This window comes from Microcoleus sp. D3_18_C4 (assembly GCF_036702355.1).
Classification (GTDB): domain Bacteria; phylum Cyanobacteriota; class Cyanobacteriia; order Cyanobacteriales; family Microcoleaceae; genus Microcoleus.
The window spans coordinates 1-115,343 of record NZ_JAUBTF010000007.1 but is presented as its reverse complement, the minus strand read 5'-3'; the positions used below and the strand labels follow the sequence as shown (position 1 = coordinate 115,343).

Genomic DNA, 115,343 nt, shown 5'->3' with positions numbered 1-115,343 from the left:
ATGCTCAAGGAAAGCTATCCTTAGAGAAACAAGCTCATTACGCGGCAATGAACAATGATTTAGGCTCCAAATGTAAACAAGTAGGCGATTTAAAAACGGCGATCGCCTACTATAGCCAGTCCCTCTCTATGAAACCAGATTTAGCAGAGGCTCACTATAATTTGGATCAAGTGATGCAAGAACAAGCTGAACATCAAACCGCAACTTTCTGCGAGCAAAAAACTCCCATACCAGCCTAGTAGTCCGCTAAGTTAGTTTTGATTAATTTAAAAAAGAGTGTCATTATTATGTTGATCTCTGATTTGTACTATAGCAATCCTAAATGATTTGCGTAATTATTGTAGGGGCAATCCCACGCCCGGTTGCCCCGATAGATAGGGGGTAGGCACGGGGCACTACCCTACAAATTTATCTGAATGATTTAGGATTGCTATACCTCGAAAATGTTTCAGAAAACGACTTGATTTTAGGTGGTTCTGCATGGGGATTGGAGGCTTTTTCATCAGTGGACAGTGGAAACACTTTGACTGCTAAAGACATTATTTTTAGAAACAAAGGTAAAGTTACGAAAACAAGGGGTATATGAACAGCTAGGGCGATTGGCACTAATCCTCTAGCTGATGTTGATGTTTACTACGCAGGCTTTGATAAAGTCAAGGTAAAAATTAAATCAGGAGCAGGAGCAAACTATGCTTTTGAGAGTGTTACTGTAAAGGCGATGGACTTGCCACACGAACTTTCAGGGCTTGTAGTCAGGGCTTAAGTTCTTTTTAGCTTTTAATGATTGACCACTGCGTCACGGGTACGAGGGGTTTCTGGCCGAGGAAAGAGCCGATCGCCCTAACTCGCTGAATGCCAATTCTAATTACTTCCACATCATGGCAGGTGCAGGGCGATCGCGATCGCCCTGCACCTGCCATGACTTCGCATCCATTCGATCGCGATCGTATTCAAATCGGCTAAATCCGTCGCCTTCCCGGCTGATGCAAGCCCCTCCAACGGCCGTTCCAAGTCCCCTCCCATCCGCTCAACCACAGTCCTCAAACTGCTGCCAAACCCCGCTCTGTTAATCACAATTCAGGAACGGGAGCAGCGGTGTGTCATCTGTCCTCAACACCGGCAAGCGCGTGCCCGGATACAAAGAGTATAAAAATTGAAAACTGGCGTAAGTCTGATAATTTCAAACAAATCTGCCAAATTGGCAACATACCTCTAATTAGTCCAGATATATTCAGGTAAATCGCAATAAAACACGGTTTTTGCTCATCTTTAGCAGTCTGGCCTAATACTTTTTGAGTAGGGGCGAGTGCAAGGAAGATGCAGTTTAAAATTATACAAGCCTTTTGAGAGTGATGGTGATGGCTAAATCAAATGCCATTGGCAATCAGTACCGATCGCCCAGATTGATATTGGTAACAATTTTTTCCTGTCCTATTTTCGGGATGCACCAAGTTTCATTTATTAAGAACATTTCCGTCTTTAGTCTGAAGTTAAAAGCAATTGTTTCACACTCTTTAAAATCCTACATTGGCATTCATTGAGATTCGCAATGTCGGCGCTCGTGCAAGTGATTTTCGTCTTTACATACAAGTAAAAGGAGATAAATCGCGATGCCTCCATTCGATTCATTAGCTCCTGAGCCCTTAAATAATATTGTTGGAAACAGCAATAGTTTAAACACCTTGAATTCGGTGGTGAATAACCCTGGTGCGGGCAGCAGCAGTAGTTCCAGCACATCTAGTGCCTTTGTAGATAACAGCGGTGCAGGCAGTACCAGCAGCGCGACAGCAACTTCCCCGATGGGAAGCAGTACAAGTAGTGAGACTGCTTACGCTGTGGGGGCTACATCTAGTAGTGGCAGCGCGATAGCGAGTGCTTCTACAGTGGCGCCCCCAACTACTAACGCCACAGCGCCAACACCCACAGCGCCAACACCCACACCGTCAAATAATGACGGTTCAACGTTCACCCCCGTGACTGGTGGCACTTCTAGCAATTCAAGTCCTTCTAATTTCTCTCCAGACAGTACGGGTACTGGCGACGAGAGTACGATCGACAGCAACGGCAACGGATATTGGCTGGGCACCAACGACAGCGATGTGATTACTGGCGATAGCGGGAGTGATCAAATTTTTGCAGGAAGCGGCGACGATATTGTCCAAGCTAACAGAGGTGATGATGCGATCGATGGAGGCGATGGAAACGACACTTTGCGAGGAGGGAAAGGTCAAGATTTGCTAATTGGCGGCAACGGCGACGATTTTCTTTGCGGCGACTTCGGCACCGATACATTGATTGGAGGTAGTGGCGCTGATACCTTTGCATTTCAACGCGAAACAGCGAGTGCAGCAGCTAATCCATTGTTAGCCGATCGAGTCGTTGATTTTAATCCTGCTCAAGGCGATCGAATTGGGCTGATAGGGGGAATTTCGGTAACAGACTTGACACTCGTCGCCTTTGATACGGATGGTGACGGTACGACAGACGCGACTCTGCTCAAGTTTAGTTCAAATAATGGCGATCGAATTTTAGCTGTTGTTTTAGGAACAGTTAACGCAGCGGGTGCAACAACTTTGAGCAATGCTGATTTTATTAGTTTGCCAAATAACATCTTGTAGCTAACCGTTAACCCTTAACCCCAACTACCCCGCAGGAAGCGTCGGGGATGAAGTTAATAAAGTTATATAGGTGGAGAGAGACAGATGAAAGACTTTTACGGGCAATTGATTGAAGCAAGTGAAATCATCGAACAACTCAGACAAGAGATGCAATTAAAAACATTTAGTCAAAAGGTTTTGCAGAAAAAAGTTATTGAGAAAGCCGCCCGGGAACGGGGGTTAACTGTGACTCCAGACGAAATTCAAGCTGTGGGCGACCAACTCCGCCGCGAGAAGCGTTTGGAGAAAGCGGCGGACACGATTGCTTGGCTGGTCGATCAGATGATTTCTGTAGAAGATTTAGAAGCCGGGATTTGCGATCGGCTCCTCAGCCAAAAACTAGCCGAACACTTGTTTAGCAAAGAAATAGAAAAGATTTTTGTTCAAAACAAACTGCAATTCGACCAAATAATTCTTTATCAAATAATTGTTGCCAACCGCCAGCTTGCTCAGGAACTATTTTATCAAATTCAAGAAGGAGAAATCAGCTTTTTTGATGCTGCTCATCTTTACGATATTGACGAAAATCGTCGGCATATATGCGGTTGCGAAGGCAAGGTTTATCGGTGGGGTTTAAAACCAGACATAGCCGTCGCCGTATTTAGCGCCCCACCCGGAGAAGTGATTCGTCCAATTGAAACAGAGCTAGGATATCACTTGTTCCTAGTTGAAAAGTTTCTGCCTGCAGAATTAACCCCTGAACGGTATCAAGAAATATTGCATAATCTGTTTAACGAATGGCTGGCTAACGAAGTCAACCATTTATTGTACACTTCTAAAGTGTAGAAACTTAATTTCTTGCCATCAAAAACCGATATATAACAATTTTAAATGAGTCGTAAATTTTTGACCCCACCCCAACCCTCCCCTTATCAAGGGGAGGGAGTAAGAAATTCACAAATGATTTAGGTTGGCTATAATTTTGCCGCAACCAAATACAATGCTAAAATTTAGGGAACTTCTGGGTGAACAGAGAGACCTAATATCGTATCCAACTGCATCAATATTATTCATTCCTTGGGGCGGTGCGTGAGTGTAAATAGTCTCATGCGTGTGGATTTAAATATTGCTCCCTTTCACGCACTCTACTACATATATAAAAAGTGCTTTTACGAGGTACTTATAGCTCAATAAAGTTTAGTTAAAAAAGTGATTTATTACCCTCGCAACGGCGAGAAGCATAGCGAACAATGAGACGCTTAGCTAACCCAAGCTTACTGATTTATAGCGCTATTAAAATTACTTTTTAAAATTGAGTTGTGCCCACCCCATATACGCCAGCTAGCAAAGCCAAATGGAAAAAATATATCGGTTAAAAACGCCTCTCTAATATATTATTCCCAAAAGCTACTTTTTAAATTCTCATTTTTCCCTCCTATCTATTAATTTCTGCGTCCATCAGCGTTCATCTGCATATATCTGCGCTTAAAAACCTACATAATTTTGCCGCCACCAAGCCCGCACAAACTTAATCTCTTCAAAGGTATAACGTTCTTCCAAGAAATCATAAATGGCTCTCAGTTTCTCATCCCCCATAACTTCAATTGCGTACACTATCGCCTGCTGGCGTTCCGGTTCCACCAACAAATTTATATCAACTTCCCTGCCCATTTCCATCAATTCTATCAGATGCCCAGAAATAGTATTAGGGCTCATACCCCGCGCATTAGCTATTCCTTGAACTGTCAAACCTTGTCGGTATAATTCCCAGGTTTGCATCTGCGAATAAGACGCAACGTTAGCAAGATTGGGAAGATTAACGACATCAGAAGATGCAGCACCACTTGGCAATCCTTGTGCTTGGCAAAAAGTGCGAATTGCCTCCAAAAAAACCTTACCGTACTTATCTCGCTTGTTGCTGCCAACGCCGTAAACTTCCTCGAACTCGGTGAGATTTTGTGGGCGTTTTTCTGCCATATCTCGCAAGCTTTTATCCGCAAAAACTACGTAAGGTGGCACAAATTGTTCGTCGGCAATTTGCTTGCGTAGTGTCCGCAGTATGGTAAATAATGCTTCTACTTCTACTGCCAAAGACCGAACTTTTCCTTGTACTTCCCGCTGGGGTTCAATGGCGATTTCAACTGTGCGCTGACGTTTCATAATTTCCCAACTTTTTTCATTCAGTTTCAAAATGGGAAACCCGTCTGTTCTTTCCTCTAAAAAACCTTGATTTAACAGTGAACGACTCAATTTTTTCCATTCCTCCGCACTTCTATCTTTGCCAATTCCGTAAGTAGAAAGTTGGTTGTGCTGGTATTGCAATATTTTTTGATTTTTTGAACCGCGCAGCACATCAATAATGTGATTCATGCCGAATTTTTCTTGGCATCTCGCGACGCAAGAAAGAAATTTCATTGCCTCAATCGTCCAATCTTCTACGGGTTTTTGGTTGCAACAGTTATCGCAAGTACCGCAGTTTCCGGGGAATGAATCGCCAAAATAACTTAACTGGATTGTACGACGGCACTCGGTGGATTCTGCATAGTTGATGACTCGACGCAACTGTTGGCGGGCAATTCGTTGTTCTTGCGGATCTGGTTTTTGCTCGATGATGTAGTCGATCATTTTGACATCGCCGTAGCCGAAAAATAAGCTGCAATGGGCGGGTTCGTTGTCTCGGCCTGCGCGGCCAGATTCTTGATAGTATCCTTCGAGATTCTTTGGCAAGTCGTAGTGAATTACAAACCTCACGTCGGGTTTGTTAATGCCCATACCGAAGGCTATTGTGGCTACCATTACTTGCACGTCGTCGCGAATGAAGCGGGTTTGATTGGTGGCGCGATCGACATCGTTCATGCCGGCGTGGTAGGGTAAGGCTTGGATGCCACTTTGTTGCAATTTATAGGCAACTTCGTCAACTTTTTTGCGGCTGAGGCAATAGATAATTCCCGAACCGCCTTTTTTTTGGATAATTTGCAAAACTTCGGCAAAACTGTGCTTGGTTTTGGGGCGAACTTCGTAGTATAAATTGGGGCGGTTGAAGCTGGCGACGTGGATGTAGGGATTTCGCAGAGTTAGCTGCTGGATAATGTCTTGGCGGACGCGCTCGGTGGCGGTGGCGGTTAGTCCCATAATGGGAATGTCGGGATATCGATCGCGCACTCGCTGCATTTGCCTGTATTCTGGTCGAAAGTCGTGCCCCCATTCCGAAACGCAGTGGGCTTCGTCGATCGCAAATGCCGAAATTCCTAACTTATTTGCTACTATATCTAAAAATGGTAAAAATCTCTCACCGAGCAAGCGTTCGGGTGCAACATAAAGCAATTTAATCTTACCTTCGAGAATCGCAGTTTCGCGCGATCGGGTTTCCTGACTGCTCAAAGTGCTGTTGAGAAAAGTCGCCCCAATTCCATTATCCTGCAAAGCTTCCACCTGGTCTTGCATCAGAGCAATTAACGGTGAAACAACCACTGTCAATCCCGGTTTCAACAGTGCCGGTAATTGAAAACACAAAGACTTGCCACCACCCGTCGGCATGACAATCATCATATCCCGTTTTTGTAAAGCAGCTTCGACAATTTCCTGCTGTCCCGGACGGAAAGAGTCATAGCCAAAAAAATGTTTAAGAGCTTGTTCCAGGGACAGTGGCACAGAAGATATTGGCGGATGAGACGCTGGCATTTGCAGTAGTTGGTTGTTGGCTTCTCAACTATTCTATGCCTTTTGAGCACAAATACAGTTACAATAATTGAGAATCTCAATTTAAGCAGAAAAACTGATGCCGAAAGCAATTTGGAATGGTGCCGTTTTGGCCGAGAGCGACAAGTGCGAAATTGTAGACAACAACTATTATTTCCCCGCCGATGCCATTAACCGTGAGTATTTCAAGGATAGCAGCACTCACACTACTTGCGGTTGGAAAGGTGTTGCTAGTTACTACAGTGTCGAAGTCGGCGGACAAGTTAATAAAGATGCTGCGTGGTACTATCCTACTCCAAAAGATTCTGCTAAAAATATTGCCGGATATATTGCTTTTTGGAAAGGAGTTAAGGTAGAGGCTTAAAGCAGTTTTGAAATAAAAAATGGGGCTGGTTGTGGGCGAATTTGGCGCTTAACCAGCCCCTTAAAATTTTAATCTTTTTCCCAAACGGCGACAGCTTCCGAACCCAAACCACGGCGAACAACAATCGGTTCGCTTTGTGTCAGATCGAGAATGGTAGAAACTTGATACCCCGGATCGGAACCGTCATCGACAATGACATCTACTAACTTTGAAAAACAGTCAAAAAGTTCAGCTTTGCCAAAACTTTCTGCTTTTCCTGCTGGCACGGGTGCTGCACCTTCATCATCCGTGGTAATGTTAGCGGATGTTGAAATAATTGGATTTCCCAAGGCTTCCAAAAGTGTAAAACAAATCCGCTGGTCGGGAACGCGAATTCCAGTGGTTTTCCGTTTTGGGTTCATTACCAACCGTGGCACTAACTTGGTAGCTGGCAGTAGAAATGTATAAGGCCCCGGTATTAACCGCTTGATAATTCTGTATGCTTCATCGCTGACGACAGCATAGTCGGTGATATTTGACAGAGAGGAACACAGGAACGTTAAAGGCTTATCATTGGAGAGTTGCTTGATCTGCCGGACTCGTTCTACGGCAGACTTGGAGTTGAGATCGCAGCCGATCGCGTAAACTGTATCTGTCGGATAAAGCATCATAGCCCCATCTTTTAGAGCTTTTGTAATCTTCTCGATCCGGTCTTTTTGGGGTGCAACTGGATGCACTTCGTAAATAGTTGCCATGTTAAGATATTGCAGGCTAAGTGGGCGATCGAAATATCGAGTGAAACAATCAATGTTGAAAATTAATTGTTAACAATGAATAAAATAGCTTATTTTGACTGTCCAACCGGCATTGCTGGCGATATGTGCATCGGAGCTCTCATCCACGCTGGCGTTCCTTTAGAATACCTAATCGAAAAACTCAATTTGCTCGGCATTTCGACAGAGTACCAGTTGCGGACGGAATTAGTCCACCGGAATACTCAACAAGCCACTAAATTTTATGTCGATTTAGCTGCGGATTTGTCGTTAAAACCCAAAAATTCCGCTACTGAACTCGATCCCTCGGAAACGGAATCCCCGACTTTCGACGCCCGCCACCACCATCATCACCGGGAAGAACATTCTCACAGTCACGGGGAACCAGATGCCGAAATTAGCCACAGTCATCACCGCAATTTACCGGAAATTGAGCAAATCATCGTCTCTGCAAAATTGCCTCCGCGCGTGGAAGCTTGGAGTTTAGCCGTATTTGGCAAATTAGCAGAGGCAGAAGGTGCCGTACACGGTATCCCCGCAAGCGAGGTTCACTTTCACGAGGTGGGGGCGACGGATGCAATTATTGATATTGTCGGTACTTGTTTGGGTTTGGATTGGTTGGATATTCAGGAGTTTTACTTTTCGGCGATGCCGACTGGTAGCGGTACGGTGAAGGCGGCCCACGGCCGATTAGCGGTGCCGACGCCGGCGGTGATGCGGTTGTGGGAAACGCACCGAGTGCCGGTTTATAGCAATGGGATCGATCGCGAATTGTGCACTCCTACGGGAACTGCGATCGCCTGTACTCTCGCCTCTGCTTTCGGCCCGCCACCACCGATGCAAATTCAGGCCATTGGTTTGGGTGCAGGTTCTCGAAACCTGGCAATTCCTAATATTTTGCGCCTCTGGATTGGGGAGAAGGAAGAAGGAAGAGGGAAGAAGGAAGAGGGAAGAGGGAAGAGGGAAGAGGGAAGAGGGAAGAGGGAAGAAGGAATAGGGGAGAAGGAAATATTTAACCAATTCCCAATGCCCAATGCCATAGAAACTATTACGGTATTGGAAACGCAGATTGATGATTTGAGTCCGCAGGCGATCGGCTATGTTTTTGATGCTTTGTTTGCCGCCGGAGCTCTGGATGTTTTCACGGCCCCAATTGTGATGAAAAAGTCGCGGCTGGGGGTTTTGTTAACTGCGATTTGTCATCCAGAATTTGAGGATGCTTGCGAAGCTGTGATCTTTCGCGAAACTACTACTCTGGGAATTAGGATCTCGACTCAACAGAGAACTATTTTACACAGAGAAATCCAGACTGTTCAAACAGAATACGGCGAAGTCAAGATAAAAGTTGCGAAGTCTGGAGAAACGATTGTTAATGTACAGCCGGAATACGAAGATTGCGCGGAAATAGCCCGAATTAAAAATATTAGCTGGCGGGAAGTTCACCGCTTGGCGCTGCAAAGTTGGTACGATCGCACTTAATCAATTACAGTGACTTACATGAGGAATTTAGTCCCTGACGGGCTGACAACCCGTCAGACTCAGCAGGCTTGAGGAATATCTAAATCAGAGGAATCAAAACCTCTGATATCGGTTTTGAGATGGCGAGGTAAATTCAGCTTTTCCGTCAATTCAGACGTAGTTTAGTTTTTGGCTACTTAAACTAATATTTAAGCACACTAAGTACGCAACCCCCAAGAGTACCCGTCCCCATCACTCGGGGCAACCGCAGCAACATCTCAATAAGCTTTTATGAACAGGCTTTCCGGCCTGTTCCACAAAGAGTGAATTTTCTTGTGGAACAGGCCGGAAAGCCTGTTCTTGAGAATGGTGCAAAATGTAAAATTTAAACAAACTGGCCCGTTGGAGTCGATCGCACCCGACGAATTCCAATCACCGACGGCATCGGCGATCTGCGCGAATCATTCGAGATATTACTCGGCCACAAACTCCCGCGAGAAACACTACGAGTTTGATTGAAAACAGCACCGTTCAAATCCAACATTTCAATTTGCCGACTCAGTACAGTACCATCATCGATCGGGCAATCTTCCCCCGGATGCTGCACCGCAAGCAATAGCGTATCTCCCACAAAAGTCGGCCCCGTCATTTCGCACCGATTCGGCCCGTAAGCAAACGGAATTACTGTTCCTGCATTCGGCCCAGAAGTCGGGATATAAAACAGCCAATTGTTGCCGAAAACTCCAGTAAAATCTGACACATTTCCAGTCTTTTTATGGTCGATCGTCGTTGGCTTTCCAGCCGCACCCACATCAAAACCGTTATGCGTACTCGTAGACATATCAGTGACACCCCAAATATTGCCTTGAGGGTCAAAAGCCAAATTGTCTACACTAGCAAATCCCGCGCCAGAGACTGAACCCGCTTCTCCACCTTGGGCCAAACGCTGCCAGCGGAAAGTCAAACCTGCACCGTCTGGACTGTCTTCAATTATTTTGTAAAGTCCTCCCGACTGCTGAGTGCTGTTGACTGCGCTACCGTATTTAGCAACAGTAAAAATGCGAGAATCTGGATAGCCGTCGCTTCCCGGTGCGGCATCAGTATAAGCAATAAAAACTTCCTTAGTAGTAGGATTAACTTCCAAATCTTCCGGCCGCGCCGTCGGGGTGCCACCAATCAAATTAGCAGCTAAGAAAGCATCAACTAAAACCGCGCCTTGGCTGCTGTAAAAATTAGCAAGAGTTTTATTGCTATAGCCAGGAAGTGCTGTTGCTTCATTGGTTGTATCTACTACAAAAGAACCGCCGTCTTCGGTTTGACCAGCAATTCCGGCGCGTTTGGGCAAGCGAGTATTTGCATCTCTTTGAGCTTTGCCAAAAGTTGCTAATTCTGCCTCGCCCACTTTAGAAGGACGCACCGGATTTGTCGGGGTATTTAATGTCAGTGGCAGCCATCTTCCAGTACCGTTGCGGTTATATTGGGCAACGTACAAAATGCCGTCTTCAAACAATCGGCTGTTGGTTTTATCTGCGGGATTGGTGACAGTACCGTTGCTGACAAATTTCCAGGTGTGTCCGCCGCGCCGATCGTCCCCCATGTACCCTATTAACTTGCGGCCTGCTTCAGCGCGAATCGCGACGTTTTCGTGGCGGAAACGGCCCAACCATGTGTGCTTCCGGGGGCGGAAACTTGGATCTTGGGGATCGACTTCTACCATCCAGCCGTATTTTTCGCCGACTAAGCCGAATTCCTCACCGATAGTGCCCTTGGCGTAGCTGGTTTGGCTACCGTTGGGTTTGATGTTTTCCTGAACCCCGACGAAGAATAGTTCGCTACCTTGGAAGTTTTCTTCAGCGGAGAGGATTGTGCCCCACGGGGTTGTGGCGCCGGAACAGTTGTAGGCTGTACCGATAATGCGGTTTCCGAGTCCGTCGCTGTTGACTTGCGCGAAGACTTGGGTAGCCGCAGGGCCCGTGCCCGTGAGGTACTCGTTATCCCCTTGTCTGGTTCCCCAGGAGGTGACATCTTTGTATTTGTCGGTACGCTGGCTGTTGATTCCCAGGCCCGAAAGTCCGTGAATACGGCGGTTGAGAGAGTCGCCGGCGATCGCCTGAAATCTACCGTTAGACTGTTTGGTGATGCGAACGATCGAACCACCAAGATTGTACAGAAATTCGCCGAGCGTAGCCTGATTCTTTACCGATAAGTCTATACCGAGGACGGCGCGATCGGTGGTGGGAAATGGTGCCAGATCAGACGGCGCTTCCGGCGTCACTTTCGACATCGGAAAGCCTACATACTCGTGGTTAACCCAAAGATAACCGTCGTCACTGCTGCCGCGAAGGCCTACGAAGCCGGTGTAGTCGTTGTTGTAGCCGAAATAGTCTGCTGGATTGGGAAAAACTCGATCGCCCCAGCGGAGAATCACATACCGTTCGTATTCCGGCGGTACAACCACATCGTCAACAATGCTGTAACTCGTTAATTTAGTATCCTGTGAGGCAGCCATCACGGTTCCCTGTCCGTTTAAGCCCGTCGGCATAAAGCTGGACAATTCTTGATAAACCGGCAGCGGGTGGGGAAGTCTTAACGGAGTGAAAGAGAGTGGCCCTACCACAGCTTCGGTCGAGGTGGAATTGATGCCAAACAGTGTTTGAGTTACTTGAGGGGCAAGCACAGTGGTAGCTGCGCTGCTGCCGAAGAAAATTAGCAGTTGTCGGCGAGTTATTTTAGACATAAATTCCTGTTCAGCCCAACTTCCCTAATCAGATGATTCCGTATGAAACTCTATCACTATTAAATTAAGGGGAGTTAACCTGAAGGTTAATTAAAATTGGGAGGTATTTAGGTTAACAAAAAGTTAAATATTCTAATGGGCAAGTGGTAATTGGGAATAGAGAGAGATTCAGGAAAAAATATCTATCCGTGTATCCGTGATTTCCGTGTCGTGCTGTGGGTTATTTGTTGTTTGCTACCAATGCCCGATGCCCGATGCCCAATGCCCGATGCCCGATTTCAATCATCTCGAAAACCCGGATCATTTTCTCGGGATGTCGATCGACTAGGCGCAGGTGCATTCATCACTTGCGAAAACCCAGAATTTGCGGACGAAATATTGCCGTCTCTGAATCCCAGCAGCAATTGAGCATCCGCAAAGTATCTAGTCCACTGTTCGATTCTCGCATCTTTTTGCCAGTCGTGGCGGGATACTCTCGATCGCAAAACTGGAACTCTTTGTCGGCTGCGATCGGCTGTAATGATGATTGTAACTTCTGTTAATGCCGGATTTTCTTGAAACTCGCGGGCGATCGACTCTTTCGCTAAATCTTCCGCCTGCTGCACTAAACTCGCAAAAGATTGACTGCCGTCCGAATCTAAGGTAAGGTAGCGCTCTTTGGTTTCAGCCAAAGCTATCGATATACTTGCTGTTAAACTGATAATTGCTAGAATGACGGCCGACAATAAGCGTAGGTACAAATTCATTATGTTTGAAACTAAATACTAACACTTGTCAATGATAGTTAATAAAATTTAACAGACTGTTAAGCTTAAATTAAAATAATATTTTGTGTCACCATATTTCCGCTTAACAGACAAGATGCCTGTTCCACAACAAGTGCCTTTTCTTGCGGAGTGGGCATCCTGCCCGCCCAGAAAATGGTTATTGATAATGGTGCAATATCTCAGTTTTACTCGAAATACTTGTCAGTAGCAAAGGATGTCGATAAACCAGCCCCCGCGTTCTCTTCATTATTCCTTTAACATCAGAAGGAACCCTCGATAATTAATCCGTGTATCCGTGTCAAAATCCGTGTCATGCCATCCCTCTTCCCTCTTCCGACTTCCCTCTTCCTGACATCCGTTACATCCGTTACATCCGTTACATAATCCGTTGCCGAACCTTCTTCCTTCTTTATGAAACTAACAAAATGTGCGATCGCCCTTGGTAGCAACTTAGGCGACTGCCTCGCCACACTCAAAAGCGCGATCGTAACCCTCAACAACACCCCAGGAATAGCAGTAAAATCTCATTCAAGCTGGTATCAAACCGCCCCCGTTGGGCCGCCGCAACCCGATTACATCAACGCCTGCGCCATCCTAGAAGTTGCATTAGAACCCGAACAATTGCTAGCAAAATTATTAGAAATTGAAATAAAATTTAATCGAATTCGCCGAGAAAAATGGGGGCCAAGAACCCTAGACCTAGATTTGCTGCTGTACGACAATTTAGTCCTAGAAACTCCGACACTGACTCTACCTCATCCCCGGATGACCGAAAGAGCTTTTGTATTAGTACCTTTAGCAGAAATTGCCCCGGATTGGGTGCATCCAGTGACGAAAAGTGCGATCGTCCAACTCCTGCAAACCGCAGACTGTTCCGGAGTGCAAGAATTGCAACTGTAAAAAGTGAGTACAATTCACGGGGATCGTACCAGTTTCCCAAAAAAATGCAACCGTAGGTAAGCTCGAAACAGTGATAGTTATCAGTCATTCCCAACCTAAAATCTCAAATCTAAAATCTAAAATCCTATGAGATCGCCTATGATGTCTTAAATCGGTGCCATCAAACATTATTCGCTTGTCGCTTATGTCGATCGGTCAAGAACTACCCCAACTCCTCAAACAACGCCTATTTTACCAAGGGCGCAAATTCAACTTTGACGTAGCCACCCTCCGTCTTCCCAACGGTTCCGAAGGCGAATGGGAATGTATTCGCCACCCAGGCGGAGCACTTGCAGTTCCCGTCACACCCGAAGGTAAACTCGTCTTGGTACGCCAATATCGCTTTGCCACAAAAGGGCGAATTTTAGAATTTCCCGCCGGGACAGTCGAAATCAATGAAAGCCCCGCCGAAACTATCAAACGCGAAATCGAAGAAGAAACCGGATATCGCGCTGGAAAATGGCAGAACTTAGGGCAATTTTTTCTCGCCCCCGGTTATTCTGACGAAATCATTTATGCTTTCTTAGCCCAAGATTTGGAAAAACTGGAAAAGCCGCCCGCACAAGACGATGATGAAGACATTGAAACAGTTTTATTCACCCCTGAAGAATTAGAAAAAGCTATTTTAGCTGGGGAACCAATTGACGCAAAATCAATTTCTAGCTTTTTCTTAGCCCGTCCATTTTTGACATAAATAGGACTGACAGACAAACCCGGTTTCTTATAAAAATCCTGCGTCAAACCGATAAAAGTTAACTTAGAAACCGGGTTGTTGAACCCGCTTGTGTCCAGGACTGTAAAATCTAAAATCTAAAATCTAAAATCTAAAATCGAATGTCCGATATATCCAATCTAATTTTATTTTGGCACCGCCGCGACTTGCGTATTTCTGACAACATCGGACTGGCAGCAGCGCGCCAGCAAAGCCCGAAAGTTGTCGGAATTTTTTGTCTCGATCGCAATATCCTAAATCGCGATGACGTAGCGCCAGCTAGAGTCACCTACATGATCGGCTGCTTGCAAAAACTCTCCTCGCGTTACAGGGAAGCAGGCAGCCAATTGCTGATCATTCAAGATGACCCGATCCTAGGAATACCGAGATTAGCAACAGCTATAAATGCTCAAGCAGTATTTTGGAACTGGGATGTAGAACCCTACGCAAAACAGCGCGATCTCTCCGTATCCAACGCCCTCCAACAAGCAGGAATTCAAGTTCAAAATTTCTGGGATCAAGTCCTGCACGCCCCAGATGAAATTCGCAGCGGTACAAAGACTCCATACACAGTTTATACACCATTTTGGAAAAAATGGAACAGTAAACCCAAAGCTCAACCAGTAGAGACACTGCCGATAACTTATCTGGAATTAATGACCGGATTAACGGCCGAAGAACAAGAAATCGCTAACCAAGCAGGTGCAATTGAAACAGTGCCAACTGCCTCTAGTTTAGGATTTCTTTGGGAAAATCCCTTAGTAATAGAACCCGGAGAAGATGCAGCGCAACAAAAATTAGAAGAATTTTGCGATCGGGCAATTTACGAATATCAAGAACAGCGCAATTTCCCCGCAACTAACGGCACATCTCAACTCAGCGCCGCCCTCAAATTTGGTGCAATAGGCATCCGCACTGTTTGGCAAGCTACCCAGATAGTAATGGAAACTTGCCGCAGCGAAGAAGCGTGCACAAGTATCCGCACTTGGCAACAGGAAATAGCGTGGCGGGAATTTTACCAACACGCCATGTATAACTTCCCAGAATTAGCAGACGGCCCCTACCGTCAAGCATTCAAAGACTTTCCGTGGGAGAACGATGAAAAGCTCTTTCAAGCTTGGTGTAAAGGCAAAACAGGCTATCCTATTATCGATGCAGCAATGCGGCAGTTAAATCAGACAGGTTGGATGCACAATCGCTGCCGCATGATAGTCGCCAGTTTCCTCACCAAAGATTTAATTATTAACTGGCAGTGGGGTGAAAAATACTTCATGCAAAAATTGATAGATGGCGACCTTTCTGCTAACAACGGCGGCTGGCAGTGGAGCGCATCGAGCGGCATGGACCCGAAACCTTTGCGAATATTTAATCCCGCGAGTCAAGCTCAAAAATTCGACCCGGAAGGGGAATATATTCGGCACTGGGTTCCAGAATTGCGTCGCGTTGATACTAAAGTTTTGCTAACAGGAAATATTTCGCCTTTAGAACGCCGACTTCTTCATTATCCCTCTCCGATCGTAGATCACAACGAGCAGCAGCGCAAGTTTAAGGAACTGTACACCCAGCAAAAAAACGCAGATTAGACAGCTCGATTTTTGGCTACATTTACCAGTAAATTAAGTTGAGGTGGCGCTGTACACCCCTCAACTTAAAAGATTGTATCAGTTATAATAAACTTAAATAAATCGGAGATTCAAATGGTAACGCTGCAATTAAGGCAAATCAGTGTACCCCCAGGACATAGAGTGCTGTTCAATGATGTCAACTGGCAGGAATTTGAAGCAATTTTAGAAGAGTTGGGAGAACACCGTGGGTCGAGAATAGCTTACAGTCAAGGAACTTTGGAGATTAGAATGCCACTACCAGAACATGAATTCAATAAGGAAATCATTGGCGATATGGTGAAAATATTACTCGAAGAACTTGAAATTGATCGAGAATGTTTTGGTTCGACGACTTTTAAGCGAAAAAGTATGTTACAAGGAATTGAACCTGACAACTGCTTTTACATTCAGAATTACGCTCTAATGATTGGCAAAAAGCGGATAGACTTATAGTCATTTCAAATAAATGTGAGACAAATGCAAGATGATGTAAAATCAAGAAAAATTGTTAACTCGGAGCCGAAAAATGGCATACAGTCTAGATTTGAGAAAAAGAGTAGTGGATTATGTGGAAAATGGAGGGGGTATAACCAAAGCCGCCGCCCTGTTTAAAGTAGGAAGAGCAACAATATACAGATGGCTAAGGAGAGAAGACCTCCGAGCAACTTGCGGTTGAACACCGTGAGCGAAAGATAGACTGGGAAGCACTTAGAAAAGATGTAGAAGAAAATCCCGAAGCAAGATTAATAGAAAGAGCAAGGAAATTCGGGGTGAGAGCGAGTGCCATATGCTATGCTTTAAAAAAAATGAAAATTACGAGAAAAAAAAAGAATTTCGTTATAAAGAAAGGAATAGGGAAGAAAGAATAAAATACTACCAAACACGCTCGAAAATTAATTAAGCTTCATGGCAGTAAAAGCCTTGTGTTTATTGATGAATCAGGATTTGAAAAGTTTCATGCTTGTGTTTATGCGTGGTCAAAAAAAGGAAAAAAAGTATATGGGGATAGACAAGGAAAACGGGGAAAAAGAGAAAACTTAGTAGCAGGAAGAAGAAAAGGAAACAAGGACTTGATTGCACCTATGGTCTTTACTGTCCGCTTAAATGCAGAAAGTTGTGAAGGGTGGTTAGCTTTATATTTATTGCCATCTTTAACAATACCATCAATATTAATCATGGATAATGCACCGATTCATCGTAAGACAGCAATTAGACTCCTGGTGGAGGAAGCAGGCCATCAGATACTTTTTTTACCAAAATACTCTCCTGACTTAAATGATATTGAGCATGATTTTAGTGCATTAAAGAGAGCTAGAATGTATTCGCATTCTGCCACATCTCTTGATGAGATTATTCGCGCTTATTGTGCAACTTAATGTCTCATTTTTATTTGAAACAACTATAACTGTCGATCCGCCGCCTGACTTAGTAATTGAAGTCGATCTAACTTCCAAAACTCAACTCGATGCTTACGAAGCTCTGGGGGTACCTGAAATATGGCGCTATGAAAATAAGAAGCTTCTGATTAATGTACTTCAAGAAGGGAAATATGTTGAATCGGAAATTAGTCAGATTTTTCCCAATCTGCCAATTATTGAAGCTATTTCTCAATATTGCGAACAAAGCCAAACAGTGGGTACGAGTCAAACTCTCAGATTGTTTCGCAAGTGGGTTAAAGACCACATACAAAAGTGATATGAAATCCCTAGTTAACGCACTTGCTGTCAGAAATCCGGCTTATTTACGATCGCCAAAAAGCCAAGTTTATGACAGCAAGCCTCTTAATTCCGTTGTATTTTTAATTTCGCTTTTGGGAAATAGAGAGAGAGTAAGGGTGTTGACCTTGAGCTCGATCGCCCACAAAAATAACATAAGTCCCCTTGTCCCCATAACCGGAAAATTCTACATTCCCCGCAGCAGCATTCGCCGGCAGGACGCAGAAACGCCCCCTCGGCCCCTGAATCATCAAACTCGGAGCTCCAGCGGTTTGTACTGCAATCCGCCAGTAAGGCAAATCCTGCGTTACTTCAATGACGTGGTTCGGCCCTTGAGAGACAAAACCGCAGTCGCCACTATTGTTCGGGCCGCCGGAAACTCCAGAAACTCCCAGCGGTTCGGGAAATCCGGGAGCAATTTGTAGCGGTTGGCTCCGAACAGCACCCGCATCCGCTAAAATCATTGCCAAGGCTAGGGTCACGATCGAGCTAAACCACAGTTTGCCGCGATCGCCCAGATAATGGATCTTCATGTTTCCTCACACAATGGCATTTGGTTCTAGTTCTTTGACGGTAGGGGATAATGGCGGTTCCAAACCCATTAATCTAAAATAACTTCGGAATTTTTTTATGAATCCTCAAAATAATTTCAATTGGCAGCAAGCGTTCGGAGAACTAAAAGCTAAAGTAGAACGATCGCCACTCATCACACAAAATCCAGACAGCTATCAAGCCGTCGGAACCTTCTACAATCAATTACTGGACAAGTTTCAAAGACTCCCCAAACCGGGGCAGGTGGCAGCCTTTGCCGTCGGAGCGATAATTGTCCTGACAGTCTTCAATAGCGTCGTACAGCTAATTTCAGCGCTGATGACTCTTGCCGTTCTCGGAGTGCTAATCTACATAGCGTATAAATTGGCAATTTCCCCCCAGTCCTCAAATACTAACGACAAATAATAGGAATTTCTAAATATGGCTAACCCCACCGCGCCCAGCGGCATCAATCAACCCGATCCGTCTTGGCAAACACAATCCAAGCAAATGCCACTGCTGGTTCGCAGGTGCGGCGCTTGGGCAGTGGAAATTTCGTTAATAGCGGCCAGCGCCCTCGTTCCCTTCAGTATCGGGGCATTGGTCAACAAGGAAACTGAAACCGTGCCGCTCAATTCCTCTGTAGCAGCAGCATCCGAAACCGTCGCCCGTACCTTGGGCATACCCGTGCGCGATCGCAGCCCTAGAGTCGCACCCCTAACTAATCTATTCTGGTCAGGGGCGCTGCTGGCACCGGCAGTTTTAGCGGGGTGGCAACTGTTTTTGCTCGCCAGAACCGGTCAAACTATCCCCAAACGCTGGTTCGGGGTCAAAGTTGTCACAGCGTCGGGTACTCCTCCGGGTTTTGGGCCAGTGCTAATTCGCGAAAGTTTGGGGCGCTGGGGAGTGCCTCTGGGCGTCGCTTACGGCATTTGGCGCTTGAGCGGTGCGTTTCCTGATTTGCTGATTTTAGGGGGGTTGAGCGGCTTGGCAGTGCTCGCAGACGGCGCTTTTGCATTGCGCTACAAACGCCAATCCGGACACGATCGCCTCGCGAATACTTTGGTCGTCAACGCTCGATCGCATCAACTGTCTGACACTCCTGTCAAGAGTCCAGATTGGACTGAGGAAGACGCGCAGATTGCGGCTTTGGTTGTGACTCCACAAAGCGGCCTGAAAGCAAATGCCAGTTTGTGGAATTGGATGCGCCAACACCCAGGCACAACTTTAGTGATAGTTACCGTCGGCAGCGCGGGATTGATTTTAACTTTGTTTGTCGGCACTCTCATCTACACTCAAAGTCAAGCAAATATGCGGGATTCCCGGCAGCGGAACGACGAATTATTTGTAGCTTTAGTCAGCAAATTGTCTCCCACATCGGCTAGCGGGGCATCGGGCAGACGATCGGCTATTTTGGCTTTGGGGGCCGTGGAAGACTCCCGCGCCGTACCGCTGCTAGCGGATTTGCTCGCTCAAGAAGACAACCGCGCCATGTTGGACGCGATCCAGCAAGCTTTAGTCAGTAGCGGGCCGAAAGCTTTGCCTGACTTGCAGCGGTTGAATCAGGCCCTCAGCAACGACCTCGATTCCCTGCGCTTTGGTGGCAAGGCCCCGGAACGCGAGTTAGCGGCCGCCCGCCTGCGAACAGTACAAAGGGCGATCGGCAAAATTCTCACAGTGTATAGCAGCCAGCTCAACGGCGCGGATCTCAGCCGCACGGATTTAGCTCAAAGTCCTGCCGGCCCGTCTCAGTTTACTTTAGTTTTAAACAAAGTTGACTTGTCGGGAATTAAGTTGAGAAATGCCAATTTAACCAATGCCAGCTTGCAGGGATCTCGCTTTTACGGCACCGGCGAAGACAGGCGTCCGGGTACATTTGACGATTGGATTTCTGACTTGAGCGGCGCTAATTTGGAAGGAGTAAATTTGGTCGGGGCGTCTTTGAACAGTGCTGTAATGAACCGCACTACTTTTGTGCGTGCTGTCATGAACAAAGCTAATTTGTCAAACGGCAATTTGAATTCAGCTAATTTCAGCAGTGCTATTTTAATTGGAGCAAATTTACAGGAAGCACTGTTAAAAAATGCAAGTTTTACCGGGGCAGATATAGGAAGCGCGAATTTGTCGCGAGCGGATTTGTCAGGCGCGCGTTTGGCCAAAGTGAAGGCTCAAGGCGCTCAGTTGTCCTTGACAAATTTGTCTAAATCGGAATGGCAAGGTGCTGATTTGTCCGGTGCTGATTTGAGCGGCGCCAACTTACAAAAGGCCGATTTGACTTCGACTAAACTCGCCAACGTGAATTTAAAAGATGCTCAGTTGCAAGATGCGAATTTTCGGAATGCGGAGGTGAGTTCGGTTGATTTTAGGGGCGCGAATTTAGCTAGAGCCGATTTTAAAGGCGCTGTGTTTCTGGGGAAGGCAGCTTCGGATCAATTTATTCAAAATCCGACTGGTAGTAAATCCGGTCGATTCCTAGGAGTTGATTTTGCGGAGGCTAAAAATTTAGATAAAAGTCAAATTGCTTACATTTGTTTGCAGGGGGGGATTCATCCGAAGTGCCCGCAGAAAAAGTAAGGATTGGTTGTTAACGAGTAGGCTAATACAGTTGAGCATTTAAATTGTATATTCAGGGCGGGTGGGACACCCCAAAAAAGTTTGATTATTTTTTGACATACAATTTAAATGCCACAACAGCTTAGTCAACAGTCAACAATCATGAGGACTGCAACCGGAATTTATATTACGCAATAGCATCGGAACTGGCAAGAGTCTCGAATTGCGCCAATAGCATTGCCTCACCATTATTTGGAGTTCCAAAAATTTTAGGTAACTGACCTGTTTCAGCGAGAACTTGTCTCACTTCTCGGTTAGATACATCGGCTAGATTTTTGTTATTTAGAATGGCATTAACCGCAGCGATACCCACACCTTGACCAACTGCGGCGTTGAATTCCACAATTCTGCCGACAGAACAGGCAAATCCTTCAAATCCAGAACACGGACTGACCACTGCCAGGTTAGGAACGTTTTTAATTAATGCGTGGCGGATGCCAACATTAAAGATAGGGTGTTTAAAACTCAGACTTTTAAACCATCCTAGATGAGTTGCTTTATCGCGAATACCCGGGATGCCCCCCCGTACATCAAAATGATAGCTAAATGTTGCCAGGGCTTCATTAGCAGGTACGCCACCTAACAGCATTTGTGCGCCAGTTAAAGGTTCTACAACTCCCGTCACATTGCCAGCGTGTCTGATATAAAGTTCTGAGGAATAAGTAATAGAAGTAGCCCCCAAACTCCTCAGCCAAGTTGTAATAAATAACATCTCTTTTTGCATATTAGCCGTGGGTTTGCTCCCGCTTCTAGCTAAGGCTTCTGCTTCGCTGGCGGTGACTGCAAATAACAGCGCATTCCACGAAAGTCTATCATTTGGAAGTATGGCTATATTTCCCTCATCTAGAATTATGCCGGTTTCAGGAAAAGATAGTTTTCTTCCTCTAAAGGAGTGGTAAGCTACAGATAGAGCTGGCGAGCGAACATCGATGTAATCGTTACCCGCCCACAGAGTTTTGAGATTGCCTTTAGTGTCGGTCATTTCCCGCCGGAGTTGTTCTGCTAGTTGGGCATCCTTGTCGGCAGCGTACAGCAAAAATTTTTGACTCTCTGCATCGGCCCGGTTGGTAAAGCGTTTTAGATAAATGTAATCGAATTCTTTCAGTGCTCTTGCACTGAGTCCTTGGGTTTCAAAAACGAGGGTGACTGGAAGTTCTGAATTAGGCAGACCAAATGTTTCAAATCCCTTCAGCTTTCTCACACCGGCAGCTTGAGCTAATTCGGCATTGACAGTGGCATCAATAAATTGCTTGCCGGCATAAACTAAACCTTGAGAGGTGGTTATACTGGCAATTTTTTGGCCTTCTTTAGTCACTGATTTAATTTCTACTTTGCTGAGGAGATCTGCCCCAGCTTGTACCAGCATTTCTTTCAGCGCTGCACTGGCTTTGCGGGGGTCAAGTGCAATTGCCTTAACGCCGGATTTTTGTAAAAATTCTTTATAGATTGTCGCCGGTGAACCAAAGGTATCTAACTTTAAAGATTGTTGAAGTTCTTCACTAATCTGACTTCTATCTAAATAAGCAAGGCCACCTCGTACCAAATGCCCGCCAATTCCTTCTTGCAAGCTTGCTTTCGACATCAGTAGAATTCGCGGATAACGCTTTGTGCGGCGAAGATATTCTCTGGAGGCTGAGATAACAGCTAGAACTCCTGGAACTTCATCACCAAAACAGATGATATCGTAAGAACGCAGATTCATGACCATTATTTAACAACCTCTCCTAATTTTCATGTTTTCGAGCTGGATCTCAATGTTTGCCGTCCAACTCTCTGTTTTTCCCAAATCTAGCTCGATCTTTCCTGATTTTTGCGATAAATATTCACACATTTCTGGACGCAGCAACCGGGTTTTTTCCAGAAAATCCTCTGTTGAGGACGATCGATATCGGTTGCAAAACCCGGTTTCTGAGCGTCTAGAGTCGGTCAGTCTGGTACTCTTGATTGCCATCAGCCCAGATTATCAGGATCTATCCCCAACTCCCGCAATCGCTGAGCTAGTCGATCGGCGCGCTGGGCTTCCTGTTGGGCGCGCTGCGTGGATTCTTTCACCTGTTCTTCAGGAGTCAGATAACGTTTTCCATCGGCATCATACCAATACAACCACTCCCTTGTCACCCCAGAATAACTTCCCCTTTCACAACCAATCCCCAAACCAATTTCTGGCATCCAAACTGGATTTCCTGGCTGTAATTCATACTTTCCATTGACTAACTTGTGTACTTCTAAACGGGGTTTACGACGGCGGCGGGAAGAATAAATGACGTAATAAAGTACGCCTAAAGCTTGATATTCCTCCAACTTTGTGCTGTATTCCTTGCGATAAGTTGGAGAAACTACTTCTAGCACAAAAGTAGGCAGAACATTTTCATCCCACAGCACGTAACTGGGACGCAATTCTTCGTCGTAAAATCTTTCTACTCCTAAACTTAAGAAAGCATCTGGGACAATGGGCGGTTCGTCAGGGTGATGATAAATACCCATATCTATGCCAAAAAACCAGTCCATGCGTTCTGCCCAAAGTATGAGCAATATTGCTTTTAACAACCCTGGTATTAGTTCTTGTAGTTCGTTATCCACAGGCGTTTCATCTGAGTCTGGTAGTTCATCGGCGGAGGGCCAGTGCCTGGGGAATTTGTAATCTAACATGGCGGCTTTCCTCAAAACTCACTAAGATTATACCGTTGATTTGTTTAGCAATAGTATTTATGGAACGAACCGCGAAGACGCGAAGGAAGAGAAGAGAAGAGAAGATGATAGGTAATCTCGACTGAGTTAATCTGAATGAATTTTTGTAAAAGATTTGCTGAGACTTACGCGATCGACTAAACTATGTCTAACCAGTCGGTTCTAATGGGGAGCAGCCGTTAGAGGAAACGGGGAAAGTTCGGTGCAAGTCCGGCGCTGTCCCGCAACTGTAATGAAAGTCTTGTCGCTTTCTGAGTCAGGATGCCCGCCGATGTGTTAGTTTACATAGTCTCATCTGCGAGGTTCAGTGTGAAGGCCAGAAATCGGAAATTAGTCAGCTTAGGATTGATGGCTGGCTTGAGTTGTTATATTGTCCTGGGTTCGGCAACGCCCGCCGCAGCTATGCACATTTCGGAAGGTTTTTTGCCGGTGCAGTGGGCTGCGTTTTGGTGGATGGTGGCGTTGCCTTTTTTTGCAGTAGGTTTGCGATCGATTACTCGTATTACAAAAGAACACCCCGAACTTAAACTATTGTTGGCTTTGGCGGGTGCGTTTACTTTTGTGCTTTCTGCTTTAAAAATTCCCTCGGTAACGGGCAGTTGTTCTCACCCGACGGGTACGGGTTTGGGTGCAATTTTGTTCGGCCCTTCGGTGATGGCGGTACTGGGGGCTTTAGTTCTGCTTTTTCAAACGTTACTGTTAGCGCATGGTGGCTTGACAACGCTGGGAGCGAATATGTTTTCGATGGCGATTGTCGGCCCTTTCGCTGCGTATTTTATCTATCAATTGCTGTTGCGAACTGGCAGCCAGCGGGCGGCAATTTTTTGTGCTGCGGCTTTGGCAGATTTGCTGACTTATGTGACGACTTCGATTCAATTAGCATTAGCTTTCCCGGCAGCTAGTGGCGGTTTTATGGCTTCGTTTCTCAAGTTTGCTGGCATCTTTGCTATCACTCAAGTACCCCTGGCTATCAGTGAGGGATTGCTGACTCTATTGGTTTGGAATTGGCTGCATTCTTACGGGAAGCCGGAGTTAGAAACTTTGAAATTATTGAGACAGGAGTGAGGCGCCGTGAATCAAAAACCTACAAAAAATCACCAATCTACTTCGCGGCAAAATTGGCTGTTGGCGGGCGCTGTAATTGTTCTGGCAGTGTTTCCTCTCGTTTTTGTGCGGGGTGAATATGGCGGTGCCGATGACCAAGCTAAGAAAGCAATTACTGAAATTCAACCGGGTTATAAACCTTGGTTCAATCACTTGTTTGAGCCGGCTAGCGGAGAAATTTCAAGTTTATTGTTTGCGTCTCAAGCGGCGATCGGGGCTGGCGTAGTTGGGTACGTCATTGGGTTGTATAAAGGCCGATCGCAATCTCGGCAGCAGTCTGATAATAAATCGTCGGAATGAACCATCAGATTGATAGTCTCGCTTATACAAATCGCTTGCGGGGGTTGCCGCCATCTCACAAGTTATCATTTGCGATCGCCCTTTTAATTCTGTCTCTAGTTTCTGGGGCGATAGTCCAATTGTCGATCGGCCTTTGGTTGGCTGTCTGGATCGTCGTCTATGCGGGTATTCCGGGGAAACTGTATTTGCGGTTGCTGTCGCTACCGTTGATGTTTTTGCTGACAAGTTTGCCTGCTTTGGCGCTGGGTGCGGTTGAGTTAAGTCAAATCCCCGCAATTCAGTGGGATATTTGGCAAGGTTGGGGGATTAGCATCGGCACTTTTTATCTGTATGTGAGTCGCACGGGAATATACCAAGTGAGCTTGTTATTGGCCCGCGCCTTCGCATCGACAAGCTGTATGTATTTCATTCTCTTGACGGTTCCATTTACCGAAATCTTGCAGATTCTCAGACAATTACGCTGTCCAGAGTTGGTCACAGAACTGCTATTACTAATGTATCGGTTTATTTTTAGCTTATTGGCGATCGCCGATGAACTTTGGATAGCCCAAAACTCGCGTTGTGGCTACCGCACTTGGAAGCGGGGAATGCAGAGTTTAAGCATTTTAATCGGGCAATTGCTTCAGCGAACTTTGGAAAACTACCGTCAAGTTTCGTTGAGTTTAGCGTCGCGCGGCTTTAATGGAAAACTGCGCGTTTGGAATTCTTACCCTTACAAACCTTCGCGAAGATATACATTTGAAGCTTTGTTTGGCTGCACAATTTTAACTTTGTTAAGCGCGGTATTTCAACGCTAAATTTATTAGGAATATTGAGATCACCCCTAGTTAGGACACGGCAGTGCCGTTTCCCTACAATTAATCGGGCGATGGTTACATCTTTCGCGGGGATGAGCAATGATTTTGAGGTAGGGAAACGGCACTGCCGTGTCCTCCGACAATTAATCGGGTGATGATTATATCCGAGGGGAGCGATCGATTATTTTGGGTAACCGTTCAGGGGGTGCGCCTGCGGCGCACCACCCCAAGAGGAGTTGTAAAGAATTTGGGGAGAAAGGCGGGCGTCAAAAATAGGAACCAAAATCTGGTAGTATAAGGTTCATGGCACAAAATTGCCCCAGTATCATAGAGCAGCTCCCTCCGGAAGATTGGGAAAAGACACCCGCCAGCGTCAAAAAAATGGTGGAGTTAATGGCGCTGCGGATTGAAATATTAGAACAACAGGCACAGGGATTACGTGAAGCCCAACAGCAATTAGAAGAAAAAGTTAATCAAACATCAAAAAACTCATCATCACCACCGTCAAGTGACCCACCCGGCTTTGGTCGCAAATCACAGAAAAAAACCGGAAAAAAAAGGGGTGGTCAGCCAGGTCATCAGGGCAACAGCCGGAACTTATACCCACTAGAAAAATGTACTTCCGTAATCGAGCATCATCCCGTCAGATGCTCATGTTGTGGAGAAAGCCTTTGTGGAGAAGATACAAACCCCTATCGCCACCAAATAGTTGATATTCCACCGATTGAACCAATAGTAATCGAACATCGCCTACACCAATTAACCTGCGAGCGATGTGGAACTGCCACTCGCGCCAAACTACCAGACGACGTAAACCCATCTGGATACGGTGTGAGAGTTGTGGCAACAATCGCATTATTGAGTGGATTATACCGTAACAGCCACCGGATGGTACAAAGCGCCGTTGCGGACTTGTTTGGGATCTCAATGTCTTTGGGAACAATCAACAAACTCAGGCAGGAAGCCAGCAATGCCGTAGCCGATTGTGTGGCACAAGCGAAACTTTACATCCAGCAACACGAAATTGTCGCAGCCGATGAAACCAGCTTCAATCAAGCTAATATTGACGGTGGCAACCCACAACAAAGACAGGCATGGCTATGGGTAGCAGTCACACCCCAGGTGACGTTTTTTGAGATTGCATTGACTCGTTGTACTCAAGCAGCTCAAAATTTGCTGGGTGAGAATTTTGGCGGGATTTTAACCTCAGATAGGTATGGTGCATACAACTGGGTAGACATCGAACGTCGGCAATTATGTTGGGCCCATCTTAAAAGAGAATTTATTAAAATCTCGGAACGTCCTGGAGTATCGGCAGAATTGGGAACTCGATTACTTCAACAACAAGAAAAGCTCTTCAAGTTATGGCAGAGGGTGAGGGATGGCACTCTTAGTCGTAATGATTTTGCCGAATTAATCAAAGAAATTCGTCATCAAATAATCACACTGTTACAACAAACTGCTGACTACTCGATTGGGTCGAAGGAGAAAACCCCTTTGGCTAAAACGGTGCGTACTTGTCGCCAACTACTTTCTGTTGAGAGTGCGATGTGGTTGTTTGCGACCACTCCAGGTTTGGAGCCAACCAATAATGCTGCCGAAAGAGCAATTCGTCCGGCTGTGATCTGGCGGCGCACCAGTTTTGGTTCGCAGACCCAAGCTGGGAGTATGTTTGTGGCACGAATGCTAACTGTAGTCACCACACTTAAATCGCAACAACGCAATATCTTGGAGTTTATCACTACTGCTGTTGCCAATAACCGTGAAGGTAAATCTGCTCCTTCTTTACTTCCATCCGTCTAAAGAACAGTGAAGATGACGCTTGAATTTTTCATTTAGCTTTATATAGTTACTTGATTGCTGACAACAAGTGATGCTGGAAAATTGATTTAATGCACGAAAGAATTCCTGATTACATTCTTGTTAGCTCACAAACGGCTCTCCAACATATTGATACTTAAACTCCTCTTGGGGTGGTGCGCCACAGGCGCACCCCCTGAACGGTTACGAATTTGATGCAGCAACTAGCCAAAGAACAGGGTTGTACTATTTTGTTAGTAACCCACGATAACCGTATTTTGGATATTGCCGATCGCATCCTTCACATGGAAGATGGAAAATTAGCCTAATTTTTAAATTTCCGAAGAATAGACATCACCCATAACTCCCTCATTTTCAATTTTGGATGTCAAAATTTAATCCCAAATTGCCCAACCCCAATCTAAACTCGTCCTTGAACTTTTGACTAATTGCTAACAACCAATCCTTGCCGGTAAATCCCCAAATTTTGCAGGTACATTGCTTCGAGTTTGGGCATCGATGATTCTACAGAACCGCCATAACGCCGAAAAGAAGGCCAGATGTAAGCGAGTTTTCTGACTGCTGACTCCAATCGACCCGCTTCTATATCTTCTAATGCACCTTTTTCTCGGATTAACTCTATAGCCATCAAATCTTGATTTTCTGGGCTGAAATCGGGGACGCCAAATTTTTTGGCAAATCTGTCCCAAGTGGTGCTGAGAAACTGATATCGCCCCGCTGCGTCGGAACAGAGTTTTTTGCCGTAGCGACGGCCGCACCTCATTTCTCTGGGATGATCTTGAAAGCTGACAAATTTCGTGCCGGTGTACTGGGTGCGGTAGCCGTCGGGGCTAGCGGTTCCTTCGGCGGCGGCAATCGTGTCGAGAAAGGCTTTGACTCGACGTTCGGGGCTGATGCTATCGAGTCTGCTATCCTGTCTGGGATCTGGTGAATTCAGGGTTGCTGTTTTGGGCGATCGATCGCGATCGATGTTATCCTCTCGTTTGTCTGGTGAATCGAGCGCCGCCACTTCCGGTAGGCGTTTCGGGGCGGGCGAGCTTCCTGCCGAGACCGATTGTGCCCACAGCAGCCTCGGCGTCATTCGACCTAAGAAAAAGCACAAACAGATTAAGAAACCCCAAGAGAGTTGAAAACGAAGGAGTTTGGAGTGATTCCGGCGCAGAACCGGCCACCGGTGAAGGGGGAGTGTTGCGGGCAAAATTTTCGTTTGCTGGCCGAAGGCGAACAGCGATTTCAGCGCTAGCAAGGTTTGCTGGTAGAAACGCGGTGGAAGTTTCCGAGCTCTCATCGCTCCGGCGAAAGTCTCCACATCTGTCAGAGTAACTTGTGCCAGCGGTTTTGCGACAAACACTCGAAAATGGTTGGCCGCCTGCCAGCTAAAGCGCCGGTTGCGGGGGGATTTGCGGTTTACCCACAGGCGAATTAGCTCCATGTCTGACATAGGGAGCAGGTGGCTTCCCAGATGTTTTGATGCGTACAAAAGTACCTCCTGATATCAGTTCAGGTTGAAATATCCCAGTTTGTGGACTTGAGATTGGTTTCACCGTTGAAATTGGGGACTGGCAAGGAAACAAATCTCTTTCGGGGCGATCGCAAACTTCAAATTTTTCGGTCATCACCGAAGGGCAGCGATAGGGATCAAGATAAACTGGTTTCAACCATATCCAGTGATACTACTAAGTGTTCGCCCGGTCAAGTTCACGGGCAGATTTGACGATGGGTTGAGTCTAAAATTTAGTGATTCGACAGGCCTCGCCGTCCCAACTGACATAGGTTTCAAGGTACTGGCATCCGGCTGGCTCAAAAGCGAGCGATCGCATTTTTGTCTATCTAATATTAAGAATTCTACCGGTGTTTGGACCCGGAGGATTCCTCAGCTTGAATGCTGAGCAAATTTTTGCGTTTTGCCAGCATCAGGGAACCGTAGCGGTTAGCCCAAACTTGAGTAAACTCAGCACCTAAGAAGAGAATCTGAGCCGAATAATTGATCCAAAGTAAGATAATCACGAACGAGCCAGCAGCACCGTAGGTAGAGGCAATACCGCTACCACCTAGGTAAACTCCAATTAAGGATTTGCCGATCGTAAATAGCACTGAGGTGATGGCGGCGCCGATCCAAACATCATTCCAGGCAAGATTGACATCGGGCAAAAGTTTGTAAATTAAGGCAAAAAGCAGCGTAACTACGCCAAAGGAGAGAGCAAAGTCCACAATCTGCCAAATGCCGACTGGTAAGTGCAGCAAGCCGTTCAACCAATAGCTAACGGCGGCTAAAATGGCACTAATTACTAAAGATACTAGCAGTAGAAAGCCTATGCCTAAAATCATTGCAAAAGACAATACGCGATCTTGCAGAAATCCCCAGATCCCGCGTCCGGGAGGCGGTGAAACATTCCAAATAGTATTGAGGGCTTCTTTGAGATTAGTAAACACATTGGAAGCCCCCCACAAAAGTGTAGCGATACCGACTAAAGTAGCAATCATTCCCGACTTTGGTTCGGAGGCTTTGAGGATTAGTTCTTGGACGGTTTCGGCGCCATCTTTGCCGATTAAGCTTTGGAGTTGGGCGACGATTTGACCTTGGGCTGCGTCTGCACCAAAGACTAAACCGGCGATCGCAATTACGATAATTAGCAGCGGGGCCAGGGAGAAGACTGTGTAATAGGCTAGGGCGGCGGCTAAGGTTGGGGCTTTATCTTCTTGCCATTCAGTAAAAGTTTCTTTGAGCAGCGATATGACTGTTTTTAATTTCACGGCATTTGGTTTCCTTATACTTTGAGTATAAGGAATTATACAAGGTTAAGAGTTTTTTAGCCTCAGCCACAAGATAGATTTATCGATTAGCAAATTCGGAAGATTATTTTTATGTCAGATTCCCACACAACAGTTAACAACACCGAGGTAAAAATGTCCAAAAAAGCAATTTCTTGGGCCAAAATGAGCGCATTAGTAGCGGTGGTCAATTTTTTGCTGGTGCTTTTCCATTTCAGTTACCTTCAGTTGCGTCCTGTTTATCAGAGCTATTTTCCGGGGTTAGTTAAAATTTATGACCCGATTAAAGGCATTGATTCGAGTTTGCAAAATCCCGCATATTTGAAAAGCGCTGACCAGTTTTGGCGAATAGATACGTTTTTTATTTGTTTTTTTGGTGCGGAATTTTTGATTAAAAGTCTGTTCCACACCCGCCGTAAACCGGGGGTAACTTGGTTTAATTTTGTGCTGAGGCGCTGGTACGAAGTGTTTCTGGTGATCCCGATTTGGCAGGGGTGGCGGATTCTGCCGGTATTGGTGCGGCTGCACAAGTCGGGTTTGGTAAATCTCGATCGCGTAGTTGCTCAAGTTACCTACGAACCGGTGGCTTATTTAGCCAATACGATGTCGGAATACATGATGGTGCGGTTTATCAATCAAGCTAAAAGTTCGATCAAACAGGGCGACGCGGCGCAGATGTTGCTGGCGCAGCAGCCGTACCTTCACGTCAATCAAGAAAATACGATCGAACAAATTACCAAGCGGATTTTGGATCTGACAATTTACAAAGTTTTGCCGCAAGTGCAACCGGATTTGGAAGATTTGCTGCACCACAATTTGGAAACAACAATCAAACAGTCGGATTTCTATCAAATCCTGCAAACTTTCTCTCCGATTAACATTTTGCCGACGGAGATGACGGAACAGTTAGCGAATTATTTGGCTCAAACTGCTGTTGATGTGGTAGCTACTACTTATGAAGACGATAAAGGTAGAAAAATTCTCGATAATTTCAGCCAAGAATTTAATCAAAGTTTGCGGCGGGAATTGCAAGATGAGAAAACTCTCGCGGAATTGCAGTCGCTGCTGTCGGATTTGTTAGAAGAAGTGAAGTTGAATTACATTCAAGGCGGGTTGAAGTCCGATCCGGTGCAGACTTTTACGGAAATTAACTCGCTCCGGGGAGTAAGGGAGAGTTGATACAGCAATGAGTTGCCGTGTTGTGAATTAGATTCTTTTTTTAACTCACATCTTGCACCATTGTCAAGAACAGGCAAGATGCCTGTTCCACAAAAAAATCATCTCTTGTGGAACAGGCATCTTGCCTGTTCCTAAACAAGTAATTGAGAATCGTGCAATATCTCAGTTAAAACGAACCACGAAGACGCCAAGGGCGCGAAGGAAGAGAGGAAAAAGAGTTCACAAGTTCTACGGGTAAGGTGTGCCTCGGCGCACCTACGAATAAGGGTAGTGGGGATATCCGAAATGTCGGGGAATAAAGCTATCTGAATCCAAGCTAAAATAAAAGAATTAAGCTAAAACCTCTATCATATTAGATATCTATCTTGAACAACCTTACTTGCCTGGAAATAGAAGTCGCTCAAACAATGCTGAGATTAGCAATGTTGGTGGGCTTAACACTTTTAATTGCCTTTTTTGTGGCGTCAGAACTAGCATTAGTATCAGCCGATCGCCATCAAATCCGCCAACTTGCCCACTTGGACGATCGCCCAACCGCTAAAACCGCCGAACTCGTCCACCAAGCTCAGAACAACATACCGCATTACCTGTCTGTGACTCAAACTGGCACAACAGCAGGGAGTTTGCTGTTGGGTTGGTTGGGTGAGGGAGCGACTGTACACTGGATCGAACCGTGGATCGACAAATTGCCGATCGGTCATTTGCCGGCCGTGCTGACTGCTCATTCGATCGCAGTTCCCGCAGCTTTTATCTTAGTAACTTACGTAGAAATAGTCTTAGGAGAACTCATCCCCAAAGTATTAGCAACCCACGCCCCAGAACGCACTGCTTTGCTGCTGATGCCAGCCCTCGAACTCTGCTCAAAATTACTGTGGCCGCTGCTAGCAATTCTCAACAGTACCGTGCGGCTGCTGACTGGTTGGATTACCAGTAAAGAGTCTCAACCGCTGCTGTCACCTTCCCAGGCCACTCTCGTCCAAAAAGATGCTCATTCGGCACTAATTTCTGGCCTATGGGAAGTGACAGCAGTGAACGAAAAACTCGGATTAAACCTGCCAACTAACCAAGCTTACCAAACAATCGCCGGATTCGTGATCCACAATTTAGGTAAAATGCCCAATCAAGGCGATCGGCTATTGTGGGGTGAGTTGGAAATAGAAGCAGAAAATGTAGTAGAAGGCAGTTTAGAAACAGTGCTGCTGCGTCAGGTAACTCGCCCCTTGTTTGAGACTCAGCAGCCAGAACTTGTGTTAAATTGAATTACTACGGCTAGGGACAATGATTTCTCCAATCTTTCTCTTCCCTTCTATTCTCTTCCTTCGTGTCATAAGCGTCTTCGCGGTTGGTTTCCATCCTGAGATTTGAGATTAGCAACTAATCCCAAATCTCAAAACCTGCGCCTTTCATCACCCAACAGCCACCTTAACCGCACCCCCAGCCAACTGCTCGTAATCCTCCAACAACCACGCAGGCAAACAAGTCTTCGCATCCTGAACCCGCAACTGTCCAGGGCGACAATACAGCATCGCCGCCAACAAATTATTCACAGCTTGAGGCGTTCCAAACCCTTTACTCAACTCAACAACCAAGGACTTAAAAAACGCGCGCTCGCTCTCATTCTGCGGCTCGTTAATAAACCCGCTGCCCAACATTGCTTTGTAACCCTTGCCAAAATCGCTCCGGTACAAAACTTCTACTTGTTCGCCGGAAACGCTCAGCCACAAATCGGCAATTTGCTTACGAATTTGTCGCAAATCTGCTATTACCAATTCAGCCGTAGGGTCAATTTCATAGAGATTGACGGCAGCAGTTAATTCATTGAGAAACTGCGGCATATAATCTTGTTTGACCACTGTTTGTTCTGTGGTCGCAAATGCGCTTTCAAACACCTTTTCATAATCTTCAAGCAACCACTGCGGCAAGCGGGTGCGAGCATCGGGAACCCGCATTTTACCAGGAACAAAATACAGCATCGCCCCCAGCAGAGCATTGATAGCTTGAGGCTGCACCAACCCTTTGCTCATTTCAGTCAATTTGTGCAAAAACTGCTGTTCGACTTCAGTCATCGATTCTGCTTGCAAGCCGCAGCTAAGAAGTGCTTGATATCCCTTGCGAACTTGTCCTAGGTAAAAATTTTCTAGTTTCTCTGAAGGAACAGTCAGCCAAAAATCAGCCATTTGTTTTCTGATTTGGCGGAGTTCCAAAACTACCGATTCGTCTGACGGATCGATGCGGTAAAGATTGACGCATCCTAACAGTTGATTCACAAATTGCGGCGATTGAATGTATTGAGCGAGCAAGTCAGAAGTTGAATCAGACTTGACGGCGGCTTCACTCTCAAAAACTTGTTCGTAATCCCCAATTAACCAGTGCGGCAAACGGTTGCGAGCGTCGGGAATTCGCATAGTTTCCGGCGGGAAATATAGCATCGCGGCAAGCAAGGCGTTGACAGCTTTGGGATGGACTAATCCTTTGCTAATCTGGGTTAATTGCTGCAAAAACATTTGTTCGCTTTCCATCATCGGTTGACGTTGGAAATCGCTCTTTAGCAGAATTTGATAGCTGTTACCTGAAGCACTTTTGTAGGCGGTTTCGAGATTTTCCGTGGGAACGTTCAGCCAAAAATCAGCGATTTGTTTGCGGATTTGACGCAATTCGGATATGGCTGAGATGTTTGAGGAGTTTCGTTGGTAAAGCTTGAGGGCATTCGAGAGCATCTCGCCCAAATCTGTCTGCTTGGGAATGCTATCCTGTAAGCTGCGGGATGCTTCCAGGTGGCTGGCTTGCCATTTGCCAAAGAGTTCTTGGAATAATTTGCCGATCGCCCCCGAGTATGCAACACTGTCAAAACAAGCCGGATTAGCTTGCATTTTCTGCTGAATTTCCTGGCGATAGCGTTGCCGAAGTTCACGATTAGTGCCGAGAGTAACTGCTAGCTGAATGTAAGATGCTTCGCTATTGGCAATTAAATCCGGCATAGAGAGCGATCGTACCACCGCCGCCCCCATTCTTGATCGCAAAGTATCGCCATCCCTAACCACCGTTGGAAGTCCCACCTCTAACGGATCTACAAGAGAAGTAGTCCCCGCATAGGGATAGGAATCCAAATAAACATCCCCCAACTTCAGAACTTCTTTAACATCCGCACGGTTAGGAAAACTCTTCAACACCCGCAAACGGTTACTCTCAATGCCATACTTAGCAAAAACGGCTTTCATATTATTTACAAAAGCCCCCCCAGGATAATGATTAGTCCAGCTAGGGCCGAAGGGCATTAAAAACAGCACAGAATTAGGAACAGCAGCAATAATTTTTGCCCATGTTTCCCTTAACTCCGGCAGTAGCTTATACAAATTAGCACTTGAAATAAAGACAACCGATTCCTCGGAAATGCCGATACTATTTCTGGTGAAATTAATGTTAGGGGTGTAAGGTTCGAGGGTATAGCTAAAACAGCAACCAGGCCCGTCAATAGTTGCTAATTCCTCGCGATAATGCTCCTGTCCTTCAGGTGCAGGTTCCATCAACTTACCAGCAATGTAATAGTCAATGTGTCGAATTCCTGTGGTAACGGGAGAATTAAAACAGGTAGTTTGTACCCGCGCCAATCGATGCAATGCTAGTAAACTAATCGGATGAGTAACCGCAGTAATATTAGTAGCAATCAGCAGAATATCTAAGTCATCAGCCCGGATTGTCTGAACTTGACTTGGCAAGTCATTAGACAGTTTAACCAGTCTGTCAGCGCGACTCTGACAATACTGTTCTAGTTTATTCCCGTCGAGATTGAGAGCGTATAAAATAATTTCAAATTGCTCTCGATTCAGATATTCAAAAGCGGGTAACGTGGCGAAAGTTTCCGTCATCGCCGCAAAATGTTTAGTCAGCACACCGAGGCGAATTTTCTGCCTGTTTGCAGGTCGAGCCGGAAAAATGCAATCAATCGCAGCCCCACGATTTTTCACGGCATATTCAATAATATCTGCCCGCTTTGTGTAGATATCCTTGAGATTTTTACTGTTGAAGTACAGAGGAATAAAGTTAGCACTTTGAGTGAAAAACCAAGCGATGTCCTGCCAAACTTGTGAGTTTGGGTTCTTGAAGATATTGCTATGCAAATAACTGACCCATCCCTGGACATACCGGCAATAATTGTCAGCCTCTCCTATTTCTTGAAAGAGAGTAGGCGCAGCAAACATAAATTTGAGATAGTCGTTGACAAACCAATTAGGTATAGCTGCCTTTTCATAGTTCAGCAGTAACTGATCTGCACGACGATAGAGGGCGGCTGCCAGTAGGTAGTTAATATCTTTGGGAGTTTTAACTCCCTGGGAGAGATGTGCTGCTAGTTGATCGATAACAGTCTTTTCGGCATCTGTCAGCGCTTCATCTTTGATATTGCTGTTTAGCAGTAGCTGCTGCGCCTTACCAGCATCACCGCCATAGGCATTTGCCACTTGTTCTGCAGGCAGATTCAGCCAATAATTGGCAAGTTGCTGCCGGGATTGGCGGAGGTTAGCGAGGTTTACTTCATTAGCTTGGTCTTTTTGATACTCTCCCACATATTGGGACAGCAAAGTTAAAAATTGTTCGGGTTTGTTAAATTCCACTAATTCATTAGCAATTAAATTGCCGTGTTGCTGCAAAATTTGCTGTGACCAACGCACTTCTTCTGGTTTGTAAAGTTGAGAGTGTAGGTGAATAATTGTGGCTCTCATTAAGTCTAATTTTGGGCGATCGCCTGCCATTTTTTGGGTTCTGCTAGAGCCGTCGCCGTGCTGCCTGTAATAGAGATAAGGCTTAGGTAATCGATCGCCTAACCAGCCTTTTTCATAGGCAGAAATCCAAAATTCCCAATCTTCGCATCCCAGCTTCATCACTTTTTTCAACCCGCCTACTTGCTCGTAAATCTCCCTTCTAAAGAGCGAAGTAGCAGGGGCTTGATTGTCTATCAAAAACCGATTAGCATCAAAGTCACCGTGAACAACTAAATCGCAGTTTGCTCCGAAATGTTGCACATCTGTATAGACAAAACCAACCTTGGGCTTTGCTAATAAAATTTCCACGCACTCCTCTAAAAATTTGGGATGAATTTTATCATCAGCATCTAGGAATAAAATAAACTTTCCTGACGACTGCTGAACGCCAAGATTTCTCGAATCAGCGGGTCCCGTGTTGGGTTTATCTATGAGGCGAAGCGATTTTTGAGGATACAGTTTAATTAAATATTTTCCGAAGTTGCTGGTATCATCAGTGCTGCCATCATTGACAATGATGCACTCCCAGTTTGGATAAGTTTGACTGACAACACTTTCAACAGCTTCTCTGAGTAAAGTTGCGTGATTGTAGCAGGGAATGATTACGCTGACGAGTGTTTCTGCGGAGGTGCGGAAGGGCATGGCATTTAGTTGTGATGGAGAGATTGAAACAGGTAATGTAGTGGCTGGTTTTACACCTCGGCGGGTGATCCCATATTCATCCCATATTTGCCGAGTTTCTTGCTGCGATATTGGCGATGAATGTTCCAAGCCTTGTGGATTTTCGCAGTACAAGCCGAGAATTTCTGGCAAGTGGACAATATTTTCGCTTTTGCCAATCCGCAGCCAAAATTCGTAATCGCCAGCAGCCGTAAATTCGGTTCGGAAATAGCCGTATTTTTCGTGCAGCGATTGTCTCCACATCGGCTGGGGGCCAATAATGCAGCGCCGTTCGAGTTCGCTGTAGTCAAAGGCTGGCCAATTCCAGCGCTTTTCTGCTTGGGTTTTGACAAAAGTATCGTTGGCTGTGCTGGTGATTAATTGGTCAGCATAAACCAGACTTACTTCGGCATTTTCATCCAAGTATTTCGCCATGATTTCTAGGGCATCGGGGCGGTGTCTGTCATCGGTATTAGCATTAGTCATGTAAGCTCCGCGCGACATCTTAATGCCTCGATTCCAGGCTGCATATAATGTCTCGCGTTCAGAAGTGCGATCGTACACAATATTCGGATATTTCGCTTGAAATTCCCGCACAACAGACTGTTCATTTTCTTGGGAACCGCTGTCAATTACTATGATTTCGAGTTGACCTTGTTTGTACAGCGTTTGCTCTACTAAGTCCTGCAAGCAGCCGCGGATAAATTTTTCGGAATTGTAAGTAGAAACGATCGCAGATACTTTAAAAGCGGAGGGGACAGGCTGGGAGTTCTCAGCATTCCCGAATTCCCCCTGCAAGCCTGCATCAGTTGGCTGTTGAACGGAAGCATTCTCCGAATGTGCGCGCTCAGCTACTTGAAGCAAAAGTGAGCTAACAGTTGCAGCCATTTTCGACCAAGAAAACTTATTAGCTTGCTCTAACCCCGCCGCAATTAATGAGTTGCGGATATTGGGCTTCTGTATTTCCCGCAAAGCATTGACAAGCCCAATAACATCATCCCCGTTTACATAAACCGCTGCTTGTCCTGCTACTTCTGGAATCGAACCGTTTGGAGAGGTGATGACTGGACAACCGCAAGCCATTGCCTCAAGGACTGGCAACCCAAAGCCTTCATATTTCGACGGATAAACTAACACGGAAGCACCAGAATAAGCAGCTCTCAGCTCGCTGTCGCTTAGTTGCAGCGTGTGGACAGTATTCCCAGAACAGTACAATTCCAGCTCTGGTTCTAATATAGGTTTGCCACCTGCACAGACTATATCAAAGTCAAACTTGTTGGCAAGTTGAGAAAAGGCTTTGAAGAATAATATCCCGTTCTTGTAACCATGCCAGCCTACCCTTTCGCCTACCAAAAGAAAATAGGGCTTGGTAATGCTGTATTTTGACTTAAATCCTGAAATTTCTTCTCTATCGGCTGGCGAAAAATTGGCATCAATGCCACAGTGCGCTACAGCGACAGAACTTGAAGGAATATGAGGAAAAACCTTAACTAAATCGCGGGCTGTATTTTCGGAAATGGTGATGTAAGCCCAGGCATGGCGGATACCGTTATGCTTTTCTCTCCACTCGGGATGACCAATATTTTGTCCCATCAACTCTGGGATCATGTCATAGGCCATGAATACCGATGGCGTTGAAATTGGTGTCGTGTAGTAAGTAGAAATAAATAAATCGGCTTTTTCTTCATCGCAGATTTGTTGGAGCATCGCGCGATCGCGATCGGTATTACCGTAATCGTAAAGGGGAATAGTTCGATAACGGATACCGGGAATTTTTGGGGCAGTTCCGTTTCGATCTAAAATGATAATATTTTGAGCAAAGTTCGTATTGGCCCATTCTTGCCAGAGGGATTTCCAAACGCGAGCAATACCTGTATTATTATGTTGAAAAAATACACCATCAATGAGAATTGTCGGAGATTTTTGACTAGGCTTAACAGCAAGTGCAGGTAAAGGAGACACAGTTTTAAATTGCCACCTTTTTGTACTAATATCTCGTTGTGCAATGGGTTCGACTCCACAGGCGATCGCGCTATTGACTTGACTCTCATCATTAACCCAATCAAAGTATTGACGCAATAACACAGGAAATTGAGTCTGTTGTTGCAGATTCAACCATTGGGAAGTCGCATTTTTATAACCATAATATTGCTCTTTAAAGCGCAATTGATTCGGGGTAACGTAGGCAAAATGTTGGAAAACCAACCCCTCTTTTTCGGTTTCTTGATGTCGAAAAGGATTAACAAACGCGACATCACGCCATTTACCGTTAGGTAAGGGTTCCGCTAATCTGGGCGGTTCATGGGTTGCCCATACCATACCTGGTTTAAAACGCCAAGTGCGTAGCCATTCATATTGAGGATTATTTGCATAACAATTACGAGTGCTAATAACTAAATTTTCCCCAACAAAATACCAACACCAATAAAAAGCCGCTGTTTTTTCAGGATGTTCAATAAACATCTGTCGAGTTTGGCAAATCTGCTCAAAAGTCCAGAGCTCATCTACATCAATTTGCCACAATAAACACTCTTCAGAAATCCGGGAAAGAGGAGCATTTATCATTTCTCGTTTCCCTTCCCAAAATTCGCCTTCTGGCTTACGATAAATGCTAATATTTTGGGGATAAAGACGAGCCAGTTCATCTAAATATTCGGTAGTCCCATCCAGGCTGCGTCCGTCGCGATGAACATCATCAGAAATGTTACCGCCCAGATTGACACTCCAAGCCGTATCATGTTTTAAATCTGCCACCCCCTCGACAATATGCCAGTGCCATCGAAAGGGTAATTTTTTCAATACATCAATATGATAACGGATGAACGGTTCACCATTGAGAACAATGGTAAAGAAATGAAGGGGAAGTGATGGAAACGCAATATAATTTTCATAGAAAGCATTAGAGTTGACAACTGCTCCACCAATCGCACCCGTTTTTTCTATACAATGACACTCATAACCATTAGCCATGAGTAAATCAAAAGTTTCTTTGGCGGTGTGCTGCATTCCCTCTAACATTTTTTGAGAGATTTCAAACTGAATAAACTCAATTGCTTTTCTTGCTAAAAGATTCAGGCAACCATTAAGAACATCACTTTCAGCTCCTTCTACATCGATTTTTAAGTAATCAATTTTCTCAATATTATGTTTTTGACAAAATGAATCAACTGTAATCGCGCTAACGGTTTCGCTTTTTACAATAGGTACATATTCCTGGGGATTTTCGGGATTTTCCATCTGCGGTCTGCCGATGCTGTTCCAAACCGAAAACTCATCAGGAAATTCATTAAATTCAATCAGTTTATTCTCGGAAAATACTGCATTCTGAAACACGAAAATATTCTGATTATTTTCTGTTCGTCCTTTAAGTGTATTAAAAGTATTTGAAGTCGGCTCAAATGAATATACTTTTCCTTCACGTCCGACTAAATTACTAAACAAAAGAGAATAGTTACCAATATTTGCTCCAATGTCGAAAACAGTCATCCCTTGACGAACTAATCTTTGTACAAGCCGTTGTTCGATTTGTTCTTCATTAAACGCAAATTTTTCTTGCTGGAAAATGGCATAACCATTTCGCAGATGAAGATTATGCAATAAGAGTTTATAATTAGGATCTTTGAGAAGTCTATGGTAATTTTTATGGTTTTTAAAGGTATTAATATCATCTAGCAATATAAATTTAGCCCCATAGACTTCATCTAATTCAGCTTCCCCGGTAAATTCCGAACCATCTATTAAGACAACATCAAAAAAAATGATTTTATTTTCTGATTTTATTTGCTTAATTCCTGCCTGAGACACTCTAGAATCTTGGAGATATTTTAGGTCTTGTCGGAGCCACTCTAAAACTCGTTCTAGGGGGTATTGGTTCAATGCAGTTTGGTAAGAATTATAAAAATCAATAACTTCTTTTTCTCGAGCAAATTTATTAATTCCTACTGACGAGACATTATAACATTTTACAAAGCCGTCCTTAGCATATCTGTTTTGTAATGCGGTAAATCTTGCCTGGGAAATTTCCATGCAAAAAAGTTGAGGATGATGGGGATTTTCTCTAATTCCTGTGACAAATGCTTCTGTACTTCCCTCGCCGGAAGATGACCCTATTTCTAAAATGGTTTGGATATCTTCTTCTTTCGCTATTTGTTTAATAGCCTGATAAAATTGATCGTACTTAATTTCTGCGGGAATAATTTGATTGATTTCTGAAGTCATGATCGAATGTTCTCCTTAATTCATTGTGCTATTAATCTGGGAATGCGTTTTCTCAAAAAAACCTTGAAGTCAAATTAAGTTACGAAAGAAAGCTGGTTTTTGAGCTCAGACTATTGAGGTAAATGACGATTTTTGGTAAACGCACTTGGTTTCTGGGTCAGTCCTACTTTACCTTACTTAAGAGTTTAAGAGAACTTACGCGTCACTACCAAAGAAACCGGATTTTTCACTCCAATTAAAGACTCAAGTGCAGTATTTCCGTCAACAAACCCGGTTTCTGCATGGCTATTTAACCGAAAAAGGGATTAACGCGATCGCCACCACTTTTGAAAAAATTGACAAATTCTGTCTTATAGTGTATGAGGAAACGCAAAAATTAGGACAACACCCGAATCTCCTGACGCCGCGCAGGGCAGTTCCGTTCCCGCGACCTCAGACCGCCACAGCATGGCCGGGATTCCTCACCACACAAAAACAAGTTACAATTACGTTAAGATTGATGAACATAAATAAAAATTCCCAAATCACAGGGACTAAAAATTAGGAGGATCGACCTCGGTGAATAAACGGTGGAGAAACGCTGGCCTGTACGCACTGCTGGCTATTGTAGTCATTGCCTTAGCAACGGCTTTTTTTGACAAACAGCCCCCAAGCCGCGAAGTTTGGAAGTACAGTCAATTCATTCAGGAAGTCGAAGGCAAGAGAGTAGACAAAATAAATATCAGTTCAGATCGCAGCAAAGCCCTGGTCACAGCCCAGGACGGCAACAAGGTACTCGTTAACCTGCCGAACGACCCCGAACTGATCAACATCCTGACCAAAAATAACGTAGATATTTCAGTTCTGCCCCAAAGCGACGAAGGCTTCTGGGTAAAAGCCCTCAGCAGCCTGTTCTTCCCGATTCTGCTTTTGGTCGGACTGTTTTTCCTGGTGCGGCGCGCCCAAAACGGGCCCGGCAACCAAGCCATGAACTTCGGCAAATCCAAAGCTAGAGTCCAAATGGAGCCACAAACTCAGGTGACTTTCGGCGACGTGGCCGGCATCGAACAAGCCAAGCTAGAACTCGCAGAAGTCGTGGACTTCCTGAAAAATGCAGACCGCTTCACTGCTGTCGGAGCAAAAATCCCCAAAGGCGTGCTGCTGGTCGGCCCTCCCGGAACTGGCAAAACCCTGCTGGCAAAAGCAGTGGCTGGAGAAGCAGGCGTTCCCTTCTTCTCGATTTCCGGTTCAGAATTTGTGGAAATGTTCGTGGGTGTCGGTGCTTCCCGCGTCCGCGACTTGTTTGAACAAGCTAAATCGAACGCTCCTTGTATCGTATTTATCGATGAAATTGACGCCGTAGGCCGCCAGCGGGGCGCTGGTTTGGGCGGTGGTAACGACGAACGGGAACAAACCCTGAACCAGTTGCTGACCGAAATGGACGGCTTTGAGGGCAATACGGGCATCATTCTGATTGCTGCCACGAACCGCCCCGATGTGCTCGATGCGGCGCTGCTGCGTCCGGGTCGCTTCGATCGCCAAGTTGTGGTCGATCGCCCCGACTTCGGAGGCCGCCTAGAAATTCTCAACGTTCACGCCCGCGGCAAAACTTTGTCGAAAGACGTGGACTTGGAAAAAATCGCCCGCCGGACACCCGGTTTCACAGGTGCGGATTTGTCCAACCTACTCAACGAAGCAGCAATTTTAGCCGCCCGCCGCAACTTGACCGAAGTCTCGATGGATGAAGTCAACGATGCGATCGACCGCGTGCTCGCAGGCCCAGAAAAGAAAGACCGCGTGATGAGCGAAAAGCGCAAAACTTTGGTAGCTTACCACGAAGCCGGTCACGCTTTAGTCGGCGCGCTGATGCCCGACTATGACCCCGTGCAGAAAATTAGCATTATCCCCCGCGGCCGCGCTGGCGGTTTGACTTGGTTCACACCAAGCGAAGATCGGATGGATTCTGGCTTGTATTCTCGCTCTTACTTGCAAAATCAAATGGCGGTAGCTTTGGGCGGCCGCATTGCTGAAGAAATTGTCTTCGGCGAAGAAGAAGTAACAACCGGTGCGTCGAACGACTTGCAGCAAGTGGCAAGAGTAGCACGCCAAATGGTGACTCGCTTCGGAATGAGCGATCGGCTAGGCCCTGTAGCTCTCGGTCGCCAACAAGGCAATATGTTCATGGGTCGCGATATCATGGCTGAACGCGATTTCTCTGAAGAAACCGCAGCGACGATCGACGATGAAGTGCGTTTGTTGGTAGAGCAAGCTTACCGTCGCGCTAAAGATGTACTCGTCGGCAACCGCCATGTCCTTAATGCTTTGGCAGATATGCTAGTTGAAAAGGAAACTGTGGATGCTGATGAATTGCAAAATTTGTTAGCTAATAGCGATGTGAAAATGGCGACGATCGCCTAATCAATTTTGGATTTTGGATTTTGGATTTTAGATTAAATCTAAAGTTTGAAATCAATAATTGGGGTGATTCTGGGATTGTCTGGAATCGCCCCGATTTTTTTATGAGTGCGATCGATTTTAGATTTTAAATTTTGGATTTTAGATTAAATCTAAAGAATGACCAAGCAATCAGACATTCAACATACCCTTTTCCTCAAGCTGGCGCTTAACTTCTTCCCAGGGAAATCTTCTTTCATCTTTTCTATATTCAATAATCCGACAGTCCTCAACATCCTCCCAGAGTTCGTCTGGGTACTGGAAGTCAAGCAGCACCGCGACTTTTTAGCCTTGAGAATCAACTAATATCAAATCCGTTGGCATCGTCCTGTATTCCTCTCTCTCTTCCCTTTCTCTGTATCCTCTGTGTCAAGAGCGGTTTCATCATTCCGATACAACAGGAATTGATATAAAAACTGAAAGTCTGTCTGTTCGCCGCATTCAGCCAGCACGTCAGCTCAAAAATCTCTGTAGTTTTTGAGGTTAACAATTGCAGCGGTTTTGTTGCCTAGATTGTCCGTTAAAAATTGAACGCCGCACATATTGTAATTGGCCATATATCGAAGTTAGCAACCTGTATTAAAATTAGAGGCGAGTCAGAATGATATGAGTTTCAAATTTGGGATATGCCCAATTTAAAATCCTTCGACTGAGCACGCCGAATTCTAAAATCTAAAATCTAAAATCTAAAATTGTATGAATCATCAATCTTGGTTGACAAAACTAAAAAAACACCGTGCGATCGCAGTCATCCGTTCCTCCGAAAAAGAACTCGCTCGGCAGATGGCAAAAGCGGTAGCAGCAGGAGGAATCCAGTTTATTGAAATTACTTGGAATACCCACAAAGCCGCTGAATTAATTGCCGAACTCCGGTCTGAATTCCCTACTTTTAGTATTGGCACTGGCACTTTATTAAACTTAGAAGAGTTGCAGCAAGCAATAGATTGTGGCGCTCAATTTCTGTTTACTCCGCACACCGATTTAGCTATGATTAAAACAGCAGTTGACGCCGGAGTGCCGATCGTCCCCGGTGCTTTTTCTCCCACGGAAATTGTAACCGCGTGGCAAGCAGGCGCTACCTGCGTTAAAGTGTTTCCGATATCGGCTTTGGGAGGCGCGGCTTACCTGAAAAGCCTGCAAGGCCCCCTGGGAAACATTCCTTTAATTCCCACTGGCGGGGTGACGCTGGAAAATGCGAAAGTATTTATTGACGCTGGGGCGATCGCCGTTGGTTTAGCCGGAGACTTATTTCCTAAACACTTAGTAGAAAATCGCGATTGGCGCGCGATCGTCCAAATTGCCCGAACTCTCTCCCAAAACTTAACAACTTGTTAAGTCCAGTTTCCAAATCCCACATTTCAAATCTACAATCTAAAATAGGACAAGCCCATCTAAAATCTAAAATCTAAAATCTAAAATAGTACGAGGTGTGAGAAATGAACAGCATTATTAACTCAATTTACTTCCGCCGCGCTGGAACTTTCTGTGCCTGCTGCGCCCTCACTTTGGCTACATTCTGCGGCGGTTCAATGACCGCATTTGCCAGCGAACAGCACAACATAATTGCCAATAAAATTATGCTGTTGCAGCAATCCAGCGAACGCTGGATAGAAATAGATTTGTCCAGACAAAGGTTAATAGCTTGGGAAGGAAATACACCCGTTTATGCGGTGATTATTTCCAGCGGCAAATCATCGACTCCCACCCGCACGGGAACCTTTGCCGTTGAAACCAAACACCGCGTTACTAGAATGACTGGGCCGGACTACGACGTGCCCGACGTTCCCTATACAATGTATTACGACGGAGGCATGGCAATTCACGGCGCTTACTGGCACAATTTGTTTGGCAATCCCGTTACTCACGGCTGCACAAATGTAGCTGTCAATCACGCTAAATGGCTATTTGAATGGGCCTCGGTGGGCACACCCGTGGTGGTGCACAAATCTCAGGTTTAGGGCATGGGGAATTGGGCATCGGGCATCGGGCATCGGGCATAGTCAAACACTATTCAATCTGTTAGAACCCCGACTTCTTAAAGAAGTCGGGGTTCTGGGTACTATGTTTTTTTAGGTGTGCTTACTTAACTGCTGCTTTTAACAACAATCCCAATTGTATAAAACTTTACTAAAATCTAATTCTCTGAGTGCTGATTCATCAATAAAAAAGTTACCGACACCACTGTCTCCCCACATGATATCTACTGTCTCATTGGCATCGCTATCCATTTGGAATAGAAGAATGTCTAGCTTTTGTTTTTGCTCAGATGTATTACTATATTTTCTTACGTCGTCTTGTGTAAAATAAGGATAACCACCTATTTTATGACCACAGGAATGCGATGTTTCTCGGTACTCATCCTCAATTTCAGGGTTCCTAAATAACTCATGGATTTCCGAGCCTAAGAGTTCGGTAAATTTGTAGTCAATGGTACTAATCGGCGCATATTTTTTAGTAAATTGCAAGCCGCAACAACCCTGAACAGGAAAATATTCTGGTTCCGGCAAAAAATCATAATTGGTAATAATCTTTTCCACTTTGAAGTCGGGATGAGGAAAATAGATTATTTTGAATTGGTCTTCGATTGTATGATTATCTGCATTGACCGAATTGTCCAAATTTAAACCATATAGGTCATCGTCAGCTATATAGAACTGTAAGATGCCCCGATCGGGAAAACCATCTAAAGGCGGTACTTCATCAAAGTTGAGTTGCGCTAGCAAAAATAAATATTTACCGTCAGGAGTTTTTGGATACTCAAAGCCTTTAGGTAAATAGGGCAATCCCCCAAATTTACTTTGCCACCAATTAACGTCATCATTATTCTGGGTTTGAATTTCGATGTAAGGTTTAATGGTAGCTTCGATTCGGTCGCGATACTTTTCTAGTTCAGGAGAGAGTGGACATTCTAGTTTGTAGTTCATCTGCTTCTAACACTTTGTTTTGAACGCAATCACTAGGGTGCGCCGAAGCGCACCTTAACTGTAAAGTCTATCCTTAACTTAGCTGCACCACTGGTTTATCCTCTAACAAAGTTTCATTTGTCAGCAAATCTTCCACGGTAATTCGCAAAAAGCGCTGTTCGTCAACGCGGAAGAAGATTTTGATGCGATCGCTCCCCGGATACCCAGGTGGCGTCAATTGAGCGATGCTGCGGGCTCCTTCTTTATCATTTAGGGGCTGTACCGATGTTTGGCCCGCGAGTTGGCGAGTAATTAGTCTGTCGCCATCAAAATATATCTCCGTGCCGCCAGTTTCCGCTCCCAATTCGCCGATAATTAATTCTATACTTGGCTGACTTTCTAAAGAAGCTCCCAAGACTAATTCTACGGGTTCGCTCATCGGATAAGACTGGCCGGATTTGATTAAACTGTGCCAACTGTGGCAATTGTCGCGGCGGTTCCAGTAGCGAATGCCGTAACTGTGATAGAGAAAATCTTTGATTTCTATGCCTTGACTCAGTTGCAGAGCACCTTGGGCGATCGCCTCAAAGGGTTTGTCGCAGCGAATTTTTGCCGGATCGAAATATTGCTGCACCCAACGCCCGACAGCGGGAATTTGTACAGTACCGCCAACTAGCAAAACTGCATCGATATCGCCAATTTCTAAGCCTTGGCGCCGCGCTTGCTGCAATACTTGATTCATGCACTCGTCTAGTTTGTCAAAAAATTGATGTTCCGCGAGGATAGATTCAAAACGACTTCGGTCTAATTCTAATTCGTAACTCTCAAAATTTTCGTCATCAAAATAAACCTCAACTGCCTGATTTACTAAAGACAACTGAATCTTTAACCGTTCTGCTAATCTCGTTGTAATCGGAGATTTTGCCAGCCCTTTTGTTTGAACAAAATAGTCAACCAGCCAATTATCAATATCAGAACCGCCTAAATTTTGTCCGGCTTTAGCCAAAACCCGGGCAACTTTTGTTTTTTGCGCTGAAGATTCAGCTAATAGCTTTTCGCCCCACTTAAGAATAAAACCGAGGGGCTTTTTGTTGGAGGAAGCGTCCAAACGCACCAAAGAAAGATCGAGAGTTCCGCCGCCGAAATCAATGACTAACAGATTTTCGCGATCGGCTAAACCGTAACCCAAAGCAGCCGCCGTAGGTTCGTCCAACATCCGCACCTGTTCTACTTCGAGAGATTGAGACACTTTGCCCAACCAATGGCGGTAAGCTTCAAAACTATCTACAGGCACTGTAAAAATCAAAGAGTCGATCGGCAAAGGCAGTTCGCGAATTGAGTTTACAATTTGGCTCAAATACCACTCGCCTACTTGTTCAAAAGTAATAAGTTGCTCGTCAAGTTCCGGCACAAAACCCTGAACTGAAGTGCCAATTCCCCGCTTAAAATTGCGAAAAAATCGAGAATCTCCACTCAAATCCAGGCCTTTGTCGCGGACTTGCTGACCGAGTATGACTTTACTTTGAGCAGCGTCCTCAACGTAGAGTAAACTGGGAATTAGGGGCGGATTTTGAGCCGAGATTGCCGACAATCCCGGTAATTTCAAAGTTTCGGGCTGCTGGAGGACTTGATTCCAGCGAGCGACGACGGTGTTGCTAGTTCCAAAGTCAATTGCGATCGTCATTCAGCCAAAATACACAGCTACTAGGGATTAGATTATATTATGTTATTTAGAGCCGCAAATGCAAATAGATTCTCAAATTGTGCTTGAATAAAGATTTTGTTACAACCGGAACAGCTTTCGCGGCGGAGTCTTCAATTTTGTGCAACTGCCTATTTTTATTTACAACCAATAAGCGCCACTTTTATAAGCGGCACAAAACTCATCCCCTTTTAGATTTTATATTAAAACCTTGAGAATGACTAACTGCATAAGGGTTGGGAATTTGGGCATAAAGTTGTATTGTTTCTTGAAAATGGTATAATCTCTCCGCCGTCGCAATTTTTTACCTTTGGTATTAATCCAATTTTGTAATGAAGCGTGAAAAATGTTGGACATGGGCGATCGCAACTCAGCACTATTGGCTTTAACACTGCTTGTCCCTGCCGCTAGTATCGGTATCATAGCAGCCTTGTATATGGCCCCTGGAAGCTGGGGACAAACACTGTCAGTCTTTTGTCAAGTTTGGTTGTTGGTTTTTCCGATCGCGTGGTCTGTTTTTGTCGATCGCAAAAAGCTCAGTTTATCCCTGCCCAAGCGCCAAGAATTGCTGGCTGGATCTATTTGGGGAATATTCATGTTTGCGGTAATTCTGGGTATCTATAGCCTTTTCGGTCAGCAGTGGATCGATCCTGTAGTTGCTAAAGAAAAATCGTACCAATTAGGTATTAGCAGCCCTACTATTTACTTGATTGTAGAAGCATATTTTGTGCTAGTTAACTCGCTGATTGAAGAATTTACTTGGCGGTGGTTTGTCTGCAACAAGTGCCAGATTCTCATACCGGGCACAAAAGCAATATTTCTGAGTTCGCTATTTTTCACCCTCCACCACATTTTTGTAATAGCAGCTTACAGCGACTGGCAGGCTGTGCTATTAGGTTCATTAGCTGTCTTCGCCGCCGGGATAATTTGGTCGCACTCTTATGTGACTTACCGTTCGCTTTGGTCGAGTTATATCAGCCACGCGATCGCAGATTTAGCCCTAGCAACTATTGGTTGGGAAATTCTCTTTAACTAGCTGCTTTTTCAGCGACAATCGCAGGCCCTTCTACAGTAAAAATTGACTTTTTGCCCAACTCACTCTCCAGATTAATCTCTCCCCCCATCATCCGGGCGGCGTGCCACTGCCGCGGGCGATAATGTACCCTGACCAATTTTAAGATTCGGCAAGGTATATGTGGCTATAGCTGCCGTTGATGCCAACTAGCAGCGACAAGTGTTTGCTGGCATTGATGCTGATTGTACTGAGCTCTTGACTGATGCTGTGCAATAATCGACCGTTCATATCTTCCCACCGGAAGATGCTTTTCGTTAAGGCATCTGCTTTTAATTCTAGGTTAGGTTTTGCTGGCGATCGCATAATTTTAGCTGCTTGAAAACTGGCCAACATATCGCTACAATCATCGGCGGCCGGGCCCCAACAGCACACCGATTGTCATCTGGAATTGCAAACTTAGGAAAAATGATCCTTTCATAACATGAAATTTTTTGTACGCGAAATCGCTTGATACATACCACGAAGTTGCTGCTACTGCTTAGGAGTCAAGGTTGGCACGATATAGGCGGATCAACCTTGAGTATTCCTTTGATCTTTCTAGGATAATCTAATATTTTGTTTAGGAAGTTTTTTACGGTAATTACTTATACAGAACTTGGGCAGGGACGCTACATATACTTTGCCCCGAAGTGGCAGTCTCTTTTGGGAACTTTTTCATGCGAGCGCCTTTTATTAACAAATTTAAAACTCAGGCAGCTAATTAAATTTATATGGGTGAAACTCTATCTTCTGTAGCACGATTGGGAAACCTATTTTTTCAAACAGTGGACGCCTCAACCAGGTTTTTTCAGGAACATACGACAAGTGAGGGCGAGGGATATCGCTTGAAAAACAGGCTTTCTCCCCTCATTCGCGCGTTCACAACGGTGATTCGCGCGATCGCGCCCCTGCTGGTATCTGAGAAAACCACCATCTCTGAATCTTGACCAAATAGGATATTGTATCAAGCAATACCGACAGCACAGTTACCCAAAAACCACAACCAATGATTGGTATTTAGCTCTGTTGGTTCAATGAGGCAATCAACATTCTCAAGGTAAGAATTCCCCTCTTGAATCGAGTATAAAATTTTGCCAAAGGCGATGTCTGTCTACTGCATATTGTTGTTAATGCTACCTTTATCCCTCACATTAAAAGTTTGCTGATATTCGGTTTCCCGTACATCTCTATCTGTTTGATCGTAAATGATGTTATCTTTAACAGAGCGTGTTGTCTAGCTTGGTGTTTGTCGCGAACAAAGCTCCTATTTGATGAGGAATCTATCTTCAGGAGGAACTTTCGCTGACCTGAAAATTATCCCTCTAGGAACTGTTTCGCGATCAAATCAATCCTTATCATCAATGCAATGACAGTGATATTTTGGCAGATAGATGTTGGGGTGTTGCGAACAGTCGATCAGTTGGATTCTATGTAAACACCAGGAAAGCGGTAATTAATATTCACCCGCCCCTCTTTCCTTTTGGGCTCTAATATCAGCGCTGCTAGCAGCGCCGAGAGCGAGTTAAAGTCGTCAGCGGGACTTAAAAATGAAAATCACCTTTGTTCTTCCTACTCTGTCTCTGACTGGTGGAATACGAGTAATATCTATTTTCGCAGAACTTTTGAGAAAGCGAGGACACTCCGTGTTCGTCATCTCTGTACCCACTCCCCAGCCGAGTATGCGCCAGCAAGTCAAGTCGCTGCTGCGAGGAGGGGGTTGGATTTCCCGACCTGAAAATGAACCCTCATTTTTCGATAACTTAGGTGTAGAAAACAAAATTACTGATCGCTACCGCCCCGTAGAAGACAAAGATGTACCTGACGCTGACGTAGTAGTTGCCACCTGGTGGGAAACCGCCGAGTGGGTAGCCAAACTCTCTCCTAGCAAAGGAGCAAAAGCTTATTTTATCCAGCACCACGAAATTTTTGACTATCTACCTCAAGGAAGAGTAGAAGCAACTTGGATGCTGCCCATGCACAAAATTACGATCTCTGAGTGGTTAGTTGAGCTAGCTCGGACTAAATATGGCGATGACCAAGTTTCCTTAGCTCCTCCTAGCGTGGACACCAAACAATTTTACGCCTGTCCTCGCAACAAACAATCGGCTCCTACAGTGGGCCTAATGTACTCTACAATCTACTGGAAAGGAACCGACATCGCCCTCAAAGCTTTTTCCATAGCAGCAGAAAAGATCCCCAACTTGCGTCTGGTTGCCTTCGGTGTAGATGCCCCATCCTCGGAATTGCCCCTACCGGCCAATGCCGAGTATGTAATTCAACCCGACCAAGACAAAATCAAAGACTATTACAGCAAATGCGATGCATGGCTGCTGGCGAGCCGATCAGAAGGCTTCGGCTTGCCGATTATCGAAGCGATGGCGTGCCGCACTCCCGTCATCAGTACCCCAGCAGGTGCTGCTCCTGAAATTTTGAGCGGCGGTACTGGCATACTTGTAAGACCAGAAGATCCCCAAGAAATGGCAAAAGCCATAGAGTCTATCTGTCAGTTGCCAAATTCCAAGTGGCAAGCCATGTCTGAAGCCGCCTATGCCAAGGTAAACAATTATACTTGGGAAGATGCCACGGATCATTTTGAAGCGGCATTGGAAGTTGCTGTAGACAAATCTAAAAACCGCAAGGTTAACATAGATTGCTTTTCTCCCTACTATGCGGACAAAAAAATTCTGGTTGAATGCTAAGTGCCGCGCTGCCATTTGAAATTCGGCGCTACGGGCGTTTTCGGCGCCGGATTCTGGGGAGAAACTCAATATCGTTTGGTGGGGTGCTTCTGCTACAAATAAAATCGCCTGTGTCCTGTTTTCTACGCAGCAGTCTCGACACGAATTCTGACCGCAGCGACGACGGAATACAGGTTATAAATTGATCTGCCAAAATCTTAACTAGAGGGCAACGGAGGTTTTAAGGCTGGCTCCGTTACCGGTTAAACTTGTCTTGTCATCAAACATCTCCCGATTTGTAATTGGGAAAAGTCCCTGACGACAAAGTTAAGATCGGCTCGACTATCGAGTTACGATCGCCTCCTGCAGAGATCCGCACCCCGCAGAACAGCCAAAAATAGGCTGGTAAGTGCGAACTTGCTGTTATGGAGGAGTTTTAACCAGTATCAATCTTCAGCATCTATTCATGAAAATTACTTTTGTCCTTCCTACCCTGAGCCTTACAGGTGGTATGAGGGTGTTATCTATCTACACAGAACTGCTGCAAAAGCGAGGACACAAAATATTTATCGTGTCTATGCCCGTGCCGCAACCAACTTTGCTCCAACAATTGCGATCACTGCTGAGGGGTAGGGGTTGGCTGTCCGCTTCCAATACACAAAAGTCTCACTTTGACAAAGTGGATGTGGAAAGTCGAGTTCTCGAAACCAACCGTCCAATTACCGACCTGGACGTACCTGATGCCGATATTATCATGGCTACTTGGTGGGAAACTGCCGAGTGGGTGGCAAAACTCTCTCCCAGCAAAGGAGCGAAAGTATATTTTCTCCAACATTATGAGGCTTTTGACTACGTACCAAAAGGTCGAGTAGAGGCAACTTGGCGGCTGCCGATGCACAAAATCGCTGTGGCCCAGTGGCTGGCCGACATAGCTCGGAATGAATACGGCGATTTGTCTGTATCTCTCGTCCCTCCTACGGTGGACACCAAACAGTTTTACGACCCCCAGTCGCGAGCGAAGCAGCCGCGAGGCAAGCAATTAGTTCCTACAGTCGGGATGTACTATACTACAACTCCTTGGAAAGGCTGCGATATTGCCCTGAAAGCTTTGTCTATAGCTGCTAAAAAAATTCCTAACCTTCGTTTAGTTGCATTTAGTTCCGGCGACGATAGTCCTCTTCCCCATTTGGTGCCAGAGGATACTGAGTATAATAAGGAACCTACTCAAGACCAACTAAAAGAATTTTACAGCAAATGCGATGCTTGGCTGTTTTCCAGCAGATCCGAAGGCTTCGGCTTGCCAATTTTAGAAGCTATGGCTTGTGGCACTCCAGTGATCGGCACTCCTGCTGGTGCGGCTCCGGAACTACTTGCTGGCGGGGGTGGCATACTTGTCAAGCCAGAAGACCCAGAGGATATGGCAAAAGCGATCGAGCAGATTTGTCAGTTGCCTGATGCCGAATGGCGCGCAATGTCCGAGGCAGCTTTGGAGACGGTAATAAATTATACTTGGGAGGATGCAACTAATCTCTTCGAGGCGGCACTGTACACTGCTTTGGAACGTCAGGCACAATTAACGAACAAGATGTAAAATTGAGGTTGATTTAAAAGAGTGGGGTTGGGCGATCGTTTAATCGAGAATTTTTATCGGGCAATTTGAGTTTTCTTTCTACAATTTTACTGCCAAAAAAGACCTATGGTTGCATTAATCCCACTGGCTATGTTCGGCTTTATTCCAGTCGTTTGTTACCTGTTTGTGAGGTTTCCGGCTCAGCGGGCGGTAATTATAAGTTTTGTAGCAGCGTGGCTTTTTTTACCGCAAGCTTCTTATCCCATCCCCTCATTGCCACCGTATACCAAAATCTCTGCAGCTTGCTACGGGATTTTGCTGGGGACTCTGATCTACGATACTGCGCGCCTCACCTCTTTTAAGCCCGGTTGGCTGGACGTGCCAATGGTAATTTACTGTTTGTGTCCAATTATTTCACAAGTTAGTAATGGTGGCAGCCCGATTTCTCCGACTATCAACCAAATCGTTACTTGGGGTCTGCCTTATTTTTTAGGACGCTTGTATGTGGGTAGTTTAGACGGGCTGCGACAATTGGCGATCGGGATTTTTGCAGGTGGGTTAGCCTACATTCCTTTTACTTTAATTGAAGGGGTTAGGGGCCCAATTCTGCACCAAATGATTTACGGCGTCAATGCCTTTGAGGACTGGGGTCAAGCAAGGCGTTTGGGGGGGTGGAGACCAGTAGTGTTTATGCAGCACGGTTTGATGGTGGGCCTGTGGATGATGACAGCCGCCTTAATTGCTGTTTGGCTGTGGCAAACTGGGACGCTCAAAAAGTTTATGGGCCGTAACATCAAGACTTTAGCAATTATATTAACTATCGCTTTTTTCCTGTGCCGTTCTACTGGCGCCTACAGTTTATTTGGAATGGCGTTGCTCGTATTATTCTCTGCCAAGATTTTTCGCACCTCTTTGCCCTTGCTCTTGATAATTGGATATATAGTGTTTTATCTGTACATAGCTGCATCGGGTCAATTTTCGAGCCAAGACGTGGTTGCATTCATTACTCAAATATTTGGCGAAGAACGAGCCGCCTCTTTGAAGTTTAGATTTGACAATGAAGAGATATTGGGGGAAAAGGCGCGGCAAAGATTTATGTTTGGCTGGGGAGATTCCGGCGGAAACCGCGTGTATAACGAGTACGGTGATGATATCTCGGTCACCGACAGCTTATGGATTATTGCATTTGGCATCAACGGTGCAGTCGGTTTAGTTAGTTTATTTTCTTCAATGTTACTTCCTGTTATCGTCTTTTGCTTGTTCAAATATCCCGCCAGAACCTGGTCTAATCCCAAAGTAGCCCCTGCTGCCGCCCTGGGAGTAGCCTTAAGTATGTACGTGTTTGACTGTGTTTTGAATGCTATGACTAACCCGATTTTTGCGCTGATTGCTGGAGGAATATCGGGTCTCGTCTTAAAAGCTCCAGAAAGTCTTAAGGCAAAGAAAACCAGTTCGCCACCAAGAAGACAGGCGCTGGTTCACCAAAAATCCGGATGATTTTCCTGAAGGCGATCGCTGCTTCACTACAAGCTTGACACTAGGTTGCCTTCTCTGGAGACAAAAACTAAAAAATCTACCACTTTTGGATGAAATCCAGTTCGGAAGTTGCCAGATATTTTTCACTAGGTTAAACTTTTAATCTCATAAACTCTTTTTTTTTACATTCATATGCAATGCTTCAACAAGTATTAGCACTGGATGGCTTTTTACTTGAAACTGTGTTGCGAATTATAAACTTCAAAATTGGCTTTATACACTTTTTCTAAAACGAGCTGATTCTTTACATAATCTTTAAAAATCCTGACTAGACAGGTAGGGTCTAGGAGGATATACTGAGAAAAGTATGTTCACTGAAGGGCCCAAGCAGTGAAAACACGAAACTGTATTGTGGGTTATAATAGTTTGAGTTGTAGTTTAATATAAAGCAGGAAGGGAATAATAAATGAAAACAGTTAATTTATTGAATGTCTCGATAGATAACTTCTCAATAAAAGAGTTGTTTGAAAAACTCGACTCCGAAGGCGGTGTTGTATTTACGCCAAATGTAGACCACTTGATTAAGTTGCAGTATGACCGCGACTTCTATGAAGCTTACAATAAATCTAGTTATAGAGTCTGCGACAGTCAAATATTGATGTATGCCTCGAAGTTTTTGGGTACTCCTCTCAAAGAAAAAATTTCAGGTTCGGATTTGTTTCCTGCCTTTTATATGTATCACAAAGATAACGAGAAGATTAAAATATTTTTGCTAGGAGCTGCTGAAGGTATTGCTAGGCAAGCCCAGGAAAAAATTAACCAAAAAATTGGTAGAGAAATAGTGGTTGAAGCACTTTCTCCTTCTTTTGGCTTTGAAAAAAACGATGAAGAATGTGAAACAATAATTGACGCGATTAATAAATCAGGAGCGACTGTTCTCGCTATAGGAGTGGGAGCGCCCAAGCAAGAGAAGTGGCTGGTTAAATACAGGAGCAAATTAACACACGTCAAAATTTTCTTAGCCGTAGGTGCAACCATTGATTTTGAAGCTGGTTGCAAAGCCAGAGCTCCCAAATGGATGAGCGAAGTCGGCATAGAATGGGCGTACCGACTGTTAAGTGAACCGAGAAGGTTGTGGAAAAGATATTTGATTGAAGGTCTGCCTTTTTTCCGATTAATCTTAGAACAGAAATTAGGGTTTTATAAAATGCCTTTCATGGAGAGCAAAACCAGCCAGCTAGAATGGAAAGGTGGCTCCTAAAAAGGTGAGCGACCAATCTCTAGCATAAATTAAGCTGAGTATCGGAGAAAGTGGGTTTGACTTTAAGGTAAGACTGATGCAATCTGTGGATAGTCCGATCGCACATCGCACTTTCTCTCAAAATAATTCATTTTTGCTTTCAAGTCCAGGTAAAATCGGAAAGAAACCTTTTGTGGAAAATCCTAATTAGGGATGCAACCGATGAATCTGCCTTCTTTCTTGTGGTTGTGGAAAATAGCGGCTTGGTCAATGGGTGTTTCCCTGTTGGCTTACCTGTTGCTGGCCGTTACTGGAACATGGATGTTTGCCGCTAGGAGTACCAAACAACCGCGCCCAAAATGGCTGCGTCCCTTTCATTTAGCCACTGGTGCGGGGATGGCGACTTTGGTAATTTTACTGCTGGGAATTGGTGTAGTCGGTACGCTAGGATACTACGGCAATTTGGGTCACTCGGCTCATTTACCGGCGGGGTTAGCTGTTGTGGCTTTGGTGTTGGTTTCTGTTGGAAGCGGGCTGCAAATTGGCCCTAAACATCCTTGGGCCCGCCCCCTCCACATCGGCACTAATTTGGCCTTGTTTGGGGGATTTGTGACTGTGTTGCTCACAGGATGGACGATCGTACAAAAGTATTTGCCGAAAGTTTGAAACCTGTCTATTTGACCTCAAACTATACCAAATATCCAAGGGAAAACATATATATAACATATATATAAGGTGCGCCGCAGCGCACCCTAGGTTTAATTTTTTTGCGTGAGTCCGCTTTTTGTGATGAATTCTAAAATATGTTGCGCGGTAATCTGTGGCTTTTCTAAGTGGGGAACGTGCCCGCAGTCGGGTATCCAAATTAGTTGAGAATTTGCGATCGCCCTGGCAAACTTTTCCGCATCGGCCGTCCCCAAAATCCGGTCTTGTTTTCCCCACAAAATCAGCGTTTGCTGCTGAATTTGCGATAATTTTTCCCCAAAACCTCCGTAACCGCCGCTTTTGGTAAACGCAATTAAAGCTTGATTCCAGTTGGGCATTTCCAAGTGCAAAGCAGCACAAGTTTGAGCGTCTTGAGAAGCCAAATTTTTATCGAAATAAGCATTGACGCTAATTCGCTGGCGAATTTTGGGATTGCGTAAAAATGAAGTTGCCAGATACCCTAAAGGAGGAATTAAAAACTTTCCCTTATTAGAACTGATGGCAAAACCTGCGCTATCTATTAACACTAATTGTTTTACAGCTTCTGGATAATTGAGAGTGAAATCAATTGCTGCTGCACCTCCCATTGAAGCACCGACTAAGATTACAGGCTGCGAAATTAGCGTTTTCCAAAAATAGTAAAGGTGACTTTCAATTGCCCTCGCGCTGAATGCCAAACCTGCCGCTCTTTCTGTAAACCCGAAACCCAACAAATCAACCGCCCAAGTTTCATTTTCGGCAGCTAGCAGCGGCAACAGGCGGCGGAATTCAAACAAGGAACTGTCGAAGCCGTGAATTAGCAAAATTGGTGTGTTGCCACTGCCTTGGCGCACATAGGTTGTGGCAATTGGTCCAGAAGATAGGGGAGTTGTAATTGCTGCTTGTTGAATGCTTTGGGCTAAGGCAATTGAGGTAGATTCTGTAAGTTGTGCGATCGATTTTGGCAGAAAACTTGCTGGCATAATTCTTGATAAATTGTGAATCGGTAGGGGCGATGCCACTCTGTCCGCCCTAACATTTAAGTATATATGCTTGCTCGATCGCTATTTTAGGAGTTCGGGCGAGTCATTAAAATTCGATCGATACTCAGTATCCTTCAGCCCCGTCTAAGGCTGAGCTTGTTAACCAGATGTTAAAATATTTTATAATCGTTGTCAATAATTCCTGTTTAATCTACCCTTACCTTCCTCTGCGTTAAGACCGTCTCTGCAGTTTATTCACAAAAACTAATTGACAAATCCAATAAAATTAGCCTACCATTTACTCAAACATCTGAATATATTTTAAATATTTTTTACAATTATTCTAAAATCTTAAAAAGAGACTGAGGATAACTCAAACTCCATAGCTCAAAATCCTAGCAAATAAAATTGGCAGCATGGACGGTGACAACTGCGCCAAAAAAGTCGAAGCCTGTATGCAAAAATTGCCAGGAATTACGGAAATTAATCTAGTATTTGCCACATTAAGTTTCGGTAAATTGAACAACGAATAGCAAGCTTCACCTAAAACTTAAAATTTAAAATTGCTTGGTGGCTGTGTACAGATAGCCAAAAGTTCAGGATTTTTTCGCCCACTTGTTCTGGATAGAAGTGGTGAAAGAAATGTCTACCGTCTTGACATTCCCAAAGCCTATCGCCTTTTTTAAGAAATTTCGACCAGCGACGCATGACAACAGGAGATACCAGAAAATCTGTTTTGCTGCTGCATATTAACAAAGGTACTTCTACACCTTCATCGTGGGAATTACTAATCCTAAATAAGGAGTGAGGACAAGGAGAACAGGCTAAGTCATCCTCAAAATATGATATAAATTTTTGATTAATAATTTGATTTTGGCATCCCAGCATATCGCCTACTATTTGATTCAAAACTTGTTTGCGACTCCGGGGAAAAGCTGAAAGATACGTATAGTAATGTGCTTGCCAATTAATAGCAGATGGCAAACCCACAGATAAAAGTCCCAAAGAACGTACTTTGTGAGGATAGCGGCGCGCATACATTAAACCAACTAATCCGCTGGTACTGTGGCCAATGAGATGAATTGGGCGGTCGCGCAATGTTAAAAAATCGTGCAAAAGTTCAACAGCCATATCTAAAGAACAAGCTTCGTCTTGAGTTTGTTGGTATTCCCATATCTGCACTGGTACAGAATCATTTAAGTAGGAAAGCAGCGATCGATCGAAGAATTGCAAACTCGGGCTTACACTTAACCAAAGTACGTCATTTGAACTAAACTTCATTTATTTTAAGTTGGATATCGAGTTATTCACAATTATAATTTATAGCCTTTCTCACAAATATGAGGTACTATAGGGCATAGGGCATACCTCACTTTTTTGAGAACCGCTGTATTTGCTAAATTTTGGGGGCGCGTTGAGTGCGTAATTTGATTTTCGCACATCATCTAATTGCCAAACCCGCCCTACCGTGAAGTCTACAAGCTAAATTCTCTCTTGAGTTGAGATACCCAAGATTTGATGCGCGATTCCGTCAGATCGGATTGGTTGTCTTCATCAATAGCAAGACCCAAAAACTTGCCATCAACTACAGCTTTAGACTCATTAAAATCATAGCCATCTATCGGCCAATAACCAACTGTTTCACCGCCCTGTTCAGAAATCTTTTCAGCCAAAATCCCCATTGCATCCATAAAATTATCCGGGTAGCCTTCTTGGTCGCCAGTTCCCACATAAGCTACTTTTTTGCCACTAAAATCAATATCATCAAGTTCAGGCCAAAAGCCTTGCCAGTCGCTTTGCAGTTCGCCGATATTCCAAGTCGGACAAGCGATAATCAGAGATTCGTATTCCGCAAAATCATCATTTTCAACGCTGCCGATATCGTGCAAGGTCACGATATCGCCACCAAATTCATCTCGGATCATTTCAGCTACCGACTCAGTTTTCCCAGTTGTAGTTCCGTAGAAAATACCAATTGATTTCGACATTGTTACTCCGAAGGTGAAATTTGATAGTGCTTGAGGGTTGTTTTTTTTGAGTCAGGATTTGGCATTTCCTGCCTGCAATTCAGACAAAAACAGTAGACACGGTTGTGGCGAACCTGAGAAATTAGGGAGTCAAGGCAGCAAGGACACTGTTTTTTCATCTGCTTAAAGTTGAAAATTCATTAACCAAGCTGACTCACTCAAATCGGGGTCTGGTTCGCAGTCAATTAGTAACAAATTCAGCGTGGTTTGTACTTTTAGACTGCGCGGGATGCCCGCGGGTACAAACACAAATACTCCCGGTGTTAAAGTGACTTTTTGATTGCACACCGTGAGAGTTCCCACTCCTTCTAAGACGGTGATGGTTACATCTTTAAAGTTATCGAGGTCAGGTATTTCGGAATTTTTACCCAAACTCATCAGTTTTTGGCTGTCGGCTGGTTGTCCGTCGCTGATTGGCGAGGCTGACGCGGAAACTATTGCTGCTGTCACGGTGATTGACCTCCAGGTACTGTTAACTTCTGGCAGTTATTGCAATTAATATTCAATAAGCTACCATGCAATCTAGATAAATTGTTAATAGCCCAACATTAAGTTTTGTTGCAGTGGGCTGTGTATCTGGGTTTAAAAGCAGCGGTTGTACCCGTCAATTGAGACGGGGCGGTCATTTGGGTCAAAAAAACTGCGATTGGCGATTCGGTTCACCGCCAAATACTTGCTAATAGTTCTCAGTTAATTATTAAAACACTCATCAGTCATCATAGGACTTACGCAGAAACTGGGTTTGATGGACGAAAATATTGCATCCCGGCTTTTGACACTAATGAAAAACCCGGTTTCTTTAGTCTTTATCCGTAAGTTCTACATCAGTCAACAGTTAACAAACAGCCCACCGCCAACAGTCAACAGCCAACAGTCAACAGTCAACACACTACTTCTTTGCCCCAACCCCAACATACATAATCGACTTATCCTCATTAATTTGGATTTTAAACAACCCTGATTTTTTGTAATCTATATAGTTAGCGAAATTAGATGTTAGAGTTTGAGAGACTTGTTTAAAAATACCCGCCGAAGAAAACACCTGCTTGCCGCGTGTAAAATCTTCCCAAAACCCGTACATTGCGGCTAACATAGCGCCCATTTCTCCAAACATATCAAAACCTTTAATTTCAATATAGCCAAAACCAATATCCTGCATTACCACAGATAGTTCCTCGGGGGTAATAAACTTCTCCCAATCGTGAACGCCCCGCCTAATTTCCTGCAAAATATTTTCCATCAGCCCAATCATCACAACTTGCGAGGAAAAAGTGCGGTTGATTGTATCAAAAAAGAACAGTCCCCCAGGCTTGAGAATTCTGTGAACCTCAGACACAACTTTTTTGTAATCGGCCACGTGTTCCAAAACATCCACGCAGATTACAACATCAAAGGTATTGTCGTCGTAGGGCATATTTTCGGCAAAACCTTGCTTGTAGTCAATCTCATAACCGCTGGTAACTGCGTGATTTTGAGCTGCTACAATACATTTGTCCGATCGATCTATTCCAGAAACAATAGCACCTCTCTGGGCCATAAACTCGCAAGAAAAGCCGCCGCCGCACCCGACATCTAAGGTTTTCAGCCCTTGCCAAGTAGTCGCGTGTCTGTCGAAAAACTCAAATCTGGGTTTATTTAGATGGTATAAGGCATAAATTTTAGCATTTTCGTCCCACCAATTATCGGCATTTTCCTCATAAAATTCTAAATCATTTTTTACTTCTGTTTTCTGCACGATTTTCTCTGTCCTGATTAGTGGAAAATATAGATGGCGATTGCACTTTTGCGTGATTTTATAGGAATGACGCCAAAAAAACCAATTTCTGTAGAAAATCGGATGTTTCGTGACGAGTTCACAGGCAGACACGGGTTTTTGAATCTGTGCGCGTAAGTTTTATTTTCTCGTGAGTTGTGAATCGCCACAGTTGTTTATTATAATATCTTTGGCATAAATTTCAACCAGATGGATCGCGTTTCTATTATCATCCCAGCCCTCAACGAAGCGACTTGTCTGGAACGCACCCTCCGCCAACTCAGCATTCTTAATCCTCCCGCTTGGGAAGTGTTGGTGGTAGACGGTGGCAGTCAAGACGAAACAGCGTCGATCGCACTTTCTGCCGGCATCCGCGTTATTTCTAGCAGTATAGCCGGACGATCCCTGCAAATGAACTTAGGTGCTCAAGTCGCCACCGGTGAAATTCTGTGCTTTCTCCACGCCGATACTTTAGTTCCCGACGACATTGTAGCAGTCATCCAGAAAACATTGTCCGATGCCGAAATTGCCGGCGGCGGGTTTATCTCCCTGATGGCTGGTTCGCAGCAAACAAGATGGGGTTTTTCTCTTCACAATTACCTGAAAACTTATTACGCGCCGCTGTTATTTCGACCTCATTTATTTTTCAAAGGATTGCGCCTGCTGTTTGGCGACCAAGTTATTTTTTGCCGCCGTACCGATTTTTGGGAATGCGCTGGTTTCGATGCCGCGCTGCCAATTATGGAGGAAGCGGATTTGTGTTTGAGGTTAGTGCGACGGGGGAGACTTAAGTTAGTCAATCGGGTAGTGGAAAGTAGCGACCGTCGAGTTGCAGCTTGGGGCGAATTTAAAGCTATTGCGATCTATCTTTCGATTGGTTTTTTGTGGGGTTTTGGCGTTTCCCCAAGGGATCTCAAGCAGTTTTATGAAGACATCCGCTGAACACAAAATCCGCTTAAATTCCAAGAATGTATTGGCTGTATTTTGGCGGCAAAACTTTCTGCAACAGGTAAATAATCGCCCAACAACCTAACAAAGTCCCCGTAACTAAAAAGCCGAGCTTCAGCAGCGGATTTACCGGGTCAATAAACTTATAAAACAGTAACAAGACATATTTCACTACTGTCGAATCCAGCAGATATATAGGGAATGAGTAAGCAGCCAATATTTTGACTAACCCAGACACTCTACTGGGAAGTGCAATATTCTTAGAAAATGCGAGGATCGACAATACGAAGAAAATTGCGTATCCTTGAGCAGATAGTTTAAAAAACGATCGGAGAAACCATGCGTCCGAATTAACTCCACTTTTTAGGTAAAATTCCCAAATGCTAGCTAGATAAAAAAGGATTGTTGCCCCTAAAATTGGCATTTTCATCCGTTCGAGAACGGGTTGAATTCTGTCATAGGAGCTGCCCAAAAATAGACCTGTTGAAAATGGCAAAATCCAACTGAAAATCCAGCGCTCCATCAAAGGTAGAGGTATTGATATGTATTGGAAAGCGCTTAAGTAGAAGAATATTGTAAAAATTGTTTGAATTGTCAAGCCCAAAGCCAAAACTTTTCTGGGTTCTAAAACTCTGAATTTCACTAGCAGCCACCACCAGCCGTAGCATTGAACAATCACAACGATGAAGTAATAGGGAGGCATCACTGAACCCGTCAAGATATCTCTGAGTAATGAAAGGAAATCAAATTTTTGGATTTCTCCCAAATTATTTAAGATGTACAAAGCTACTGACCAAAACAGATAAGGGGGTATAATTTTTGACAGTCTTTTTTTGACTACCAGTGCGGGATTATTTTGATTTTCCAGTTTGTTGCTGAGAAAAAAACCGCTCAACAGTAAAAATGCAGGTACGCAAAATAGTTGAAATGTATCGATCGCCACAAATAAAATTCTGCGGTCACGAAATGTAAAGAACCCAGCATGAGTAATCACCACACTGACGATTGCTAAAGCTCGGATCAAATCAAATTCAGCGAACCGATTAGAAACTTTTTGCATGGTAAAAATTAGATTGTAAAAATTGGAACCCAATTAGGAATTTTTTGTCTGATGAGTTTTCACCAAACTCTAGCATAAAATTTTATATTTGCTCCTATCTTCACAAAACTTATGTCGGCAAAAATAAGTCACCGACGGCGGGGACTGAGGAATAAAGACTATAGAGACTATTGCGAAAAAAAATCTACCTAAATTAGGTAGACTTTTAGAAATGTTCAAGCAATGAGTTCACTGTTGGCTAACCGTTGCTGTGATGGATGTGCGACGCAGAAACACTATCCAACTGATCGCGCCCGTTGCGGATCACGCGCAGCATATCGCTCAACTTGTGCTCGATATTATCGAGAACTTGGTCGGCATAATCATCGGCTCCGTTTTGAATTTCCTCGCATTCAGCCATCGCCCTGACTCTCATCTCTTCCAATTCCTCTTGAGCCTGGTAGCGAATTTGTTCGACTTCCGCCAGCGTGGCCTGCTGAATTGCCTCGCAGTCGAGCAAAACTTGCTGTCGCAACTGATCTGCCTCTATCTTCGCCTGCTGGAGCAAGCCCATATCGTTTAAAATTTCTGCTGCTCTCTGTTCTGCTGCTTCTATCACTTCCTGAGCGTAAAGTTCCGCCTCTTGAAGCAAGTCGTCCTTGTGCCGGATGATCGTCTCGGCTTCCTGAAAGGCGATCGGCAAATTTAGCCTCACCAAGTCTAACTGATCAAGCAACTGTTCTTCATCCACCAGAGTGCGTCTGGTCATGGGAATTCGCGGACTGTCGAGAACAATTTCCTCAAGCCTGTTCAATTCCCGCTGGATGTCTACTCCTGCGGTTCGGGTGGGGTCTCCGAAGGTGGCTGTGTTCTGAGGTGATTCGTTCTCAGTGCCGCGTCCGGTAGTGTCGGGTTCGATGCGAGTTGGTTCCTGCTGGCGTAACATTTGTAAATATCTAGGGCGACGTGTTTCGGAACAAGATGATCTACGGAGCCACCAAACTTGGCTATTTCTTTAACTACACTACTACTTAAAAAGCTGTACTCGTTAGAAGTTGCCAAAAAAACTGTTTCAATTTCACCCAGAAGGGTTTTATTGGTGTGGGCCATCTGGAGTTCCATTTCAAAATCTGTTAATACCCGGAGCCCCCGCAGCAGCACTTTGGCTTGTCGAATCTTAGCATAGTTTACTGTCAAACCCTCAAAACTGTCTACTTCTACATTTGGCAAGTGTTGAGTAGAGCGCTGGATTTGCTCGATCCGTTCCTCTACGGTGAAGAGAGGGGTTTTGCTGGGGTTTCTGACTACGGTAACAATTACCCGATCGAATAGTTTAGATCCCCGCTCGATAATGTCTGCGTGACCGAAGGTAATGGGGTCAAAGCTGCCTGGATAGATTGCAATCACGAGTTTGGCTCAACGGAGAGTGGGAGTGGGGGAATGTGGGATAGGGGGAGAGCGAGAGAGCGGGGGAGTGGGAAAGTCTATTATCCTTGTATCCGTGTTAATCCGTGTAGTGCCTTCCTTCTGACAACTGACAACTGTCAACTGTCAACTGTCAACTGTCAACTGTCAACTGTCAACTGACAACTGTCAACTGACTTCTACTTTTTCATCGAATGAGCTTTGTAGAAAGTTTCGAGGCTTTGCTTGTCGCCCACAAACCGCCAATGCCAAGGCTCGTAGCTGACGCCTTGGCGATTGTTTTTCGGGAAGGACATTTCAAAGCTGAAGGCGACGGCGTTGGCTTCTAACCACTTGAATGCTTCGGTATTTTCAAAACTGGGACTGAGGTTGTGTTCCGGGGCGGTGCCGTCGCCGATGTCGATCGCATAACCGGTGTGGTGTTCGCTGTAACCTGGAGGGGCGCTGACTTCGGCTCGCTTGCTGGCGTTTTGCCTGCGTTCGGCTTTCACGTCAAAAAATACGTGCTGTTGGTCTTGCAGGGAGCGAAAGCCGGATATGGGAGCGAAATAGATGCCTGATGCGGCTGCGGCGTTGACCATTTCCTGATATTTTGCTGCTGCTGAGGAGCGGAGTTTGACGCTACCGTCGGAGGTGACGCCTACCAAGTCTTTTGCTGGTGCTTCTGGGTAGGGCAAGTGGCCCAGCAGGTTTTCTGGGATTGCGGGGACTTTTGGGGTGGTAGCTGGACTCGCGACAGACGGAGACGCGGAACTTGTCGGCGCTGAGTCTTGTTGAGTTTGCTCTGCCTGACTGGTGGCTGGGAACAAGTTAAAGTTGAGGTGCAGCCAGATGCTGACCCCAAAGGCTAGTGCGGCCAACCCTAGCAGTTTCCAAATCAGCCCTTTTTTCTTAGACTGACTCTGCCCTGCTTCGGGGTATGGGTGATCTCGCACTGCTTCTGGAATTTCGTCGGCGACAAGCTCCGAGGCTTGCGGGGGTTTTCTTGACAGACTAGCGTTATCCAAGCCAGCTCCACTCCTGCACTTCAATAAGGCTCAACGTTAAAAATTGTAGACCGATATGGGCGATCGAACAGCTACAATTGCCGCTGAGAATATATCATCTCTTTCAGACTTCGCCCTGTCCCATCCGCCAACTCTCGAATCTGTTGCTTGGGCCCACAGTCGATCGTCCCTGCGAGGCCGAACTGGTTGGCGCTGGTAGCGCTGGTTTATTTTAAGTGTAATTTGTTACTGTTCCACAAAATCCAACAATTCTTCGATCGACACATCAAACGTCCGGGCCAATTTTAGCAGAGCACTGATGTCAGCCATTGCCATACCGGGCGATCGGGCATAACTTTTAACAGTATTGTAGGATACTCCAGAGCGATCGGCTACTTCCTTCAGCGTCCAGCCTTCCCTAGCAGCAAACTCTCTGATCCGCAATTTAACCAATTCGCCTCTTGACATTAGGGTGAAATTTCACCTATAGTATATATGAGATATAAAGCGCCGACCAGCGGCACCGCACTCCCGGCGCCTAATCTTCCACAACCTCAAACAAATCTTCAATCAACAAATCAAAAGTTCGAGCTAATTTTTGCAAATGAGTAACGTCAACCGTTGCTAACCCCGGCGAACGAGCATAATTCTTAAGCGTGCTGTAGTGAACTCCCGATCGCTCAGAAACCTCTGTCAAAGTCCAACCCTTCTCGGCAGCCAGCTCTCGAATCCGCAACTTAACCAATCCCATTTATTGACAATAGACCAGTATTGGCCTTAAAATATTTACATCATAAATAGCGATCGCCCCCCGGCCTCGAAAACTGAAGAGCGAACAGCTATTTATTCAAATGACCGACAATTTGGCATTCACCAACAAAAAGTAGGATTCACCAACAAAAAGTCGGATTGACCCAAAATCAAGTCGGATTCACCCCAAACAAGTCGCAGTCACCCCAAACAAGTCGGAGTCACCAAGTCACCAACCATGATACCAAAACAAAACTCAGAAGCCAAGCAAATAAATCCACTTGCTCGCTTTGTCACCAAAGAAGCAGTTGCCAAAGTCTTGAAAGTCAAGCCAGAACAGATTCGGGACATTCGCTGCTGGGCTTACGTCATCCACGTTGTGGGAGTTGGCATCAGCCAATTTGTCAGCTACGCAGATATGCCGCCAATTTTAGGAGTCGAACCGCCGACGCTGCAAGATTGCATTCGGTGGCGGAAACGCTGGAGAATCAGCCAACATCAAGCACCGATATTTTGGGTAGATTTTTATGAGGGGAAATTTCGGCAGTCTCGCGGTGTGGAAGAACTCTACAACTGGGGTAAGTTGGTAGGTAAGATTAAGCACGGGTTGTCAGAATTGCAGGTGGAGTTGCTGCGGAACATTTATTTTTTGGTGAAAGAGTGTATTCAGGCTTTTTGAGTAGAGTTTGTTGAGCAAACCCCTTAACTAATTTTATTCGTGAGTAGAACCATCTGGCATAATTGCACCAGTGAGTTTAGCATTTATAAAGTTTGCTCCTCCTATTTTTGCATTTGTTAAGTTAGCGCCAGATAAGTCTGCATTTGTTAAGTTTGCTGCACGGAGGTCTGCTGAAATTAGGTCAGCACCACGCAGTTTTGCACCGTATAAATCAGCTTGCCGCAAATCAGATTCAGTTAAGTCTGCTGTCGTTAGATCGGCACTTTGTAATCTTGCATCATTCAAGTTTACCTGCTTCAAATTAGCCCGACTCAAATTACAGCCGTCTAGACTTGCTCCCTGAAGTTTTGCCTCACTCAAATTCGCATCTCTAAAATTGGAATTATTCAATTTTGCCGAAATCAAATTAGCACCTTGTAAATTGGCTCCCATCAAGTTAACACTGCTCAAGTCCCTACCAGTTAGATCGACATTTGGCAGCGATACATAAGGAGCAATTAAGTAAGCGCCCGTTTTCACGGGATCGAAATCAGTAGGAAATAAAGTTGCTTCATTGTAAATCGCTCCTAGAAGCTTAACTCCTTTGAGATTTCCTCGATCGATGTTGGCTTCTAAAAGGTTAGAATTACTCAGATTTGCATTTGTCAAATCAGCATTTTTCAGGTCTACTTTCCTCAAGTTTAGCCCGCTTAAGTTAGTTTGAGCCAGGTTGGCAGTTGTGAATTTTGTTTGGTGATTAAGTTTCGCCCCGCTAAGGTTTGCACCGTTCAAATCGGCTTCACTAAAATTTGCAGATTCTAGCTTTGATCCTCTTAAGCTTGCTTTGCTTAATTTGGCTTTTTCTAGTTTAGCTGATTGTAAATTAGCCTGAGCGAGGTCGGCTCTTGATAAATTAGCATGATTCAGATTGGCACTGTATAAACTAGCCTGAGAAAGATTGGCATTGACTAAGTTTGCTTGATTCAGATTGGCACTGTATAAATTCGCCTGATCGAGGTTGGCATTGACTAAGTTTGCTTGATTCAGATTGGCACTGGATAAATTAGACTTAGAAAAGTTGACACCGCATAATTTAGATTCGCTAAAATTTGTGCTAGAGAAAGAGCCATCCCTCATATCTGCTCCCGTCAAAATTGCCCCGCTGAGGTTGAGGCTCTGCCAATTAACACCCCTTAAATTAGCTTTTTTAAAATTAGCTTTACTCAGGTTGACATCAGAAGCTAGGTTTTTACCGGTTAGATTAGCATCGGCTAAATTAATACCCGTAAAATCCTTTTCTCCCTCATTGTAACGCCGCAAAAACTCCTCAACACTAACAACAGGTTCCAGACATTCCTCAGACTCATCCTCCACATCCTCACAGCTATCCTCTAAAGCAATATCTTCAGCAGCAGCCGCCAATCCTTCCAAATAATCTGCTCGATCCAAGTAATCCGAACTCGCTACAAACCGCCTTTCAATCTCCTCCTCATTTAATACTTCGCTGCTTTCAAATCGCTCAATTAATTGCTTGACAATTTGGCAGTCCTTCGTGCGAATTCCCACTTCTTTTTCTGCACTTTGGTCGTTGTTAGTCAGCAAATTATGACTACCCAACATGGCAAAACTAGAATCACAAACTAAAAAGTTTTCGTGAGTTCCCAATAAAGATAGACTAAATTGATCGGGATATTCGCTTGCTAATTCTTGCAAATCTGCCCAAGCATTGTAGCGCCATCCCTTGCCTATTTTTTGCCGATCTCCCAGATAACCCCAACCAATATTTATCAAACATCCTCGGTTCAAACACTCTCTAAACTTTTGCAGCAATTCATCATTAATGCTGTTACAATTGAGCCAAGGGCAAACAATAATCAGCCGCTCTTTAGCTAGTGATAGGGCTTCCATCAACACAGCGCGACTGTTGGGACGATCGCATACTAACTGATACTGAAAGTCTGACTTTGGCTTTTCTGTCTCGGTGTCAAGCTCGATCGGCTGCTCAGCAATGACAGACATATCGCTATTTCCCAAATCACGCGGCTGTTGCAGGGACGCAATTTCAGCAGTCAAACTTTCTAGCATTTGCGGTTCAGGGCGATCGTTAAATCGCTGTTCCTGTGCCTCTAACTGCCTCTTAAGTTTGGCTAGATATTTTTTCAGAATAACTTGCTCTTCTTCAAGCTGCAATACTCTCGTGGCTATTGATACTAAATCTAGTTCGGTTTCTGACATAGTGCTATCCTGAAATCAAAAATACTTCAAAAGCCAAGTCTGGGAAGTTTGCGCCTCATCAAACATTACCAACTTCTGCAAACTCAGCAATATTTGCAGAAATTTGCTCATCTCCTGCATCAACCGCAACCGTTAACTTCAATCCCAAAGCCTTGAGCCAACTAGCCAAACCATAAATTGTCGCAATTCCGTCTCCCGACAACAAAGTATCTAACTTTTCCAAATGCAACTTAGCATCATCAGCAGACATATTTGGTTCGCCCAGAGCCTCAAATACATCTCTCAGCGCTTTTCGCATGATTCTTAATTCCAAATCTCCCTCTTCTTCCTCAAAAATTTCTGTGATGTAAGCAGCAGAAAAATTGGGATCTTTGAGAGATTTGATTTTAAACGGATGGTAAGGGACACTTTTAGGCATTTTCTTGGCTCCTGTATTCTTCCCAATATTTCTTAGCAGTGCGAATATCTTGATCTTGAGTGCTTTTATCTCCACCGCACAGCAAAAGCACAATTATTGCTCCAACTTGTCCAAAATAAACCCGGTAGCCCGGGCCAAAGTCAATTTTCAATTCCGAGACACCTTCGCCAACCGATCGACAATCTCCCAAATTGCCATTGCTAACACGCTCCAGCCTTTTCACAATCTTGGCTTTACCCTTAAAATCGCGGAGAGATTCCAACCACTCATCAAAAGGAACTCTGCCGTCTGGCTGGCTATAACTTTGAATTTCCTTGGGTTGTACTTCCATAATTTCAATTTTAGCGGGTCAGCACTCCAATCTTACAGCCGCGCCCGATCGCCCCTTGACTCCATGCGCTACAATTATTAAGAAATCTTTAGTTAGATCCGTTTAACGTTCCAGACGCATTATGAGTCTTCCCATTCGCAACGTCGCCATCATTGCTCACGTCGATCACGGCAAAACCACCCTTGTGGACGCTCTCCTCAGACAGTCCGGGATCTTCCGCGAAGGGGAAGAAATCCCAGATTGCGTCATGGACTCGAACGACATCGAGCGCGAACGTGGCATTACCATCCTTTCCAAAAACACCGCCGTCAGGTACGGAGAAACCCTGATCAACATCGTCGATACCCCCGGACACGCGGACTTCGGCGGAGAAGTCGAACGAGTTCTCGGCATGGTTGACGGCTGTCTGCTGATCGTAGACGCCAACGAAGGCCCGATGCCGCAAACGCGGTTCGTGCTCAAAAAAGCCCTAGAAAAAGGACTGCGCCCGATCGTCTTTGTGAATAAGATCGATCGCGAGCGAGCCGACCCCCACAAAGCCGTCGATAAAGTTTTGGATCTGTTCCTCGAACTAGGCGCTGACGACGATCAGTGCGAATTTCCCTATCTCTTCGGTTCCGGCTTAAGCGGTTACGCCAAAAAACACCTCGAAGACGAAGGGGTAGATATGAAGCCCCTCTTTGAAGAAATCCTCGACCACGTACCACCCCCCGTAGGCGACCCCAACAAGCCACTACAACTGCAAGTAACCACCTTAGATTACTCAGAATACGTCGGTCGCATCGTCATCGGCCGCATCCACAACGGCACGATTAGAATCGGTCAACAAGCAGTCTTAATTACCGAAAGCGGCGCGATTGTCAAATCAAAAATTACCAAATTGATGGGCTTTGAAGGCTTGAAGCGGATTGATATCCCAGAATCTTCTGCTGGTAATCTTGTCGCCGTTGCTGGTTTTGCTGATGCGTATATTGGCGAGACAATTACCTGTCCCAACGACCCGCAAGCACTGCCTTTAATCAAAGTAGACGAACCAACTTTGCAGATGACTTTCTCTGTGAACGATTCGCCGTTCTGCGGTCAAGAAGGTAGTTTGGTAACATCGCGTCAAATTCGCGATCGGCTAATGCGAGAACTCCAAACCAACGTCGCCTTGCGCGTCGAAGAAACCGAATCTCCCGACAAATTCCTCGTATCCGGCCGCGGCGAACTCCACCTCGGAATCCTGATCGAAAATATGCGTCGCGAAGGATACGAATTCCAAGTATCTCAACCGCAAGTAATCTACCGCGAAATCGGCGGTCGTCCCTGCGAACCTTTTGAATGTTTGGTGTTAGATGTACCCGAAGAAGCAGTCGGCGGCTGCATCGAACGGCTCGGTCAGCGGAAAGCAGAAATGCAAGATATGCACGTCAGCAGCACCGGTCGCACCCAAATCGAATTTTCAGTCCCCGCTCGCGGTTTGATTGGATTCCGAGGCGAGTTCATGCGCTTGACTCGCGGCGCTGGAATTATGAACCACAGCTTCCTCGACTATCGCCCCCTCGGTGGAGAAATTATCGCCCGTCGCAACGGAGTATTGATTTCCTTTGAAGAAGGAGTTGCAACTACTTATTCACTGAAAAATGCTGAAGACCGCGGCGTATTTTTCATTACCCCCGGAACCAAGGTTTACAGAGGAATGATTATCGGCGAAAACAACCGAGATGAAGACATGGAGCTGAATATTTGCAAGTCGAAGCAGTTGACAAACCACCGCGCATCTGGCGGTGAAGAATTGGCGCAATTGCAAGCACCAGTCGATATGAGTTTGGAGCGTGCTTTGGAGTACATCGGTCAGGATGAATTGGTGGAGGTAACTCCTAAATCAATTCGCCTGCGGAAGGTTTCTAAGAAGTTAGTCAAACGCTAAAAAAACTTGTAGGGTGCTCTTCGGCGCACCTTACTGGTGAAACGCTAAAAAAACTTGTAGGGTGCTCTTCGGCGCACCTTACTTTCTATCGACCGTAAAAACCTGCCCGAACTTAAAAAATTATATATTATCTAATTTTGCGTTGGTTATTTTATATCAATTCCGGTTGCCATCCTTCGGAATTGTTGACTGTTGGCTGTTGACGGGCGGGTCGAAAAACTGAATGATTGAGTGTTAACTGTTGACTCGATTTTATTATTCCGATGCAACCGGAAACGATATTACTTAATTTTCCACTTGAAAGCTGATATTTATCGGTAGGTATTTCCCCGAAAGCCTTTAAACACCATGCAAATAAGGTTTTCAGAGAAGCACAAGTATTCGGATTAGATAAAACCTTTTCAACATTAAGTCCATCGAGACTTCGGCAGCCGTGTTCCTTTTCATTAAATCCAGAATATATCTTTTTTAGTGCACCTTTGGGATGGCTAATAATTTGATTTTTTTATTATTTATTTCTATATCATAGCCTGCTTTTCATGTCAATTGGCATATCGGACTGCTCAGGGGCGATCGCGCGCTGAACAAAGTCACACAATATGTTTTAATTTATATTTGAGCAAAATCCAAACAAAGCCAGCCATGAGTCCTAAATCAATAGCCGTAATCAACTTCAAAGGCGGTGTCGGAAAGACTACCGTCACTTGGAGTCTGGGAAATATTATATCCCAAGGAACCGACTTAGAAGTCTTGATGTTAGACTTAGATCCTCAAATGTCGCTCACAGAGGCGATCGGACTTAACGAAAATACAGGTCATTTAGATGACAAGTTTGGTAAGTGGTACGAAAAATCTCTCAAGCATAGACTGACAATTTACGACGCTCTAGAAGTCTTTAAAAAAGCCGGACAAAACTTTAAATTTCCCGTTGGTTTCGACACCATTTATCAGATTGACGAACAGTTGCATTTTGTCCCTTCAGTTGAAGAATTGTATTGGTTAGATATCGATGGATTTGAGGGAAAAAGTGTTAAAGACTTTATCCGCCGATTCATCGGCAAAATCGCCAACTCTGCCAATCTCCCCAAATACGACTTGATGCTTTTTGACTGTTCGCCTTCCTTCAGTCTCCTCACCTACAGCGTACTCTCTTGCTGCGACTTAATATTAATTCCCGTCAATCCCGATTATTTTGGTTCTAGGGGATTGAGTTTAGTTTTAAACTCGCTCCAGAAACGGATTGAGCCTTATCCGTTTCCCAAGATAGCAGTCTTTATGAATAAAGCTAAAACCTATGGAGGATTGCTGACAAATGAAGTTCAGTTTTACATGAGAGAAGTAAAGAGACTTTGCGATGAGATATCAAAAGATAATAACATAGAAGTTAGATTTTTAGAATCGACGATTCGCGAAAGCGTCGGGCTAAAACGGGCGATTAATGAGGGAGAACTGCCGCGAGAATTAGTTAGAGAATTTGAAAAACTATGGCGCGAGTGTGAGGAGTATCTAAAATGAGTAAAAAAGAAATTTTGGCTGCTTCCGAACAAGAAAGCGGGGGGTTGGTTGAGGAAATTGGCGAACTTAAGGAAATCTTGCGGGACGTTGCTCGAAAATTAACCCGGCTTGAGACTCAAGTCAAGCGGGGAGTGGTTTCTGCTGGCTCAAAAACTTCGGATATTGCCAGGAGTGCTGATGTTAATAAACCTGTTAATTTATCGGCTGCCAATGTTCTAGAAGTTTATGAAGAACTGCGTTTACAAGCTAAGAATGGTAATGAAGAAGAGGTGAGGCAAAAATTGTTGGCAATGAGTGCAACTGACTTGAACTTGATGTGTTGCGAGTTAGGGATGCCGCCCAGCAGCAAGAATCCGTCCCGCAAAAAAATGTTCGAGCTAATTATTGGCAGAATTAAACAGAGTTTGAGGCTGTCGAGACATATAGACAGACAAACACTTTGAATGGGGCATGGGGAATGGGGCATTGGTAATAGCTTCGACTTAGAATTTGCCATATCCCCGCAGGACTTTAAGAAGTCGGAGATATGAGGACTGAAGACTGTGAAAATTTAAAAGTAAGGAGATGATATTGACAAAATGCTTTTGCATAAAGTATTGCGACTTAGTTCGATCGCCCTAATCTCCCTAACACTCTCAATCACCTTGTTTTTCAGCCTTCACAGCCCTCCCCCAACCGCAGCCCAAAAACCAAGGATACTAGCGTTTACCGCCCTCCAAATGCGCGGCAGCGAGACCATATCCAATTTATTTGCGGTCAATGCTACCAGTTCCGCTCGCCGCGAACTTACACCTAATATAGATGTTAGCCCTCCCCTAGTGTGGTCGCCCAACGGCCAGCGACTGGCTTTCGTTAGCGGATACACTGACATCTATACAGTCAATGCTGACGGTTCTCAACTAACTAAACAGTTTGCTGGGGATGCTTGCAAAGCAGCTAATTTTGCAATAGCTTGGTTTTCCAACAGCCAGAAATTTATTTTTGCCCGTTCTTGCGACGGTTTTACCTCTGATACTCCCGGCAGTCAATCACTTTATACAAGCAACACTTCGGGCATTAAAGGAACTAAATTAGTTAGGAATTTGGAAGTAGGAGGATATCCGCCTAAAACAGAAATTTCCTCAGAATTTTACCTTTCACCGGACGGCCAGCAGGTAGCATTTGTCAAGGATAAAAATATCTACAAAATGAATGCCGACGGTTCGGGAATGACCAAACTAACTAAAAGCCCCGGCGAATATGTATCCGGCGGAAGTGAACTTGTTTGGTCGCCCGATCGCACAAAAATTGCTTTCTTGTTCGGCGCTTATCCGAAACAGCAAATTTACACAATTAATGCCGATGGAACCCACCTCAAAAATTTGACGAACAACCCGCAAAATCAGGTTTACAACGTCAAACTATTTTGGTCGCCCGACAGCAGCCACATTGCTTACTATTATAATAAACCCGGCGATTCATCAGGCGAACAGCAAGATATCTACCTGCTCGACATTAACCGGGGGACACCCAAGAACCTCACCCAAAAACCAAGAAACTACGACGAAATTTCGTGGTCGCCGGATGGCAAAGTTATTGCTTTCGTCGCTGGAGAGTTCAATAATCAAAAACTCTACACAATCAATGCTGACGGGAACCAGCTAAATCAACTAGCTACCAGACTAAAACCGTCGGGGATTTCAGAATTAGCTTGGTCTACTGACAGCAAGCAAATTGCTTTTATATTTAACGAAATCCAAGGAGACAAAAGCAAGTTGTATGTAATTAATCGGGATAGTTCGGCATTGACTAAATTGACAAACGACCAGGATTTAAATGTGAGCAATCCGGTTTGGCAACCGCAGTAAACTTAAAATCCCAAATATACTATAGGGGGGGTTTAGCACAGATAAACCCAGAATTGCGGGCTATATTGGCACTACCCTGGAGGGAAAGCGGGTTAATGAACAATAAAATATCCACCCAACTCAACACTCAAAATTATTCTCAAATTGGGGAAGATGCAATAATTTTTTTCTCCTTTAAGGGCTGGTGAACTTGCAATTCATTAGACTCAACTTCCTGCTGTTTTTCATCTTGCACCTGTTTATCAATTTTGGGCAACTTTAAAATCGCCCCAGCCAAAACCCAATAATACACGGACACTGGATCTACATCCAGCGGATAGTATTGAGTATTGATCGTAATAAATGCAACAAACACCCAAAAACTAGCTCCGTAACTCCGCAAACTTTTGTCCTTGACTGATCTGTAAGATCTAAAAGTTAGAAAAGCTAAGTGTAAAAGCATCACCTGAAAACTAATCATTCCCGGATAACCGAGTTCGTAGATCAACTTAGGTTGGAAAGTTTCAATTAACTGCGTAGCACCAAATATTCGCGTTGAATTAGTGGCTCGTCCCACACCTTTACCAAGAGGTTTGTCAATGATAAAATTGTTGCTCTGCTCGAACTGATTAAAGAGAAATTGCTGGGGCGGTGCAGCATTCCAGCGACTAACAAAACTATCCCACCGTTGCTCGATAATTCCCGGGTTAATAGCTGCACCGACAAACAGCAGAATCGCCAGTCCTGCACCGATGGGAATAAATCGTTTGAAATTAACTAATTGACCGGTGAGAACTAGCAGGATTGCTGTAGCAACGGGAACCATAATTAAAGCAGCTCTTTGACCGGAAATAACTGCATTGGCAAATACTAATGCCATGCCAAATAAACCGATAACTCGCCACCAGAATGAAGGGTCGCAAAAGGCAGAGGCAAAGGTTAAAAAAGCATTAGAAATTAAAAACCACGCCCACTGCCAAGGCGCGACAAAAGTTCCCGGCAAGCGGACAAACTTGACTTCTGGACTGAACACCAAAGAACCGCCGACAAAACATCGAGCTTCCAGCGTTGCTTTATATAATTCTGCTCCGGTCATGCCTCTGGTTCCCGCACACTTTCCACTTTGCAGTAACAGGTACTGAATCAAACCGAGAAGGCAGCAAACGATCGCCAAAACGATGTGCATTCGACTAAAAAATACCAAATCCTTCTTAGTGCGGAGCAGATAATAGGTACAAGCAATCAGCGGTATGTAACCTATCAATACTTTTAAGCCGAGAATTCCTTGCAGAATTGGTTTGTCGCCCTTCATAGGGTTGAGCTGCATCTCCCCGTTGACAAAAATTAAAGTCAGCATTGCCATCATCAACAGGATGCTAAAGGTAGAAAGCATTTGTTTGGGAATGAACAGGCGCAACTGTTTCTTTTTGCAGCTTTGAATTAGGGCGATGAGAGCTGGTATGTAGAAAGCATCTTTGGCTACTTGAAATGCAGCATTCCCGCCGCCAATTGCGTAGGTAATTGTACCACTGAAAGGCAGGTAAATTAGAAAAGTCCACAAAGCTTGACGGGGGTATTTGTAGGAAAGCAGCAAGATGGCTGCGGCTGCGCCTCCTGCAATAGCAATCTTAGGGCCGGCTACGAACAACAGGGGGATGCTGAGAGCAACGCTGACTAAGCAGCTTATGGCGATCGCCTGCACCAATTCATTGCGCTTTTCTGAAATTTTGCGTTTTTGTGCAGCTACTTCTTTTTTGCTTAGCGCTGTTGTTTTTTCGCTGTGCTTGTGTTTGGATTTCTTGGATTTGCGCTTGGTTTTCAACATATAGCAGAAGCAAGAAGGAAAAGGGAAGAGGGAAGAGGGAAGAAGGAAGAGGGAAGAGGGAAGAGGGAAGTTCGGCAACGGATTCTGTAACGGATGTAACGGATGTTAGGAAGAAGGAAGAAAGAAAGAAGAAGGAGGGAAGAAAGAAGAAGGAGGGAAGAAAAGAAGGAGAAAAGAAGGAAGAGGGAGTTAGTTGCCTAAGAGAGAAAGAAGAAGTAATCGACCCCTTATGTTTGTGCAATTAAGAACGTCCTCCCGTCAGGGCACTTCCTATAATTTTTATAAGGCACTTATGTTGAAGGCGGAAGACACTCTGATGTAGAACGCTGGAGATGTAGGTAGAAGACAGAAGGAATAGAAGCGAACAGATTTCGGCAAATATGGTTACTTATTTTTAAAGTCAAGATCGAGAAAAAGTCTCGGTCGAGATTGTCGGTGTGACGCGGGCACAAATTACACGGGCGACCTTGTAGAATATAACTGCTGCATCTATAATGTACAAAAATGTACAAATCTCGAAAAAATAATTTTAATGTAGCGGTGAAAATGAAATTAACAAAATTTGTATCGATCGGCATTGCCCTATTTTTAGGAGCAAGCGGGAGCATATTATCTAGCAGCAGTACAGCATTAGCGGCCGAAAAAGTTGTCCTCACATTTGGCCCGATCAGACAAGCCATCAATATCAGCGACTTAGAAGACTTTGCTAAAAACGGCACGACGACGCCAACCCTCCAACAAATTATCCGGTTCTCCAAAATGGACGCGCAAATGCTGCGGGGGTTCATGGGTTTAGAAATTGGTTTGAAGCCTGCTAATCTGGCCAGGGTAGTTTACAGCACCCCAGGAGAAAAAATCACTGACGACATCGGTCAAGCAATTCGGACTCAGCGCCGCACAGAAAGCGGGAAAGCTTTGCGGGCAGCGGTGATCCTGGCAGCCGGGGATGACGGTAAGGTCTCGCTGCTAGAAATCCTGAAAAAGTATCCTCTGGCCGAGGTTTACGTAGATGTTGCCAGCCTTCGCACCGCTGTTGGGAAAGTTCAGAGTATAGCCGGAACTCTGCGAAGCCTGCTTCAAGATGTGACGCGATCGACAACTCGTACAACTGAAACAACTCCCACCGAAAGTCCGATCGAACCTCGCCGCAGCGTGCAGCCCACAACTCCGCCTCCAGCGCCGCGCCGCGCCGCCCCCTTGCCAGCACCCGCACCGCAGCCTGTGACGCCGGTCAGAGGGCTTTGGTAAAAAAATCATAAATGTCTCATAAAGGCGGGTTGAAGCGGCTGTTGTGGCATTCTGCAGACACTTTTGAGACCAAACCTGCCCCCGCCCTACCCCTATCCCAACCCCCAAAAGGGTTAGGACTTTTGTGGAAATTCCCAAAGCAATCAATTTTTCTTTAGCAATTTTTTGAGCAATTTAGGAATCTCTGAAGGTCGAGCCGCCACAGGTATGTCCGCCTCTTCAAAGGCAGCCATTTTGTTTGGGGCCGTAACTCCAAAGGCTTTCTGGGCAGCCGCCCGAGAACTGATCAGGATGCCGGCGTGGCCCAAAGACGGCCCCTTGGGAGCGTAGCGGCCGGCCAGATAAGCAACCACGGGTTTGTCGATCGCCGAAGCGATGTAAGAAGCAGCAGCTTGTTCACTCCACCCGCCAACTTCCCCCACTAAAACCATCGCTTCGGTACTGTCGTCTTCGTCCAAAATTTGCAGCCACTGCATAAAAGAAGAACCGACAATCGCGTCGCAGCCAATACAAACCGCCATCGACTGTCCCAACCCAGCCTCCGTCAGTTCTAGGGCAACTTCGTAAGTCAAAGTGCTGCTGCGGCTGATCACTCCCACCGGGCCGGGAGTGTAGAATTCCTTGGGGTGAGTTCCCAGCAGCAGTTTGTCGGGCACAATAATCCCCGGACTGTTGGGCCCGATTACCAAAGTTTCGGTGGCTTCTGCTTTTCTGACTAAGTGCACCATATCCAGAGGAGGCACTCCCCCAGTAACGATCGCGATTTGCCGAATTCCTCCGGCGATCGCTTCTAAAGCAGCATCCAGCACCGAGTAAGCGTCTACCAAAATTACCGCAGTGTCAACGTGACCCACTGCCGCCACTGCTTGTTCTACCAAATCAAAAATCGGAATTCCCTCCACTTCCTGCCCCCCCCGACCGGGACTAACACCGGCGACTACATTCGTGCCGTATGCTTTCATCATCAGGGCGGCGCGGGTGGACGCGGGAGATTCTGTAATGCCCTGTACTAGGACTTTGCTTTCAGGAGTTAAATTCATTTTTTCCCACTTGACACTCGATCTGTTAAAAGCAGAAGGCCTTCATCTGTACAGAAATCTCGTTTTTTGCCGATCGACTGCCGCTACTTGGCGGAGGATACAGAAGCGGCCGCGGCCTCATCCAAAGTGCTAGCTAACTGCACCGGCAACTGTCCCAAACGCTTTTTAACAGCATCAGCATCGATCTCTACCAGCCGCAGCACAATTTGGATGTGGCGGTTAGCGCGAGCTTTCCGTTCCAAATAGACGGCTACTGCAGCAATTATTTCCTCGGTCTTGGAGGCGCTGCCCAAAATATTTACAAGTATCACCTTAACGCTTTTATCCTGAGCGACTAACTCCAGACCCAACTCCACGCGATCGCGCAGGGCATTTGCTGCATAGTAGCGGTCTAGGGAACCAATATTCACAAAATTAGCGGGTTTTCCTCCTTGGTGGGTTACAGCATCTAAAGTTGCCATTGTCAGGCCCACTCCGTTGCACAAAATCGCGATATTCCCGTCTAGTTCGATTAATTGCAGGGATTCGGAATTCGAGATTGGGGATTTAGATTTGGGGTCAAACTCCGGCGACTGCTGAACTTTGGACTGGGAATGGGAGCGATCGCCCGCAGCATGGGGACTTCTTCTTTCCCGTGCCAACCCGCCCAAGAGCTTCTTCTCCGAGAGTGCTGCCAAATCTGGATGTCGTCCCAAGGCATCGTCGTTGGCGGTGACTTTACCGTCTAAAGCCATTACCTCTCCCCTTGGACTGATGCCGAGAGGATTGATTTCTACTAGGTCTAAATCTTTTTCGACAAACAGCCGGTACATTTTTTCGACAATGGTGCTCACCGATTGAATCAAGTCTCCCTGCAATCCCATTTTCAGCGTGAGACGCCTCGCGTAGAATGGGGAAAATTCTTGATCTACGGCAACTTGCTGCATTTGCTCGATCGACCCTTCGACATCCATACCTCCTTGTCTCGATCCCAGAAGCACCGGGCGACGGGCTACGGGGTCTAGGAGTACCGCTAAGTACAATTCTTGGTCGGCGTTGTACTTTGCTTCTGCCAGCAGGACTTGGGGATATTCATCCTCGATCGGCAAATTAAAAATTGTTTGGGCGGCAGCTACTGCATCGATCGTATTTTCTACAAACTTGATACCGCCCGCCCTGCCCCGTCCCCCAGCCCGCACTTGCGATTTGAGTACAACGGGGTAAGGAATTTTCAGTCCTTTGAGGTCGGCGGGATTGTCAATCCGCTGCGACGGCAAAATCGGAATTGCCATCTGTCGAAATAAAGATTTAGCTTGGTACTCTAACAAATCCATTATCAATTACGGGTGACGGGTAGTTGGCAACAAGCAATTCGTCCTAATTGGCAATTCATAATTAATAGATAGTAATTGGTTTTTTGTCAAGTTAAAAGTTAAAAATTCTCGCTTTTATCTTTTAATTTTAGACTTTTGTATTGCCGATTACTTATTCGCTATTACCGCTCGCCGATTACCTATTACCTAAGCTGTTTCAAAGTGTTTTTTTCTCGGAATTTCCACATTTTACTCTTAGGCTCTGGCGGGGAGATATTTGGCGAGCGTTGGTGTTTTTTTGTCTCAGAAAATCTTCGGGCGTTCGGCGATACTGTGCCGAGATATTTCTGCGAATTGTTTACTTGATGCTATTAACAGCGCCTTGATGGACGGTTTTGACCCATTTGAGCCGCTTGGGCCGTACCGCAATCCGAGCCGTTACAGTCCCTACCAGCAGCCAGTGGAACATATACACAGTACCCCGCAGCGTTTGCAGCCAGGTGACAAAAACTCGCCTTACGTCAAATTTGGTCTCTTTGCGAGTGCGACGCAAACCGACAAACATTCCCACCACCGACAATGTAAGGGTCATAAAAGTTATGGGACTGGCGATCGGCATCCGGCGCAGCGCAATTGACATCACAAAGTCGGGCAGGGCTACTGTGGGTAAGAAATATTGAGATACCCAAAATCCAAATAAATCCCAAGTTTTCCCAGTTCCCATGCGGTTCCGCAAAATTAGCCGCCAGTAGTCAAGATAACGCTGATAGCCACCTTCTGCCCAGCGATTGCGCTGGTGCCACAGAGCGCGAGCGTTAGTGACTCCTTCTTCTGACACGGCTGGGAAAGCGAGAAATTCAATGTCCCATCGGTCTAGGTGCAGCCTCACCGTCAAATCCAGGTCGTCGGTAATCGTCTCCTCGTTCCAGCCTCCGCAGCTTTCCAAGGCGGTGCGGCGCATGAATTGGCCGTTACCGCGCAATTCTCCAATGCCGCCGATCGCAATCCGCTGCTGTTGGAAAAAACTGTCGAGAGCCATTTCTGCTTCTTGGCCACGAGTCCAAAAATTTACCGAAGCATTGGCGATGGCTTTTCTGACTTGCACAGCCCCTACCTTTTCTCCATTGAACACTGGCAGCACCCGGCGCAGCAAGTCTGGCGTTACCGTCGCGTCGGCGTCAAATATTCCCACAAATTCCCCGCGAGTCAGTGGTAACACTTGATTCAGTGCTCCCGACTTGCCGCCGCTGGCATTTGCTCCTCTGCGAAATACTTTGAGCTGGGGGTACTTTTTGGTTAGCTGTTCCAATACTAGCGGCGTGGCGTCGCTGCTGTGATCGTCGATCGCCCAAACTTCGTAGCGGTCGATCGGATAATCTACATTGCAGATCGATTCTACGAATCGGGCAATCACCGCTTCCTCATTTTTCGCCGCCACCAGCAGCGACACATAAGGCCAATCCTCTCGACTTTCATCGGCAAGAGGCGGCAGTGCGGGCTTGGGTTCCGCAAACAACACTCGAAATGCTTGCATCCACAGCAGTCCCGTCAACCCCCACACTACCCACGCACCCCAAGAAATCAAGTGCAGGGCGATCGTGCCGGCCCAAATCGCAGTCAGCACTGCGGCGGCTTTTCCGCGCCGTCCCCGGTACAGATTTTGAGGAAAAGAGGGAGTTCCCGGCACAGACACCGCAACCGGGAGCTCTGCTTTTGTTTCCGCGTCAAACACCCTGTCGCCAATGTCTGGTATAGCAAATACTTTGCTGAGCTTCGAGTTCGAGGTCAAACTCTTGAGCTCTTCTTGAGCTAAATCAGAGATGTCCAAGTTAAGCTCGCTGCGAGCGTCGTTTTCTGGCCAAGAACTCTCCTGCATAGGTTACTTGATTCAACCACCAATAGTTTTTGATTTTAGATATAAGCATCTACTGTATCAGTTTCTGGGCTTTTGTCGAAAGCGGACGGGAGGACAACCAGCGGGTTAGGTGTTTGTACGGTATTGGTAAACGGGTACTGCATAGAGTATTTGGGTTGACTTTTGCTTGCGATCGACCTGGAATATCTGCTAGTTTTTTCAGGGGATCTAAACTATCTGTTAGTAATAATTGTCTGAGGTGGAAATATGTCTATTCCTCAACTGAAGCCAGCCGATGACAAAGAAGTGAAAGTCTACGCGCCTTTCTGTCAAGAGCCCAGGCGCAAGTTTTTACCGCACGCTATTGGCCTCTACAAGCTCAAAACCTTGGAGGGGGCAAGAAAAATTGACGGCGGGGAGAGCGTGCCGTTTGTCGCTAGCTGGAATATCTCGTCGCTGCCGATCGATTTAACCCGCTGTCGGGTGTTGTTTGACGGCAATGCTGAACTCAGCTACGAAGTGACTATGCAAAGCTCTGAGTTTGTTAGTTGCTTAATTGAGGTACTTCTGACTTTTCAGCGAACTCGTACTGTCGATTTTTCTAAAACGTTTTACCGCAAGCTGATGCGAATGGATGAATAACTTTCACCGCAGCCGCACTCCCAAAAGTCCGCAATTGACAATCAAGCAATTTAATCCGGGGCCCCCGGATTGATTGGGGGAGTGAGAAAAAAGCTCCGAATCCGGAGCGCAAGCCCCCGGATTTATCAGTGCGGTTGCTTTCTTCAATCTAAAATCTAAAATCTAAAATCTAAAATCGATTGAGGGGCGCTATAACTGGCGCACCAATAGTGTAAAGCCACGACGGCAACATTACATGATTGGTGCGCCAGCCCTATTTGAGAAGCGGAAAGAGTGAGTTTTTGGATCATTCTCAATAATCCCTTTGGGTGTCAGCACTTATCCCTATTCCTAAAGTAAATCTACAGCAGTTTTCTGTTGAGCGTGATACGGATTTCTCGTAGGGACTTAGGCAAAGCCTGAGTCCCTACCTGTATTTCATCCAATTGAAAACTGCTGTATTTGTTGTGGGACAAGCGCAAAAACCTATTTCGGATATTGGTACTGTGCGAGTACGCGCGAGCGAAGCTATCGCCGTGAGGCGAATCGCGCCGTCCGATTTCGTTCAAATTTTGCGACTCGGTAACTGAGAAGAAAGGGCTGTAGATCCGCCCAAGGAAACTCAATCTACAGCCCTTGAACTGCGATCGGGCTAGCATTGCCATCAGGCTTTGGGCTGCCGAAATGCCAGCCCACGCCGCCAGACAATTTATGTGTTTAGAAGCTATAAGCCCGATTCTAAGCAGCTTATTGCTCGCAGTGCCACCGCTCAGTTTGAACGCTGGCGATAGCACTAATAATCAATAACTAATAATACAACCTATCGATTTTCAATTATAGGCAAAAATGAGAAGGCAAGCACCGGGCTTTATTCCTACAAAATAGCTGTATTATAACAATCCTAAATGAGTCGTATTTTTTTTACCCACCCGCACCCTCCCCTTACGAAGGGGAGTGGGTAAGAAATTCACAAATGATGCGATGATTGCTATATACCAAACAAAAACTGCACCAAGCCCTCTCAATAGGTGCTTTATAGTGAAATCATCCACTTCTACTACCTATTATTTTTATTTTATAAAAGTCGGTGTTTATATCTAAGATTAGTAATAAGAATGGCTAAAAGTTTTTATAATTAAAATCGGTTTTTAAAGGAATAATGGGCGATAAATCATTATTAAAAACGGCTGGTTAAACAAACAATTTAAAAACTGCTTTTCCAAAATCAAGTAAAAAGAATGGGAAGAAAAGGGTTGCGAACAGGTGAATAAAAATTTTACGCAAAAAAACAATCTGCCCAAAAGCGACAAAATCGAGTATAATAGTATTGCCAAATTGAGTCGCAGTTCAGAAATACTGTAGAAAAAACTAAATTTATTGAAATAGACAGGTGCAAATTGAGGATTGAAGGCGTACCCAAATTGACTAAATATTTGCTGATCGGTTCCACAAAAGCTTACAGTGGCAAGTCTGCCATCGCCCTGGGGATGGCACTCGGACTCCGGGACAAGGGGCTGGCCGTCGCCTACGGCAAACCTCTGGGAACCTGTTTCAGCTCCGAGGGAGGTGGGATCGAGGAGGAAGACGTGCGGTTCGCGGTAGAGACGCTGAAGCTCTCAGAAAGTCAGATGCCGTCAACACTGCTGTATTTGGATGAAGAGACGGTTCACAAGCGTTTGCGGGGAGAAGACAAGACAGATTACCGCCAGTCTTTAGCACAATATTTGCAAGCTCCCAGCGGAGACTTGGTGCTGTTAGAAGGCCCAGCTAATTTGGAGGAAGGTAGTCTGTTTGACTTGTCTTTGGTTCAAGTCGCTGAGGCAGTTGATGCCTCTGTGTTGTTGGTAGCCCGCCCGATCGATCTGTATGTAGACGATTTGCTGTCGGCTAAACAGCGTTTGGGTTCGCGGTTGCTCGGCGTGGTACTCAATGACGTTCCCACGGACAAACTCGAATCCGTAACGGCGACTGTGCGGCCTTTTCTGGAGGCTGCGGGTATTCCAGTTTTGGGAATGCTGCCGAGAAGTGCTTTGCTGCGAAGTGTCAGCGTCAAAGAATTGGTGCACCAATTGAAAGCTGATGTGCTCTGCCGTAAAGACCGTTTGGACTTGATGGTGGAAACCTTGACAATTGGCGCGATGAATGTTAGCTCGGCTCTGAAGTATTTCCGCAAAGCGAGAAATATGGCGGTGGTGACGGGGGGCGATCGCACGGACATTCAGCTAGCGGCTCTGGAAAGCTCGACTCAGTGCTTAATTTTGACAGGCCACTTGCCTCCTTCTCCCCTGGTGATTGGCAGGGCAGAAGAAATGGAAATTCCGGTTTTGTCTGTTGATTTGGATACCTTAACCACGGTGGAAATTATCGACAGCACCTTTGGCAGCGTGCGCCTGCACGAACCGATCAAGGTGGAATGCGTTACTCAGCTAATGGCAGAACATTTTGACCTTGATGGCATGATGGCATCCTTGGGCCTGAGCGATCGAGTCCATTAATAAGAGAGCCGGAGCTGAGGGAAGAAGGTATTCAGCAGAGAGAATTTTTTGTTTAAATAAATAAAAAGCTAAAATTCTTAAATTCTCAATTTTTCTTGAATTCTACCTTGAACTCCGGCTGCCGAATGTCTTGAGACATTCTGCCTTCTGGCTTCCTCAAATCTGCCGCTCCTCTAGTCTGATCTGGTAAATCAGCAATTCTTAACTTCTTTTTGGCGGCAATGGCTAGTGAGTCTGCTAAAATCCACAACGTAGTTTTATTTAATTTAATAAATTCTTTGAGTCAATCAATTGAGCTACCCAGAGTAGATGATTTTTTACAAGAACTTGCGGCGATCCAGCAAACCGGCTCCAAGCGGATTGCTCTTTTGGGTTCTCGCCACGTTCCTATTACCCACCAGCAGCTAATTGAGATGCTGAGCTACGCCATAGTTCTGGGAGGCAATCAGCTCATCACTTCTGGCGCTACAGGCACCAATTCAGCCGCAATTCGGGGGGCAATGCGAGCAGATCCTAATCTGCTGACGGTGATTTTGCCACAAAGTATGAGTCGCCAGCCCCGGGAGTCTCGCGACCAACTCGAACAAGTGATACATTTGGTAGAAAATCCCAAAAATGATAGCTTGTCTCTCCCGGAAGCAAGCGCTATGTGCAATCAGGAGATTATTTCTCGCTGTCAGCAACTGATCTGTTTTGCTTTTCACGAAAGCCACACTTTGCTGAAAACTTGCCAGGATGCGGAGGAACAGCGCAAGGTAGTTACTCTGTTCTATTTTGATTGAACTGCGAGGCGGATGATGCTGTTGGGATTACCTGTGTCGGTTATTCTGCTTGATTGTATTGCTGCTGCTGCTGCGCTGGTTTACGCACCGTTTTTGGTGGTTGCGTTCGCCCGCTTGCAGCTAGGCTATGACCAAGCAGCCCCCCGCGCTATGTTTGAGAGGTTGCCTGCTTACGCTCAGCGGGCAACTTGGGCTCACCAAAATTCGTTTGAGACGTTTATGCTGTTTTCAGCGGCGGCTTTGATGGCTTTTGTGACGGGGGTAGATTCGGAACCGGCAGGTTGGGCTGCGATCGCTTTTACGATCGCCCGGTTGTTGTTTTCGGTTTTCTATATTCTGAATGTGCCGCTGGGGCGATCGCTCATGTTTGCGATTAGTTCTTCTTGCACTGTTTCTTTATTCTATTTCAGTTTCATGGCTGTTAACGGCTAATTTTCAGTAGTCATTGGTTATTGGTTATTGGTTATTGGTTATTGGTTAGTTGTTAATGCCCAATGCCCTGTTTGGCCAATGCCCAATGCCCAATGCCCTGTTTGGCCAATGCCCAATGCCCCATTACCAATTACTAATTTATGGCTGCTAGTTATTCCTTTGATATTGTCAGCGAGTTCGATCGGCAAGAATTAGTCAATGCTGTTGACCAAACAACGCGAGAAATTCAAAGCCGCTACGACTTGAAAGATACCAAAACCACTGTAGAATTGGGCGCAGAATCAATTACGGTGAATACCGACAGTGAATTTACTCTCGACGCGATTCACACTGTTTTGCAAACTAAAGCCGCCAAGCGCAATTTGTCTCTGAAAATTTTTGATTATGGGAAAATTGAAGCTGCTAGTGGTACTAGAGTACGCCAAGAAATCAAACTGAAAAAAGGGATTGACCAGGAAATTGCCAAGAAAATCACTAAATTAATTCGAGATGAGTTTAAAAAGATTCAAGGCTCGATTCAAGGTGATGCAGTGCGCGTTTCGGCTAAGGATAAGGATGATTTGCAGTTGGTAATTCAACGGTTGAAGCAAGAAGATTATCCGATGGCTTTGCAGTTTACAAATTACCGCTAGATTTGATAGTTTCTCAGGACTTCAGTCCTCATAGTTCTAGCGAATAAGGACTAAAGTCCTGATTAGAAACAACTTTTTACCTACTTAATATTAAATATCTAAACCCGTGACTGTTAAGTCGGGAGGATGTTCGACAACAAACTGGTAATATAACTCTTGCTTTGCTTGCGGCGGCAGAGACATTATCCATTCTAGCAGTCCCATTTCACCTGCTACTATCTTCGGATTAGTGAGAGTCGATCGCACTTTAATTTGTTCATTACGGCTGACTGGCAATTGCTCTTGTAGTGTCAGGTGTACTTGCACCTGATGCAAGTTTGTCACATTTAAGCGATAAGCGTAACTCGTGCGCCTCTGCTGACCGATCAGTTTTTTATCTACTTGTCTTTCCACTAATTCCCGCTCTATTTTCAACCCTTCATCTATTCCTAAATTCAGTTTATATTCTTGCCCTGGTGAAACATTTTCTAACTGCACACTGCCGACAAAAGTGTTGTCGCGAAAGATATTTGCTTTACCGGGCAGAAGAGTTGCACCTGTCAGCGGATTCACAACAACTGCTTGCAAATAGGCAAAACTGACTAAGCGCGGAACTGCAATATATTCAGGTTTAAAGGGATAATTTTCGCAGAAAATAGTAACTTTGTGCGGTGTGCCGTCGCTGGGAATCTTGGTACTTCCGCCTACTTGAAATGAGACTGTACCGCCTTCTCTAGATACTTGGGCTGTGACTATTTGAGCTGCTAGGGGCGCTCGTGTTATGGAGCGTGAACGGCCTGCAAAACCTTCAGATAATACCTCTTCTAGGTCTAAAAAATCATTCTCTGATGAACCCCTACCAAAAAATTGCTTTGGCTCGGTTTTATCAATATACCAAGGTTCTAGTTTTGGTGGGAGAGTTCCCATTCCGGGTTTTGCTGTAGATAAAGTCAGCGCTACTCCCGTCCAATCTTCGCCTGTATTTTGATTGACTTCGGCTAGGTAATTGAGATTAATTTGGTTGTTGGTAGTGTTTACTCGCAAGTCGTAAAGGGGAGTCCAACGGGCTCGCGTGACTACATAGGAAACTTCTAGTTCAAAATTGCCGCTGCCACTGGGTTCAATGGCAACAATGATGTTAAAACTTTGCTGCGAATGGGGAGTTTGTACTTGCCCCAACTGCTGCTGCAAAGCTTTTATTTGCTTGTCTATTTCGCGCTGCTGTTTTTCGTGTTGGGCGATCGCACTTACATATTTTAGGTAATTAGTTCCTAAAAAATTGAGCAATTCGCCAGTTTCGTTTAAACCTACCTGCTGTTTGGCGATGCTGCTGGAAAAGAAACCGACGCTTTTTTCGCTCAAACCTTCCACAAATTGGAGCTGAATTTTTCGGGCGGTTATTTTGTCGTTAATTCCCCGTCTTTGGGTTTGTAACTCCTTAATTTGTTGGGTTAATTCGGAAGTGCGATCGCCTACTGGTTCGCTGCTAAACACTCTTTCGGTTCGCACTCCCAGCAATCGCACTGCAACCGTACCCGCACCCGTGGCCCTGACTGACTCTGTTTCGAGGGTTGCGGGTACAGAGGCGATCGCCAATTCTCGCTCGTTTCCTGTCAGAGATACCGTACCGCGGCGCGTTACCAAAGCGCGATCGGTGTAAACTGTAACTTTGGATATGCTAGTATTTAGTGTTTTAATGGTATCAGAATTAAGTATTTCTGAGTCAGTCATTGTTAGTTGCTCCTATTTAATAACCGTTTAGTCGATCGTGCATTTTTCAAAGTAGTTTATTAATCAAACTCAGAAGTTATTGGATTATCTACAACGGAGGAGGCCGGGTTTACGAGATCATTACTTTTACACCTTGATGGTTGGTCAAACCTGCCCCTACAGTTTGATGTTCAAAATGCTAGCGCGGGGGTGGGCAGGTTTATGAGATCGTTAATGTTAGGCATTAATAGTTAATAAAACCCGCCCCGTGGGTTAATTTTAGCTCAGTGGCTCGATTCCTGCCAAATCCAAAATTTGAGGAATTAAATCTTCTCGTTTGACAGCCATCATGTGAACTCCTTGACAAATCTGCCGCGCTAGCTTGACTTGTTCGGCAGCAATTTTTATGCCTTCCTGCAAGGGTTCTGGAGATTTTGCTAAACGATCGATCGTCTCTTGTGGGATGTGAACTCCCGGCACGTATTTTTTAATAAATTCAGCATTTTTAGCTGATTTAAACAAAAATATTCCTGCTAAAACTGGCTTGTTGCAGCCTGCAGCAACGTGGTGCATAAACTTATCCAAAACTTCAAAATCTGTAATTAATTGACTCTGAAAAAACTGTGCTCCAGCCTCTACTTTTTTCTCAAATCGACTTTGCAAACCAGACCAACTGGGGCATTGCGGATCGACGGCAGCACCGACAAATAAATCAGTAAATCCGTCTGTTAAAGGTTTGTCATTCCAGTCTAAGCCGCCGTTCATTTTTTGAATGACTTGTAACAGTCGTACTGATTCAAAGTCGAATACACTTTTTGCTTTAGGATGGTCGCCCGCTTTGACGGGATCACCTGTAAGTGCTAATACATTGCGAATGCCTAAAGCGTGGGCTCCCATGAGATCCGCTTGCAGACCAATTTGATTGCGATCGCGACAAGCAACTTGACAAATTGGCTCAATTCCGTGCTGCACTAAAATTGCCGAAACTGCTAGGGGGCACATTCGCATCACTGCGCGACTCCCGTCGGTGATATTAATGGCGTGCACTCGGTTTTTGAGGCGTTCAGCCATTTGAATTGTGTGAGTCATGTCGCCACCTTTTGGCGGGGCAACTTCGGCGGTAATTATAAATTCTCCGGGGGTGGTGCAGGCTGTGCGAAAACGGTTCATGATTATTTGTCTGTTATTGGTTATTTGTTATTTGACAGTTGACAGTTGTTAGTTGACAGTTGGCAGTTGTTAGTGGGTAGTTGGCAGTTGTCATTCTTAACCAGTAACCAATAACAACTAACCACAAACCACTAAACAGGTAAAGAATAACCGAAAGCTGTCTTAACCTTAGTTAGAGTTTGATTAGCAATAGCTTCTGCTTGTTCTCTTCCGCGACGTAGTACAGACTCTAAATATCCCGGATCGTCCATTATTTCCTTGTATTTATCCTGAATTGGTTTGAGGGCATTAATTGTCGTCTCTGTCAGCAAGGGTTTAAAATCTCCCCAACCCATGTTTTCACACTCCGCTGCTACTCCTTCCTTAGATTTGCCGGAAAGCAGGAGATAAAGTGTCAGCAAATTTCTAGCTTCGGGGCGATCGGGGTCGTCAAATGTCAAACCCCGCACGGCATCGGTTTTGCAGCGCTTGATTTTTTTGGCGATCGCATCTGGCGAATCCAATAAATTAATTCGACTTTGTTCGGAAGGGTCAGATTTCGACATTTTGCGCGTGCCATCTGTCAAACTCATCACCCTCGCACCGTCAGTCCGAATTAACGGTTCGGGAAGTTTCAATACTGGCTTTTCGGGTGTGCCGAATTGGTGATTTAATCTGATGACAATATCGCGGGTGAGTTCCAAATGCTGTTTTTGGTCTTCTCCCACTGGCACTTTGTCGGCATCGTAAAGCAAAATGTCTGCTGCCATTAACACGGGATAATTTAGCAAGCCTGCATTGACATTTTCACCTTGTTTAATTGCTTTTTCTTTAAACTGAATCATATCTTCGAGCCAGTTAATCGGCGTAATACAGTTGAGCAGCCATGCTAGTTCTGTGTGTGCCGAGACGTGGGATTGCACGAAAATAGTAGAATATTCTAAATCGATGCCGCAAGCTAAATACAGTGCGGCGATCGTGTAAGTGTCGGAGGCTAGAGTTGCTGGATTGTGCGGTGCGGTAATTGCGTGCAAATCGACTACGCAGAAGTAATTTTCGTACTGACTTTGACCTTCTACCCAGTTGCGAATGGCACCGAGATAATTGCCGAGGTGAAGATTGCCTGTTGGCTGAACTCCAGAAAGAACGCGCTGTTTGCCCATGAGGAAAGAATAGAATTAAACTCACATTTCTATATTGACACGTTATTTCAATTTCAGGGCTTCTAATTTTCTGGCGGTTGACTGTTGACTGCTGACTGCTGACTGTTGACTGTTGACTGCTGACTGTTGACTGTTAACTGCTGACAACTAACAACGAACAACTGACAACTGACGACTGACGACTGACAACTGACTAATTACCAATCTGTCAGCAACCTTGCTTTCCGCAAAATAAATGTCAGAACAGTTTCTTCGCCCGTAATAATATCGGCTCTGCCTTCCATTCCCGATTGAATCGAATACTGGCGGGGCACATTAGCCGGGGAGTTTCCGAAGAATTGGCCGTTGGTGGATTTGAGTTTTGTTAAATAAGTTTGTTCAGGCTTAATTGCCACTTCGTAATAAGCTGTACCTAAATTATTAGTGGGATTTTGAGGGGCGATCGCATCTGGGGCGATTTCGCTGACAGTTCCTTTTAATGTGCCGTAATCGGGGAAAGGCAAAGCCGAAATCCTGATCTGTACGGGTTGGCCGATTTGGATGCGGGCGATGTCTTGGGATGTCACCTTGGCTTTGACTACCAGGGGTACGTCGCTGGGGACAATTTGGGCGATCGCGCTGCCGGCTTGTACGGTTTGACCAGTATTGCGTACTTCCAATCTGAGAATTGTACCATCCGTGGGCGTGCGGATCACGCTATTTTCTAGTTTTAACTCAATTTGATTTAGTTCTTTTTTAGCTTGAATTAATTGTTGTTGAAGGGACGATCGCTTGACGAGCAAAACCCGCCGACTTCGGCCCAGTCTCTCGGCGACATCCGGCAGCGATGTGGCGAATTTAACTAAAGCGGATTCGATTAATTCCTGTTGGGCGGAACTTTCACTTTCGATGCTTTTAAATTGGGCGCTGGCCAAAATTTGGTTTTCTAAGTCGCGCAGTTGCTGGTTGATTTGCTGTGCTGCTGTTTGAGACTGATTAATTATTTCTTGTAACTGCTTTTTTTGAGCGCCCAAACGCGAAGCGTCTACAACTGCGATCGCATCTCCTTCTTTTACTGTCTGATTCTCGCTGACAGCAATGCTTTCGACGGTTCCTTCGGTTGCTGCTTGCACGACGCGCACTTCTCCGGCGGGACGGACGATCGCGTCTGCTTTGACTGTAGCGCTGTATTTGGTGACGCTAGCGAGGGCAATCACCCCGCCAAAGGTCGCCACCATCAAAATGCCACCCAAAGTCGTCCAGCGGCTGACAGGGGGCAAAAACTGGTCGTTATCAAAGGTTTCAGCGGGTGTGGTTTCGGGAGTGAGAGACATGGCGGCAAGGGGGAGAGGGGAATAGTTTGGAGTTTGGAGTTTGGAGTTAGGGGGAGGGAGAGATCGCTGATTTGTTTTGTCACTTTTATGATCAGCTTTCCGGAAACCAAGCATAGGTTTAGAAGTCTAAATCAAAATTCACAGGGTAAAGGTAAAAATCCGCACAGCTTTGCCGTTCCCACCCACAAACTTCGCCAAAGATCAAGAGGAGTGAAGCCAGAGGGCGACTGTCATGAAAATACGGCGTTTCCGCCATGACTTTTGGCGCTGTTACCGGGTTTTTCCTGTATGCGTAGGTAGTAAGTAAGTACATAGGTATTAATAGGAGTTATTTATGCCAGAAAATCAACAAGGTTCACTCTTCATCGAAGTAACCGATGGAGAATCTGCTACTGTCAACGGTGGCAGCATTACCAGCGGTGTTAGCGGTGCTAAAAGCAACAGCGAGACGGATAACAGCAGCCGCGAGGGTCTCACTATGCTGTTTTTCCTGCCGCAGCCGAGCCAGCTTTATCTGTACGATCCAAACCGCGATCGCCCTTACCCAACCCTAGTGGTTTAGATAGCTGAGTCAAGTTGTGCGATAAAGTAAATTTTGAAAATTTATCCGTAGTATTCCGGATGTCGTACAGGACTACAAGAAGTATTACTCAGTATTTACACAAGAATCTAGAAATTAAATAATATTTCTAGTTTCCCTTCAATTTTATTAAGTTAAACGGAGTCTAATCATGAAAGAAACAAAGGACAATTCACTGTTTGCTGAACTCACCCCTGAAGAATCAGCTAGCGTCAACGGCGGTCACTATTATGCCAATCGATACAATTGTCAGCGGCAGCGGCGCAGTTGGGTCGTGTACCGCCGGAATTGCGACGGTTCATACAGAAGAGTAGTCCGCTACGCCTACTACTAAAGTTTAGTGCTAGTCAATTCAGATCTATAACTGTGGAATCGAGAAAGCACCCATAACTTTATGGGTGCTTTTTGCTGATTGGGTAGTTGGTGATGAGTAATCTTCTTTATGCTCTACCATTATTCATTTTGCAAAATGTTAAAGAACATCCCTTTGATCGGCAAAATGCCATTATTCGGACAAATTAACAGGTTTAAGAAATATCAGGTTGTTCTCCAGCAGAGCGAAGAAGATTGCGGGGCGGCTTGTTTGGCTTCGATCGCGAAATTTTACGGACAAAATTTTACTATTAGCCGCTTGCGAGAATGTGCGGGCACCGGCCAAAAAGGGACGACTCTGCTGGGCTTGAAACAAGGTGCTGAGGCGATCGGCTTTAATGCTCGATCCGTGCGAGCCGCGGCTGCTATTTTAGACCAAATTGAGGAAGCACCTTTACCGGCAATTATTCACTGGAGTGGTTATCACTGGGTTGTTTTGTACGGAAAGCAGGGCGACAAATATGCGATCGGCGATCCGGCTGTCGGTATGCGCTATGTTTCTAAAGCAGAATTAGCAGCAGCTTGGACAGATTGGCTGTGCTTGCTAGTAGAACCCGATGCTGAGCGGTTTTTTGCGGCCGCAGAGGGCCAACCACCCGCCAATTCCTTACAAAAATGGATGCGCCGGATTGGGATTTATCGCCCGATTTTAATGGAAGCATTTTTGCTGAATGTGGTGTTGGGTTTGCTGTCGATTTCTTCGCCTTTTCTCGTTCAACTGCTCACCGACGACATCCTGGTGCGGGGCGACAGACAACTCCTGGCGAGTGTGGCGATCGCAGTTATAGTTATGAACCTTTTTAGCAGCAGTTTAGGATTGGTAGAGTCGAACTTAATTGCTCAGTTTTCCCAGCGTTTAGAATTGGGATTGGTGATGGAATTTGCGCGCAAATTCCTGCGATTGCCTTTGAGCTTTTACGAAACCAGACGCAGTGGCGAAATCGTCAGTAGATTACAAGACATCCAAGAAATAAATAAATTAGTTTCTCAAGCCGCTATCAGCTTGCCAAGTCAATTTTTTATAGCTGTAGTTTCTTTTGTTTTTATGTTATTTTACAGCAAACAACTGACTTTAGCAGCTACAGCTATAGCTCTGTTAATGACTGCCTCTACAGTGGTATTTTTGCCCGTATTGCAGCAAAAAACGCGCAGTTTATTTGTACTGGAAGCAGAAACTCAAGGCGTTTTAGTAGAAACTTTTAAAGGCGCGCTGACTGTCAAAACTACTAGCAGCGGTCAGCAACTTTGGGAAGAATTTCAAACCCGCTTCGGTCGCTTAGCAAAGCTCACTTTCCGCACTACACAAATTGGCATTCTCAACAATATATTTTCTGGTTTTGTTGCCTCTGCTGGCAGCATTACTCTGCTGTGGCTTGGTAGCGGTTTGGTGATTGACAAGGTATTGAGTATCGGTCAGTTGCTAGCGTTTATTAGCATGAATCAAAACGTTACTACTTGGGTGAATTCGCTAGTAGGATTTACTGATGAGATGACTCGCGTGCAGACAGCTACTCAACGGCTGTCGGAAGTCATCGATGCTGAACCGGAAACTAAAGACGATACGAATAAACCTTTTGTAACTATTCAAGACCGCGACGGTATTGTTTGCAAGAGTGTTAATTTTCACTACCCCGGCAGACTTGACCTGCTGGAAAATTTTTCTGTCACATTTCCCGGCGGTCAAGCAATTGCTTTAATCGGCAATTCCGGCTGCGGAAAAAGTACGCTAGCAAAAGTAATTTCTGGTCTGTACCCGCTGCAATCTGGTAATATTAGAATTGGCGGTTACAACTTACAGGATTTGTCTCTCGACAGTCTCAGACAGCAGGTAGTATTGGTTCCTCAAGAAGCGCATTTTTGGAGCCGTTCGATTCTCGAAAATTTTCGTTTGGGCAGTCCAGATATCAGCTTTGAACAGATTGTTAAAGTCTGCAAAATTGCGGGAGCGGATGAATTTATCAGCCAATTGCCTGATAAATATCAAACTGTTTTAGGGGAGTTTGGAGCGAATATTTCTGGCGGACAAAGACAAAGATTGGCGATCGCCCGCGCCATTCTCAACAACCCACCCGTATTGATTTTAGACGAATCTACCGCAGGGCTTGACCCCGCAAGCGAAGCGGAAGTCTTAGAAAATTTGTTGATGTACAGGCACGGGAAAACGACGATTTTTATCAGTCACAGACCGCGAGTGATCGATCGCGCCGATTGGATTATCATGTTAGAACGCGGCCGGTTGAAAATGCAAGGCTCGGCTGCAAAATTGCGATCGATTCCAGGAGACCATTTAGAGTTTTTGCATCCTTGAGTGAGTTAATAAAACGACAGGTTGAAATCTGTCGCTACACAAACAAAACCAGCCTGGGCGGTTGGACACCGAGTCAATCGATTTTAGATTTTAGATTTTCGATTGAAGCATTGACCCTACGGATAAATTCGGGGGGCAAGTTTCATCGGAGACACGTTTTTTATTTCTGGGTCCTGAGTCTGCTTTCGGAATGAATCCGGGGGCTTTTATCCTGGAGGCTTTCGGTCAACAGTCAACAGTCATTTTGGTCGTGCAACCGGAATTGATATCACTCATGACTAATAACTTCTCTAAGATTCTTGAGCCAAAGTACATCGATCGCACAATCCGAAAAACTCCAAAGTGTGATAATAAATCTTGAAAGAATGAGATTGTTGTAGTTGGCTTTCTAAGTGGTGGACGGGGCATTCGTCGATCGTAATGGACGCGCCACATTCCAGACAAGTTAGGTGGTGTTGGTCTTGGTGGGCGGCACCGTAGAGAGATTCGCCACTAGCAAGCGTTCTGACGTGAACGAACCCCTCTCGCTTTAAACCGTCGAGGGAACGGTAAACGGTTGCTAAGCCCATGCTTTGGTCGCTGTTACGCAGTTCTAAGTAGATATCTTGCGCTGAGAGCGATCGATTCAAGTGCTTGAGCAAGTGTAAAATACGCTCCTGACTGCGGGTGCGGTTGGTTCTCATAATTTTTTGTGTAATCTGCTAGAGTCAAATCTGTCCCTATTTCTAGGCTATCTTACTTGGGCTAACCGAATGGCGATCGGCGCGCAGCTCGGTTGTAGAATACAATGGGGCTAACTTTCACATCACCTACCGCAACATTCCCGTGACTCAGAAATATCTTGCCCAAATCTATGTTACCCTCCGCCCTTCTGTTTTAGATCCTGCCGGCACTGCCGTACAGTCTGGTTTGCAACACATGGGATATGACAATGTTGAGCGCGTGCGTATTGGGAAATATGTTGAATTGACGCTGACTGCTGCTGGTGAGTCGGAGGCCCGCGAACAACTCGATCGCGTTTGCGACCAACTTTTGGCCAATCCAGTGATTGAAAATTATCGCTTTGATTTGACTGAAATTCCTGTTGCTGTGGAGACAGCGGCGGCATAAATTCGATCGCCCCTAGGGTGTTTTTAAACCCGGAGAGCCCCCCTAACCCCCCTTAATAAGGGGGGGACAAGAGTGTTCACAGTCTCTATTCAAAAGGCGAGGACAAGAGTGTTCAAAGTCTTCGTTAAAAACACAAGAACTAGAACCACTCAAAGTCCCCCTTCTTAAGGGGGATTTAGGGGGATCTAGACTTTGATACAAGCGAGAGAAACCTAAGATTGCAGTCTTAAGTTGACACCTCTTCCTTCTTCCTTCTTCCCTCTTCCTTCTTCCTTCTTCCTTCTTCCTTCTTCCTTCAGCTTATGAAATTTGGAGTTATTGTTTTTCCGGGTTCAAATTGCGATCGCGATGTGGTGTGGGTGACTCAAGGGTTACTCCACCAACCGACGCGGATGATTTGGCACGAAGATACCGATATTTCGGATATTGACATCATTGTAATTCCCGGCGGTTTCAGTTACGGAGATTATTTGCGGTGCGGCGCGATCGCCCGTTTTTCTCCGGCGATGCGCGCTACTGCGGAACACGCGAAAAAAGGCAAACTTGTACTGGGTATTTGCAACGGTTTTCAGGTGTTGACTGAAGCTGGTTTGCTGCCCGGTGCTCTGGTGCGGAATGCGGGATTGAATTTTATTTGCGATCGCGCTTCTTTGAAAGTCGAACGCGGTAATACTCGTTGGACTGCGGCTTATACTACGGGTGAAATCATCGATTTGCCGATCGCCCACGGCGAAGGAAACTATTATGCCGATGCCGATACTTTAGCAGAACTAGAAGAGCACAAGCAAGTCCTGTTTCGCTACTGTACTCCGGCGGGCAAAATTAACGATGCTGGCAATCCCAACGGTTCGTTAAATAATATTGCCGGTATTTGCAACCGCCAAGGCAATGTATTAGGAATGATGCCGCATCCTGAACGGGCATCCGATCCGATGTTGGGCGAAACTGATGGGGTTAAATTGTTTCAAGGGTTGTTGATGGCAAGTGTTGCTGCTGTTTTGTAGTTGATATTTGGGGTGTCTATAATTTTATGAACAGGCAAGATGCCTGTTCCACAGTAGATTAAATTTGTTGTGGGGTGGGCATCTTGCCCGCCCAAAATCAACAGCCTTTCCGGCCTGTTCGACAATAGATTAAATTCATCTACAAATAGACATCTCCAATAATTACTGTGGCACAAACATCGTGCCTCTTCTTAAAGCTTTAACTGGTTCCCAGACTCCAGCCTGGGAACCTATATCCAGAGGCTCTGCCTCGCTTTAAAGCGACGCACCCTACAAAATTAAAAATGCTAAAATGATTTGAAAGTCAATACATCGGAAAACAGTCCTATGCCTTCACCTTTTCCTGGAATGGACCCCTACTTAGAACACCCCGATTTCTGGCAGGAAACTCATCATTGGTTAATTTCTGCGATCGCGGCATCCTTAGTCCCCCAAATTCGCCCTAAATATGAGGTTGCAATCGACAAACGCATCTATGAAATTACCGATTTAAATGAAAGTAACGACGAGTCCCTTTTAGTAGGTATCCCCGATGTCGCGATTAAGCGTCAATCTAATAACCCGAATATTCCTACAGGTTCAGTTGCTACTGTAAGTATAACACTTCCGACTACCGTTAAAGTGCCTGCTCCTGAAAAAATTAAACAGACTTACTTGGAAGTGCGAGAAATGGCAACGAAACAAGTTGTCACCGCAATTGAGATTCTTTCTCCTGTGAACAAACGTAGTGGAGAAGGAAGAATTACTTATCTCAAAAAACGCCAGAGCATTTTAGGTAGCTTAACCAATTTAGTGGAAATCGATTTACTACGAAAATGGGAATCTCTGCCCATTCTTAATAATTCTATTCAAAGCGATTATCGGGTTTTGGTCAGTCCCAGTAATCGCCGTCCGTTTGCCGAACTTTATGCTTTTAATCTCCGCGATTCTCTACCTATATTTCCGCTTCCCTTGCGCGAGGAAGATGTAGAACCTATTGTTAATTTACCAGAAATATTTGCAGGTATTTACGAGCGCGCTGGCTATGATTATCGGATCGATTACGATCGAGAACCCGTACCGTCTCTATCGGAAGAAGATCGGGTTTGGGCTACCCAAATTTTGCAAGAAAAAGAACTTCGAGATAATTAATTATATTTTACTTTATATCCTAGGGTTAGTCGCGATCGACAATCTCTAAATCCACTTGTAAATTTCGCTGCGACGGACTAAAGGGCAGCCGGCAACATATAATTACTACCAACTATTTAAAAGAGGAATATTTATTTTATGCCACTAATGGACTTAGCTAATTTTAAAACTAGGGTAATTGGATGCAGTGCGGTGATGGCTATTGGACAAGTTATTTCAAATGCGATCGCCAATCCGGGAACTCAAGCAGCAGCGGGTATTATCGGCGGCCCGATCGCAGTTGGGGGAGTTTCTATCTTAGCAGCGATTGCTAGTGGTATAGCGGGGAATATCGCGGCTAATGACCTCGGAAATCGGATGACCGAACGGTTGAGCAAAAATCCGAAGATTCTCGATAATCACGATTTGATTAAGGCCGCGGGTGAGGCGATCGGCTATATTTTGAGAGAAGTTGCGAAGTCCGATCGCTTAATTGCGATCGCCGAAACCAAAAAATTGCCTTATCCAGAAACAGCACTCAGTCAATTAGCCGAGAAAACTCCTGAATACTGGCTGGATATTAACACGAATACAGCCGACTTGTCAAGGGGTTTAAATATTTCCGAAGACCAGTTAACCAAGATTTTTTCTGCGGATGCCGAGGAGTTCGATCGAGTTACCGGATTGACAACGGCAGATTGGGCAACTTTCGTCAACGAATTCGCTGCCAGCGAGGGCAAATCCTTCGATGCGGAAATAGTGGAAGTTGTGGCGGACAAGCTGTACGCAACTTTCCCGAAAGCGTACCGCCAAGTGCTGAAACTGGATGCGGCGAAGGGAGGAGAAAAGTTTGCGACGATGCTGTTGAATCTGCACCAAATTGCTTTGGCAGAACTGAGAGATTTGGGGCTGCAAAATGGGGAAATTCTGCAAAAGTTGGAGGCCGTGGCAACTGGGCAGCAGATTTGTCAAGTGATGGGGAAATTGTCAGCGATAGAAATTGGCATCCGGGACGATTTGGCGAAAGTTCGGGAATTGCTGCAAACATTTATCGATACTTCAGGGCCCCGATTGCCGATTTCTTTGAAGTCCGAGACGATTATTGAAGACCGAACTCAAGACTTTACCGGGCGCAAGTTTGTATTTGAAGAAATTGGCAGTTTCTTGCAAACCAATCGGAAAGGCTATTTTGTTTTAGAAGCAGAACCGGGTGTCGGGAAAAGTTCAATTCTGGCGCAGTGCGTGTTGATGATGAGACGCCGCTGCGTTACTCATTTTAACTCGCGATCCGACGGGATTGTTGATGCCAAAACTTTTCTGGAAAATGCCTGCCTTCAATTAATTGATGGCTTTAAACTTAGGGATAAGTATCGGCAACTGCCGGAAAATGCGACGGCAAACGGCAATTTTTTAGGGCGGCTGTTGGGGGAAGTCAGCGCTACATTGGGCGGGAAAAAGTTGATTTTTGTAGTAGATGCCCTCGATGAAGTCGATTTGAGTTTGCAAAGCAGTGGCAGCAACGTTCTCTATTTGCCGGACGTTTTGCCGGATAACGTTTACTTTATTGTTTCCAAGCGGCCGGAATCTTTGCTTTTGCCGACGACGAAGAATGATCGGGTGTTTGATTTGATGCAGTACGATGCAGAAAGTCTGGAAGATACCAAGGCTTATATTGCAAAACGCACCAGCAATAGCGCGTCGATTCAGAATTGGATTGCCAGTCATGATTTGAGCCTGGAACAGTTTGTGGGGGCGGTGGCCCAAAAAAGCCAGAACAATTTTATGTATCTCCGCTACGTGCTGAATGATATCGAAACCGGCGAGTACATGGATGTTTCTTTGGAAGATTTGCCTAGGGAGTTGACAGGATATTATCGGAAGCATTGGGCACAGATGATGGGCAGGGAAGACGATCCGCTGTTGGAGATGAAAGTTAAGATTATCTACGTGATCTCGAAAGCGCGCGAAGCTGTTTCTCGGGGCTGGATTGCTAAATCGGTAGGCGAGACAGATTTTAAAGTACAGCAGGTACTCAAGAAATGGGATTCATTTTTGCGGCAGCAGCAAGTCAGCGGCGAAAGTCGCTACAGCATTTATCACAACAGTTTTCGCGAGTTTCTGGCAAAAGATGAAACTGTGCAATCTGCGGGGGTTAATGTTGAAGAACTTAACCGTCAAGGTATGAATAACAGGATAGAAGGATCACCGCTATGAGCGATTTGGGTGTGTGGTTGGCGGAGCAAAGTAAATCGGAGCGAGAATATTTGTTGAAGCATCAACCCAGGGATTTCATTGAAATTGGGGGAGATTTCAACCGTTATTATCGTTGGGTGACGGATTTTGGTTTTATTGAGGCGAAGTTAAAATTGTTGGGGGTGCAGCCGCTAATTGAGGATTACGATTTAGGGAGAAATGCAGATGTTTTGCTGTCGGAGGGGCAAACGCAAACGCTGAATTTGATTCAAGGGGCTATTCGCAAATCGGCGCACATTTTGGAAAAGGATAAAACTGAATTAGCAGAGCAATTATTGGGGAGGTTGCTAGATTTTGAAATGACTGATATTCAGGGGTTGCTGGAACAGGCAAATCAGTCGAAAGATAGTGTTTGGTTGCGGCCTTTGAAGGCTAATTTAGAGCGGCCCGGAGAAGGATGTCTGCGAACTCTCATCGGTCATACTGAGTCGGTAAAAGCAGTGGCGATCGCACCAGACGGCCTGACAGCGATTTCCGCTTCAGAGGATAAAACCCTGAAAATCTGGGACACCGAGACAGGTACGGAAGTTAGAACCCTCACGGGTCATACTGAGTCGGTAAAAGCAGTGGCGATCGCACCAGACGGCCTGACAGCGATTTCCGCTTCATGGGATAAAACCCTGAAAATCTGGGACACCGAGACAGGCACCGAAGTTAGAACCCTCATCGGTCATACTAACCGGGTACAAGCAGTGGCGATCGCACCAGACGGCAAAACCGCGATTTCGTCTTCATACGATAACACCCTGAAAATCTGGGACACCGAGACAGGTACGGAAGTTAGAACCCTCACTGGTCATACTGGCTGGGTAAATGCAGTGGCGATCGCACCAGACGGCAAGAGAGCGATTTCGGCTTCAGAGGATAAAACCCTGAAAATCTGGGACACCGAGAGAGGTACGGAAGTTAGAACCCTCATCGGTCATACTAACCGGGTAACAGCAGTGGCGATCGCACCCGATGGTTTAACAGCGATTTCCGCTTCATGGGATAAAACCCTGAAAATCTGGGACACCAAGACAGGTAGGGAAGTTAGAACCCTCACCGGTCATAGTGACTGGATAGAAGCAGTGGCGATCGCACCCGATGGTTTAACAGCGATTTCCGCTTCACGGGGTAACACCCTGAAAATCTGGGACACCAAGACAGGTAGGGAAGTTAGAACCCTCACCGGTCATAGTGGCGGGGTAGAAGCAGTGACGATTGCACCCGATGGTTTAACAGCGATTTCCGCTTCATGGGATAAAACCCTGAAAATCTGGGACACCGAGACAGGTACCGAAGTTAGAACCCTCACCGGTCATACTAAATCGGTAGATGCAGTGGAGATCGCACCAGACGGTCTGACAGCGATTTCTGCTTCACGGGATAAAACCCTGAAAATCTGGGACACCGAGACAGGTACGGAAGTTAGAACCCTCACCGATTATACTAGGCGGGTAAATGCAGTGGCGATCGCACCAGACGGCAAAACCGCGATTTTCGCTTCAGGGGATAACACCCTGAAAATCTGGGACACCGAGACAGATACCGAAGTTAGAACCCTCACCGGTCATACTAGCTTGGTAACAGCAGTGGCGATCGCACCAGACGGCAATACAGCGATTTCCGCTTCATGGGATGAAACCCTGAAAATCTGGGACACCGAGACAGGTACCGAAGTTAGAACCCTCACCGGTCATACTAAATCGGTATATGCAGTGGCGATCGCACCAGACGGCAATACAGCGATTTCCGGTTCATCAGATGAAACCCTGAAAATCTGGGACACCGAGACAGGTACCGAAGTTAGAACCCTCACCGGTCATACTAGCTGGGTAACAGCAGTGGCGATCGCACCAGACGGCAAAACCGCGATTTCTGCTTCACTGGATAACACCCTAAAAATCTGGGATTTGCTTAGTGGCAAAGAAATTGCTAGTTTCAGCGGAGATTTTAGCTTCAATTGCTGTGCAATTTTGCCTGATGGAGTGACAGTTGTAGCGGGCGATGGATCGGGCCGGGTGCATTTCCTGCGATTGGAGGGAGTTAGCGGCGGGGGATAATCGGATTTTTGGGTCGATTCGGGCGATCTAATTTGAAATCCTCGGCGGTTGAAATCCCGGCGGTTTCTAACCGCGTCTACACAAACGATGTCCGCCTACGCGGACGAAGAAGGTATTTGGAGATTGAAAATCATCGGGTGAAATCTTCAACCCGCGAAGGCGGGTTTTGTCTGTGTAGACGCGGTTTCAACCGCCGGGTTTTTTGGGTTTCAACCGCCGGGTTTTTTCTGGATGGGCGATCGAGTTTTTGGTGGATGGGCGATCGAATTTGAGAGAAATGTGCGATCGGGCAATAAGTTGTTCACCAATAAGTGATTAATGGAAACCCGATTAGTGCGATCGTTACTTGTTTCTCGGATTCTATCAGGTTCAAAAAGATTGTGAGTAAAATAAACGGGGTTTGCGTCATTTGTTTTTGTAATTGAGTCTGGTAAAATCTTGGTAACATATTTTTGGGAATAGGCAATCGTGTAATAATTCTGCTGCCTATCTTTTTTTACCACCACACAGCTCAATCCTTACCCCGTCTGGATTTGGGGCGGTTTGTCACCCCCCAGCACACTAACAATCCTATTTTTTAATAGTCGCTTGCAAATAAAGCAGCGGGTCTTCAGCAACCCAACCCAAACCCGAATTGTACCGAACTTCAAAATGCAAATGAGATGGCGGAATGTCCCGTTTTCCCGTCGTCCCCACAGTTCCCAAAACTTCTCCAGACTGCACTTTTTGACCGACTTCTACCGCAATATCTTTCAAATGAGCGTAGCGCGTTTGCTTCCCCGCTTCATGGTTTACCACCACTAAATTCCCGTAATCCCCCTGCGGCCCGGCAAAGGCGACAGTCCCCTCGCCCGCAGCCAAAACCTGCGTACCCTCCGACGCCAAAAAATCTACGCCACTGTGGAAAAAAAATTCGCGCCGCGCCGGATGCAATTGCCGCCCGTAACGCAAAGCTTCCACTGCAGGGGCGGGCAGCGGAAATCCTTGCACCGATGGCGTTGCATCGGGATTGATAGAAGGCCCGATCGACCTATTCACCGCTGGCACAAACACCGTTTTCCCCAAAGGCCTGCACCCGTTCGCCTCAAATAGCAAATCTGCGGGCACTTTGTAAGCTTCTGCCAGTTTTTGCCAATTCGAGCCTGCAGGCACTTCTACCTCGATGCCACTGTACGGAGGAATGACGATCGCACTTCCAGCAGATACTTCACCGCCCCGCAACGTCGGATTTATCCCGATCAGCGCTGCAGGAATCACATTGTACTGCCGCGCGATGCTTTCTATGGTTTCGCCCTGGGCAACAGTGTGGCGACGCAACCGAGACCTAGCCGGACTCGGGCAATCGCGGGCGGGGTCAGGGTTTTCTACAGGTATACCTGAAGGAAGATTTGCAGGTGGGATCTCGGTATTTGCCGCCGTTTTCCCAACGGGTGCGATCGACCAAATTAATGCAGAAATCAGCGGAAATAAGCGTTTAAACCTCATGATCTACAGAAAAAAGTATTCATTGGGGACAGTTGACAATTTTAAAATTCTGTGAACCTGGATATTTACAAGCTCTAGCCACCCCCCAGACTGTAAATCCCAGGCTAAGCCAAGTTAGGATGAGAATTATTAGTTTGAGTCGCTCTTGGCAAATCCGGCAAAATTGCCTGTGATGCCGATGGGCGCCAGCCAGTTAACAGCTATGTTCTTGAGGAAGCGGTACGCCCCGCCCCGCTTCCTTCCCGTCGCCAAGACAAAAATGCTTGATTCCGAACGTGTCTGCGGGGATGAGGTATCTAGCGGGAGTTATTAAATGAGTTTATCTTTTAAGCAAGCGACCCTTTATGTGACTCTGCTGTCAATCGGCGGAGGTATGGGATGGTTGGGAAATCGCTATCTGCAAGGCTCAAATAATCTGGAAACCGGATTGGTTTTGCCAGTAGTGCGCCAGCAAATCCCCCCCTATCCCTCTCCTCCTGTTCAGGAAAATCGGGCAGTCGATCGCAGCAATCCCAATTTTATTGCTGAAGCAGCCGAAAAAGTCGGCCCTGCTGTAGTGCGGATTGACGCATCCAGCAAGGTGGCGAATCAAGTGCCGGAAGCATTCAAAAATCCTTTGTTTCGTCGGTTTTTTGGGGAGAATTTGCCGCAGCCGGAAGAACGAGTCAAGAGAGGTACGGGTTCCGGGTTTATTCTCACTTCTGACGGCCGCATCGTTACTAATGCTCACGTTGTCTCCGGGACGGATACTGTCAAGGTGACTCTCAAAGACGGCCGCGAGTTTGAGGGTAAGGTGCAGGGAGTCGATCCGCTGACGGATGTTGCCGTGGTTAAGATTAATGCTAAGGAACTGCCGCAGGTGGCTTTGGGTCGATCAGACAATATTGTACCGGGACAGTGGGCGATCGCGATCGGCAATCCTTTAGGTCTCGACAATACCGTGACTGTGGGCATTATCAGCGCTACGGGTCGATCGAGTTCCCAAGTCGGCATCCCCGACAAGCGAGTCCGCTTCATCCAAACCGACGCCGCCATCAACCCCGGCAATTCAGGCGGCCCCTTGCTCAACGACCAAGGCGAAGTAATTGGCATCAATACCGCCATTCGCGCCGACGCTCAGGGCTTGGGATTTGCAATTCCGATCGAAACCGCCAAACGAATTTCCGATCAGTTATTCGCCAAAGGTAAAGCCGAACATCCCTATCTCGGCATTCAAATGGTCAGCTTGACTGCCGCCACCAAGGCAGAACTCAACAAACAGCTCGATAGTAATAAAATTACCCTCGATCAAGGCGTAGCCGTGGCGCGAGTCGTGGAAAATTCCCCCGCTCAAAAAGCGGACTTGCGCGCCGGAGATGTCATTCAAAAAGTTGACGGAATTGCGGTTAACACTCCCGGTGACGTGCAAGAACGGGTGGAAAACACTGTTGTGGGCAAAGAACTCGAAGTGGAAATTAACCGTTTGGGTCAAGTTCAGAAAATTAAAGTACGTCCGGGTGCTTTTCCCCTATCGGGTAGCTCCGCCGGTGGGTAATACGATTTTCGATTTTCGATTAAAGAATTAAGAATGACTTACTGCATAAGGATTTGGAGCTTATCTACAGTTGCATTCTTTTTTGAAATTGGTATTAGTTGCAAGGGTGGAGGATGGAAGATGAATCTGATGCTTTATAGTCCTGGAAGCAGTAACCGGGTTTTTTCACCAAAAGCCGCGGTGTAGCGCGAGGGATAGCCGGTTAACAGCCCGGTTTCTTAATTCCCTGTGCCTCCATGATTCAGGATTATGGATTTTTCTGAACAACTTTCATCTTTCTGACTTCCCCAACCCGTTGATTTTTTTACTTGTCTTTGGGTGAGTTTGGTTTAATCGAGCTGGTGCTTGCTAAATTTTCTTCTAGGTACATCCTCTGCTCCATTTGCCTCAAAAAATAGCCTGTCATCATCGCTGAAGCTAGCAAACCTGCTAAGTTTTCGCGATCGGTGGTAATTTCGACGTTAAAATTTTCTGAAGGCAAAACGCCGACAAGTCCTTGAACGTTATGAGAGATTATTTCTCTGATGTCGGGGCTGACGGACTTGGCGACGCGGGCTAGAACCTCCGGGGATTGGTGTTGGAGGTACTTCAGCAGTGGATTGACTGCGGTTTGTTGGGCATTGGATGCGTCAAAGTCAGGGTGAAAAACCATTTGGCGATTCTTAATTTCTGGCTGGTTACATTCTACTTCAAACTACTCGTCATTGCTTGGGTACAAATTTGCCTGAAAGTCAATTTGCAATTGTTTTGGCAGTTGATCTACTTGAAAGTACCGATGAAATTTCTCGGTAACTTGTAACCAATACGACCGCCCCTCAGCAGGCCGCCGTTTGCGAACGAAACCCATTTCTACCAGTTCCTGCACTTGTTGGTAAGCTCCTGAACCTCGCAAGTTAACTAAATCTGGCTGAGCGATGCCGCCTTTGAGGGCGATCGCAGCCAGCGTCCGCAAAGCTCCCACACCTAATTCTGGAGGTATTAAAGTTTGCATTAAACTGGCAAACTCTTCTCTGAGTTGCAGGCTGTATCCCGTGGGGGTTTCGACGACTTCTAATGCACTGTCGCGGTGGGACGAGTCAGACATGAGTTCGATGATGGCGTCTTCGGCTTCGGCTCGATCGCACTTGGCAATCTCGGCAATTTCTGCGATCGACACTGGCTGACCTTTTAGGTAAAGTATGGCTTCTATTGTTGTGGCTAAGCGAGTCATTTGGGAATTGGTAATTAGGAATGGGGACGTGGAAAGAAGCAAGGAAGAAGAAAGACTCAGGAAAACAACAGTTATCGGTATTTCCGTAACTTCGGTGTCGTGAATAATGAGAGTTAGGAATAAACATTCCCCTTACACAAATTATTAATAGTGTAGGTTAGGTTGATGAACAAAACCTACACTATTAATTTTCTTTTTTTATATCAGTCCGAGACGCAGAAATATATAACGTTTCTGGCTCTCCTGAGCTTATGGTGTAAGATAGATCAACCAATACACCTGACGGGGTGACACCCCCGTCATAACCCCTAGCTGACGGGGTTGTGACCAATTTATGGTAAAAAAAGATGGGTCAGTATTGTTAAGAAACCCCATCAGTTAAAATGTTACCTCAATCATACCAAATTTGTTTCCAACGGTCGCTCAAAAACGCCTAATACTTGACTCTGACTATTGTAGTTTTTCTGCTCCCAACCCATAAACAAGTGAGTATAGCCCGTCACCTAAAAGTCGGGTGTCAATTAGTAATTGCATTGGATAGAACTCAATGGAAAGATTATAATGTCTTAATGGTAAGTGCCATAGTTCAAAAAAGGGCATTTCCTGTATTCTGGACGCTGTGAGATAAACATGGGGTTTCTAATACAAGTCGAAGAGAAACAAGTGTTATGTCCAGTTATTCGCTTGTTAAAAAGATATAAATTAGTAATTGTTTGCGCTCGGTAATTTCAGTAACTGCTCACCGCAACCCGGTTGCGGTGAGCAGTTACGACTTTGGCCGCTTACAAATGAGCCTCTTGCTAATCGAACATTTGAAAATCTTGATGACTTAGAAAAGGTTTTATTTACTCGCTACAAACAATTACTCCAACAGTAAGATTTAATTCGGGGTTTCACAAACTTTCACTGGTGGCCTCAAGTTCCCGTTGCTGCTTAATTATGGGTAAGTACCCGGACATGATATAAGATTGAGCCTCGAATTTATAATTTTAGTTAGTGGGATGAAAGATCTTGTCGGGTCGATCGCACCTGGGCAATCTCACTCAGTTGGTGGCGGGCACGAGTCAGAGGGGTCTGTGTTTCCCAGTTGCGATCGCCCTCATCGAGCTCACGTTAACTATGAATCAAAGCGTTTATCTCAAAAAAAAATAGGCTAGCTATATTTCACAGCGCCTATCTCAATCAAAATTTTAATGGTTCCCCGCAACGCCGTCTTACCTCAGCTTTTGACCTGGTATTTTACCAGGTGGGTACCGTTGGCTCGGACTTAAAGTTTCTGGGTACAAGCCCAGTTTACTGCTGTCCAAACATCTTGATTCCCGAGAGTTAAGAGTTATAGATCAAAAAAACATTATTGGCAGTCACCAACGTCGCAGTAGAACCTTTATTTAATATATACCAACTAACCAGATTTTGGCAAGCTTCGAGCAATTTAACTTGCATACCAGATAGATTCAACGGTTTGAGCGAGATCCTCTGCTGACGATCGCCCCTGAGCCACCAAGTCCGCGTCGATCACAACTGTAACGTGACCGAGTTTGCGACCGGGACGCGCTACTTTCTTACCATACCAATGGACAAAAGCACCACTAATTTGTGCCAGTTGTTTTCTTTTTGCTAAATAATCTGACTCAGCCGACTCGTAACCTAGCAAATTTACCATGACAGCGCCTGCACATTTTAAATCGGAATTCCCTAAAGGCAGTTGACAAACTGCACGCAAATGCTGTTCAAATTGTGAAGTTTCACAGGCATCGATGGTAAAATGTCCCGAGTTGTGGGTGCGGGGTGCAATTTCATTGACTAACAGCTTATTATCAGCGGTTAAAAATAATTCAATGCCGAATATGCCGACAGCTTGCAAACTGTTGAGGAGAGTGCGGGCGATCGCACAAGCTTCAGTTTTGACATCTAAACTAATATCAGCGGGCGCAATCACCACATGACAAACCTGATTTTGCTGCTGAGTTTCGACGATCGGATAAATCGCAATTTCGCCATTTGCCGATCGAGCCGCAATCACTGCCAATTCGCGATCGAACGGCACAAACTCTTCCACTAGCAAAGACTGACCTTGGAGTGTAGCACGAATTGACTCAAAACTCCCCCGATCCTTAACAATAAAAGTACCTTGGCCGTCATAACCGTGGCGGCGAACTTTGACGACAAAGGGAAAGTCGATCGATCCAGCACCCGAGTCTCCTGCAATCTGCACGCTGTCAGAAACAGAAATTGCCGGAAAGTCGATCGCCACCGCCTTAAACAATTCCGGGGGCAAATCCGCGCTGCAATCCCATTCCCAAAACCTCGGAGTTGGCAAACCCAAACCTTGTAAATAACAGCGTTGAACGTACTTATCCAACAAAGGAGAAAGCGACGACAAACTCGGCTGAAATAACACACCTTGCTCTTCTAGCGACCGCAAACCATCCAAATCCACAAACTCATTTTCAAAAGTAATAACATCGCAGCCAGCCGCCAATTGAGCCGTAGCCAAAACATCATCAACAGCAGCCAAAACAGCATCAGCAGCAACAGAAACTGCTGGGTCAGTAGCATGGGGAGTTTGTACTACCAATTCAATACCGAGCGCCCTAGCAGCATCCCCCATCATCGAAGCTAGCTGGCCGCCGCCGACAACGCCCACCCGCTTAAATTTGGCAGACGAACTCGCAGCGGTTTGATTTGATTTCATGTGAGTAAAATTCCCCAGAGTCAACCTGCCTATCTTATCGCTATTTGTCCCCGGATCAATTATAGTAATTGCAGAGTTAAAAGCCAGAAAAGAGTTTTAATTGCCTGATTAAATCGAGGCAGAACCCAGAAAAATTGGGCGGCTAAAGTCTTTAATTATTGCACCCTCCCAGCCATTGAGAAACAGCCGTCGAACGCCACCCCTCCAGAAAAGTGCCACATCTAGCAATTCCCTAGCGCCAAGCATGGCATAATTGACAGCACTGCAAAAAGCAGATAGACAGATGCCAACACTGAAAATCAGACATTCAGGGAACACAATTTATAGGTGAGGATACTGTGAAAGTTTTAGTTGTGGGAAACGGAGGTCGCGAACACGCGATCGCAAAAAAACTGCTAGAATCTACGCGGATTAAACAAGTATTCTGCGTACCGGGCAACGGCGGCACAGCTACCACCCCAGGCTGTCAAAATCTGTCGCTCAACATCGACGACTTCCAAGGCATCGAACGCTTTGTGATGGTCAACAACATCGGATTAGTCATCGTCGGCCCCGAATTGCCCCTATCGCTAGGCATCGCCGACTATTTCCAACAGCGAAAAATGATGATTTTCGGCCCCACCAAAGCCGGCGCCCAAATTGAATCCAGCAAATCCTGGGCCAAAGAATTGATGCTCGAAGCAGGCATCCCCACACCCAAAGCTGCCGTATTTACAGACGCAGAAGCAGCAAAAGCATACGTTCTAGAACAAGGAACCCCGATAGTTATCAAAGCAGACGGACTCGCATCAGGCAAAGGAGTCACCGTTGCCACCACCGTCAAAATGGCTCACAGCGCCATCAACACCATTTTCCGAGGCGAATTCGGCACCGACAACATCCGAGTCGTCGTCGAAGAATTCTTAACAGGTCAAGAAGTCTCGATTCTCGCCCTCACCGACGGCATCACAGTGGAACCGTTGCTGCCGGCCCAAGACCACAAAGCTATCGGCGAAGGCGACAAGGGAGCCAACACCGGCGGTATGGGAGCCTACGCCCCAGCGCCCCTTGTCACCCCGGAACTCATGGAAAGGATTCAAGAAGAAATTCTCGAACCCACCCTCGCAGCACTCCAAAAACGCAAAATCGACTACCGGGGTGTACTCTACGCAGGTTTAATGATTACGCCAGAAGGAGAACCCACAGTCTTAGAATTCAACTGCCGTTTCGGAGACCCCGAAACTCAAGCCGTTTTGTCACTGCTGGAAACTCCTTTAGAAGATTTGGTGCTGGCCTGCTGTCAGCAGCGTCTCGGTGAATATTCTATTCGCTGGAAGTCGGGAGCCTCTGTTTGCGTAGTTTTGGCTTCTGGAGGCTATCCTGGAAGTTATCAAAAAGGCAAAGTTATTACAGGTATCGAGGAAGCTGAAGCCAAAGGAGCAGAAGTGTTTCACGCCGGCACTCAGTTGAAGAACCAGCAGTTGGTGAGCGACGGCGGCCGGGTTTTGGGCGTCACTGCGACGGGAGAAACTTTGGAACAAGCTATTTCCAAAGCTTATGCTGCAGTTGATTGCATCCAATTTGAAGGGGTTTACTGCCGTCGGGACATCGGTCGCCGAGCTCTGGGCGATAAAAATTAGGAATTGCGACATCGGCCGCCATCCGAAAGCCAAGCAATCTCAATGTAGAAATGTAACAATGAAGTTTGGTATCTCTGCGGTGGCGGTAGCGGACAAGTCGCATCAGAAAAGTCGATCGGGAGCCAACTGAATTGATCTTGCTATTAATATTGAACTGGTGAACTGGTGAAATGCTGGCCATACTAAACAAAATCGGAGAAATTATTGCCCGCTGGTGGTCGGATTTTACCCTCCAGACCCGCCTGATGGCCGCTGCTACCCTCGTAGTGTCGTTAATTATGAGCGGCCTGACATTCTGGGCGGTGAATACTATCCAGCAAGACGCCCGACTTAACGATACTCGTTACGGCCGAGACCTCGGCCTGCTGTTGGCGGCAAATGTGGCGCCCCTGATTGCCAAAAACGATCGCTCCGAAGTCGCCCGCTTTTCCCGCCAATTTTACAGCAGCACCTCCAGCGTCCGCTATATGCTTTACGCAGACGAAGCGGGAGATATTTTCCTGGGGATACCCTTTTCGGAATCCGAGGTGGAGACTTCCCTGACGCTGCGCCGCCAGATCAAACTTCCCGATAATTTTCTCGCCGATATTGAGGCGAGAAATTTAACTTCTTTGCCTTTGGTGCGGCAGCATTTGACGCCAGATGGAGAAGTGACCGATGTATTTGTGCCGTTAATTCATGAAGACAAATATTTGGGAGTTTTGGCGATCGGCATTAACCCAAATCCCGCAGCAGTTATCTCTTCAAATCTGACTAGGGATGTCACTTTAGCAGTATTTGTCACTATTTGGGTGATGGTAATTTTGGGAGCTGTATTTAATGCCCTGACAATTACTCAGCCGATTAAACAATTAGTCTTTGGGGTCAAAAACATCGCCAGCGGGAATTTTAAGCAGCGAGTTGACCTGCCTTTGGGTGGAGAATTGGGCGAGTTGATTGGCAGTTTTAACGAGATGGCCCAGAAACTCGAAAGTTATGAAGAACAAAATATTGAAGAGCTGACAGCGGAAAAAGCTAAGTTAGAAACTTTGGTTTCAACGATTGCTGATGGCGCGCTTTTATTAGACGCAAATTTGCAGGTGATTTTAGTTAATCCGACGGGGATGCGGATTTTTGGATGGGAAGGCAAAAATGCGCTCGGAGTAAATGTTCTGAACATTTTGCCTTCGGAAGTGCAGCAGGACTTGGCGAGACCTTTGCAGGAAATAGCTGCGGGCGATCGCGAAGGCGGCGAATTTCGCATCTCTCTGAGCGAACCAGTTAACCGTACAATTCGGATTGTTTTAACTACTGTCATTCTGCACAAAGCGCCCGGTGCCGAACCGCTGTGCAAAAGCTGCATCCGCCATGAGGAAGATACCTGTAACGAGCCACAACGCCCGCTAGCTGTAGAGTGTACTTTCTACGAGCAAACCTTCAAGCATCAAGGTTCCGGAAATTACCGAGAAAGTCTCAAAGGCATTGCAATGACAGTGCAGGACATTACTCGCGAAGTAGAACTCAATGAGGCTAAAAGCAATTTTATCAGCAATGTTTCTCACGAATTGAGAACACCTTTATTTAATATCAAATCTTTTATCGAGACTCTCCACGAGTACGGAGAAGACCTTCTAGAAAGCGAGCGCAGGGAATTCCTAGAAATTGCCAACCGAGAAACCGATCGACTAACTCGTTTAGTTAATGACGTGTTAGACTTGTCGCGACTGGAATCCTGCCGAGTTTATCACTTGGAAGCTGTTGACCTTCCGCAAGCTGTGGAACAAACCCTGCGGACTTATCAGTTAAATGCTAAGGATAAAGGCATTGAATTAGAGCAAGAAGTTGACCCGTATTTGCCGCCTGCTTTAGGTCATTACGATTTGTTACTGCAAGTATTTGCAAATTTAGTAGGAAATGCCTTAAAATTTACTCAGTCCGGCGGCAAGGTGGCCATTCGAGCATATTTGCTAGAGCCGGAGGCGCCCACCCAGAAAGACGATCAATCCGTCCACCACAACTTGTCACCGGATGCTCAACATTGTCCGGTAGTGCGGATCGAAATTTCTGATACGGGAATTGGCATAGATCCCGAAGACCAACAAGCAATATTCGATCGCTTTTTCCGGGTAGAAAACCGAGTACACACTTTAGAAGGAACGGGATTAGGTCTTTCTATTGTCAGAAACATTATTGACAAGCACCACACTAAAATTAATTTAGTTAGCGAAGTTAATGTGGGTACGACTTTCTGGTTCGACTTGGCAGTTTATCAGCCGAAAAAAACAGTAGAGATGGAAAATTCTTGGCCAGTGGAAGCAACGGTGGAGAGTGAAACAATTGCGAGTCATATTAAGTGAGCCCACTTAATTAAACGTAAAATGCGATCGGTGTTAAAGCCCCGACTTCTTTAAGAAGTGGGGTAGATGCCTATTCTTTGTAAAGATTCTCCTCATAGGCCTGACAAAACGCTGACATCATCAGTGTGGGTTATCCTTAGCTGTCCTATCTAAGCTCAATTTTACCGATAAAACTACATACCAACACCAATAAGTACCAACCCCCAATAGTCCCCCCTCTGTCAAATTAGTCATTAGCATAAATGTTAATAAATACAAAGGCAAACCTGACTCTGGAAAACTTCCTTTAACTAGGTACTTTATACCTCTAAATATATTATTCAAGAATGACCCAATAAACAACAAGAGTCCGGTCCAACCCAGCTCGCAAAGTATATCAAGAAAACCATTGTGAGAGTGGGGTGGCACAAAACCAGTTTTAGCTACTATAATTCCGTAAGCGGGATTTTCTGAGCCACGCCAAAACTGCCAAAATCCTTTCATTCCATAACCAAATATGGGATGATTTTGATTAATTCGATCAATAATTAAAGGCCAAAAATCGGTTCTACCGGTTAAAGTCATATCTTTTTTCAAACCATCCACAATAATAGCCTCTAAATTATTTAACACCAAAATACTTATACCTATACTACCGACCAAAAATAAGATAAAGCAGAGAAAAGCCCATTTTACAGGTAATCTTTTTAAGAGGGCTAAATAACTCCACAAACTGATTAAGACCACTGTCAAAATCCGACTAGTACAGCTCGGCGTAAGTAGACAGACTATATTTGTGGTAGAATAACATAGTTAGTTTAGACCAGTTTCGGTAGG

At 45.5% G+C, this 115,343-nt stretch carries 97 protein-coding genes, 1 other RNA gene, 3 pseudogenes and 1 riboswitch (1 of these 102 running past the window's edge); of the genes and pseudogenes, 57 read left to right on the top strand and 44 right to left on the bottom strand.

The annotated features are described in order from the left end of the window. Positions 1–239, top strand: partial view of a GNAT family N-acetyltransferase gene (locus QUA90_RS05565; RefSeq protein ID WP_333444265.1) — the 3' portion only. The gene continues 1,528 nt to the left of window position 1, outside the view; the window shows 239 of its 1,767 coding nt (coding positions 1,529–1,767); the start codon falls outside the window, past its left edge; it ends in the stop codon at positions 237–239. 637 nt (positions 240–876) lie between these two features. Here the strand turns inward: QUA90_RS05565 and QUA90_RS05560 are convergent. Then, positions 877–1,074, bottom strand: coding sequence for a hypothetical protein (locus tag QUA90_RS05560; protein WP_333330324.1), 198 nt, complete (start codon positions 1,072–1,074; stop codon positions 877–879). 536 nt (positions 1,075–1,610) lie between these two features. Here QUA90_RS05560 and QUA90_RS05555 point away from each other — a divergent pair. Together QUA90_RS05555 and QUA90_RS05550 are read left to right on the top strand one after the other, a co-directional pair. After that, entirely contained in the window at positions 1,611–2,618 is a 1,008-nt protein-coding gene (locus QUA90_RS05555; protein ID WP_333444264.1) for a hypothetical protein, read from the top strand. An 84-nt stretch (positions 2,619–2,702) separates the two neighbouring features. Further along, on the top strand, positions 2,703–3,443 hold the full coding sequence (locus tag QUA90_RS05550) for a peptidylprolyl isomerase (protein WP_333330318.1): 741 nt from the start codon (positions 2,703–2,705) through the stop codon (positions 3,441–3,443). Positions 3,444–4,082: 639 nt separating this feature from the next. On the opposite strand, the gene recQ is transcribed toward QUA90_RS05550, so the two are convergent. Then, positions 4,083–6,278: a DNA helicase RecQ gene (gene recQ, locus QUA90_RS05545; protein ID WP_333444263.1), complete on the bottom strand. Its 2,196-nt coding sequence runs from the start codon at positions 6,276–6,278 to the stop codon at positions 4,083–4,085. Positions 6,279–6,375: 97 nt separating this feature from the next. On the opposite strand from recQ, the gene QUA90_RS05540 reads away from it, so the two are divergent. Continuing rightward, the gene (locus QUA90_RS05540; protein WP_333444261.1) at positions 6,376–6,660 is read left to right on the top strand and encodes a DUF427 domain-containing protein; all 285 of its coding nucleotides are present in this window, start codon (positions 6,376–6,378) and stop codon (positions 6,658–6,660) included. Between the two features lie 68 nt (positions 6,661–6,728). On the opposite strand, the gene QUA90_RS05535 is transcribed toward QUA90_RS05540, so the two are convergent. Continuing rightward, on the bottom strand, positions 6,729–7,394 hold the full coding sequence (locus QUA90_RS05535; RefSeq protein ID WP_333390820.1) for an L-threonylcarbamoyladenylate synthase: 666 nt from the start codon (positions 7,392–7,394) through the stop codon (positions 6,729–6,731). A gap of 75 nt (positions 7,395–7,469) precedes the next feature. Between QUA90_RS05535 and larC the strand changes: the two genes are divergently transcribed. After that, a complete protein-coding gene (gene larC, locus QUA90_RS05530) occupies positions 7,470–8,891 on the top strand; it encodes a nickel pincer cofactor biosynthesis protein LarC (RefSeq protein WP_333444259.1) in 1,422 nt (473 codons plus the stop codon). Positions 8,892–9,255: 364 nt separating this feature from the next. Here larC and QUA90_RS05525 read toward each other — a convergent pair whose 3' ends face one another. Together QUA90_RS05525 and QUA90_RS05520 are read right to left on the bottom strand one after the other, a co-directional pair. Continuing rightward, complete coding sequence (locus tag QUA90_RS05525; protein WP_333444257.1) at positions 9,256–11,607, bottom strand: PhoX family phosphatase; 2,352 nt, start codon at positions 11,605–11,607, stop codon at positions 9,256–9,258. A gap of 278 nt (positions 11,608–11,885) precedes the next feature. After that, a complete protein-coding gene (locus QUA90_RS05520) occupies positions 11,886–12,353 on the bottom strand; it encodes a hypothetical protein (protein ID WP_333444255.1) in 468 nt (155 codons plus the stop codon). A 432-nt stretch (positions 12,354–12,785) separates the two neighbouring features. On the opposite strand from QUA90_RS05520, the gene folK reads away from it, so the two are divergent. The 6 genes and pseudogenes from folK (at position 12,786) to QUA90_RS05490 (ending at position 17,324) form a co-directional block, all read left to right on the top strand. Then, positions 12,786–13,274 (top strand): 2-amino-4-hydroxy-6-hydroxymethyldihydropteridine diphosphokinase, encoded by a 489-nt coding sequence (gene folK, locus QUA90_RS05515; protein ID WP_333444253.1) that lies wholly within the window; start codon positions 12,786–12,788, stop codon positions 13,272–13,274. Positions 13,275–13,458: 184 nt separating this feature from the next. Then, positions 13,459–14,007: an NUDIX hydrolase gene (locus QUA90_RS05510; RefSeq protein ID WP_333136399.1), complete on the top strand. Its 549-nt coding sequence runs from the start codon at positions 13,459–13,461 to the stop codon at positions 14,005–14,007. 149 nt (positions 14,008–14,156) lie between these two features. After that, a complete protein-coding gene (locus QUA90_RS05505; RefSeq protein ID WP_333444304.1) occupies positions 14,157–15,608 on the top strand; it encodes an FAD-binding domain-containing protein in 1,452 nt (483 codons plus the stop codon). Between the two features lie 114 nt (positions 15,609–15,722). Further along, the gene (locus QUA90_RS05500) at positions 15,723–16,082 is read left to right on the top strand and encodes a Uma2 family endonuclease (protein WP_333444251.1); all 360 of its coding nucleotides are present in this window, start codon (positions 15,723–15,725) and stop codon (positions 16,080–16,082) included. A gap of 73 nt (positions 16,083–16,155) precedes the next feature. Continuing rightward, positions 16,156–17,005: pseudogene (locus QUA90_RS05495) on the top strand (IS630 family transposase). Further along, entirely contained in the window at positions 16,995–17,324 is a 330-nt protein-coding gene (locus QUA90_RS05490; protein WP_333444249.1) for a Uma2 family endonuclease, read from the top strand. Before QUA90_RS05495 ends, QUA90_RS05490 begins: the two are co-directional and overlap by 11 nt. A 103-nt stretch (positions 17,325–17,427) precedes the next feature. Here QUA90_RS05490 and QUA90_RS05485 read toward each other — a convergent pair whose 3' ends face one another. Further along, positions 17,428–17,877 carry a hypothetical protein gene (locus QUA90_RS05485; protein ID WP_333085546.1) on the bottom strand — a complete coding sequence of 150 codons (450 nt, stop codon included), beginning with the start codon at positions 17,875–17,877 and terminating at the stop codon, positions 17,428–17,430. 97 nt (positions 17,878–17,974) lie between these two features. Between QUA90_RS05485 and QUA90_RS05480 the strand changes: the two genes are divergently transcribed. Together QUA90_RS05480 and QUA90_RS05475 are read left to right on the top strand one after the other, a co-directional pair. Further along, a complete protein-coding gene (locus tag QUA90_RS05480) occupies positions 17,975–18,301 on the top strand; it encodes a hypothetical protein (RefSeq protein ID WP_333390886.1) in 327 nt (108 codons plus the stop codon). 15 nt (positions 18,302–18,316) lie between these two features. Next, complete coding sequence (locus tag QUA90_RS05475) at positions 18,317–20,449, top strand: pentapeptide repeat-containing protein (RefSeq protein ID WP_333390887.1); 2,133 nt, start codon at positions 18,317–18,319, stop codon at positions 20,447–20,449. A 166-nt stretch (positions 20,450–20,615) separates the two neighbouring features. On the opposite strand, the gene QUA90_RS05470 is transcribed toward QUA90_RS05475, so the two are convergent. Beyond that, on the bottom strand, positions 20,616–22,190 hold the full coding sequence (locus tag QUA90_RS05470; RefSeq protein WP_333390890.1) for an FAD-dependent oxidoreductase: 1,575 nt from the start codon (positions 22,188–22,190) through the stop codon (positions 20,616–20,618). A 248-nt stretch (positions 22,191–22,438) separates the two neighbouring features. Further along, complete coding sequence (locus QUA90_RS05465) at positions 22,439–23,137, bottom strand: Uma2 family endonuclease (protein ID WP_333444247.1); 699 nt, start codon at positions 23,135–23,137, stop codon at positions 22,439–22,441. A 179-nt stretch (positions 23,138–23,316) separates the two neighbouring features. Next, a riboswitch (cobalamin riboswitch) is annotated at positions 23,317–23,463 on the top strand. Positions 23,464–23,524: 61 nt separating this feature from the next. Between QUA90_RS05465 and QUA90_RS05460 the strand changes: the two genes are divergently transcribed. The 5 genes and pseudogenes from QUA90_RS05460 to QUA90_RS05440 form a co-directional block, all read left to right on the top strand. Next, the gene (locus tag QUA90_RS05460; protein WP_333308964.1) at positions 23,525–24,241 is read left to right on the top strand and encodes an energy-coupling factor ABC transporter permease; all 717 of its coding nucleotides are present in this window, start codon (positions 23,525–23,527) and stop codon (positions 24,239–24,241) included. Positions 24,242–24,247: 6 nt separating this feature from the next. Next, positions 24,248–24,580 carry an energy-coupling factor ABC transporter substrate-binding protein gene (locus tag QUA90_RS05455; protein ID WP_333444245.1) on the top strand — a complete coding sequence of 111 codons (333 nt, stop codon included), beginning with the start codon at positions 24,248–24,250 and terminating at the stop codon, positions 24,578–24,580. Then, positions 24,577–25,377, top strand: a complete 801-nt coding sequence (gene cbiQ / locus QUA90_RS05450; protein WP_333444243.1) for a cobalt ECF transporter T component CbiQ — start codon at positions 24,577–24,579, stop codon at positions 25,375–25,377. The genes QUA90_RS05455 and cbiQ overlap by 4 nt, the downstream gene beginning before the upstream one ends. Before the next feature lie 303 nt (positions 25,378–25,680). Next, positions 25,681–27,180, top strand: coding sequence for an IS66 family transposase (gene tnpC, locus QUA90_RS05445; protein ID WP_333444241.1), 1,500 nt, complete (start codon positions 25,681–25,683; stop codon positions 27,178–27,180). A 200-nt stretch (positions 27,181–27,380) separates the two neighbouring features. After that, positions 27,381–27,506 (top strand): annotated as a pseudogene (locus tag QUA90_RS05440) (ABC transporter ATP-binding protein); the annotation flags it as partial. 116 nt (positions 27,507–27,622) lie between these two features. Here QUA90_RS05440 and QUA90_RS05435 read toward each other — a convergent pair. Next, positions 27,623–28,639: a glycoside hydrolase family 104 protein gene (locus QUA90_RS05435; protein ID WP_333444239.1), complete on the bottom strand. Its 1,017-nt coding sequence runs from the start codon at positions 28,637–28,639 to the stop codon at positions 27,623–27,625. A gap of 404 nt (positions 28,640–29,043) precedes the next feature. Continuing rightward, positions 29,044–29,952: a YihY/virulence factor BrkB family protein gene (locus QUA90_RS05430; protein ID WP_333328893.1), complete on the bottom strand. Its 909-nt coding sequence runs from the start codon at positions 29,950–29,952 to the stop codon at positions 29,044–29,046. A 111-nt stretch (positions 29,953–30,063) separates the two neighbouring features. On the opposite strand from QUA90_RS05430, the gene QUA90_RS05425 reads away from it, so the two are divergent. Both QUA90_RS05425 and QUA90_RS05420 read left to right on the top strand, forming a co-directional pair. Then, on the top strand, positions 30,064–31,149 hold the full coding sequence (locus QUA90_RS05425) for a hypothetical protein (RefSeq protein WP_333328896.1): 1,086 nt from the start codon (positions 30,064–30,066) through the stop codon (positions 31,147–31,149). A gap of 365 nt (positions 31,150–31,514) precedes the next feature. Then, positions 31,515–32,408, top strand: a complete 894-nt coding sequence (locus QUA90_RS05420) for a CNNM domain-containing protein (protein ID WP_333444237.1) — start codon at positions 31,515–31,517, stop codon at positions 32,406–32,408. Positions 32,409–32,555: 147 nt separating this feature from the next. On the opposite strand, the gene QUA90_RS05415 is transcribed toward QUA90_RS05420, so the two are convergent. After that, a complete protein-coding gene (locus QUA90_RS05415) occupies positions 32,556–40,784 on the bottom strand; it encodes an FkbM family methyltransferase (protein ID WP_333444235.1) in 8,229 nt (2,742 codons plus the stop codon). 558 nt (positions 40,785–41,342) lie between these two features. Between QUA90_RS05415 and ftsH3 the strand changes: the two genes are divergently transcribed. The 4 genes from ftsH3 to QUA90_RS05395 all read left to right on the top strand — a co-directional run bounded on the left by ftsH3 (position 41,343) and on the right by QUA90_RS05395 (position 45,175). Next, complete coding sequence (gene ftsH3 / locus QUA90_RS05410) at positions 41,343–43,181, top strand: ATP-dependent zinc metalloprotease FtsH3 (RefSeq protein ID WP_006633639.1); 1,839 nt, start codon at positions 41,343–41,345, stop codon at positions 43,179–43,181. Between the two features lie 156 nt (positions 43,182–43,337). After that, positions 43,338–43,523 carry a hypothetical protein gene (locus QUA90_RS05405; protein WP_333444233.1) on the top strand — a complete coding sequence of 62 codons (186 nt, stop codon included), beginning with the start codon at positions 43,338–43,340 and terminating at the stop codon, positions 43,521–43,523. 390 nt (positions 43,524–43,913) lie between these two features. Continuing rightward, complete coding sequence (locus tag QUA90_RS05400; RefSeq protein WP_333444231.1) at positions 43,914–44,552, top strand: bifunctional 4-hydroxy-2-oxoglutarate aldolase/2-dehydro-3-deoxy-phosphogluconate aldolase; 639 nt, start codon at positions 43,914–43,916, stop codon at positions 44,550–44,552. Positions 44,553–44,653: 101 nt separating this feature from the next. Next, complete coding sequence (locus tag QUA90_RS05395) at positions 44,654–45,175, top strand: L,D-transpeptidase (protein ID WP_333444229.1); 522 nt, start codon at positions 44,654–44,656, stop codon at positions 45,173–45,175. A gap of 138 nt (positions 45,176–45,313) precedes the next feature. On the opposite strand, the gene QUA90_RS05390 is transcribed toward QUA90_RS05395, so the two are convergent. Together QUA90_RS05390 and QUA90_RS05385 are read right to left on the bottom strand one after the other, a co-directional pair. Next, positions 45,314–46,141: a DUF1963 domain-containing protein gene (locus tag QUA90_RS05390; RefSeq protein WP_333444227.1), complete on the bottom strand. Its 828-nt coding sequence runs from the start codon at positions 46,139–46,141 to the stop codon at positions 45,314–45,316. 73 nt (positions 46,142–46,214) lie between these two features. Further along, a complete protein-coding gene (locus tag QUA90_RS05385) occupies positions 46,215–47,804 on the bottom strand; it encodes an Hsp70 family protein (protein ID WP_333444225.1) in 1,590 nt (529 codons plus the stop codon). A gap of 364 nt (positions 47,805–48,168) precedes the next feature. On the opposite strand from QUA90_RS05385, the gene QUA90_RS05380 reads away from it, so the two are divergent. Next, positions 48,169–48,858 carry a type II CAAX endopeptidase family protein gene (locus QUA90_RS05380; RefSeq protein ID WP_333444223.1) on the top strand — a complete coding sequence of 230 codons (690 nt, stop codon included), beginning with the start codon at positions 48,169–48,171 and terminating at the stop codon, positions 48,856–48,858. Between the two features lie 138 nt (positions 48,859–48,996). On the opposite strand, the gene QUA90_RS05375 is transcribed toward QUA90_RS05380, so the two are convergent. Next, entirely contained in the window at positions 48,997–49,230 is a 234-nt protein-coding gene (locus QUA90_RS05375) for a hypothetical protein (RefSeq protein ID WP_333444221.1), read from the bottom strand. Between the two features lie 377 nt (positions 49,231–49,607). Between QUA90_RS05375 and QUA90_RS05370 the strand changes: the two genes are divergently transcribed. The 6 genes from QUA90_RS05370 to QUA90_RS05345 all read left to right on the top strand — a co-directional run bounded on the left by QUA90_RS05370 (position 49,608) and on the right by QUA90_RS05345 (position 56,506). Then, entirely contained in the window at positions 49,608–49,823 is a 216-nt protein-coding gene (locus QUA90_RS05370; RefSeq protein ID WP_333444218.1) for a hypothetical protein, read from the top strand. Between the two features lie 600 nt (positions 49,824–50,423). Continuing rightward, positions 50,424–51,575: a glycosyltransferase family 4 protein gene (locus tag QUA90_RS05365; RefSeq protein ID WP_333444216.1), complete on the top strand. Its 1,152-nt coding sequence runs from the start codon at positions 50,424–50,426 to the stop codon at positions 51,573–51,575. Positions 51,576–52,020: 445 nt separating this feature from the next. Next, on the top strand, positions 52,021–53,145 hold the full coding sequence (locus tag QUA90_RS05360; protein ID WP_333444214.1) for a glycosyltransferase family 4 protein: 1,125 nt from the start codon (positions 52,021–52,023) through the stop codon (positions 53,143–53,145). A gap of 105 nt (positions 53,146–53,250) precedes the next feature. Further along, positions 53,251–54,621: an O-antigen ligase domain-containing protein gene (locus QUA90_RS05355; RefSeq protein WP_333444212.1), complete on the top strand. Its 1,371-nt coding sequence runs from the start codon at positions 53,251–53,253 to the stop codon at positions 54,619–54,621. 445 nt (positions 54,622–55,066) lie between these two features. Continuing rightward, positions 55,067–55,861 (top strand): WecB/TagA/CpsF family glycosyltransferase, encoded by a 795-nt coding sequence (locus QUA90_RS05350; RefSeq protein ID WP_333444210.1) that lies wholly within the window; start codon positions 55,067–55,069, stop codon positions 55,859–55,861. A 201-nt stretch (positions 55,862–56,062) separates the two neighbouring features. Continuing rightward, a complete protein-coding gene (locus QUA90_RS05345) occupies positions 56,063–56,506 on the top strand; it encodes a DUF4079 domain-containing protein (protein WP_333067855.1) in 444 nt (147 codons plus the stop codon). A 92-nt stretch (positions 56,507–56,598) separates the two neighbouring features. On the opposite strand, the gene QUA90_RS05340 is transcribed toward QUA90_RS05345, so the two are convergent. The 5 genes from QUA90_RS05340 to ubiG form a co-directional block, all read right to left on the bottom strand. Continuing rightward, complete coding sequence (locus QUA90_RS05340) at positions 56,599–57,507, bottom strand: alpha/beta hydrolase (protein ID WP_333444208.1); 909 nt, start codon at positions 57,505–57,507, stop codon at positions 56,599–56,601. 543 nt (positions 57,508–58,050) lie between these two features. Next, positions 58,051–58,788 carry an alpha/beta hydrolase gene (locus QUA90_RS05335; RefSeq protein WP_333444206.1) on the bottom strand — a complete coding sequence of 246 codons (738 nt, stop codon included), beginning with the start codon at positions 58,786–58,788 and terminating at the stop codon, positions 58,051–58,053. 194 nt (positions 58,789–58,982) lie between these two features. Beyond that, positions 58,983–59,495 (bottom strand): flavodoxin FldA, encoded by a 513-nt coding sequence (gene fldA, locus QUA90_RS05330; protein WP_333444204.1) that lies wholly within the window; start codon positions 59,493–59,495, stop codon positions 58,983–58,985. 162 nt (positions 59,496–59,657) lie between these two features. Further along, complete coding sequence (locus tag QUA90_RS05325) at positions 59,658–59,984, bottom strand: cupin domain-containing protein (protein ID WP_333328947.1); 327 nt, start codon at positions 59,982–59,984, stop codon at positions 59,658–59,660. Positions 59,985–60,423: 439 nt separating this feature from the next. After that, positions 60,424–61,269 (bottom strand): bifunctional 2-polyprenyl-6-hydroxyphenol methylase/3-demethylubiquinol 3-O-methyltransferase UbiG, encoded by an 846-nt coding sequence (gene ubiG / locus QUA90_RS05320; protein ID WP_333444202.1) that lies wholly within the window; start codon positions 61,267–61,269, stop codon positions 60,424–60,426. Between the two features lie 228 nt (positions 61,270–61,497). Between ubiG and QUA90_RS05315 the strand changes: the two genes are divergently transcribed. After that, entirely contained in the window at positions 61,498–62,229 is a 732-nt protein-coding gene (locus QUA90_RS05315; RefSeq protein ID WP_333444200.1) for a TIGR04283 family arsenosugar biosynthesis glycosyltransferase, read from the top strand. A 13-nt stretch (positions 62,230–62,242) separates the two neighbouring features. Here QUA90_RS05315 and QUA90_RS05310 read toward each other — a convergent pair whose 3' ends face one another. The 4 genes from QUA90_RS05310 to QUA90_RS05295 all read right to left on the bottom strand — a co-directional run bounded on the left by QUA90_RS05310 (position 62,243) and on the right by QUA90_RS05295 (position 65,706). Beyond that, positions 62,243–63,295, bottom strand: a complete 1,053-nt coding sequence (locus tag QUA90_RS05310) for an acyltransferase (protein WP_333444198.1) — start codon at positions 63,293–63,295, stop codon at positions 62,243–62,245. 238 nt (positions 63,296–63,533) lie between these two features. Beyond that, positions 63,534–64,220, bottom strand: a complete 687-nt coding sequence (locus tag QUA90_RS05305; protein ID WP_333081909.1) for a DivIVA domain-containing protein — start codon at positions 64,218–64,220, stop codon at positions 63,534–63,536. Continuing rightward, positions 64,103–64,681: a pantetheine-phosphate adenylyltransferase gene (gene coaD / locus QUA90_RS05300; protein ID WP_333081908.1), complete on the bottom strand. Its 579-nt coding sequence runs from the start codon at positions 64,679–64,681 to the stop codon at positions 64,103–64,105. Before coaD ends, QUA90_RS05305 begins: the two co-directional genes overlap by 118 nt. Positions 64,682–64,878: 197 nt before the next feature. Further along, positions 64,879–65,706 (bottom strand): M15 family metallopeptidase, encoded by an 828-nt coding sequence (locus QUA90_RS05295; protein ID WP_333328958.1) that lies wholly within the window; start codon positions 65,704–65,706, stop codon positions 64,879–64,881. A gap of 55 nt (positions 65,707–65,761) precedes the next feature. Here QUA90_RS05295 and QUA90_RS05290 point away from each other — a divergent pair, with 55 nt between their 5' ends. Further along, positions 65,762–65,905, top strand: a complete 144-nt coding sequence (locus QUA90_RS05290; protein WP_333328961.1) for a hypothetical protein — start codon at positions 65,762–65,764, stop codon at positions 65,903–65,905. Positions 65,906–65,931: 26 nt separating this feature from the next. On the opposite strand, the gene QUA90_RS05285 is transcribed toward QUA90_RS05290, so the two are convergent. Beyond that, positions 65,932–66,153, bottom strand: coding sequence for a helix-turn-helix transcriptional regulator (locus QUA90_RS05285; protein WP_333228694.1), 222 nt, complete (start codon positions 66,151–66,153; stop codon positions 65,932–65,934). A 70-nt stretch (positions 66,154–66,223) separates the two neighbouring features. Next, positions 66,224–66,436 (bottom strand): helix-turn-helix transcriptional regulator, encoded by a 213-nt coding sequence (locus tag QUA90_RS05280; protein ID WP_333140882.1) that lies wholly within the window; start codon positions 66,434–66,436, stop codon positions 66,224–66,226. 237 nt (positions 66,437–66,673) lie between these two features. Here QUA90_RS05280 and QUA90_RS05275 point away from each other — a divergent pair, with 237 nt between their 5' ends. Then, positions 66,674–67,114, top strand: a complete 441-nt coding sequence (locus QUA90_RS05275; RefSeq protein ID WP_333444195.1) for a hypothetical protein — start codon at positions 66,674–66,676, stop codon at positions 67,112–67,114. 33 nt (positions 67,115–67,147) lie between these two features. Here QUA90_RS05275 and QUA90_RS05270 read toward each other — a convergent pair whose 3' ends face one another. The 3 genes from QUA90_RS05270 to QUA90_RS05260 are packed head-to-tail and all read right to left on the bottom strand — an operon-like array spanning position 67,148 to position 70,077. Beyond that, positions 67,148–69,328 (bottom strand): pentapeptide repeat-containing protein, encoded by a 2,181-nt coding sequence (locus tag QUA90_RS05270; RefSeq protein WP_333444193.1) that lies wholly within the window; start codon positions 69,326–69,328, stop codon positions 67,148–67,150. Positions 69,329–69,386: 58 nt separating this feature from the next. Further along, entirely contained in the window at positions 69,387–69,746 is a 360-nt protein-coding gene (locus QUA90_RS05265) for a transcriptional regulator (RefSeq protein ID WP_333434989.1), read from the bottom strand. Beyond that, complete coding sequence (locus QUA90_RS05260) at positions 69,739–70,077, bottom strand: type II toxin-antitoxin system RelE/ParE family toxin (protein ID WP_333434990.1); 339 nt, start codon at positions 70,075–70,077, stop codon at positions 69,739–69,741. Before QUA90_RS05260 ends, QUA90_RS05265 begins: the two co-directional genes overlap by 8 nt. A 121-nt stretch (positions 70,078–70,198) precedes the next feature. Here QUA90_RS05260 and typA point away from each other — a divergent pair, with 121 nt between their 5' ends. The 4 genes from typA to QUA90_RS05240 all read left to right on the top strand — a co-directional run bounded on the left by typA (position 70,199) and on the right by QUA90_RS05240 (position 75,351). After that, a complete protein-coding gene (gene typA / locus QUA90_RS05255; protein ID WP_333328976.1) occupies positions 70,199–71,989 on the top strand; it encodes a translational GTPase TypA in 1,791 nt (596 codons plus the stop codon). Between the two features lie 642 nt (positions 71,990–72,631). Beyond that, on the top strand, positions 72,632–73,504 hold the full coding sequence (locus tag QUA90_RS05250) for a ParA family protein (RefSeq protein WP_333029965.1): 873 nt from the start codon (positions 72,632–72,634) through the stop codon (positions 73,502–73,504). Beyond that, complete coding sequence (locus QUA90_RS05245) at positions 73,501–73,947, top strand: hypothetical protein (protein WP_333444191.1); 447 nt, start codon at positions 73,501–73,503, stop codon at positions 73,945–73,947. Before QUA90_RS05250 ends, QUA90_RS05245 begins: the two co-directional genes overlap by 4 nt. 135 nt (positions 73,948–74,082) lie before the next feature. Next, positions 74,083–75,351 (top strand): DPP IV N-terminal domain-containing protein, encoded by a 1,269-nt coding sequence (locus QUA90_RS05240; protein ID WP_333444189.1) that lies wholly within the window; start codon positions 74,083–74,085, stop codon positions 75,349–75,351. 139 nt (positions 75,352–75,490) lie between these two features. On the opposite strand, the gene hpsL is transcribed toward QUA90_RS05240, so the two are convergent. Then, positions 75,491–77,155 (bottom strand): hormogonium polysaccharide biosynthesis protein HpsL, encoded by a 1,665-nt coding sequence (hpsL, locus tag QUA90_RS05235; RefSeq protein ID WP_333444186.1) that lies wholly within the window; start codon positions 77,153–77,155, stop codon positions 75,491–75,493. Positions 77,156–77,701: 546 nt separating this feature from the next. On the opposite strand from hpsL, the gene QUA90_RS05230 reads away from it, so the two are divergent. Further along, positions 77,702–78,403: an alpha/beta hydrolase gene (locus tag QUA90_RS05230; protein ID WP_333444184.1), complete on the top strand. Its 702-nt coding sequence runs from the start codon at positions 77,702–77,704 to the stop codon at positions 78,401–78,403. A 143-nt stretch (positions 78,404–78,546) separates the two neighbouring features. Here QUA90_RS05230 and QUA90_RS05225 read toward each other — a convergent pair whose 3' ends face one another. From QUA90_RS05225 to QUA90_RS05215, 3 genes are all read right to left on the bottom strand, one after another. Continuing rightward, positions 78,547–79,443 (bottom strand): CoA-binding protein, encoded by an 897-nt coding sequence (locus QUA90_RS05225; protein WP_333388109.1) that lies wholly within the window; start codon positions 79,441–79,443, stop codon positions 78,547–78,549. A gap of 83 nt (positions 79,444–79,526) precedes the next feature. Further along, positions 79,527–80,756, bottom strand: a complete 1,230-nt coding sequence (locus tag QUA90_RS05220; protein WP_333323034.1) for a succinate--CoA ligase subunit beta — start codon at positions 80,754–80,756, stop codon at positions 79,527–79,529. 337 nt (positions 80,757–81,093) lie between these two features. After that, entirely contained in the window at positions 81,094–82,611 is a 1,518-nt protein-coding gene (locus QUA90_RS05215) for a glycosyltransferase family 2 protein (protein WP_333388107.1), read from the bottom strand. Positions 82,612–82,857: 246 nt separating this feature from the next. Here QUA90_RS05215 and ebsA point away from each other — a divergent pair, with 246 nt between their 5' ends. The 5 genes from ebsA to QUA90_RS05190 all read left to right on the top strand — a co-directional run bounded on the left by ebsA (position 82,858) and on the right by QUA90_RS05190 (position 87,552). After that, positions 82,858–83,232 (top strand): type IV pilus biogenesis protein EbsA, encoded by a 375-nt coding sequence (ebsA, locus tag QUA90_RS05210; RefSeq protein ID WP_190737140.1) that lies wholly within the window; start codon positions 82,858–82,860, stop codon positions 83,230–83,232. A 1,376-nt stretch (positions 83,233–84,608) separates the two neighbouring features. Beyond that, positions 84,609–85,706: a phosphotransacetylase family protein gene (locus QUA90_RS05205; RefSeq protein ID WP_333388104.1), complete on the top strand. Its 1,098-nt coding sequence runs from the start codon at positions 84,609–84,611 to the stop codon at positions 85,704–85,706. Between the two features lie 278 nt (positions 85,707–85,984). Further along, positions 85,985–86,488: a DNA recombination-mediator protein A gene (locus QUA90_RS05200; protein ID WP_190744281.1), complete on the top strand. Its 504-nt coding sequence runs from the start codon at positions 85,985–85,987 to the stop codon at positions 86,486–86,488. 15 nt (positions 86,489–86,503) lie between these two features. Beyond that, on the top strand, positions 86,504–86,920 hold the full coding sequence (locus tag QUA90_RS05195) for an MAPEG family protein (protein ID WP_333444302.1): 417 nt from the start codon (positions 86,504–86,506) through the stop codon (positions 86,918–86,920). Between the two features lie 140 nt (positions 86,921–87,060). Beyond that, on the top strand, positions 87,061–87,552 hold the full coding sequence (locus QUA90_RS05190) for a YajQ family cyclic di-GMP-binding protein (protein ID WP_333050086.1): 492 nt from the start codon (positions 87,061–87,063) through the stop codon (positions 87,550–87,552). Positions 87,553–87,642: 90 nt separating this feature from the next. Here the strand turns inward: QUA90_RS05190 and QUA90_RS05185 are convergent, their stop codons facing one another. From QUA90_RS05185 to QUA90_RS05170, 4 genes are all read right to left on the bottom strand, one after another. After that, the gene (locus QUA90_RS05185; RefSeq protein ID WP_333388101.1) at positions 87,643–89,262 is read right to left on the bottom strand and encodes a mucoidy inhibitor MuiA family protein; all 1,620 of its coding nucleotides are present in this window, start codon (positions 89,260–89,262) and stop codon (positions 87,643–87,645) included. A gap of 258 nt (positions 89,263–89,520) precedes the next feature. Continuing rightward, positions 89,521–90,411, bottom strand: a complete 891-nt coding sequence (locus QUA90_RS05180; protein WP_333444182.1) for a methylenetetrahydrofolate reductase — start codon at positions 90,409–90,411, stop codon at positions 89,521–89,523. Between the two features lie 131 nt (positions 90,412–90,542). Next, entirely contained in the window at positions 90,543–91,553 is a 1,011-nt protein-coding gene (gene trpS, locus QUA90_RS05175; protein WP_333388095.1) for a tryptophan--tRNA ligase, read from the bottom strand. Positions 91,554–91,750: 197 nt separating this feature from the next. Further along, on the bottom strand, positions 91,751–92,866 hold the full coding sequence (locus tag QUA90_RS05170; RefSeq protein WP_333444180.1) for an HlyD family efflux transporter periplasmic adaptor subunit: 1,116 nt from the start codon (positions 92,864–92,866) through the stop codon (positions 91,751–91,753). 334 nt (positions 92,867–93,200) lie between these two features. Between QUA90_RS05170 and QUA90_RS05165 the strand changes: the two genes are divergently transcribed. The 3 genes from QUA90_RS05165 (at position 93,201) to QUA90_RS05155 (ending at position 96,126) form a co-directional block, all read left to right on the top strand. After that, positions 93,201–93,428 (top strand): secretion protein HlyD, encoded by a 228-nt coding sequence (locus QUA90_RS05165; protein ID WP_333323021.1) that lies wholly within the window; start codon positions 93,201–93,203, stop codon positions 93,426–93,428. 169 nt (positions 93,429–93,597) lie between these two features. Further along, positions 93,598–93,780, top strand: coding sequence for a hypothetical protein (locus tag QUA90_RS05160; protein WP_333228553.1), 183 nt, complete (start codon positions 93,598–93,600; stop codon positions 93,778–93,780). Between the two features lie 135 nt (positions 93,781–93,915). Further along, positions 93,916–96,126, top strand: a complete 2,211-nt coding sequence (locus QUA90_RS05155) for a peptidase domain-containing ABC transporter (protein ID WP_333444178.1) — start codon at positions 93,916–93,918, stop codon at positions 96,124–96,126. A 290-nt stretch (positions 96,127–96,416) separates the two neighbouring features. On the opposite strand, the gene QUA90_RS05150 is transcribed toward QUA90_RS05155, so the two are convergent. After that, on the bottom strand, positions 96,417–96,809 hold the full coding sequence (locus tag QUA90_RS05150) for a Fur family transcriptional regulator (RefSeq protein ID WP_333055475.1): 393 nt from the start codon (positions 96,807–96,809) through the stop codon (positions 96,417–96,419). A 142-nt stretch (positions 96,810–96,951) separates the two neighbouring features. On the opposite strand from QUA90_RS05150, the gene purS reads away from it, so the two are divergent. The 5 genes from purS to QUA90_RS05125 all read left to right on the top strand — a co-directional run bounded on the left by purS (position 96,952) and on the right by QUA90_RS05125 (position 103,648). Then, complete coding sequence (gene purS / locus QUA90_RS05145; RefSeq protein ID WP_333042010.1) at positions 96,952–97,236, top strand: phosphoribosylformylglycinamidine synthase subunit PurS; 285 nt, start codon at positions 96,952–96,954, stop codon at positions 97,234–97,236. A gap of 302 nt (positions 97,237–97,538) precedes the next feature. Further along, positions 97,539–98,240 carry a phosphoribosylformylglycinamidine synthase subunit PurQ gene (purQ, locus tag QUA90_RS05140; protein ID WP_333435011.1) on the top strand — a complete coding sequence of 234 codons (702 nt, stop codon included), beginning with the start codon at positions 97,539–97,541 and terminating at the stop codon, positions 98,238–98,240. Between the two features lie 327 nt (positions 98,241–98,567). Beyond that, the gene (locus QUA90_RS05135) at positions 98,568–99,371 is read left to right on the top strand and encodes a DUF4058 family protein (protein WP_333444176.1); all 804 of its coding nucleotides are present in this window, start codon (positions 98,568–98,570) and stop codon (positions 99,369–99,371) included. A 138-nt stretch (positions 99,372–99,509) separates the two neighbouring features. Further along, on the top strand, positions 99,510–101,564 hold the full coding sequence (locus tag QUA90_RS05130) for an ATP-binding protein (RefSeq protein WP_333444174.1): 2,055 nt from the start codon (positions 99,510–99,512) through the stop codon (positions 101,562–101,564). Then, positions 101,561–103,648, top strand: a complete 2,088-nt coding sequence (locus QUA90_RS05125; RefSeq protein WP_333444172.1) for a WD40 repeat domain-containing protein — start codon at positions 101,561–101,563, stop codon at positions 103,646–103,648. Before QUA90_RS05130 ends, QUA90_RS05125 begins: the two co-directional genes overlap by 4 nt. Positions 103,649–103,857: 209 nt before the next feature. Here the strand turns inward: QUA90_RS05125 and QUA90_RS05120 are convergent, their stop codons facing one another. After that, entirely contained in the window at positions 103,858–104,151 is a 294-nt protein-coding gene (locus QUA90_RS05120; protein WP_333444170.1) for a hypothetical protein, read from the bottom strand. 67 nt (positions 104,152–104,218) lie between these two features. Continuing rightward, positions 104,219–105,133: a M23 family metallopeptidase gene (locus tag QUA90_RS05115; RefSeq protein ID WP_333444168.1), complete on the bottom strand. Its 915-nt coding sequence runs from the start codon at positions 105,131–105,133 to the stop codon at positions 104,219–104,221. 313 nt (positions 105,134–105,446) lie between these two features. Here QUA90_RS05115 and QUA90_RS05110 point away from each other — a divergent pair, with 313 nt between their 5' ends. Next, entirely contained in the window at positions 105,447–106,667 is a 1,221-nt protein-coding gene (locus QUA90_RS05110; RefSeq protein WP_333444166.1) for an HhoA/HhoB/HtrA family serine endopeptidase, read from the top strand. 304 nt (positions 106,668–106,971) lie between these two features. On the opposite strand, the gene QUA90_RS05105 is transcribed toward QUA90_RS05110, so the two are convergent. After that, the gene (locus tag QUA90_RS05105; RefSeq protein ID WP_333391039.1) at positions 106,972–107,319 is read right to left on the bottom strand and encodes a DUF760 domain-containing protein; all 348 of its coding nucleotides are present in this window, start codon (positions 107,317–107,319) and stop codon (positions 106,972–106,974) included. Between the two features lie 42 nt (positions 107,320–107,361). Continuing rightward, the gene (gene scpB, locus QUA90_RS05100) at positions 107,362–107,877 is read right to left on the bottom strand and encodes an SMC-Scp complex subunit ScpB (RefSeq protein WP_006635908.1); all 516 of its coding nucleotides are present in this window, start codon (positions 107,875–107,877) and stop codon (positions 107,362–107,364) included. 769 nt (positions 107,878–108,646) lie between these two features. Here scpB and QUA90_RS05095 point away from each other — a divergent pair. Beyond that, positions 108,647–108,754: pseudogene (locus QUA90_RS05095) on the top strand (IS630 family transposase); the annotation flags it as partial. Between the two features lie 124 nt (positions 108,755–108,878). Then, the gene (locus tag QUA90_RS05090; RefSeq protein ID WP_333444164.1) at positions 108,879–109,034 is read left to right on the top strand and encodes a hypothetical protein; all 156 of its coding nucleotides are present in this window, start codon (positions 108,879–108,881) and stop codon (positions 109,032–109,034) included. 37 nt (positions 109,035–109,071) lie between these two features. On the opposite strand, the gene ssrS is transcribed toward QUA90_RS05090, so the two are convergent. Then, a non-coding RNA gene (ssrS, locus tag QUA90_RS05085) (6S RNA) lies at positions 109,072–109,259 on the bottom strand. Positions 109,260–109,309: 50 nt separating this feature from the next. Then, complete coding sequence (locus QUA90_RS05080; RefSeq protein WP_333444162.1) at positions 109,310–110,572, bottom strand: 5-(carboxyamino)imidazole ribonucleotide synthase; 1,263 nt, start codon at positions 110,570–110,572, stop codon at positions 109,310–109,312. A gap of 338 nt (positions 110,573–110,910) precedes the next feature. Between QUA90_RS05080 and purD the strand changes: the two genes are divergently transcribed. After that, the gene (purD, locus tag QUA90_RS05075; protein ID WP_333444160.1) at positions 110,911–112,191 is read left to right on the top strand and encodes a phosphoribosylamine--glycine ligase; all 1,281 of its coding nucleotides are present in this window, start codon (positions 110,911–110,913) and stop codon (positions 112,189–112,191) included. 170 nt (positions 112,192–112,361) lie between these two features. Next, positions 112,362–114,527, top strand: a complete 2,166-nt coding sequence (locus tag QUA90_RS05070; protein ID WP_333322999.1) for an ATP-binding protein — start codon at positions 112,362–112,364, stop codon at positions 114,525–114,527. 120 nt (positions 114,528–114,647) lie between these two features. On the opposite strand, the gene QUA90_RS05065 is transcribed toward QUA90_RS05070, so the two are convergent. Beyond that, positions 114,648–115,298, bottom strand: coding sequence for an O-antigen ligase family protein (locus tag QUA90_RS05065; RefSeq protein WP_333444300.1), 651 nt, complete (start codon positions 115,296–115,298; stop codon positions 114,648–114,650). Positions 115,299–115,343 lie beyond the last annotated feature (45 nt).

Bases quoted from the DNA above. Each gene is read 5' to 3' on its own strand.
- QUA90_RS05480 (WP_333390886.1), top strand. From the start codon at position 17,975: ATGAATCCTCAAAATAATTTCAATTGGCAGCAAGCGTTCGGAGAACTA.
- QUA90_RS05260 (WP_333434990.1), bottom strand. From the start codon at position 70,077: ATGGAAGTACAACCCAAGGAAATTCAAAGTTATAGCCAGCCAGACGGC.
- QUA90_RS05285 (WP_333228694.1), bottom strand. From the start codon at position 66,153: ATGTCAAGAGGCGAATTGGTTAAATTGCGGATCAGAGAGTTTGCTGCT.
- QUA90_RS05395 (WP_333444229.1), top strand. From the start codon at position 44,654: ATGAACAGCATTATTAACTCAATTTACTTCCGCCGCGCTGGAACTTTC.
- QUA90_RS05470 (WP_333390890.1), bottom strand. From the start codon at position 22,190: ATGAATCTGCGTTCTTACGATATCATCTGTTTTGGTGATGAAGTTCCA.
- QUA90_RS05475 (WP_333390887.1), top strand. From the start codon at position 18,317: ATGGCTAACCCCACCGCGCCCAGCGGCATCAATCAACCCGATCCGTCT.
- QUA90_RS05190 (WP_333050086.1), top strand. From the start codon at position 87,061: ATGGCTGCTAGTTATTCCTTTGATATTGTCAGCGAGTTCGATCGGCAA.
- recQ (WP_333444263.1), bottom strand. From the start codon at position 6,278: ATGCCAGCGTCTCATCCGCCAATATCTTCTGTGCCACTGTCCCTGGAA.
- QUA90_RS05355 (WP_333444212.1), top strand. From the start codon at position 53,251: ATGGTTGCATTAATCCCACTGGCTATGTTCGGCTTTATTCCAGTCGTT.
- QUA90_RS05350 (WP_333444210.1), top strand. From the start codon at position 55,067: ATGAAAACAGTTAATTTATTGAATGTCTCGATAGATAACTTCTCAATA.
- QUA90_RS05195 (WP_333444302.1), top strand. From the start codon at position 86,504: ATGCTGTTGGGATTACCTGTGTCGGTTATTCTGCTTGATTGTATTGCT.
- QUA90_RS05435 (WP_333444239.1), bottom strand. From the start codon at position 28,639: ATGTCAGACATGGAGCTAATTCGCCTGTGGGTAAACCGCAAATCCCCC.
- QUA90_RS05290 (WP_333328961.1), top strand. From the start codon at position 65,762: ATGGGCGATCGAACAGCTACAATTGCCGCTGAGAATATATCATCTCTT.
- QUA90_RS05165 (WP_333323021.1), top strand. From the start codon at position 93,201: ATGCCAGAAAATCAACAAGGTTCACTCTTCATCGAAGTAACCGATGGA.
- QUA90_RS05270 (WP_333444193.1), bottom strand. From the start codon at position 69,328: ATGTCAGAAACCGAACTAGATTTAGTATCAATAGCCACGAGAGTATTG.
- QUA90_RS05155 (WP_333444178.1), top strand. From the start codon at position 93,916: ATGTTAAAGAACATCCCTTTGATCGGCAAAATGCCATTATTCGGACAA.
- typA (WP_333328976.1), top strand. From the start codon at position 70,199: ATGAGTCTTCCCATTCGCAACGTCGCCATCATTGCTCACGTCGATCAC.
- QUA90_RS05555 (WP_333444264.1), top strand. From the start codon at position 1,611: ATGCCTCCATTCGATTCATTAGCTCCTGAGCCCTTAAATAATATTGTT.
- QUA90_RS05535 (WP_333390820.1), bottom strand. From the start codon at position 7,394: ATGGCAACTATTTACGAAGTGCATCCAGTTGCACCCCAAAAAGACCGG.
- QUA90_RS05185 (WP_333388101.1), bottom strand. From the start codon at position 89,262: ATGACTGACTCAGAAATACTTAATTCTGATACCATTAAAACACTAAAT.
- QUA90_RS05405 (WP_333444233.1), top strand. From the start codon at position 43,338: ATGACCAAGCAATCAGACATTCAACATACCCTTTTCCTCAAGCTGGCG.
- QUA90_RS05500 (WP_333444251.1), top strand. From the start codon at position 15,723: ATGGTAACGCTGCAATTAAGGCAAATCAGTGTACCCCCAGGACATAGA.
- QUA90_RS05305 (WP_333081909.1), bottom strand. From the start codon at position 64,220: ATGTTACGCCAGCAGGAACCAACTCGCATCGAACCCGACACTACCGGA.
- QUA90_RS05115 (WP_333444168.1), bottom strand. From the start codon at position 105,133: ATGAGGTTTAAACGCTTATTTCCGCTGATTTCTGCATTAATTTGGTCG.
- QUA90_RS05080 (WP_333444162.1), bottom strand. From the start codon at position 110,572: ATGAAATCAAATCAAACCGCTGCGAGTTCGTCTGCCAAATTTAAGCGG.
- QUA90_RS05335 (WP_333444206.1), bottom strand. From the start codon at position 58,788: ATGAAGTTTAGTTCAAATGACGTACTTTGGTTAAGTGTAAGCCCGAGT.
- QUA90_RS05520 (WP_333444255.1), bottom strand. From the start codon at position 12,353: ATGAATTTGTACCTACGCTTATTGTCGGCCGTCATTCTAGCAATTATC.
- QUA90_RS05105 (WP_333391039.1), bottom strand. From the start codon at position 107,319: ATGGTTTTTCACCCTGACTTTGACGCATCCAATGCCCAACAAACCGCA.
- QUA90_RS05370 (WP_333444218.1), top strand. From the start codon at position 49,608: ATGGGTGAAACTCTATCTTCTGTAGCACGATTGGGAAACCTATTTTTT.
- QUA90_RS05315 (WP_333444200.1), top strand. From the start codon at position 61,498: ATGGATCGCGTTTCTATTATCATCCCAGCCCTCAACGAAGCGACTTGT.
- QUA90_RS05275 (WP_333444195.1), top strand. From the start codon at position 66,674: ATGATACCAAAACAAAACTCAGAAGCCAAGCAAATAAATCCACTTGCT.
- tnpC (WP_333444241.1), top strand. From the start codon at position 25,681: ATGGCACAAAATTGCCCCAGTATCATAGAGCAGCTCCCTCCGGAAGAT.
- QUA90_RS05415 (WP_333444235.1), bottom strand. From the start codon at position 40,784: ATGACTTCAGAAATCAATCAAATTATTCCCGCAGAAATTAAGTACGAT.
- QUA90_RS05090 (WP_333444164.1), top strand. From the start codon at position 108,879: ATGAAAGATCTTGTCGGGTCGATCGCACCTGGGCAATCTCACTCAGTT.
- cbiQ (WP_333444243.1), top strand. From the start codon at position 24,577: ATGAACCATCAGATTGATAGTCTCGCTTATACAAATCGCTTGCGGGGG.
- QUA90_RS05550 (WP_333330318.1), top strand. From the start codon at position 2,703: ATGAAAGACTTTTACGGGCAATTGATTGAAGCAAGTGAAATCATCGAA.
- fldA (WP_333444204.1), bottom strand. From the start codon at position 59,495: ATGTCGAAATCAATTGGTATTTTCTACGGAACTACAACTGGGAAAACT.
- QUA90_RS05170 (WP_333444180.1), bottom strand. From the start codon at position 92,866: ATGTCTCTCACTCCCGAAACCACACCCGCTGAAACCTTTGATAACGAC.
- QUA90_RS05130 (WP_333444174.1), top strand. From the start codon at position 99,510: ATGCCACTAATGGACTTAGCTAATTTTAAAACTAGGGTAATTGGATGC.
- purQ (WP_333435011.1), top strand. From the start codon at position 97,539: ATGAAATTTGGAGTTATTGTTTTTCCGGGTTCAAATTGCGATCGCGAT.
- QUA90_RS05380 (WP_333444223.1), top strand. From the start codon at position 48,169: ATGTTGGACATGGGCGATCGCAACTCAGCACTATTGGCTTTAACACTG.
- QUA90_RS05310 (WP_333444198.1), bottom strand. From the start codon at position 63,295: ATGCAAAAAGTTTCTAATCGGTTCGCTGAATTTGATTTGATCCGAGCT.
- folK (WP_333444253.1), top strand. From the start codon at position 12,786: ATGAAACTAACAAAATGTGCGATCGCCCTTGGTAGCAACTTAGGCGAC.
- QUA90_RS05345 (WP_333067855.1), top strand. From the start codon at position 56,063: ATGAATCTGCCTTCTTTCTTGTGGTTGTGGAAAATAGCGGCTTGGTCA.
- QUA90_RS05485 (WP_333085546.1), bottom strand. From the start codon at position 17,877: ATGAAGATCCATTATCTGGGCGATCGCGGCAAACTGTGGTTTAGCTCG.
- QUA90_RS05265 (WP_333434989.1), bottom strand. From the start codon at position 69,746: ATGCCTAAAAGTGTCCCTTACCATCCGTTTAAAATCAAATCTCTCAAA.
- QUA90_RS05110 (WP_333444166.1), top strand. From the start codon at position 105,447: ATGAGTTTATCTTTTAAGCAAGCGACCCTTTATGTGACTCTGCTGTCA.
- QUA90_RS05400 (WP_333444231.1), top strand. From the start codon at position 43,914: ATGAATCATCAATCTTGGTTGACAAAACTAAAAAAACACCGTGCGATC.
- QUA90_RS05390 (WP_333444227.1), bottom strand. From the start codon at position 46,141: ATGAACTACAAACTAGAATGTCCACTCTCTCCTGAACTAGAAAAGTAT.
- QUA90_RS05360 (WP_333444214.1), top strand. From the start codon at position 52,021: ATGAAAATTACTTTTGTCCTTCCTACCCTGAGCCTTACAGGTGGTATG.
- QUA90_RS05365 (WP_333444216.1), top strand. From the start codon at position 50,424: ATGAAAATCACCTTTGTTCTTCCTACTCTGTCTCTGACTGGTGGAATA.
- QUA90_RS05150 (WP_333055475.1), bottom strand. From the start codon at position 96,809: ATGAGAACCAACCGCACCCGCAGTCAGGAGCGTATTTTACACTTGCTC.
- QUA90_RS05245 (WP_333444191.1), top strand. From the start codon at position 73,501: ATGAGTAAAAAAGAAATTTTGGCTGCTTCCGAACAAGAAAGCGGGGGG.
- QUA90_RS05250 (WP_333029965.1), top strand. From the start codon at position 72,632: ATGAGTCCTAAATCAATAGCCGTAATCAACTTCAAAGGCGGTGTCGGA.
- QUA90_RS05135 (WP_333444176.1), top strand. From the start codon at position 98,568: ATGCCTTCACCTTTTCCTGGAATGGACCCCTACTTAGAACACCCCGAT.
- QUA90_RS05525 (WP_333444257.1), bottom strand. From the start codon at position 11,607: ATGTCTAAAATAACTCGCCGACAACTGCTAATTTTCTTCGGCAGCAGC.
- QUA90_RS05160 (WP_333228553.1), top strand. From the start codon at position 93,598: ATGAAAGAAACAAAGGACAATTCACTGTTTGCTGAACTCACCCCTGAA.
- QUA90_RS05280 (WP_333140882.1), bottom strand. From the start codon at position 66,436: ATGGGATTGGTTAAGTTGCGGATTCGAGAGCTGGCTGCCGAGAAGGGT.
- QUA90_RS05220 (WP_333323034.1), bottom strand. From the start codon at position 80,756: ATGGATTTGTTAGAGTACCAAGCTAAATCTTTATTTCGACAGATGGCA.
- QUA90_RS05510 (WP_333136399.1), top strand. From the start codon at position 13,459: ATGTCGATCGGTCAAGAACTACCCCAACTCCTCAAACAACGCCTATTT.
- scpB (WP_006635908.1), bottom strand. From the start codon at position 107,877: ATGACTCGCTTAGCCACAACAATAGAAGCCATACTTTACCTAAAAGGT.
- hpsL (WP_333444186.1), bottom strand. From the start codon at position 77,155: ATGTTGAAAACCAAGCGCAAATCCAAGAAATCCAAACACAAGCACAGC.
- trpS (WP_333388095.1), bottom strand. From the start codon at position 91,553: ATGGGCAAACAGCGCGTTCTTTCTGGAGTTCAGCCAACAGGCAATCTT.
- QUA90_RS05460 (WP_333308964.1), top strand. From the start codon at position 23,525: ATGGCTGGCTTGAGTTGTTATATTGTCCTGGGTTCGGCAACGCCCGCC.
- larC (WP_333444259.1), top strand. From the start codon at position 7,470: ATGAATAAAATAGCTTATTTTGACTGTCCAACCGGCATTGCTGGCGAT.
- QUA90_RS05125 (WP_333444172.1), top strand. From the start codon at position 101,561: ATGAGCGATTTGGGTGTGTGGTTGGCGGAGCAAAGTAAATCGGAGCGA.
- QUA90_RS05215 (WP_333388107.1), bottom strand. From the start codon at position 82,611: ATGCAGGAGAGTTCTTGGCCAGAAAACGACGCTCGCAGCGAGCTTAAC.
- QUA90_RS05425 (WP_333328896.1), top strand. From the start codon at position 30,064: ATGTCAGATTCCCACACAACAGTTAACAACACCGAGGTAAAAATGTCC.
- QUA90_RS05385 (WP_333444225.1), bottom strand. From the start codon at position 47,804: ATGACGATCGCAATTGACTTTGGAACTAGCAACACCGTCGTCGCTCGC.
- QUA90_RS05465 (WP_333444247.1), bottom strand. From the start codon at position 23,137: ATGTTAGATTACAAATTCCCCAGGCACTGGCCCTCCGCCGATGAACTA.
- QUA90_RS05225 (WP_333388109.1), bottom strand. From the start codon at position 79,443: ATGAATTTAACTCCTGAAAGCAAAGTCCTAGTACAGGGCATTACAGAA.
- ebsA (WP_190737140.1), top strand. From the start codon at position 82,858: ATGTCTATTCCTCAACTGAAGCCAGCCGATGACAAAGAAGTGAAAGTC.
- QUA90_RS05540 (WP_333444261.1), top strand. From the start codon at position 6,376: ATGCCGAAAGCAATTTGGAATGGTGCCGTTTTGGCCGAGAGCGACAAG.
- QUA90_RS05240 (WP_333444189.1), top strand. From the start codon at position 74,083: ATGCTTTTGCATAAAGTATTGCGACTTAGTTCGATCGCCCTAATCTCC.
- QUA90_RS05070 (WP_333322999.1), top strand. From the start codon at position 112,362: ATGCTGGCCATACTAAACAAAATCGGAGAAATTATTGCCCGCTGGTGG.
- QUA90_RS05340 (WP_333444208.1), bottom strand. From the start codon at position 57,507: ATGCCAGCAAGTTTTCTGCCAAAATCGATCGCACAACTTACAGAATCT.
- QUA90_RS05375 (WP_333444221.1), bottom strand. From the start codon at position 49,230: ATGTTGGCCAGTTTTCAAGCAGCTAAAATTATGCGATCGCCAGCAAAA.
- QUA90_RS05230 (WP_333444184.1), top strand. From the start codon at position 77,702: ATGAAATTAACAAAATTTGTATCGATCGGCATTGCCCTATTTTTAGGA.
- QUA90_RS05180 (WP_333444182.1), bottom strand. From the start codon at position 90,411: ATGAACCGTTTTCGCACAGCCTGCACCACCCCCGGAGAATTTATAATT.